Annotated in this window: 101 protein-coding genes, 4 tRNA genes, 3 pseudogenes and 1 riboswitch (2 of these 109 cut by a window edge); of the genes and pseudogenes, 56 read left to right on the forward strand and 52 right to left on the reverse strand. The window is 66.4% G+C overall.

Annotated elements, in window-relative coordinates; genetic code table 11:
• From VV867_RS03115 to VV867_RS03125, 3 genes are all read right to left on the reverse strand, one after another.
• Positions 1-283: the 5' portion of a MerR family transcriptional regulator gene (locus VV867_RS03115; RefSeq protein WP_328565593.1), read on the reverse strand. The gene continues 668 nt to the left of window position 1, outside the view; only the first 283 of its 951 coding nucleotides appear in the window; it begins with the start codon at positions 281-283; its stop codon lies off the left edge, out of view.
• On the reverse strand, positions 273-1,232 hold the full coding sequence (locus tag VV867_RS03120) for a YbgA family protein (RefSeq protein ID WP_328565594.1): 960 nt from the start codon (positions 1,230-1,232) through the stop codon (positions 273-275). Before VV867_RS03120 ends, VV867_RS03115 begins: the two co-directional genes overlap by 11 nt.
• Positions 1,233-1,349: 117 nt before the next feature.
• Complete coding sequence (locus VV867_RS03125; protein ID WP_328565595.1) at positions 1,350-2,333, reverse strand: NAD(P)/FAD-dependent oxidoreductase; 984 nt, start codon at positions 2,331-2,333, stop codon at positions 1,350-1,352.
• Between the two features lie 267 nt (positions 2,334-2,600).
• On the opposite strand from VV867_RS03125, the gene VV867_RS03130 reads away from it, so the two are divergent.
• Complete coding sequence (locus VV867_RS03130) at positions 2,601-3,527, forward strand: TIGR01777 family oxidoreductase (protein ID WP_328565596.1); 927 nt, start codon at positions 2,601-2,603, stop codon at positions 3,525-3,527.
• 9 nt (positions 3,528-3,536) lie between these two features.
• Positions 3,537-4,562: a ferrochelatase gene (gene hemH, locus VV867_RS03135; protein ID WP_109936243.1), complete on the forward strand. Its 1,026-nt coding sequence runs from the start codon at positions 3,537-3,539 to the stop codon at positions 4,560-4,562.
• A 372-nt stretch (positions 4,563-4,934) separates the two neighbouring features.
• On the opposite strand, the gene VV867_RS03140 is transcribed toward hemH, so the two are convergent.
• Complete coding sequence (locus VV867_RS03140) at positions 4,935-7,076, reverse strand: methyl-accepting chemotaxis protein (protein ID WP_328565597.1); 2,142 nt, start codon at positions 7,074-7,076, stop codon at positions 4,935-4,937.
• Between the two features lie 193 nt (positions 7,077-7,269).
• Here VV867_RS03140 and VV867_RS03145 point away from each other — a divergent pair, with 193 nt between their 5' ends.
• Both VV867_RS03145 and VV867_RS03150 read left to right on the forward strand, forming a co-directional pair.
• Entirely contained in the window at positions 7,270-8,091 is an 822-nt protein-coding gene (locus VV867_RS03145; RefSeq protein ID WP_109937309.1) for a M48 family metallopeptidase, read from the forward strand.
• A gap of 79 nt (positions 8,092-8,170) precedes the next feature.
• Positions 8,171-9,154, forward strand: a complete 984-nt coding sequence (locus tag VV867_RS03150) for an NAD-dependent epimerase/dehydratase family protein (protein WP_109936245.1) — start codon at positions 8,171-8,173, stop codon at positions 9,152-9,154.
• A gap of 359 nt (positions 9,155-9,513) precedes the next feature.
• Here VV867_RS03150 and VV867_RS03155 read toward each other — a convergent pair whose 3' ends face one another.
• From VV867_RS03155 to VV867_RS03175, 5 genes are all read right to left on the reverse strand, one after another.
• Positions 9,514-9,957, reverse strand: a complete 444-nt coding sequence (locus VV867_RS03155; protein ID WP_328565598.1) for a ketosteroid isomerase-related protein — start codon at positions 9,955-9,957, stop codon at positions 9,514-9,516.
• 85 nt (positions 9,958-10,042) lie between these two features.
• Positions 10,043-10,624: a TMEM165/GDT1 family protein gene (locus VV867_RS03160; RefSeq protein WP_109936247.1), complete on the reverse strand. Its 582-nt coding sequence runs from the start codon at positions 10,622-10,624 to the stop codon at positions 10,043-10,045.
• Positions 10,625-10,722: 98 nt separating this feature from the next.
• A riboswitch (yybP-ykoY riboswitch) is annotated at positions 10,723-10,842 on the reverse strand.
• A gap of 39 nt (positions 10,843-10,881) precedes the next feature.
• Positions 10,882-12,348 (reverse strand): amino acid permease, encoded by a 1,467-nt coding sequence (locus VV867_RS03165; RefSeq protein ID WP_328565672.1) that lies wholly within the window; start codon positions 12,346-12,348, stop codon positions 10,882-10,884.
• 124 nt (positions 12,349-12,472) lie between these two features.
• Entirely contained in the window at positions 12,473-13,477 is a 1,005-nt protein-coding gene (locus tag VV867_RS03170) for a class I SAM-dependent methyltransferase (RefSeq protein WP_328565599.1), read from the reverse strand.
• A 41-nt stretch (positions 13,478-13,518) separates the two neighbouring features.
• Positions 13,519-14,481, reverse strand: coding sequence for a 2-hydroxyacid dehydrogenase (locus VV867_RS03175; protein WP_442964997.1), 963 nt, complete (start codon positions 14,479-14,481; stop codon positions 13,519-13,521).
• 83 nt (positions 14,482-14,564) lie between these two features.
• Between VV867_RS03175 and VV867_RS03180 the strand changes: the two genes are divergently transcribed.
• The gene (locus VV867_RS03180; protein ID WP_328565600.1) at positions 14,565-15,194 is read left to right on the forward strand and encodes a LysE family transporter; all 630 of its coding nucleotides are present in this window, start codon (positions 14,565-14,567) and stop codon (positions 15,192-15,194) included.
• Between the two features lie 349 nt (positions 15,195-15,543).
• Here the strand turns inward: VV867_RS03180 and VV867_RS03185 are convergent, their stop codons facing one another.
• Positions 15,544-16,719, reverse strand: a complete 1,176-nt coding sequence (locus tag VV867_RS03185; protein WP_328565601.1) for an acetyl-CoA C-acyltransferase — start codon at positions 16,717-16,719, stop codon at positions 15,544-15,546.
• Between the two features lie 189 nt (positions 16,720-16,908).
• Between VV867_RS03185 and VV867_RS03190 the strand changes: the two genes are divergently transcribed.
• From VV867_RS03190 to VV867_RS03205, 4 genes are all read left to right on the forward strand, one after another.
• On the forward strand, positions 16,909-18,591 hold the full coding sequence (locus tag VV867_RS03190; protein ID WP_109936252.1) for a fatty acid--CoA ligase: 1,683 nt from the start codon (positions 16,909-16,911) through the stop codon (positions 18,589-18,591).
• Positions 18,592-18,790: 199 nt separating this feature from the next.
• Complete coding sequence (locus tag VV867_RS03195) at positions 18,791-20,662, forward strand: DUF1302 domain-containing protein (RefSeq protein WP_328565602.1); 1,872 nt, start codon at positions 18,791-18,793, stop codon at positions 20,660-20,662.
• Between the two features lie 112 nt (positions 20,663-20,774).
• Positions 20,775-22,148: a DUF1329 domain-containing protein gene (locus tag VV867_RS03200; RefSeq protein ID WP_109936254.1), complete on the forward strand. Its 1,374-nt coding sequence runs from the start codon at positions 20,775-20,777 to the stop codon at positions 22,146-22,148.
• Positions 22,149-22,270: 122 nt separating this feature from the next.
• Positions 22,271-22,711: a response regulator gene (locus VV867_RS03205; RefSeq protein ID WP_328565603.1), complete on the forward strand. Its 441-nt coding sequence runs from the start codon at positions 22,271-22,273 to the stop codon at positions 22,709-22,711.
• A gap of 132 nt (positions 22,712-22,843) precedes the next feature.
• On the opposite strand, the gene ypfJ is transcribed toward VV867_RS03205, so the two are convergent.
• Together ypfJ and VV867_RS03215 are read right to left on the reverse strand one after the other, a co-directional pair.
• Positions 22,844-23,740 (reverse strand): KPN_02809 family neutral zinc metallopeptidase, encoded by an 897-nt coding sequence (gene ypfJ / locus VV867_RS03210; protein ID WP_275627680.1) that lies wholly within the window; start codon positions 23,738-23,740, stop codon positions 22,844-22,846.
• Positions 23,741-23,807: 67 nt separating this feature from the next.
• Positions 23,808-24,680, reverse strand: coding sequence for a PhzF family phenazine biosynthesis protein (locus tag VV867_RS03215; protein ID WP_328565604.1), 873 nt, complete (start codon positions 24,678-24,680; stop codon positions 23,808-23,810).
• Between the two features lie 143 nt (positions 24,681-24,823).
• Here VV867_RS03215 and alaC point away from each other — a divergent pair, with 143 nt between their 5' ends.
• Positions 24,824-26,050, forward strand: coding sequence for an alanine transaminase (alaC, locus tag VV867_RS03220; protein WP_328565605.1), 1,227 nt, complete (start codon positions 24,824-24,826; stop codon positions 26,048-26,050).
• A gap of 278 nt (positions 26,051-26,328) precedes the next feature.
• On the opposite strand, the gene VV867_RS03225 is transcribed toward alaC, so the two are convergent.
• Complete coding sequence (locus tag VV867_RS03225) at positions 26,329-26,763, reverse strand: DUF411 domain-containing protein (protein WP_328565606.1); 435 nt, start codon at positions 26,761-26,763, stop codon at positions 26,329-26,331.
• A 172-nt stretch (positions 26,764-26,935) separates the two neighbouring features.
• Between VV867_RS03225 and VV867_RS03230 the strand changes: the two genes are divergently transcribed.
• The 3 genes from VV867_RS03230 to VV867_RS03240 all read left to right on the forward strand — a co-directional run bounded on the left by VV867_RS03230 (position 26,936) and on the right by VV867_RS03240 (position 28,298).
• Positions 26,936-27,403, forward strand: a complete 468-nt coding sequence (locus VV867_RS03230) for a DUF4345 family protein (RefSeq protein WP_009617493.1) — start codon at positions 26,936-26,938, stop codon at positions 27,401-27,403.
• A gap of 155 nt (positions 27,404-27,558) precedes the next feature.
• Positions 27,559-27,909 carry a hypothetical protein gene (locus VV867_RS03235; protein WP_275627676.1) on the forward strand — a complete coding sequence of 117 codons (351 nt, stop codon included), beginning with the start codon at positions 27,559-27,561 and terminating at the stop codon, positions 27,907-27,909.
• Between the two features lie 86 nt (positions 27,910-27,995).
• Positions 27,996-28,298, forward strand: coding sequence for a DUF1883 domain-containing protein (locus VV867_RS03240; RefSeq protein WP_043273615.1), 303 nt, complete (start codon positions 27,996-27,998; stop codon positions 28,296-28,298).
• Positions 28,299-28,304: 6 nt separating this feature from the next.
• Here the strand turns inward: VV867_RS03240 and VV867_RS03245 are convergent, their stop codons facing one another.
• The 3 genes from VV867_RS03245 to VV867_RS03255 all read right to left on the reverse strand — a co-directional run bounded on the left by VV867_RS03245 (position 28,305) and on the right by VV867_RS03255 (position 31,388).
• Complete coding sequence (locus tag VV867_RS03245; RefSeq protein WP_328565607.1) at positions 28,305-28,808, reverse strand: DUF4136 domain-containing protein; 504 nt, start codon at positions 28,806-28,808, stop codon at positions 28,305-28,307.
• Positions 28,809-28,881: 73 nt separating this feature from the next.
• Positions 28,882-29,973: a tRNA (uridine(54)-C5)-methyltransferase TrmA gene (gene trmA, locus VV867_RS03250; RefSeq protein ID WP_328565608.1), complete on the reverse strand. Its 1,092-nt coding sequence runs from the start codon at positions 29,971-29,973 to the stop codon at positions 28,882-28,884.
• 119 nt (positions 29,974-30,092) lie between these two features.
• Positions 30,093-31,388: an NCS2 family permease gene (locus VV867_RS03255; protein WP_275627673.1), complete on the reverse strand. Its 1,296-nt coding sequence runs from the start codon at positions 31,386-31,388 to the stop codon at positions 30,093-30,095.
• 329 nt (positions 31,389-31,717) lie between these two features.
• Here VV867_RS03255 and VV867_RS03260 point away from each other — a divergent pair, with 329 nt between their 5' ends.
• The gene (locus tag VV867_RS03260) at positions 31,718-32,185 is read left to right on the forward strand and encodes a SecDF P1 head subdomain-containing protein (protein WP_328565609.1); all 468 of its coding nucleotides are present in this window, start codon (positions 31,718-31,720) and stop codon (positions 32,183-32,185) included.
• Positions 32,186-32,575: 390 nt separating this feature from the next.
• Here the strand turns inward: VV867_RS03260 and glyA are convergent, their stop codons facing one another.
• Both glyA and VV867_RS03270 read right to left on the reverse strand, forming a co-directional pair.
• Positions 32,576-33,829, reverse strand: a complete 1,254-nt coding sequence (glyA, locus tag VV867_RS03265; protein ID WP_109934275.1) for a serine hydroxymethyltransferase — start codon at positions 33,827-33,829, stop codon at positions 32,576-32,578.
• 220 nt (positions 33,830-34,049) lie between these two features.
• On the reverse strand, positions 34,050-38,327 hold the full coding sequence (locus VV867_RS03270) for an EAL domain-containing protein (RefSeq protein WP_442964998.1): 4,278 nt from the start codon (positions 38,325-38,327) through the stop codon (positions 34,050-34,052).
• Between the two features lie 247 nt (positions 38,328-38,574).
• On the opposite strand from VV867_RS03270, the gene ettA reads away from it, so the two are divergent.
• Positions 38,575-40,239, forward strand: a complete 1,665-nt coding sequence (ettA, locus tag VV867_RS03275; protein WP_109934273.1) for an energy-dependent translational throttle protein EttA — start codon at positions 38,575-38,577, stop codon at positions 40,237-40,239.
• A 230-nt stretch (positions 40,240-40,469) separates the two neighbouring features.
• Positions 40,470-41,804 carry an NADP-specific glutamate dehydrogenase gene (gdhA, locus tag VV867_RS03280; RefSeq protein WP_328565610.1) on the forward strand — a complete coding sequence of 445 codons (1,335 nt, stop codon included), beginning with the start codon at positions 40,470-40,472 and terminating at the stop codon, positions 41,802-41,804.
• Positions 41,805-42,184: 380 nt separating this feature from the next.
• Here the strand turns inward: gdhA and VV867_RS03285 are convergent, their stop codons facing one another.
• From VV867_RS03285 to VV867_RS03300, 4 genes are all read right to left on the reverse strand, one after another.
• A complete protein-coding gene (locus tag VV867_RS03285; protein WP_109934271.1) occupies positions 42,185-43,207 on the reverse strand; it encodes a cytochrome-c peroxidase in 1,023 nt (340 codons plus the stop codon).
• A gap of 172 nt (positions 43,208-43,379) precedes the next feature.
• On the reverse strand, positions 43,380-44,600 hold the full coding sequence (locus VV867_RS03290; RefSeq protein WP_328565611.1) for an RtcB family protein: 1,221 nt from the start codon (positions 44,598-44,600) through the stop codon (positions 43,380-43,382).
• 46 nt (positions 44,601-44,646) lie between these two features.
• Positions 44,647-46,512 carry an Lnb N-terminal periplasmic domain-containing protein gene (locus VV867_RS03295; protein WP_328565612.1) on the reverse strand — a complete coding sequence of 622 codons (1,866 nt, stop codon included), beginning with the start codon at positions 46,510-46,512 and terminating at the stop codon, positions 44,647-44,649.
• A 57-nt stretch (positions 46,513-46,569) separates the two neighbouring features.
• Complete coding sequence (locus VV867_RS03300; RefSeq protein WP_009617533.1) at positions 46,570-47,058, reverse strand: DUF3015 domain-containing protein; 489 nt, start codon at positions 47,056-47,058, stop codon at positions 46,570-46,572.
• 231 nt (positions 47,059-47,289) lie between these two features.
• On the opposite strand from VV867_RS03300, the gene VV867_RS03305 reads away from it, so the two are divergent.
• The 6 genes from VV867_RS03305 to VV867_RS03330 all read left to right on the forward strand — a co-directional run bounded on the left by VV867_RS03305 (position 47,290) and on the right by VV867_RS03330 (position 52,498).
• Positions 47,290-47,619: a TraR/DksA family transcriptional regulator gene (locus tag VV867_RS03305; RefSeq protein ID WP_109934267.1), complete on the forward strand. Its 330-nt coding sequence runs from the start codon at positions 47,290-47,292 to the stop codon at positions 47,617-47,619.
• A gap of 99 nt (positions 47,620-47,718) precedes the next feature.
• The gene (locus tag VV867_RS03310) at positions 47,719-50,202 is read left to right on the forward strand and encodes a Lon protease family protein (protein WP_275627667.1); all 2,484 of its coding nucleotides are present in this window, start codon (positions 47,719-47,721) and stop codon (positions 50,200-50,202) included.
• Between the two features lie 179 nt (positions 50,203-50,381).
• Positions 50,382-50,723, forward strand: a complete 342-nt coding sequence (locus VV867_RS03315; RefSeq protein WP_089391115.1) for a PA4575 family protein — start codon at positions 50,382-50,384, stop codon at positions 50,721-50,723.
• 168 nt (positions 50,724-50,891) lie between these two features.
• On the forward strand, positions 50,892-51,386 hold the full coding sequence (locus VV867_RS03320; protein ID WP_064581933.1) for a TIGR00645 family protein: 495 nt from the start codon (positions 50,892-50,894) through the stop codon (positions 51,384-51,386).
• 124 nt (positions 51,387-51,510) lie between these two features.
• A complete protein-coding gene (locus tag VV867_RS03325) occupies positions 51,511-51,810 on the forward strand; it encodes a DUF6482 family protein (protein ID WP_089391114.1) in 300 nt (99 codons plus the stop codon).
• Between the two features lie 70 nt (positions 51,811-51,880).
• The gene (locus VV867_RS03330) at positions 51,881-52,498 is read left to right on the forward strand and encodes an FKBP-type peptidyl-prolyl cis-trans isomerase (RefSeq protein ID WP_109934265.1); all 618 of its coding nucleotides are present in this window, start codon (positions 51,881-51,883) and stop codon (positions 52,496-52,498) included.
• Between the two features lie 496 nt (positions 52,499-52,994).
• Here VV867_RS03330 and VV867_RS03335 read toward each other — a convergent pair whose 3' ends face one another.
• Together VV867_RS03335 and VV867_RS03340 are read right to left on the reverse strand one after the other, a co-directional pair.
• Complete coding sequence (locus VV867_RS03335) at positions 52,995-53,219, reverse strand: PA4570 family protein (protein WP_009617547.1); 225 nt, start codon at positions 53,217-53,219, stop codon at positions 52,995-52,997.
• Between the two features lie 175 nt (positions 53,220-53,394).
• Positions 53,395-54,363, reverse strand: coding sequence for a polyprenyl synthetase family protein (locus VV867_RS03340; protein WP_089391112.1), 969 nt, complete (start codon positions 54,361-54,363; stop codon positions 53,395-53,397).
• Between the two features lie 240 nt (positions 54,364-54,603).
• On the opposite strand from VV867_RS03340, the gene rplU reads away from it, so the two are divergent.
• From rplU to VV867_RS03365, 5 genes are all read left to right on the forward strand, one after another.
• Positions 54,604-54,915, forward strand: a complete 312-nt coding sequence (rplU, locus tag VV867_RS03345) for a 50S ribosomal protein L21 (protein WP_015475683.1) — start codon at positions 54,604-54,606, stop codon at positions 54,913-54,915.
• 24 nt (positions 54,916-54,939) lie between these two features.
• Positions 54,940-55,197 (forward strand): 50S ribosomal protein L27, encoded by a 258-nt coding sequence (rpmA, locus tag VV867_RS03350; RefSeq protein WP_009617551.1) that lies wholly within the window; start codon positions 54,940-54,942, stop codon positions 55,195-55,197.
• 151 nt (positions 55,198-55,348) lie between these two features.
• A complete protein-coding gene (gene cgtA / locus VV867_RS03355; RefSeq protein ID WP_089391110.1) occupies positions 55,349-56,569 on the forward strand; it encodes an Obg family GTPase CgtA in 1,221 nt (406 codons plus the stop codon).
• Between the two features lie 62 nt (positions 56,570-56,631).
• The gene (proB, locus tag VV867_RS03360) at positions 56,632-57,750 is read left to right on the forward strand and encodes a glutamate 5-kinase (RefSeq protein WP_009617553.1); all 1,119 of its coding nucleotides are present in this window, start codon (positions 56,632-56,634) and stop codon (positions 57,748-57,750) included.
• A 10-nt stretch (positions 57,751-57,760) separates the two neighbouring features.
• Positions 57,761-58,222 (forward strand): CreA family protein, encoded by a 462-nt coding sequence (locus VV867_RS03365; protein ID WP_328565613.1) that lies wholly within the window; start codon positions 57,761-57,763, stop codon positions 58,220-58,222.
• Between the two features lie 405 nt (positions 58,223-58,627).
• Here VV867_RS03365 and rpsT read toward each other — a convergent pair whose 3' ends face one another.
• A complete protein-coding gene (gene rpsT, locus VV867_RS03370; RefSeq protein ID WP_009617555.1) occupies positions 58,628-58,897 on the reverse strand; it encodes a 30S ribosomal protein S20 in 270 nt (89 codons plus the stop codon).
• A 244-nt stretch (positions 58,898-59,141) separates the two neighbouring features.
• Between rpsT and murJ the strand changes: the two genes are divergently transcribed.
• From murJ to ispH, 6 genes are all read left to right on the forward strand, one after another.
• On the forward strand, positions 59,142-60,680 hold the full coding sequence (murJ, locus tag VV867_RS03375; RefSeq protein WP_328565614.1) for a murein biosynthesis integral membrane protein MurJ: 1,539 nt from the start codon (positions 59,142-59,144) through the stop codon (positions 60,678-60,680).
• 106 nt (positions 60,681-60,786) lie between these two features.
• The gene (gene ribF / locus VV867_RS03380) at positions 60,787-61,725 is read left to right on the forward strand and encodes a bifunctional riboflavin kinase/FAD synthetase (protein ID WP_109934257.1); all 939 of its coding nucleotides are present in this window, start codon (positions 60,787-60,789) and stop codon (positions 61,723-61,725) included.
• A gap of 23 nt (positions 61,726-61,748) precedes the next feature.
• Positions 61,749-64,583: an isoleucine--tRNA ligase gene (gene ileS / locus VV867_RS03385; RefSeq protein ID WP_328565615.1), complete on the forward strand. Its 2,835-nt coding sequence runs from the start codon at positions 61,749-61,751 to the stop codon at positions 64,581-64,583.
• A gap of 253 nt (positions 64,584-64,836) precedes the next feature.
• A complete protein-coding gene (gene lspA, locus VV867_RS03390; RefSeq protein ID WP_109934255.1) occupies positions 64,837-65,343 on the forward strand; it encodes a signal peptidase II in 507 nt (168 codons plus the stop codon).
• A complete protein-coding gene (fkpB, locus tag VV867_RS03395; protein ID WP_109934254.1) occupies positions 65,336-65,788 on the forward strand; it encodes an FKBP-type peptidyl-prolyl cis-trans isomerase in 453 nt (150 codons plus the stop codon). Before lspA ends, fkpB begins: the two co-directional genes overlap by 8 nt.
• 81 nt (positions 65,789-65,869) lie before the next feature.
• A complete protein-coding gene (gene ispH / locus VV867_RS03400; RefSeq protein WP_109934253.1) occupies positions 65,870-66,814 on the forward strand; it encodes a 4-hydroxy-3-methylbut-2-enyl diphosphate reductase in 945 nt (314 codons plus the stop codon).
• 232 nt (positions 66,815-67,046) lie between these two features.
• On the opposite strand, the gene VV867_RS03405 is transcribed toward ispH, so the two are convergent.
• From VV867_RS03405 to VV867_RS03435, 7 genes are all read right to left on the reverse strand, one after another.
• Positions 67,047-67,478, reverse strand: a complete 432-nt coding sequence (locus tag VV867_RS03405) for a type IV pilin protein (protein ID WP_275627662.1) — start codon at positions 67,476-67,478, stop codon at positions 67,047-67,049.
• Positions 67,479-67,489: 11 nt separating this feature from the next.
• Positions 67,490-72,463 (reverse strand): PilC/PilY family type IV pilus protein, encoded by a 4,974-nt coding sequence (locus VV867_RS03410; RefSeq protein ID WP_328565616.1) that lies wholly within the window; start codon positions 72,461-72,463, stop codon positions 67,490-67,492.
• Between the two features lie 15 nt (positions 72,464-72,478).
• The gene (locus VV867_RS03415; RefSeq protein ID WP_328565617.1) at positions 72,479-73,012 is read right to left on the reverse strand and encodes a pilus assembly PilX family protein; all 534 of its coding nucleotides are present in this window, start codon (positions 73,010-73,012) and stop codon (positions 72,479-72,481) included.
• Complete coding sequence (locus tag VV867_RS03420; RefSeq protein WP_328565618.1) at positions 73,009-73,791, reverse strand: PilW family protein; 783 nt, start codon at positions 73,789-73,791, stop codon at positions 73,009-73,011. The genes VV867_RS03415 and VV867_RS03420 overlap by 4 nt, the downstream gene beginning before the upstream one ends.
• 11 nt (positions 73,792-73,802) lie before the next feature.
• Positions 73,803-74,363 (reverse strand): type IV pilus modification protein PilV, encoded by a 561-nt coding sequence (gene pilV, locus VV867_RS03425; RefSeq protein WP_328565619.1) that lies wholly within the window; start codon positions 74,361-74,363, stop codon positions 73,803-73,805.
• Positions 74,360-74,839 carry a GspH/FimT family pseudopilin gene (locus VV867_RS03430; RefSeq protein WP_167364780.1) on the reverse strand — a complete coding sequence of 160 codons (480 nt, stop codon included), beginning with the start codon at positions 74,837-74,839 and terminating at the stop codon, positions 74,360-74,362. The genes pilV and VV867_RS03430 overlap by 4 nt, the downstream gene beginning before the upstream one ends.
• A gap of 149 nt (positions 74,840-74,988) precedes the next feature.
• A complete protein-coding gene (locus VV867_RS03435) occupies positions 74,989-75,501 on the reverse strand; it encodes a GspH/FimT family pseudopilin (protein ID WP_328565620.1) in 513 nt (170 codons plus the stop codon).
• A gap of 176 nt (positions 75,502-75,677) precedes the next feature.
• On the opposite strand from VV867_RS03435, the gene thiO reads away from it, so the two are divergent.
• Positions 75,678-76,787, forward strand: coding sequence for a glycine oxidase ThiO (gene thiO, locus VV867_RS03440; RefSeq protein ID WP_328565621.1), 1,110 nt, complete (start codon positions 75,678-75,680; stop codon positions 76,785-76,787).
• A 223-nt stretch (positions 76,788-77,010) separates the two neighbouring features.
• Here the strand turns inward: thiO and VV867_RS03445 are convergent, their stop codons facing one another.
• From VV867_RS03445 to VV867_RS03460, 4 genes are all read right to left on the reverse strand, one after another.
• Entirely contained in the window at positions 77,011-78,348 is a 1,338-nt protein-coding gene (locus VV867_RS03445) for a sigma-54-dependent transcriptional regulator (RefSeq protein ID WP_089390495.1), read from the reverse strand.
• An 11-nt stretch (positions 78,349-78,359) separates the two neighbouring features.
• Positions 78,360-79,949: a sensor histidine kinase gene (locus tag VV867_RS03450; RefSeq protein ID WP_328565622.1), complete on the reverse strand. Its 1,590-nt coding sequence runs from the start codon at positions 79,947-79,949 to the stop codon at positions 78,360-78,362.
• The gene (locus tag VV867_RS03455) at positions 79,942-80,172 is read right to left on the reverse strand and encodes a PP0621 family protein (protein WP_089390497.1); all 231 of its coding nucleotides are present in this window, start codon (positions 80,170-80,172) and stop codon (positions 79,942-79,944) included. The genes VV867_RS03450 and VV867_RS03455 overlap by 8 nt, the downstream gene beginning before the upstream one ends.
• A gap of 138 nt (positions 80,173-80,310) precedes the next feature.
• The gene (locus tag VV867_RS03460; RefSeq protein WP_089390498.1) at positions 80,311-81,324 is read right to left on the reverse strand and encodes an outer membrane protein assembly factor BamD; all 1,014 of its coding nucleotides are present in this window, start codon (positions 81,322-81,324) and stop codon (positions 80,311-80,313) included.
• Between the two features lie 146 nt (positions 81,325-81,470).
• On the opposite strand from VV867_RS03460, the gene rluD reads away from it, so the two are divergent.
• From rluD to clpB, 3 genes are all read left to right on the forward strand, one after another.
• Complete coding sequence (gene rluD / locus VV867_RS03465) at positions 81,471-82,430, forward strand: 23S rRNA pseudouridine(1911/1915/1917) synthase RluD (RefSeq protein WP_109934241.1); 960 nt, start codon at positions 81,471-81,473, stop codon at positions 82,428-82,430.
• Entirely contained in the window at positions 82,427-83,155 is a 729-nt protein-coding gene (gene pgeF / locus VV867_RS03470; protein WP_328565623.1) for a peptidoglycan editing factor PgeF, read from the forward strand. Before rluD ends, pgeF begins: the two co-directional genes overlap by 4 nt.
• 285 nt (positions 83,156-83,440) lie before the next feature.
• A complete protein-coding gene (gene clpB, locus VV867_RS03475; RefSeq protein WP_328565624.1) occupies positions 83,441-86,005 on the forward strand; it encodes an ATP-dependent chaperone ClpB in 2,565 nt (854 codons plus the stop codon).
• A gap of 420 nt (positions 86,006-86,425) precedes the next feature.
• On the opposite strand, the gene VV867_RS03480 is transcribed toward clpB, so the two are convergent.
• Together VV867_RS03480 and VV867_RS03485 are read right to left on the reverse strand one after the other, a co-directional pair.
• Positions 86,426-86,758: a PilZ domain-containing protein gene (locus tag VV867_RS03480; RefSeq protein ID WP_328565625.1), complete on the reverse strand. Its 333-nt coding sequence runs from the start codon at positions 86,756-86,758 to the stop codon at positions 86,426-86,428.
• A 3-nt stretch (positions 86,759-86,761) separates the two neighbouring features.
• A complete protein-coding gene (locus VV867_RS03485) occupies positions 86,762-89,101 on the reverse strand; it encodes a DUF1631 domain-containing protein (RefSeq protein ID WP_328565626.1) in 2,340 nt (779 codons plus the stop codon).
• Positions 89,102-89,312: 211 nt separating this feature from the next.
• Between VV867_RS03485 and VV867_RS03490 the strand changes: the two genes are divergently transcribed.
• The 8 genes from VV867_RS03490 to cyoE all read left to right on the forward strand — a co-directional run bounded on the left by VV867_RS03490 (position 89,313) and on the right by cyoE (position 95,668).
• Positions 89,313-89,388: transfer RNA gene (locus VV867_RS03490), tRNA-Asn, on the forward strand.
• Positions 89,389-89,397: 9 nt separating this feature from the next.
• Positions 89,398-89,474: transfer RNA gene (locus VV867_RS03495), tRNA-Pro, on the forward strand.
• Positions 89,475-89,480: 6 nt separating this feature from the next.
• A tRNA-Lys gene (locus VV867_RS03500) sits at positions 89,481-89,556 on the forward strand.
• 1,331 nt (positions 89,557-90,887) lie between these two features.
• Entirely contained in the window at positions 90,888-91,814 is a 927-nt protein-coding gene (gene cyoA, locus VV867_RS03505; RefSeq protein WP_328565627.1) for a ubiquinol oxidase subunit II, read from the forward strand.
• 8 nt (positions 91,815-91,822) lie between these two features.
• On the forward strand, positions 91,823-93,799 hold the full coding sequence (gene cyoB / locus VV867_RS03510; RefSeq protein ID WP_328565628.1) for a cytochrome o ubiquinol oxidase subunit I: 1,977 nt from the start codon (positions 91,823-91,825) through the stop codon (positions 93,797-93,799).
• Between the two features lie 3 nt (positions 93,800-93,802).
• Entirely contained in the window at positions 93,803-94,432 is a 630-nt protein-coding gene (gene cyoC / locus VV867_RS03515; RefSeq protein WP_109934234.1) for a cytochrome o ubiquinol oxidase subunit III, read from the forward strand.
• The gene (cyoD, locus tag VV867_RS03520; RefSeq protein ID WP_328565629.1) at positions 94,432-94,770 is read left to right on the forward strand and encodes a cytochrome o ubiquinol oxidase subunit IV; all 339 of its coding nucleotides are present in this window, start codon (positions 94,432-94,434) and stop codon (positions 94,768-94,770) included. The genes cyoC and cyoD overlap by 1 nt, the downstream gene beginning before the upstream one ends.
• 10 nt (positions 94,771-94,780) lie before the next feature.
• Positions 94,781-95,668, forward strand: coding sequence for a heme o synthase (gene cyoE / locus VV867_RS03525; protein WP_328565630.1), 888 nt, complete (start codon positions 94,781-94,783; stop codon positions 95,666-95,668).
• Positions 95,669-95,957: 289 nt separating this feature from the next.
• On the opposite strand, the gene VV867_RS03530 is transcribed toward cyoE, so the two are convergent.
• From VV867_RS03530 to VV867_RS03540, 3 genes are all read right to left on the reverse strand, one after another.
• Positions 95,958-97,256: an NAD(P)/FAD-dependent oxidoreductase gene (locus tag VV867_RS03530; protein ID WP_328565631.1), complete on the reverse strand. Its 1,299-nt coding sequence runs from the start codon at positions 97,254-97,256 to the stop codon at positions 95,958-95,960.
• A gap of 44 nt (positions 97,257-97,300) precedes the next feature.
• Positions 97,301-97,474: a DUF3094 family protein gene (locus VV867_RS03535; protein WP_009617611.1), complete on the reverse strand. Its 174-nt coding sequence runs from the start codon at positions 97,472-97,474 to the stop codon at positions 97,301-97,303.
• 69 nt (positions 97,475-97,543) lie between these two features.
• Positions 97,544-98,173: a DUF1780 domain-containing protein gene (locus VV867_RS03540; RefSeq protein WP_089390510.1), complete on the reverse strand. Its 630-nt coding sequence runs from the start codon at positions 98,171-98,173 to the stop codon at positions 97,544-97,546.
• Between the two features lie 132 nt (positions 98,174-98,305).
• On the opposite strand from VV867_RS03540, the gene VV867_RS03545 reads away from it, so the two are divergent.
• From VV867_RS03545 to VV867_RS03560, 4 genes are all read left to right on the forward strand, one after another.
• Complete coding sequence (locus tag VV867_RS03545; protein WP_328565632.1) at positions 98,306-98,722, forward strand: GNAT family N-acetyltransferase; 417 nt, start codon at positions 98,306-98,308, stop codon at positions 98,720-98,722.
• Between the two features lie 2 nt (positions 98,723-98,724).
• Positions 98,725-99,195, forward strand: coding sequence for an FAD/FMN-containing dehydrogenase (locus tag VV867_RS03550; protein ID WP_328565633.1), 471 nt, complete (start codon positions 98,725-98,727; stop codon positions 99,193-99,195).
• A complete protein-coding gene (locus VV867_RS03555; RefSeq protein WP_328565634.1) occupies positions 99,192-99,908 on the forward strand; it encodes an energy-coupling factor ABC transporter permease in 717 nt (238 codons plus the stop codon). The genes VV867_RS03550 and VV867_RS03555 overlap by 4 nt, the downstream gene beginning before the upstream one ends.
• Positions 99,909-100,015: 107 nt before the next feature.
• A complete protein-coding gene (locus VV867_RS03560) occupies positions 100,016-100,231 on the forward strand; it encodes a hypothetical protein (RefSeq protein WP_109934229.1) in 216 nt (71 codons plus the stop codon).
• A gap of 287 nt (positions 100,232-100,518) precedes the next feature.
• Here the strand turns inward: VV867_RS03560 and VV867_RS03565 are convergent.
• The 7 genes and pseudogenes from VV867_RS03565 to pilB form a co-directional block, all read right to left on the reverse strand.
• Positions 100,519-100,632, reverse strand: a pseudogene (locus tag VV867_RS03565) (putative toxin-antitoxin system toxin component, PIN family); the annotation flags it as partial.
• Complete coding sequence (locus VV867_RS03570; RefSeq protein WP_275627642.1) at positions 100,632-100,871, reverse strand: ribbon-helix-helix domain-containing protein; 240 nt, start codon at positions 100,869-100,871, stop codon at positions 100,632-100,634. The pseudogene VV867_RS03565 and the gene VV867_RS03570, both read right to left, overlap by 1 nt.
• A gap of 452 nt (positions 100,872-101,323) precedes the next feature.
• On the reverse strand, positions 101,324-101,533 hold the full coding sequence (gene yacG / locus VV867_RS03575; protein ID WP_089390516.1) for a DNA gyrase inhibitor YacG: 210 nt from the start codon (positions 101,531-101,533) through the stop codon (positions 101,324-101,326).
• A complete protein-coding gene (gene coaE / locus VV867_RS03580; protein ID WP_089390517.1) occupies positions 101,530-102,138 on the reverse strand; it encodes a dephospho-CoA kinase in 609 nt (202 codons plus the stop codon). The genes yacG and coaE overlap by 4 nt, the downstream gene beginning before the upstream one ends.
• 69 nt (positions 102,139-102,207) lie before the next feature.
• On the reverse strand, positions 102,208-103,080 hold the full coding sequence (locus VV867_RS03585) for a prepilin peptidase (RefSeq protein ID WP_328565635.1): 873 nt from the start codon (positions 103,078-103,080) through the stop codon (positions 102,208-102,210).
• Positions 103,081-104,298 carry a type II secretion system F family protein gene (locus VV867_RS03590; protein WP_328565636.1) on the reverse strand — a complete coding sequence of 406 codons (1,218 nt, stop codon included), beginning with the start codon at positions 104,296-104,298 and terminating at the stop codon, positions 103,081-103,083.
• Between the two features lie 3 nt (positions 104,299-104,301).
• On the reverse strand, positions 104,302-106,005 hold the full coding sequence (gene pilB, locus VV867_RS03595) for a type IV-A pilus assembly ATPase PilB (RefSeq protein ID WP_328565637.1): 1,704 nt from the start codon (positions 106,003-106,005) through the stop codon (positions 104,302-104,304).
• 227 nt (positions 106,006-106,232) lie between these two features.
• On the opposite strand from pilB, the gene VV867_RS03600 reads away from it, so the two are divergent.
• The 7 genes from VV867_RS03600 (at position 106,233) to VV867_RS03630 (ending at position 110,504) form a co-directional block, all read left to right on the forward strand.
• Positions 106,233-106,652 carry a pilin gene (locus tag VV867_RS03600; protein ID WP_328565638.1) on the forward strand — a complete coding sequence of 140 codons (420 nt, stop codon included), beginning with the start codon at positions 106,233-106,235 and terminating at the stop codon, positions 106,650-106,652.
• 61 nt (positions 106,653-106,713) lie between these two features.
• Positions 106,714-108,147, forward strand: coding sequence for an O-antigen ligase family protein (locus tag VV867_RS03605; protein ID WP_328565639.1), 1,434 nt, complete (start codon positions 106,714-106,716; stop codon positions 108,145-108,147).
• A 58-nt stretch (positions 108,148-108,205) separates the two neighbouring features.
• Positions 108,206-108,281 (forward strand) — tRNA-Thr (locus VV867_RS03610).
• A 151-nt stretch (positions 108,282-108,432) separates the two neighbouring features.
• On the forward strand, positions 108,433-109,506 hold the full coding sequence (locus VV867_RS03615; protein WP_328565640.1) for a diguanylate cyclase: 1,074 nt from the start codon (positions 108,433-108,435) through the stop codon (positions 109,504-109,506).
• Positions 109,507-109,517: 11 nt separating this feature from the next.
• On the forward strand, positions 109,518-109,793 hold the full coding sequence (locus VV867_RS03620) for a type II toxin-antitoxin system HicB family antitoxin (protein ID WP_442964999.1): 276 nt from the start codon (positions 109,518-109,520) through the stop codon (positions 109,791-109,793).
• 154 nt (positions 109,794-109,947) lie between these two features.
• Positions 109,948-110,175, forward strand: a complete 228-nt coding sequence (locus VV867_RS03625; protein WP_074977519.1) for a DUF433 domain-containing protein — start codon at positions 109,948-109,950, stop codon at positions 110,173-110,175.
• Positions 110,172-110,504, forward strand: a complete 333-nt coding sequence (locus VV867_RS03630) for a DUF5615 family PIN-like protein (protein WP_328565641.1) — start codon at positions 110,172-110,174, stop codon at positions 110,502-110,504. Before VV867_RS03625 ends, VV867_RS03630 begins: the two co-directional genes overlap by 4 nt.
• A 12-nt stretch (positions 110,505-110,516) precedes the next feature.
• Here VV867_RS03630 and VV867_RS03635 read toward each other — a convergent pair.
• The 4 genes and pseudogenes from VV867_RS03635 to nadC all read right to left on the reverse strand — a co-directional run.
• A pseudogene (locus VV867_RS03635) lies at positions 110,517-110,753 on the reverse strand (carboxylating nicotinate-nucleotide diphosphorylase); the annotation flags it as partial.
• A pseudogene (locus VV867_RS03640) lies at positions 110,729-111,402 on the reverse strand (HipA domain-containing protein); the annotation flags it as partial. The pseudogenes VV867_RS03640 and VV867_RS03635, both read right to left, overlap by 25 nt.
• Entirely contained in the window at positions 111,402-111,653 is a 252-nt protein-coding gene (locus VV867_RS03645; protein ID WP_089390530.1) for a helix-turn-helix transcriptional regulator, read from the reverse strand. The pseudogene VV867_RS03640 and the gene VV867_RS03645, both read right to left, overlap by 1 nt.
• Before the next feature lie 419 nt (positions 111,654-112,072).
• Positions 112,073-112,398, reverse strand: partial view of a carboxylating nicotinate-nucleotide diphosphorylase gene (gene nadC, locus VV867_RS03650; RefSeq protein ID WP_328565642.1) — the 3' end only. Its footprint extends 523 nt past the window's final position; the window shows 326 of its 849 coding nt (coding positions 524-849); the start codon falls outside the window, past its right edge; the stop codon is at positions 112,073-112,075.

The following is a 112,398-nucleotide window of genomic DNA, read 5'->3' on the forward strand; positions in this document are numbered from 1 at the left end:
CCGCCCGTGGCGGTTCGTCGAGCAGGTCGCGCACCTTGCCCACCGCCACGCCGCGTTCCAGCCAGGTGAGGACGTGGCGGATGCGCTCCAGCTGCTCGGTGGAGTACAGGCGGTGGCCCTTGGCGGTGCGCTGGGGGACGACCAGCCCGTAGCGGCGCTCCCAGGCGCGCAGCGTCACCGGGTTCACCCCGGTGCGCCGCGCCACTTCGCTGATGGGCAGCCAGCCGGCGGCCAGCGCCTGGCGATAATCGTCGGGAAGGGTGTCGCTTCGTTCAGATGGCATTGCGTAGACCCAGGGCCTCGGGGTGGGGTTGCAGGTACGCCTGGCGGGCGATGTACGGGTGCGGGTGGCGGCGGAAGTGGTGCTTGAGCAGCGCCAGGGGCACCACCAGCGGCACGTCGCCGTGGCGGTACTGCTCGATCAGATGCTGCAGTTCGGCGCGGTCGTCAGCCCCCAGGGCGCGCTTGAGGTAGCCGGCCAGGTGCTGCAGCACGTTGCTGTGGCTGCCGCGGCTGGCGCAGTGGCCCAGCGCCTGGCTGAAGGTGCGGTAGTACAGCGGGCCGAAATGCTCTGCCGGGTGCCGGCCGATATCCGCCAGCTGGTGGCCCAGCTCGGCGTACAGGCGCGGGTGGTGGGCGAGCAGCTGGTACTTGTAGCGCGAGTGGAAATCGAGGATCGCCTTGTGCGTCAGCCCGGCGCGGCACAGGGCGAGCCAGTCGAGATGGGCGTAGACGCGGGTGACGAAGTTCTCGCGCAGGCGGGGATCGTGCAGGCGGCCTTCCTCTTCCGCCGGCAACTCGGGGCGGGCGGCGCAGAAGGCTTCGGCGAACAGGCCGCGGGCAATCGCCAGGGGCGGCTGGCCGTCGTCGGGGTAGAGCTTGACGCGGTGCAGGCCGCAGGAGGGGGACTTCTGCATGAAGATGAAGCCGCCCAGTTCGTCCAGCTGGCCGGCCTGCTCCGCGCCATGGCGACGCAATGCCGCACTGTGGTCCAGGGGCGCATCGCGGCTGTCCACGGCGCGCGGCCGGGCGGCCTCGCCGACCAGGCGCAGGGTCGGGCGCGGCACGCCCAGGCCGATGGCGACTTCCGGGCACAGGGGGACGAAATCGAAATGCCGGGCGAGGTCCTCCAGGCACAGGCGCGAAGCCTTGTGCCCGCCGTTGTAGCGGACGTTCGCGCCGAGCAGGCAGGCGCTGATGCCGAGCCTGGGCCGGGGAGGGGAAGTGGACATGGTCTGGCCCTGTACAAGTAGGCTTCACGTGTACAACTATTTTTCAGCATAGGCCGAGAGTTGTACAGCGGCAAATTGCTTGTACAGGGTGCGGCGCCCTGGCGGGCGCCGTCGGGCTCAGAGGTGCTGCAGCAGCCGGCGGGCCGCTTCCAGGCCGCTCAGCCAGGCGCCCTCGACGCGGCCGGAAAGGCACCAGTCGCCGCAGGCGTAGATGCCCAGGTCGGCGTCGGCCAGCGCGCCCAACTGGTGCGCTTCCAGCGGCCGGGCATAGAGCCAGCGATGGGCCAGGGCGAACACCGGCGCCGGCACCGCGCAGCCGATCATTTCGGCGAAGGTGCCCAGCAGGTGCTCGATGACCGTTTCCTTGGGCTTGTCGATGTTCTGCCGGCTCCAGCTGCTGCTGGCGTGCAGTACCCAGGTGTCCATGTGCTCGTCGCGGCCGGGCTTGCAGCGGTTGCTGGCCATCCAGGTCAGCGGGCCTTCCTGGACGAAGCAGCCCTGCACCGGCGTCTGTAGGGGTTCGGCGAAGCCCAGGGCCACGGCCCAGGTCGGCTCCATGGCGATGCTCGCCGCCGCCGCCGCCAGCTTGGGCGCGCCGGCCAGCAGCGCCGCGGCCTGGGGCGCCGGGGTGGCGACCAGGACGTGGCTGAAGGGGCCGTGGTTGCAGCCTTCGGAGTCCTGCAGGTGCCAGTGGTGCTCGCCGCGGAAGACTTCCGTGATGCGGCAGGAGAAGGTGACCTGCAGGCCCTGCAGCAGCGCACGGGTGATGGCGCTCATGCGCGGCGTGCCGACCCAGCGCGGCTGCTCGTCTGGCGACGGGCTGAGCATGCCGTCGCGGTACTGGTACAGGGCCGGGTCCCACTCGGCGACCCAGCCGGCGTCGCGCCAGTGCTGGATGGCGTCGAGGAAGCGGCGGTCGCGGGCGGTGAAGTACTGGGCGCCGAGGTCGAGCGCGCCAGCGTCGCTGCGCTTGCTCGCCATGCGGCCGCCGCTGCCGTGGCCCTTGTCGAAGAGCTGGACTTCCTGTCCCGCGTCGAGCAGGGCGTGGGCGGCTGAGAGTCCGGCGATTCCGGTGCCAATGATGGCAATGGGGGCGCTCATGACATGCCTCGTAGGTTGTTGTGTTCAGGTTAGCGAGTCGAACAACCTTGTACAATCGGTTTTATTTGTATAGTTGTTCGGTCGCCGTTCGAACGGTCGAGCGGAATTCCGTCCACGCTTCGTGGCCATTCCTTCGGGGGCGTCGCGTATCGGTTCCGGCATTTACAGCGTAGACGTTCGCCACACTCGGACGGGTGCGGTAATGCAAGCGCCGTTCCCTCGTCCAGACTGATGGTAGGTGTGGGAGTTCAGCGCAAGGAGGTTCAGATGCACATCTTCATTACCGGCGGTACCGGCCTGATCGGCCGCCGCCTGTGCCGCCACTGGAGCGCCGCCGGCCATCGGCTGACGGTGCTGAGCCGCCGCCCGGAGCGCGTCGCCGACCTTTGCGGCAGCGAGGTGCGGGGCGTTTCCAGCTTCGAGGCGGTGGGCGACGAGCCTGTCGACGCGGTGATCAACCTGGCTGGTGAGCCCATCGCCGAGCGGCCCTGGACGTCGCGGCGCAAGGCGCTGCTGTGGGACAGCCGGGTACGCCTCAGCGAGCGCCTGGTGGAGTGGCTGGAGGGGCGCAAGCAGCGGCCATCGGTGCTGATCAGCGGCTCGGCGGTGGGCTGGTACGGCGATGCCGGCGAGCGGCCACTGGACGAAGGCAGCGCGGCGGCAGGCGAGGATTTCGCCAGCGAGCTGTGCCTGGCCTGGGAGCAGATCGCCCTGCAGGCCGAGGGCCTCGGCATCCGCGTGGTGCGCCTGCGCACCGGGCTGGTGCTGGCGCCGGAGGGCGGCTTCCTCGCCCGCCTGCTGCCGGCCTTCCGCTTCGGCCTGGGCGGCCAGCTGGGCAACGGCCGGCAATGGATGTCCTGGGTGCACATCGAGGACATGATCGGCCTGATCGATTTTCTCTTGCAGCGAAGCGACGCCAGCGGTCCGTATAATGCCTGCGCGCCGCAGCCGGTGCGCAACCGCGATTTCACCCGGGCGCTGGGGCAGGCCCTGCACCGTCCGACCCTGCTGGGCGTGCCGGCCTTCGCCCTGCGCACCCTGCTCGGCGAGCTGTCGCTGCTGTTGCTCGGCGGCCAGCGCGTGGAGCCCCGCCGCCTGCTGGAAGCCGGCTTCGTGTTCCGCTACAACGATCTGCCGGCCGCCCTCGGCGATGTCCTCGCGCATCGCCCGGCAGCCGCCGCCCACCGTCACTAAGGATGCTGCATGACCCTCAACGCCCTGCTGCTGGTCAACCTGGGCTCGCCGGCCTCGACGGAGGTGGCCGATGTGCGCCGTTACCTGGACCAGTTCCTCATGGACCCGTACGTCGTCGACCTGCCCTGGCCGGCGCGGCGCCTGCTGGTGTCGCTGATCCTGCGCAAGCGCCCGGAGGAGTCGGCGCATGCCTATGCCTCCATCTGGTGGGACCAGGGCTCGCCGCTGGTGGTGATCAGCCGCCGCCTGCAGCAGGTCATGCGCAAGTACTGGCCGCATGGCCCGGTGGCGCTGGCCATGCGCTACGGCCAGCCGTCCATCGAGAACGCCCTGCTGGACCTCTACGAGCAGGGCGTGCGCCGGGTGACCCTGGCGCCGTTGTACCCGCAGTTCGCCGACAGCACCACCACCACCGTCATCGAGGAGGCCCGGCGGCTGATCCGCCAGCTCGGCCTGCATGGCATGCGCCTGATGGTGCTGCCGCCGTTCTACGCCGAGCCGGAATACCAGCAGGCACTGGTGACCAGCGTGCAGCCCTACCTGGAGCAGCCCTACGACCACCTGCTGCTGAGCTTCCACGGCCTGCCCGAGCGGCATATCCGCAAGCTGGTGGGCGACCGCAACCACGACCTCGACGCCGCCGACAGCCGCCACGTGCGCCCGGAAGTCCTGGCGCTGTGCTACCGCAGCCAGTGCCTGCGCACCGCGGAGCTGTTCGCCGAGCGCGCGGGCCTGGAGAAGGGCCGCTGGTCGGTGTCGTTCCAGTCGCGGCTGGGCCGCGCCAAATGGATCGGCCCCTACACCGATGCGCAGCTGGAGGTCCTGGCGAAGCAGGGCGTGAAGCGCCTGCTGGTGATGTGCCCGGCCTTCGTCGCCGACTGCATCGAGACCCTGGAGGAAATCGGCCAGCGCGGCCGCGAACAGTTCATCGCCGCCGGCGGCGAGGAGCTGGTGCTGATCCCCTGTCTGAACGACCAGCAGGCCTGGGCGCTGGCGCTGGCGCGGTTGTGCGAGCGGCTGCCGGAGCCGTTGTGAGGCAAAAAAACGGCGGATAACGCCGTAGGCGTTATGCGCCCTACGCGCATGCCGTTAGCGCGTGCGTGGTGTGAGGACGATGCCTGGCTTCCAGGCCACTCGGGACAGCCCCCTCTCCCGCTTGCGGGAGAGGGTTGGGGAGAGGGGCTCTTGGGCCCGGCACCTGGTTCGTAGGGCGAATAAGCGTTCGCGGTTATCCGCCGTTGGCCCGGAATGCCGGTGCCCGGCGAAAACGGCGGATAACGCCGTAGGCGTTATGCGCCCTACGCGTATGCCGTTAGCGCGTGCGTGGTGTGGGGATGATGCCTGGCTTCCAGGCCACTCGGGACAGCTCCCTCTCCCGCTTGCGGGAGAGGGTTGGGGAGAGGGGCTCTAGACCTTGAACTGATTCACCAGCCGCCGCTGCTGCTCGGCCAGCCTGGTCAGCTCGGCGCTGGCCTGGGAGGCTTCGTCGGCGCCGCCGGCCACCTGGTTGGCGACCAGGCCGATGTTGGCGACGTTGCGGTTGATGTCCTCGGCCACCGCGCTCTGTTCCTCGGCGGCGCTGGCGATTTGGGTGTTCATGTCGTTGATCACCGATACCGCCTGGGTGATCGACTCCAGCGCCTGGGCGGCCTCGTGGGCGTGGCGCACGCTGTCGTCGGTCTTCTCCTGGCTCTGCTGCATCACCTGCACCACTTCGCGGGTGCCGTTCTGCAGTTGCTGGATCATCGTCTGGATTTCCTGGGTGGCCTGCTGGGTCTTCTGCGCCAGGTTGCGCACCTCATCGGCTACCACGGCGAAGCCGCGGCCCTGCTCGCCAGCCCGCGCCGCCTCGATGGCGGCGTTGAGCGCCAGCAGGTTGGTCTGCTCGGCGATGCCGCGGATGGCTACCAGGATGGCGTTGATGTTCTCGCTGTCGCGGGCCAGCGACTGCACTACGCCGACCGCGCGGCCGATCTCGGTGGCCAGGGCCTGGATCGCCGCGGAGCTGCTTTCGACTATCTGCCTGCCCTGGTGCGCGGCCTGGTCGGCGTGGCTGGCCGCTTCCGCCGCGTGGGTGGCGTTGCGCGCCACGTCCTGGGCGGTGGCGGTCATCTCGTGGACGGCGGTGGCCACCAGCTCGATCTCAGCCAACTGCTTCTGCACGCCCTGGTTGGTGCGGATGGCGATGTCCGCGGTGTGCTCGGAGGAGTCGCTGACGTGCTGCACCGAGGTCACCACCTGGCCGATCATGCCCTGCAGCTTGCCGAGGAAGGTGTTGAAGCCGCGGGCGATGGAGCCCAGCTCGTCGGCGCGCTCGCTGGCGAGGCGGCGGGTGAGGTCGCCTTCGCCCTGGGCGATGTCGTCGAGCATGCCCACCAGCTGGCGCAGCGGGCGGGCGATGCCGTGGCCCACCAGCCAGATCACCAGCAGGCCGCCGGCGGCGATGAGCAGGCCGACCAGGGTCATGCCCAGGGTGTCGGAGTCGCTCTGCGCCTTGAGCGCGCCCTGCAGTTGCTTGAGTTCACCGAACACGGCCTGCCGCGGGATTTCCAGCATCAGCGTCCAGCGCGTGCCGGTGTCGCCGATGGCGAAGGGCAGGAACACGGCGATGGTGTCGCGGGCTTCGTCCTGCTGGTACAGCGGCTGCTCGCCCTGCAGCTTGCCGAGGCTGGCGGCCTGGCTCGCGTCGAGTACCTTGTCGGCCGGTTCGCCGAGCTTGCCGGCGTCCTTGGTGTAGGCCACCAGGCGGCCGTTGGCGGAGATCAGCGCGAGTTCGCCGGCGCCGTCGTACAGGGTGCTGTCGGCGGCCTTGAGCAGGTCCTGGATGAAGTCCAGGGACAGGTCGGCGCCCACCGCGCCGCGGAACTGGCCGTCGACCAGGATGGGCGCGTTGAAGGACGACATCAGCACCATCCTGCCGCCCATCTCATAGGGCGCCGGGTCGATCACACAGGGCTTGTGGCGTTCCTTCGGGCACAGGTAGTACTCGCCCTCGCGCACGCCGGTGGGCAGCACCTTCTGGCTTTCCAGGGTGTCGCCCATGGCTTCCACGGTGAGGCTGCCGTCGGCCTTGCGGTACCACCAGGGCATGAAGCGCCCGCTGGCGTCGTAGCCGGCGCCGGTCTGCCCGGCGTAGAGGCTGTCGGGGCCGGCGAAGGCGCCGGGCTCCCAGCCGGCGAAGGCGTCCAGCAGCTTGGGGTTCTGCTGCACCGTCTGGCGCAGCAGGTTGGACATCTCGCCGCGGCTGATGCCCAGCAGCGGCTTGCCTTCGGCGTCCTTGCCGTCCATCAGCATGTTGGCCTGGGCCAGGCCCTTGACCACCGTCAGCGGGTATTCCAGTTCGCGCTGGATCTGGCTGGCCTGGGCGCGGGCCAGGGCCACCAGGCGTTCGTTGATGACCTTTTCCAGCAGCGCCTGGGTGCGCTCCTGCACCAGCGTCTGGGTGCGCCCGCCGGCGAACAGGGCATACAGCACCAGCGCCGCCACCACAGCCAGCACGCTGGCCCCCGCCAGCGCCACCACGGAAAACTGGATCGACTTGAACTTCATGACGAAATACCCGCGTACCAGGGACAGCCTGTTCCGCTGTATCGGCAGGACTTCAGCGTTTCCTTAGGAAATGCCTTGTAATGGGTTGTAACGCCCTTGTGTCGTCTCCCTCGCACAGCGGTTGCCGGCCATCGGGGGGCGGCCTACCATTGCGCGCTGTCCAAGGGAGAATGCAATGCTTCAGGAGAGCATCATGTCCAGCGTATTCCGTTTCGCCGGCCTGGCCGCGGCCCTGCTGCTGGCCGGCTGCCAACAGGTGAACACCACCAGCGGCGGCGCCGTCGGCGTCGAGCGCAAGCAGTACATGTTCAGCATGCTGTCGAGCCAGCAGGTCGACCAGATGTACTCGCAGTCGTACCAGAAGACCCTCACCGACGCGACTTCCGCGGGCAAGCTGGACAACGGCAGCAGCGACGCCAAGCGCGTCAAGGCCGTGGCCGCGCGGCTCATCCCGCAGACCGGCTCGTTCCGCCAGGACGCCCCGGGCTGGGACTGGCAGGTCAACGTGATCAAGAGCGACGAGCTCAACGCCAACTGCGGCCCCGGCGGCAAGATCATCTTCTACAGCGGCCTGATCGACCAGCTGAAGCTCACCGACGACGAGATCGCCGCGGTGATGGGTCACGAGATCGCCCACGCCCTGCGCGAGCACGGCCGCGAGCAGATGTCCCGGGCCTACGCCGTGCAGATGGGCGAGAACCTCGGCGGCGCGCTGCTGGGCATGGGCCAGACCAGCATGCAGCTGGCCGACCAGGTGGTGCAGTACAGCCTGACCCTGCCCAACAGCCGGCAGAACGAGACCGAGGCCGACCTCATCGGCCTGGAGCTGGCCGCCCGCGCCGGCTACAACCCCCAGGCCGCGCTGACCCTGTGGGAGAAGATGGGCAAGGCGGGCGGCGATGCGCCGCCGGAGATCCTCAGCACCCACCCGGCGGACAGCACGCGCATGGCCAACCTGCAGGCCGCCATTCCCAAGGTGATGCCGCTGTACGAGCAGGCCAAGGGCCGCAATTGACGAGCGGGGGGATCGACGCCGTCGATCCGTTGCAGCCGGCCGCCCGCGCGGCCGGTTCGACCATCACCAGGGAGCGCCAGTGAAAATCGCAGTACTCGGAGCCACCGGGCTCCTCGGCCATCATGCCGCGCGCGCCATCAAGGCCGCCGGCCACCAACTGGTGCTGATCCACCGTCCGTCCTCGCAGATCCAGCGCCTGGCCTACCTGGAGCCGGAATGCCGGGTCGCCGAACTGTTCGACTACAAGGGGCTGGAACGCGCCCTGAGCGGGCTGGACGCGGTGATCTTCAGCGCCGGTTACTACCCGCAGCGGCCGCGCCGCTGGCAGGAGGAGGTGGCCAGCGCCCTGGACCAGACCAACCACTTCTACGCGGCCTGCCAGCACAACAAGGTGTCGCGCATCCTCTACGTCGGCTCGGCCTTCGCCATGCCCATGCACCCCCAGGGGCTGCCCGGCCACGAGGGGCTGTTTTACGAGAGCCTGCCCACCGGCAAGAGCGCCTACGTGATGTGCAAGTGGGCGCTGGACGAACAGGCCCGCGAACAGGCCCGCGGCGGCCTGCCGGTGGTGATCGGGATTCCCGGCATGGTGCTGGGCGAGCTGGACATGGGGCCGACCACCGGGCGCCTGATCACCGCCATCGGCCGCGGCGAGATGTCCCACTACGTGCCGGGCCGGCGCAACGTGATCGACGCCGGCGAAGCGGGGCGCGGCCTGCTGATGACCCTGGAGCGCGGGCGCATCGGCGAACGCTACCTGCTCACCGGGCACAACGTGGAGATGGCCGAGCTCACCGCCACCATCGCCCGCCTGCTGGGCCGCCCGGCGCCGCAGCCGATGCCGCTGCACCGCGCCCGCGCGCTGGCCACCCTGGGCCGCTGGCGCTACCGCCTGACCGGCAAGCTGCCGCTGCTGGACGACACCGCCATCGAGGTGATGGCCGGCGGGCAGTTCCTCGACGGCCGCAAGGCCCGCGAGGAAATCGGCTTCGAAAGCCACGTGCCGCTGGAAGATACCCTGCACCGCGCCATCGACTGGTTCCACGCCAACGGGTACCTGTAGGACGCGGACTTCGTTCGCGAATCGCGCGCAGGCTGGGGCGTAGGGCGAATAACCGTTCGCGGTTATCCGCCGATACACCGGCGCTACAGCCAATGCCAGGGGCAACCCCGGAGCCGCCGGGGATCGCGGCCAGACGGCGGATAACGCCGTAGGCGTTATGCGCCCTACGCCGGGCTCACCCGCGACGTAGGGCGAATAACCGTTCGCGGTTATCCGCCGATACACCGGCGCTACAGCCAATGCCAAGGTCAATCCTGGAGCCGCCGGGGATCGCGGCCAAACGGCGGATAACGCCGTAGGCGTTATGCGCCCTACGCCTGAGCGGATTTATCCGCGATTCGCGTGCAGGGTATTTCCCCTCAGGGCAGCGCCTGCTCCGCCAGCGGGCGGTTCTGCAGGCCCATCTGGCTGCGGAAGCTTTCCATGTCGATCAGGGTGCACAGCTCCTGCTGCTTGCCGTGGCTGTTGAACACCCACAGGGCCATGCCGGGGATGCTGACCACCTTGTCGCTGGCCGGGTAGCCGAAGGCGGGGCGGCCGATGGTGCCGACCAGGGTGCTCCAGGTGAACACCTTGTGGCCCTCGCCGATGCATTCCTCGACCACCACCTCCAGGTCGTCCATGGACGCGCGGATGCCCTCGATCAGCTGCCGGTAGCCGGCGCTGTCCAGGGGCTGGGCGGAGAAGCTGCTCTTGTAGAGGAAGTCCGGGCTGTGCAGCTGGGTGGCCAGGGCCAGGCGGCCCTTGTTCCAGCTCAGGTCGATGTGCTGGCGGGCGAGGCGTTTCAGGTCCTTGTCAGTCATGGCTGTTTCCTTCAGCTAGGGACGACAGTTGTCACTGTAGGCCTGTGGCATGGCGGCGGCATTGGCCGCCACGCCGAAGCGGCCGTCAGAACAGCCCTGACAGCTGGGCGGCGTGCCAGGCCGCGACCAGGCCCAGCACGGCGAAGGCGCAGGCGGCCAGGCGGCGGATCAGCGCCAGCGGCAGGCGCTCGGCGGCGAAGTTGCCGGCCAGCACCACCGGCACGTTGGCCAGCAGCATGCCGATGGTGGTGCCCAGCACCACCAGCCAGAAGTGCGGGTACTGCGCGGCCAGCATCACGGTGGCGACCTGGGTCTTGTCGCCCATCTCGGCGAGGAAGAAGGCGATCAGCGTGGTGAGGAAGGGGCCGAACCTCTTCAGGCCGCCCTCTTCGTCGTCATCCAGCTTGTCCGGCACCAGGGTCCAGGCCGCCACGGCCAGGAAGGAGGCGGCCAGCAGCCAGCTCAGGGCGGCTTCGGAGAAGAAGGTGGAGACCCATTTGCCCACGGCGCCGGCAGCGAAGTGGTTGACCAGGGTAGCGACGACGATGCCGGCGATGATCGGCCAGGGCTTGCGGAAGCGCGCGGCGAGGACGAGGGCGAGCAGTTGCGTCTTGTCGCCGATTTCGGCGAGGGCAACCACCAGGATGGGGACGAACAGGGATTCCATCAGGCTTTCCTAAGGGGGCGGGTCGACTAATCACCGATGACACGCGCCATCCGCCCACCCCGGGTCGGATCGCTCGTGTCATAGGTCTTGTCAAACCCGGGCCCGACTGCTACGGGCCTTGGGGCCGCACGCGCCATGGTCTGCGGACCAAGTGTGTTGACGCGTGCCGGGCGAGGGTGGGAACCGCTCGCGGGAGACTACTCCCCTAGGACGGGGCGCATTCTGCCCAAGTCGTCCGGCTTGGGCAAGCCTGGCTTTCAGTCGACGTCGCGGCCGGAGGTGACGTCCATCTCCTCGTAGCGGACGAAGCGGCTGCCGTTCTTCAGGCGGTAGCCCCACCAGATGGCGAGGAACAGCGGCAGGCTGACGTAGGTGGCGACCAGCCCGGTCCAGTCGATGCGCTCGCCGACGAACGCCTGGTAGTTCTGCCCGAGGGTGATCGCCAGGCACAGGGCGAAGGCGAACAGCGGGCCGAAGGGGAACCACTTGGCGCGGTAGGGCAGGTCGTCGAGCTTGCCGCCCTGCAGCAGGTAGCCCTTGCGGAAGCGATAGTGGGAAATGGCGATGCCCAGCCAGACGATGAAGCCGCACATGCCCGAGGTGTTGAGCAGCCAGGTGTAGACGGTCTTGTCGCCGATGAAGCTGGTGAGGAAGCACAGGCCGCCGATCAGCGTGGTGGCGTAGAGCGCATAGCGCGGCACGCCGCTCTGCGAGATCTGCCGGAACAGGCGCGGCGCCTGGCCATGCAGGGCCATGGTGTAGAGCATGCGGGTGGAGGCGTACATCCCCGAGTTGCCGGCGGAGAGGATCGCCGAGAGGATCACCGCGTTCATCACCCCGGCGGCCGCGGCCAGGCCTGCGCGCTCGAAGAGCAGGGTGAAGGGCGAGGTGCTGATGTCGCTGCTGTCGGTCTTGAGCAGGTTCGGATCGGTGTAGGGGATCAGCATGCCGATGACGAAGATCGACAGGATGTAGAACATCAGGATCCGCCAGAACACCTGGCGGATGGCGATGGGGATCGACTTGTGCGGGTGCTCCGACTCGCCGGCGGCGACGCCGATCAGTTCGGTGCCCTGGAACGAGAAGCCGGCGATCATCGCCACCCCGACCATGGCCTGCAGGCCGCCGACGAAGGGCGCATCGCCGGTGGTGAAGTTGCTGAAGCCGGGGGAGTCGATGCCGTGCATGATGCCGAAGATGCTCGCCAGGCCGATGCCGATGAAGATCACCACGGCCACCACCTTGATCAGCGCGAACCAGAACTCGCTCTCGCCGAAGCCCTTCACCGAGAAGAAGTTGAGGCCGAACATGATGGCCAGGAAGATCGCGCTCCAGTACAGGCCGGGCACGTCGGGGAACCAGAAGTTCATCACCAGCTGCGCGGCCACCAGTTCCGCGGCGATGGTCACCGCCCAGTTGTACCAGTAGTTCCAGCCCATGGCGAAGCCGAAGCCGTCGTCGATGAAGCGGCTGCCGTAGGTGGAGAAGGAGCCGGAATCGGGGATGTAGGCGGCCATCTCGCCCAGGCTGGTCATCAGGAAGAACACCATCAGGCCGATCAGCGCGTAGGCCAGCAGCGCGCCGCCGGGGCCGGCGGTGGCGACGGTGCTGCCGGAGGCGACGAACAGCCCGGTGCCGATCGAGCCGCCGATGGCGATCATGTTCAGGTGCCTGGGCTTGAGCGAGCGCTTCAGGTGCGCGGGGGTCTTTTCCGGCGACTTCACGAAGGTCAGCTCGGCTTCTTTCACGGTGCTTTTCACGGCGATCCTCGGCTCGTGAGGCGCGCCGGCTGGGCGCGCCCTTTTCGGTCTGGTGGAGTGTAGTGGGCCTGCGACGAGGCGCCCGGCCTCAGGGGCGGCGGGCGCTGTAGATGCGGAAACCGTCGCCCTCGGCGAGGCTGCGGCAGGGGCCCAGGTGCTGTTCGATCAGCGGCGGGTACTTGAGGAAGCTGTTGGCCACCAGGCGCAGTTCGCCGCCCGGCCGCAGGTGCTGCGCGGCTTCGCGCAGCAGGCGTTCGCTGGCCTGGTAGTCGGTGTGCACGCCCTGGTGGAAGGGCGGGTTGCTGACGATGGCGGCCAGGCCCGGGGGCGCCGCGTCGATGCCGTCGCCGCCGATCACCTCGCCTTCCAGGCCGTTGGCGGCGAGGGTCAGGCGGCTGCTTTCCAGGGCGAAGGCGTCGACGTCGAGCAGGCTCAGGCGGCTGGCCGGGTAGCGGCGCTTGAGCACTGCGCCGAGCACGCCGGCGCCGCAGCCGAAGTCCAGCACCTGGCCTTCGGGCAGGCCGTCCAGGTGTTCCAGCAGCAGGGCGCTGCCGCGGTCCAGGCGGCCGTGGCTGAACACGCCGGGCAGGGTGACCACCTGCAGTTCGCCGTCGGCCAGTTCCAGGCTGTAGCGCTGGGCCAGGGCGTGCAGGTCGGGGCAGGGCAGGGCGCCATCGATGCTGGCGTGCCAGAGTTGGCAGTGCCGCGCGCTGTCGAGCTTGGCGGCCTTGGCCAGGGCGCCGAGCTGTTTGGCGGCGCGTTCGACGCCGGCGCGTTTCTCGCCCACCAGGTACAGCTGGCCGCCGGGCACGCGGCTGGCCAGGGCGGCCAGCAGGTAGTCGGTCAGCTCGCGGGACTTGGGCAGGAACAGCACGGCGGCGTCGAACTCGCCGCTTGGCGGCGTCACGCCGAAATGGCAGCGCCCCGGGTGGCGGCCGTCCAGCAGCCGCTGCTCGCCGGCGTGCCAGCTCCAGCCCAGGGCCTGGGGCAGCTCGCCGAGCAGGCCGTCGGCGGGCAGGCCGGCCAGCAGCACGCGGCCGGCGAAACGTTCGATCTGGCGCAGCAGCACCTCGCTGGTAGGGGCGTAGGACATGCGGCCTCCTGAAAAAGGGCGCGAGTTTAGCACTTCGCGCTTCAGTCGACCCGCCGCAGCCTGTCGCCGCGGAAGAAGGCCGCGGCGTTGTCCGTCACCTGGCCGACGATGCGCTGCCGCGCCTCGCGGCTGCCCCAGGCGTTGTGCGGGGTGACGATCAGCCGCGGGATGTCGCCGGCCAGCAGCGGGTTGCCGTCCTTGGGCGGCTCGACGCTGAGCACGTCGGTGGCGGCGCCGCCCAGGTGGCCGCGGCGCAGGGTGTCGGCCAGGGCCTGCTCGTCGATCAGGCCGCCGCGGGCGGTGTTGACGATGAAGGCGCCGGGCTTCATCAGGTCCAGCTCGCGCTGGCCGATCATCCCGCGGGTCTGGTCGGTCAGCGGGCAGTGCAGGCTGATGGCGTCGACCTGCGGCAGCAGCTCGTCCAGCGCCAGGCGGTCGGCGCGCGGCGGCCGGCCGGGCAACTGGCCGAGCAGCACGCGCATGCCGAAGGCCTCGGCCAGGCGGCCCACCGCGCCGCCCAGTTCGCCGTGGCCGAGCAGGCCGAGGGCCTTGCCCTCCAGCTCGACGATGGGGTAGTCCAGCAGGCAGAACTGGGTGGCCTGCTGCCAGCGCCCGGCGCGCACCGCCGCCTGGTAGTCGGGCAGCCGGGTGGCCAGGGCGAGCAGCAGGCCGATGGCGTGCTGGGCCACCGAGGCGGTGCCGTAGCCCTGGCAGTTGCACACGGCGATGCCGCGTTCGCGGGCGGCGGCCAGGTCGATGTTGTTGGTGCCGGTGGCGGTGACCAGGATCAGCTTGAGGTCCGGGCACTGGGCCAGGGTTTCGGCGCTGATGGGCGCCTTGTTGCTGATGGCCACGTTGGCCTCGCGCAGGCGCCCGGCGATCTCGCCCGGGGCGCTGGCGGCGTGCAGGACCAGTTCGCCGAAGGCCTGGTGCAGCGGCTGCAGGTCGAGGTCGCCGAGGTCGAGGGAGGCGGTGTCGAGGAACACGGCGCGGGAGCTGTTCATCACTGGCTGTACCTTTTGCGGGAAGCGGGGCTGGCGTAAGGTTGCCAGCCTGACGGCGTTAATCACACCCCTGCGGAGGTTGCATGTACTGGACGGAATTCCTCACCGTGGCATTGATCCACCTGCTCGCGGTGGCCAGCCCCGGCCCGGACTTCGCCGTGGTGGTGCGCGAGAGCGTGACCCACGGCCGCCGCGCCGGCACCTGGACGGCGCTGGGGGTGGGCTGCGCCATCTCCATCCACGTGACCTACTCGCTGCTGGGCATCGGCCTGATCGTTTCGCAGTCGATCATGCTGTTCAACACCCTCAAGTGGCTGGCCGCGGCCTACCTGTTCTACATCGGCATCAAGGCGCTGCGGGCGAAGCCTGCCGGCGGCGACGGCAGTGTGGAGGTCGCTGCGCCGAGCGAACGCACCCCGCGCGGGGCCTTCGTCAGCGGCTTCGTTACCAACGGCCTGAACCCCAAGGCGACGCTGTTCTTCCTGTCGCTGTTCACCGTGGTCATCAACCCGCACACCCCGGTGCTGGTGCAGGCCGGCTACGGCGTCTACCTGGTTTGCGCCACCGCGGCCTGGTTCAGCTTCGTGGCGCTGCTGTTCAGCCAGCAGCGCGTGCGCGCCGGCTTCGCCCGCATGGGGCACTGGTTCGACCGGATGATGGGCGTGGTGCTGGTGGGGTTGGGTGTCAAGCTGGCTTTCACCGAATTGCGCTGAGGGTTGGGTGCTTGCGCTTTTCGTAGGAGCGAGCTTGCTCGCGAATGGTGCTTGGCTGGGGCTTTGGGTGTTGGGTTTTAGAGCGCCCTCTCCCTAACCCTCTCCCTGAAGGGAGAGGGGACCGTTCGGTGTGTTCGGTTGCTTCGGCGTTAGCCGGCTTGTACCGATTACCCGGCTAACACCAAATCCTTTCTCGGCACGGGGAGAGGGGCTCTCAGACCTGCCACCGATGTTCCGGCCAGTAGCCGAAAATCGCGCGCAGGGAATGGCATACACAGTGGCTTGCACGGAGCCGAAACGAAAAGGGCGCGACCATGGTCGCGCCCTTTTTCTGTTACCGGTAACAGCGTTACAGCAGCTCTATGGCCACCGCGGTGGCCTCGCCGCCGCCGATGCATAGCGAGGCCACGCCGCGCTTGCCGCCCTTCTTCTGCAGGGCGTTGATCAGGGTGACGATGATCCGCGAGCCGGTGGAGCCCACCGGGTGGCCCTGGGCGCAGGCGCCGCCGTAGACGTTGACCTTGGCGTGGTCCAGGCCGTGTTCGCGCATGGCCAGCATGGTGACCATGGCGAAGGCTTCGTTGATCTCGAACAGGTCGACGTCGTCCTTCTTCCAGCCGGTCTTGCGGAACAGGTTGGTCATGGCGCCGATCGGGGCCAGGGTGAACTCGCTCGGATCCTGGCTCTGGGTGGCATGGCCGACGATCTTCGCCAGCGGCTTGAGGCCACGGCGCGCGGCTTCCTCGGCGGTCATCAGCACCAGCGCGCTGGCGCCGTCGGAGATCGAGCTGGCGTTGGCGGCGGTGATGGTGCCGTCCTTCTTGAACGCCGGCTTCAGGCTGGGAATCTTGTCCAGGTTGGCGGTCAGCGGCTGCTCGTCGTCCTTCACCAGCACTTCGCCCTTGCGGGTGGTCACGGTCACCGGGGCGATCTCGCTGGCCAGCGAGCCGTCCCTGATCGCCGCCTGGGCGCGCTTGAGCGAGTCGATGGCGTAGGCGTCCATCGCCTCGCGGGTGATGCCGTTGCTGTCCGCCGTGTCCTGGGCGAAGGAGCCCATCAGGCGGCCGCTGCGGGCGTCTTCCAGGCCGTCGAGGAACATGTGGTCCTTGATCTCGGCGTGGCCCATGCGCAGGCCGGTGCGGGCCTTCTCCAGCACGTAGGGGGCGTTGGACATGCTCTCCATGCCGCCGGCGACCATGATCGTGTTGGTTCCGGCCTTGAGCAGGTCGTGGGCCAGCATCACCGCCTTCATGCCCGAGCCGCACAGCTTGTTGATGGTGGTGCAGCCGGTGGCGGCGGGCAGGCCGGCGTTGAGTGCCGCCTGTCGGGCCGGGCCCTGCTTCAGGCCGGCCGGCAGCACGCAGCCCATGATCACTTCCTCGACATCGGCGGCGTCGATACCGGCGCGGGCGACTGCCTCGCGGATGGCGATGGCACCCAGTTCCACCGCGGGGACCGCGGCCAGGCTGCCCTGGAAGCCGCCCATGGGGGTGCGGGCGCCGCTGACGATGACGATTTCGGACATGGAAAACTACCTCGTGGCTCTTGTTCTTGGGGGCGGCCGTGAACGACCGGGTGGCGGCGATTCTAGCGCGTGACCGGATCAGGCCAAAGAGTCACCCGCAAATCACTCTTTGGATGGATGATTGGTCATGATCGCGCCTCTACAGTCACCGGCATCGACTCCCATGAAGGTCCCACAGGTAAGCCGAACATGCTCAAGACCCGTCTCCTCCCCGCTGCGAGCAATGCCTACCAGTACCCGTTGCTGGTCAAGAGCCTGCTGTTGTCCGGCGCGCGCTACGAAAAAAGCCGCGAGATCGTCTACCGCGACCTGGTGCGCTACAACTACGCCACCTTCAACGAGCGCGTCGCGCGCCTGGCCAACGTCCTCACCGAGGCCGGCGTGCAGGCCGGCGACACCGTGGCGGTGATGGACTGGGACAGCCACCGCTACCTGGAGGCGATGTTCGCCATCCCGATGATCGGCGCGGTGCTGCACACCATCAACATCCGCCTCTCGCCGGAGCAGATCCTCTACACCATGAACCACGCCGAGGACCGCTTCGTGCTGGTCAACAGCGAGTTCGTGCCGCTCTACCAGGGCATCGCCGGGCAGCTGACCACGGTGCAGAAGACCCTGTTGCTGACCGACGGCGCCGACAAGACCTGCGCGCTGCCCGACTGCATCGGCGAATACGAGACGCTGATGGCCGCGGCCAGCCCGCGCTACGCCTTCCCCGACTTCGACGAGAACTCGGTGGCCACCACCTTCTACACCACCGGTACCACCGGCAACCCCAAGGGCGTGTACTTCACCCACCGCCAGCTGGTGCTGCACACCCTGGCCATGGCCTCGACCATCGCCAGCCTGGACAGCATCCGCCTGATGGGCAACAGCGACGTGTACATGCCGATCACCCCGATGTTCCACGTGCATGCCTGGGGCACCCCCTACGTGGCCACCATGCTCGGCATCAAGCAGGTGTACCCGGGGCGTTACGACCCGGAACTGCTGGTGGAGCTGTGGAAGCGCGAGAAGGTCACCTTCTCCCACTGCGTGCCGACCATCCTGCAGATGGTGATGAACGCCAAGGCCGCCCAGGGCCTGGACTTCAACGGCTGGAAGATCATCATCGGCGGCAGCGCGCTGACCCGCTCGCTGTACGAGGCGGCCCAGGCCCGCGGCATCCAGCTGACCGCCGCCTACGGCATGTCCGAGACCTGCCCGCTGATCTCCTGCGCCTACCTCAACGAGGAGCTCAAGGCCGGCAGCGAGGACGAGCGCACCACCTACCGCATCAAGGCCGGCGTGCCGGTGCCGCTGGTGGACGCGGCGATCATGGACGAGCACGGCCAGCTGCTGCCGGCCGACGGCGAGTCCCAGGGCGAGCTGGTGCTGCGTTCGCCCTGGCTGACCCAGGGCTACTTCCGCGAGCCACAGAAGGGCGAGGAGCTCTGGGCCGGCGGCTGGATGCACACCGGCGACGTCGCCACCCTCGACGGCATGGGCTTCATCGACATCCGCGACCGCATCAAGGACGTGATCAAGACCGGCGGCGAGTGGCTGTCCTCGCTGGAGCTGGAAGACCTCATCAGCCGTCACCCGGCGGTGCGCGAGGTGGCCGTGGTGGGGGTGCCGGACCCGCAATGGGGCGAGCGCCCGTTCGCCCTGCTGGTGCTCTTCGAGGGCCAGCAACTGGACGCCAAGGGGCTGAAGGAGCACCTCAAGCCTTTCGTCGAGCAGGGCCACATCAACAAGTGGGCGATTCCCTCGCAGATCGCCGTTGTTACTGAAGTTCCCAAGACCAGCGTGGGCAAGCTGGACAAGAAGCGCATCCGTGTGGATATCGCTCGTTGGCAGGAGTCCGGCAGCGAATTCCTCTCCGCCCTGTAATCCCTTCCCTCCGGCTGCGTCCCCCAAGCAAGCGCTTGGCACGGGGCGCAGCCTCTGCTAATCCTTTCTGCGAGCCGTCTAGCTTGCGGCTCGTTGCCGCAGCGACGCGCTAAATCACACTTTCGAGGGATCAAGCCCGTCGGGGGGCTGGCTATAGTCGCTGCCACTCATAACAAAAATCACACATGGAGTAGCGTCGATGACACAAATGAAGAAGATCTGGCGCCTGGCGCGTTTGCCGCTGGCCGTCAGCCTGGCTTCCACGCTTGCCACTCCCGCTTCGGCGGTCACCTTCAACATCGGCGAGATCGAGGGCTCCTTCGATTCCAGCCTGTCGGTCGGCGCCAGCTGGTCGACGCAGAATCCGGACAAGAACCTGATCGGCGTGAACAACGGCGGCAAGGGGCTGTCGCAGACCTCCGACGACGGCCACCTGAACTACAAGGCCGGCAAGACCTTCTCGAAGATCTTCAAGGGCATCCACGACCTGGAGCTGAAGTACGGCGACACCGGCATCTTCGTCCGCGGCAAGTACTGGTACGACTTCGAGCAGAAGGACGAGAGCACCGAGTTCAAGCCGCTCAGCGACAGCGGCCGCAAGGAAGCCGCCCAGGCCTCCGGCGCCGAACTGCTCGACGCCTTCATCTACCACAAGTACAGCATCGCCGACCTGCCGGGCAACGTGCGCCTGGGCAAGCAGGTGGTGAACTGGGGCGAGAGCACCTTCATCCAGGGCGGCATCAACTCGATCAACCCGTTCGACGTCACCGCGTTGCGCCGCCCGGGCTCCGAGATCAAGGAAGCCCTGGTGCCGGTGAACATGTTCTACCTGTCGCAGAACATCACCGACAACCTGTCCGCCGAAGGCTTCTACCAGCTGGAGTGGGACCAGACGGTAGTGGACAACTGCGGCACCTTCTTCTCCCAGCCCGACGTGATCGCCGACGGCTGCACCGACAACCTGCGCGTGCTGACCAACGCCCAGGCGCTGGGGGCGGGGAACGTGGCGCTGGCCAAGCAGTTCGGCGTGGACATCAACAACGAAGGCGCCCTGGTACGCCGCGGGCCGGATCGTGATGCCCGCGACAGCGGCCAGTACGGCCTGTCGCTGAAGTACTACGCCGATACCCTGAACACCGAGTTCGGTGGCTACTACATGAACTACCACAGCCGCCTGCCGATCTTCAGCGGCCGTGGCGCTTCCCAGGGCACCTACAACCTGGCGAGGTCCCTCAGCGGCACTCCGCTGCAGGCCTTCGCCCCGCTGCTGGTGGCCGGCAACTCCTCGTACTTCGTCGAGTACCCGGAAGACATCCACCTGTACGGCCTGAGCTTCTCCACCACGCTGCCCACCGGCACGGCCTGGCAGGGCGAGATCAGCTACCGGCCCAACGCCCCGGTGCAACTGAACACCACCGACATCCTGTTCGCCGGCGTGGTACCGCTGGGCGGCCCGGTGTTCGGCAACGCCTCGGTGCTCGAGGGCGCCCCGGATACCGACCTGCACGGCTACACCCGCAAGGAAATCACCCAGCTGCAGACCACCTTCACCCACTTCTTCGACCAGGTCATGGGCGCCGAGCGCCTGACCCTGGTGGGCGAGGTGGGCTGGACCCACGTCGGCGGCCTGGAGAGCACCTCCAAGGCCCGCTACGGCCGTGACCCGGTGTTCGGCCCCGGCCCGCTGCCGGGGGGTACCTGCCAGGTGCTCAACGCCTCGACGCTTGGGGCCAACGGGCCGCAGAACAACCTGTCGCGCAACTGCGAGAACGACGGCTTCACCACCGCCGACTCCTGGGGCTACCGCATGCGGGCGATCTGGGACTACAACGACGTGTTCGCCGGTGTGAACCTCAAGCCCAACGTGGCCTGGTCCCACGACGTCGACGGCTACTCCCCCGGCCCGGGCGGCAACTTCGAGGAAGGCCGCAAGGCGATCAGCCTGGGCGTGGACGCCGACTACCTGAACACCTACACCGCGAGCCTTTCCTACACCAACTACTTCGACGGCAAGTACTCCACCCTGGTCGACCGCGACTTCGTCGCGCTCAGCTTCGGCGTGAACTTCTAAGCGGTACCCGCGCCCCGCCCGCTGCCGGGCGGGGCGCCAGCAGACAGAGATCGCGAGCGCGGCGGCGCGGCCGCTGCGCGAGCAGTAACGACTCATCGAGGACGACGCGATAATGAGAACAACAAAGAGACTGCTGCAAACCGGCGCGCTGGCCCTGGGCCTGAGCCTGCTGGCCACCCAGGTGATGGCTGCGGTATCCGCCGCCGACGCTGCCAAGCTGGGCTCCACCCTGACTCCGGTCGGCGCCGAGAAGGCCGGCAACGCCGACGGCAGCATCCCCGCCTGGACCGGCGGCCTGCCGAAGAATGCCGGTGCCGTCGACGCCAAGGGCTTCCTCGCCGACCCCTTCGCCAGCGAGAAGCCGCTGTTCACCATCACCGCGCAGAATGTCGAGCAGTACAAGGACAAGCTGACCCCCGGCCAGCTGGCCATGTTCAAGCGCTACCCCGACACCTACAAGATGCCGGTGTACCCGTCGCACCGCACCGCCACCCTGCCTGACTCGGTGCTGGAAGCGACCAGGAAGAACGCCACCGCCACCAACCTGGTGCAGGGCGGCAACGGCCTGCAGAACTTCCAGACCGCCAACCCCTTCCCGATCCCGCAGAACGGCCTGGAAGTCATCTGGAACCACATCACCCGCTACCGCGGCGGCCACGTGCGCCGCCTGGTGACCCAGGCCACCCCGCAGGTCAACGGCAGCTACTCGCTGGTGTACTTCCAGGACGAGTTCGTGTTCCGCACCGACCTGAAGGACTACGACCCGAGCAAGCCGAGCAACGTGCTGTTCTACTTCAAGCAGCAGGTCACCGCCCCGGCCCGCCTGGCCGGTAACGTACTGCTGGTGCACGAGACCCTCGACCAGGTCAAGGAACCGCGCCTGGCCTGGCTCTACAACGCCGGCCAGCGCCGTGTGCGCCGCGCCCCGCAAGTGTCCTACGACGGTCCCGGCACCGCCGCCGACGGCCTGCGCACCTCGGACAACCTGGACATGTACAACGGCGCGCCGGACCGCTACGACTGGAAACTGGTGGGCAAGCAGGAGCTGTACATCCCGTACAACAACTACAAGCTCGACGATCCCAAGCTGAAGTACGCGGACATCATCAAGCCCGGCCACCTCAACCAGGACCTGACCCGCTACGAGCTGCACCGCGTCTGGCACGTGGTCGCCACCCTGAAGCCGGGCGAGCGCCACATCTATGCCAAGCGCGACTTCTACATCGACGAGGACACCTGGCAGGCCGCCGAGATCGACCACTACGACGGCCGCGGCACCCTGTGGCGCGTGGCCGAGGCCTTCTCGCAGTACTACTACAACAACCAGGTGCCCTGGTACACCGCGGAAACCCTGTACGACCTGCTCTCCAGCCGTTACCTGGTGCTGGGCCTGAAGAACGAGGAGAAATCCGCCTACGACTTCAACTACAGCGCTTCGGAAAGCGACTTCACCCCCGCGGCGCTGCGCCAGGAAGGCGTGCGCTAAGGTCGGTTGCCCTTGCTGACAGAGCCGGCCTTCGGGCCGGCTTTTTCTTGGGCCGGGGGTCGCTACGGTGGTGTGGCTAAATGCCGCTATAATCATCGCAAAATGCCGCCATGGGTGAGCCCTTGCCTCACGCGTACCGCAACCTGCTCGACGACGAAGAGATCGAAGCGCTGCTGGAGATCACCGTCCGCCCCGAGCGCCCCCCGACGGTGCTGCTGGTGGACGACGATCCGCAGGTGCTCGCCGAGATGCGCGAGCTGATCGAAAGCGCCGACCTGCAGTGCCTGACCGCCCGCAACAGCGCCCAGGCCCTGCGCCGCATCGGCCGCGACGAATCGGCCATCGACCTGCTGGTCACCGACCTGTGCATGGAGGGCGAGGGCGCGGGCCTGGAGCTGATCCGCCAGCTCAGCGCCCAGGGCACCTTCCTGCCGATCATCGTGCTCTCCGGCACCACCAGCGCCCGCGACGTGGTCGAGGCGATGCGCCTGAACGTGCTGGACTTCCTGCTCAAGCCGGTGGAGCCGGCGGAGTTCCTGCAGACGCTCAGGCGTTACCTGTAAAGCGCCTGGCGAGCGGGCCCTGCCCGCGATATCGCGCGCAGGGCGCGCTCCTACATTGCAGGTGAGCACGGCTTTTCGTAGGAGCGAGCTTGCTCGCGAACATATCCCCGCGGCGGAATCCCTTCGTACTGCTTACAACGCCTGTGCCTTGAAGGTATCGCACTTGCCCGGCGAGCCCGAGTCGAAGCCGAGCTTGAACCAGCGCATGCGCTGCGCCGAGGTGCCGTGGGTGAAGGAGTCCGGCACCACGGTGCCGCGGGACTGCTTCTGCAGGCGGTCGTCGCCGATGGCGTTGGCGGCGTTCAGCGCGCTCTCGATGTCGCCCGGCTCCAGCCACTGCAGGCGCTGCTGGGCGTTGTTGGCCCAGACCCCGGCGAAGCAGTCGGCCTGCAGTTCCAGGCGCACCGAGAGGCCGTTGGCGCCCTCCATGGGCGCGCCGCGGCGGCGGGCGGCCTCGACCTTAGCCGAGATGCCCAGCAGGTTCTGCACGTGGTGGCCGACCTCGTGGGCGATCACGTAGGCGCGGGCGAAGTCGCCGGCGGCGGAGAAGCGCTGCTCCATCTCGCGGAAGAAGCCCAGGTCCAGGTACACCCGGTGGTCGCCGGGGCAGTAGAAGGGCCCCACCGCCGAGGAGGCGAAGCCGCAGGCCGAGTTCACCCCGCCGTTGAACAGGATCAGCTTGGGTTGTTCGTACTGGGCATTGCTGTGGGCGAAGATCTGCCCCCAGGTGTCCTCGGTGTCGCCGAGCACGGCGCGGACGAAATCCACCTGCGGGTCGGCGCCGGTCGCCGGGCGGCCCTGCACCTGCGGGCGCGCCGGGGCCTGGCCGGTGTCCATCTGGCCGAGCAGGCTGCCGAGGATCTGCATCGGGTCCTGGCCCATCAGCAGGCCGACCACCACCACGATGGCCACCCCACCCAGGCTCAGGCCGCGGCCGCCGATGCGCATGCCGCCACCGCCCATGCCGCCGCCGCTGTCGTCGCGGGCATCCACCACGTTGTCGCTGCGTCGTCCTTTGCGCCAGAGCATGGCGTCTTCTCCTGAATGTGCGTGGGTTGAGTGTCGTCGGCGCCCGCGTGGTGCGCCAGTCCGGCCGTCAGTCGAGGCGGCAGAGCAGCTCGGCGCGGGCCAGCAGCTGCACCTTGCCGCCCACCTGCACCTGGTCGTCGTCGCCGACGCGTACTTCCAGCAGGCTCGGGCGGCCGAGGAAGCGGCCCTGGTGCAGCTCGAAGGTCTCGCCGCGGCGGGCCTTGCCCAGTTCCACCAGGTAGGCGGCGACCGGGCCGGCGGCGCTGCCGGTGGCGATGTCTTCCACCAGCCCGGCGCTGTCCCAGGTGCGGCCTTCGCGGCCATCCACGTCCAGCAGGAAGACGAAGGCCGCGCCCAGGGCGGCCAGGCGCTCGCCCATCGGCGTGGATAGCTCGGCGCGCTGGCGGATGCGCCCCAGCGCCTCGCCGCGCACCGGCAGCAGCAGGTAGGGCAGGCCGGTGCTGACCACGCTGGCGGGGTAGCCGGCGAGGTCGCTGGCCTGCAGCGAGAAGGCCTCGGCGAACCAGCGCCGGGCTTCGTCGTCGAGCACGGCGCCGAGCTGCGCCTGGCCCTGGTTCATCTGCGCGATGAAGCCCTGGCCGTGGCGGCGGGTGGTCAGGTTCACGTCCTTGGCGGCCAATTGCAGCGTCCAGTGTTCCTGCTCGCCACGCTGGTGGATGTGGTGCAGCAGCGCAGCGGCGCCCAGCAGCGGGTGGCCGGCGAAGGGCAGTTCTTCCTCCAGGGTGAAGATGCGCGCGCCGTAGGTGTCCAGCTGCGCGGTGGGGTAGAGGAAGAGCGTCTCGAACTGGCGCAGCTCCTGGGTCAGGGCCTGCAGGGTGGCGTCGGCCAGGCCGCGGGCGTCGGCGAACACCGCCAGGCCGTTGCCGCCGAGGGGGTGTTCGGCGAAGACGTCGAGCTGCCAGTAATGCTGAGGGGACATGGGGCTCCCTGGCTGAAAGTAGGACTCGACAGCGAGCCTAACGGCGGATATGTTCGCCGACAAGAAAAGCCCAGCTTTTCAGGCCACCGCAGTGGCCGGCGTCGCTCGGACGGTTCCGGGCGCTTACGTTCACCGAGGAAATCATGACTGAACCCCGTTCAGCACGCCGCTTCGCGCGTATCGATCGTCTCCCGCCCTACGTCTTCAACATCACCGCCGAACTGAAGATGGCCGCCCGCCGCCGCGGCGAGGACATCATCGACCTGTCCATGGGCAACCCCGACGGCCCCACCCCGCCGCACATCGTCGAGAAGCTGGTGCAGGTCGCCCAGCGCGAGGACACCCATGGCTACTCCACCTCCCGCGGCATCCCGCGCCTGCGCCGGGCGATCTCGCGCTGGTACCAGGAGCGCTACGCGGTGGACATCGACCCGGAAACCGAGGCCATCGTCACCATCGGTTCCAAGGAGGGCCTGGCGCACCTGATGCTGGCCACCCTGGACCACGGCGACAACATCCTGGTGCCCAACCCCAGCTACCCCATCCACATCTACGGCGCGGTGATCGCCGGCGCCCAGGTGCGCTCGGTGCCGCTGGTGCCGGGCATCGACTTCTTCAACGAGCTGGAACGGGCGATCCGCGAGTCGATCCCCAAGCCGAAGATGATGATCCTCGGCTTCCCCTCCAACCCCACCGCGCAGTGTGTGGAGCTGGACTTCTTCGAGCGCGTGGTGGCCCTGGCCAAGCAGTACGACGTGCTGGTGGTGCACGACCTGGCCTACGCCGACATCGTCTTCGACGGCTGGAAGGCGCCGTCGATCATGCAGGTGCCGGGCGCCAAGGACATCGCGGTGGAGTTCTTCACCCTGTCCAAGAGCTACAACATGGCCGGCTGGCGCATCGGCTTCATGGTCGGCAACCCGGAGCTGGTCTCGGCGCTGGCGCGGATCAAGAGCTACCACGACTACGGCACCTTCACCCCGCTGCAGGTGGCCGCCATCGCCGCCCTGGAAGGCGACCAGCAGTGCGTGCGCGACATCGCCAGCCAGTACCAGGCGCGCCGCGACGTATTGGTGAAGGGCCTGCACGAGGCCGGCTGGATGGTCGAGAACCCCAAGGCCTCGATGTACGTCTGGGCGAAGATCCCCGAACCCTACGCGCACCTGGGCTCGCTGGAGTTCGCCAAGAAGCTGCTGAAGGACGCCAAGGTCTCCGTCTCGCCGGGCATCGGCTTTGGTGACTACGGCGACGACCACGTGCGCTTCGCCCTGATCGAGAACCGCGACCGCCTGCGCCAGGCGGTGCGGGGGATCAAGGCGATGTTCCGGGCCGATGGGTTGTTGCCGAAGGGGGCGAAGGTGGGGGAGTAAGCGAAAGGCGTATGGGAAAGGGAGCTCTCCGGATGCATTGGTGCTTCGCGGGGGCTTCTTTCCCTCTCCCCAGCCCTCTCCCTGAAGGGAGAGGGGGCTTGTCCGTGCCGAGATAAGGCTTGATTTTAGCCGGCAATTTCTATGCTAGCCGGCTGACTCCAGAACATCAGTGCCTGCCCAACGGTCCCCTCTCCCTTCAGGGAGAGGGTTAGGGAGAGGGGCGGAGCCGATCCCACGTCCCAGAACAGCAGAATGGCTCCAAGCCCTCAAGAAAAACCTCAACGCCGCGGATAATCCGCCAGCACCACCGCCTTGCCATCCTTGCCCAAGCCCAGTACCTGGTAGGCATCCTGGCGGTCACCCATCTCCATCCCAGGCGAGCCCATGGGCATGCCCGGCACCGCGGCGCCCACCAGGTCGGCGCGTTCGCGCAGTGCGAGCACATCACGGGCCGGCACGTGGCCCTCGACGAACTTGCCGTCGATCACCCCGGTATGGCACGAGCCCATGGCGTAGGGCACGCCCAGGCGCGTCTTGACCGCCGACATGTCCGCCTCGACGTGGTCGTTGACCGTGAAGCCGTTGGCCTGCAGGTGCTTGATCCAGTCCTTGCAGCAGCCGCAGTTGGCGTCGCGGTGCACGTCGATGGTCAACGGCTGGGCGGCCTGGGCGGTGCCGGCGAGGAGGGCGGCGAGAAGGAGGATGCGGCGCATGGGAAGCTCCTGTCAGAACGAAATCCGTGGAGCATACTCTCAGGGACGGCGGCGCCCGTCCCTGCTCTGTATCAGCTTATGACGCCGCCGGCGAACTCGGCGTGCCGAGCAAGGTCTGTGTCCTTTATCCATCTTCATTTGCCGAGGGCTGACGGGCCCCAGGAGGAACAGGATGCTCTTCGCCCGCTTCGTCTTGCTGCTACAGGCCCTGGTATGGGCCGGCCTGGGCCTGCTGTACTGGGTGCGCCCCTACGAGATGGCCAACCTCAGCGGCATGTTGCTGATGGAACCGGAATCGGTCAGCGACGCCCAGGTGTTCTACGGCGGCCACCAGTTCGCCCTGGCGCTGTTCCTGCTGTTCGCCCTGCGCCGCCGCGAGCTGCTGCGCGCCGGGCTGATCCTGGTGGTGCTGGTGCAGCTCACCCTGACCCTGTCGCGCCTGCTCATCGCCTGGTCCTCGGGCCTGGGCATCGACACCGACGCCACCCTCTACGGCCTGGTCTACCGCGGCAGCGTGTCGCTGCTGGCGATCTTCGCCCTGTACTGGCTGGAGCGCGGCCGGCGCGAGCCGGAGCCGGCCGAACCGCTGCCGGAGGCGCCAGTGGAGAAGGTGCGCGACGCCGACTTCGAAGGGCTCTGAGTCAGGTCCGAAAGACTCCGCGGCGAGTCAGGATGACTCCGTCGCTGCTGGTCATTTTGACTTCGACCTCGCGCCAGCCCTTGATCCATGGGGCCCCAGGGGCTGGCACGCTTGCTGTAATGGCTTGGCTACCTTCAAACGCCAATGGAGCGATCATGAAAGTAGCGAGCCTGTGTGCAATGAGTCTGGTGCTGTTGTCCTGCGCGGTGGCGCAGGCGGACCAGGTGGTGGCTGAACGGCCGGACAACACGGTCGGTGGCGGTTTCGGCGCGGGCAGCGGGCTGCTGGTCGGCGGCGCCTTGGGCGGGCCCTTCGGCGCGCTGGCGGGGGCCGGCATCGGCTGGCTGGCCGGCAGCGGCGTGCAGCAGGCCAGCGGCGCCAGCCAGAAGGCCTACGTGGTGCAGGCGGCGGACGGCAGCCAGCGCACCGTGCGTTCGCCCAACGCCGAGTTCCAGGTAGGCCAGCGCGTGGAGGCCGACGGTATCCGCCTGCGCGCCGCGAACTGACTCGCGTCCAGCCGGCGCCGCTGGGGCGGCGCCGGCTTCCATGCTATCGTTGCGCCCCGTTCGACCGTCACATGCAGGCCCGCAACATGAAATTCATCCACAAGCGCGAACACCTCAACGAGGGCGACCTCGTGGTCATCGAATGCTCGCGCACCTGCAACATCCGCCTGATGACCGACGCCAACTTCCGCAGCTTCAAGAACGGCGCGCGCCACGCCTACCACGGCGGCGCCTTCGAGCGCTTCCCGGCGCGCATCCGGGTGCCCAGCACCGGGTTCTGGAACGTCACCCTGGACACCGTCACCCGCCGCGCCATCAGCGTTACCCGCAAGCCGGACTTCAGCTACAGCATCAAGTTCGTGCGCAAGACGCCCTCCAGCTACAGCTGAGCCGCCTCAGGGGCGATGCGCGGGGAAATCCTCCAGCAGCTTCGCCAGCGCCTTGTCGAAGGCTTCCTGGCTCAGGTTCGGGTCCTGCAGCTGGCTGCTCATCTGCGCTTCGTAGAGCACCTCGCGACTCCTCTCGTCGACGATGCGCATGACCAGCCGCGCCAGGTCGGAATCGGCGATCTGCGTCTGGTTCACCACGCCTTCCTGGGTCGCTACCGGGCGCTGGATCACCCCGGTCTGGCGCTCCAGCCCCAGCGCATAGAGCACCCGCAAATCGCCATTGCGCGCCTGGAAGCGGTAGCCCTTGGCTTCCAGGGCGCGGCGCAGGGCGGCGTCGAAGCGGTCCTCGAGGTCCAGGCGGTGGCCGGGGGTGCGTACCGCCTGGATGGAGAAGCTGCCCTGGTGGCCGTCGGCGGCCGGGGAGACCGTCACCTTGGCCGGGTCGCTGCCGGCGCAGGCGGCCAGCAGCAGGGCGAGCAGGGCGAGCAGGGGAAGCAGGAAGCGGTGCATGGCGAGGCTCTCTTGTGGTTATCCACAGCAGCCTAGCCGGCGGCGAGGTGCGCGCCGCCCAACCCAGGTTGGGTTAGCCGCGGCGGCGCTCGAGCAGCACGCCGGCTTCCATGTGATGGGTGTAGGGGAACTGGTCGAACAGCGCGCAGCGCGTCACCGCGTGGGTGTCGTGCAGCTGGGCGATGTTCTGCGCCAGCGTCTCCGGGTTGCAGGAGATGTAGAGGATGCGCTCGAAGCGGCGGGTCAGCTCGCAGGTGTCCGGATCCATGCCGGCGCGCGGCGGGTCGACGAAGACGCTGCCGAAGTCGTAGCCCTTCAGGTCCACGTCGGCCAGGCGGCGGAACGGGCGCACCTCGTTCAGCGCCTGGGTCAGCTCCTCGGCGGAGAGGCGCACCAGGGTGACGTTATCCACAGCGTTGTCGGCCAGGTTCGCCAGGGCGGCGTTCACCGAGGTCTTGCTGATCTCGGTGGCCAGCACCTTGCGCACCCGAGTGGCCAGCGGCAGGGTGAAGTTGCCGTTGCCGCAGTACAGCTCCAGCAGGTCGTCGTCGCGCTGGCCGAGGGCCTCGAAGGCCCAGTTCAGCATCTTCTGGCAGACCACACCGTTGGGCTGGGTGAAGGCGCCTTCCGGCTGGCGGTAGCGGAAGGTCCGCCCGGCCACCAGCAGGGCTTCCTCGACGTAGTCGCGGCCGACCACCAGGCGCTTGCCGCGCGAACGCCCGACGATGCTCACGCCCAACTCGGCGGCCAGCGTCGTCGCCGCGGCCTGCCAGGCTTCGTCCACCGGGCGGTGGTAGCAGAGAGTGATCAGCGCATCGCCCGCCAGGGTGGTGAGGAACTCCACCTGGAACAGCTTGTGGCCCAGGGCGCGCTCGGCCCAGGCGGCCTTCAGGCGCGGCATCAGTTCGTTGACGCGCTGGCTGGCGATGGGGAAGTCGTCGATCAGGATCGGCGTGTGCTTGTCGCCCTGCTCGAACATCGCGTAGTGGCGCTGCTCGCCCTCGCGCCACAGGCGGAACTCGGCGCGCAGGCGGTAATGCTCGCGGGGCGAGTCGAACACCTGCGGCTCGGGCGCGGTGAAGGGCGCCAGCAGCTCGCGCAGGCGCGCGGCCTTGTCGGCCAGTTGGGTGTCGTAGGCGGCGGGGTTGAAGCGGGGGCTGCTCATGGGGAACTCTTGGTGCGCGGTGGCGGCGATGGGTTTCGTTGCACTCGACCCATCCTGCAGGTGACTCGCGGGATGGGTCGAGCGAAGCGATACCCATGCTGCACGGGTATCGCTATCGGTCAGGCGTTGTACCAGCCCAGCTTGATGACGAACAGCACCGACAGGATCACCAGCGCCCAGTTCAGCTCGCGGAAGCGGCCGGCCAGCAGCTTGCAGGCGGTCCAGGTGATGAAGCCGAAGGCGATGCCGTTGGCGATGGAGAAGGTCAGCGGCATGGCCAGGGCGGTGACCACCACGGGCGCGGCCACGGTCAGGTCGTCCCAGTCGATCTCGGCCAGGCCCGAGGCCATCAGCACGGCGACGAAGAACAGCGCGGGCGCCGTGGCGAAGGCCGGCACGTTGCCCGCCAGCGGGGCGAAGAACAGCGCCAGCAGGAACAGCACGGCGACCACGATGGCGGTCAGGCCGGTGCGGCCACCGGCGGAGACGCCCGCGGCGGACTCGATGTAGCTGGTGGTGGTGGAGGTGCCCAGCAGCGAGCCGAACATGGCCGCGGTGCTGTCGGCGATCAGCGCCCGGCCCATCTTCGGCATGTGCCCGTCCTTGCCCATCAGGCCGGCGCGCTTGGCCACGCCGATCAGGGTGCCGGAGTTGTCGAACAGGTCGACGAAGAGGAAGGCGAAGATCACGCTGGTCAGGCCGATGTCCAGGGCGCCCTTGATGTCCAGCTGGAGGAAGGTCGGCGCCAGCGACGGCGGCATCGACACCACGCCGCCGAACTGCGACACGCCCAGGGCGATGGCGATGAAGGTCACGGCGAGGATGCCGATCATCACCGCGCCGGTCACCCGGCGCGCTTCCAGGGCGACGATGAGGATGAAGCCGAGGATCGCCAGCAGCGGCTCGGGCCTGGCCAGGTCGCCCATGCCCACCAGGGTGGCCGGGTTGGCGACGACGATGCCGGACTCCTTGAGCGCGATCAGCGCCAGGAACAGGCCGATGCCGGCGGCGATGGCCGAGCGCAGGGCCAGCGGGATGCTGTTGATGATCCATTCACGGATGCGGAAGATCGAGATGATGAAGAACATGCAGGCCGAGAGGAATACCGCACCCAGCGCCACCTGCCAGGTGTGGCCCATGTGCAGCACCACGGTGTAGGTGAAGAAGGCGTTCAGGCCCATGCCCGGGGCGAGGGCGATGGGGTAGTTGGCGATCAGCCCCATGATCGCCGAGCCGATGGCCGCGGCCAGGCAGGTGGCGACGAACACCGCGCCCTTGTCCATGCCGGTCTCGCCGAGGATGCTCGGGTTGACGAAGAGGATGTAGGCCATGGTCAGGAAGGTGGTGACCCCCGCCAGTATCTCGGTGCGTACGTTGGTGTTGTGCGCCTTGAGTTGGAACAGCTTTTCCAGCATGTCGTGCTCCCCGTGTTTGGGCGTCCTGCGGCTCGACCGGTCGGTCAACAATGGCCGTCTCGCGCGGCCTGGGCAAAAAAGGCGGGCATCATAGCAGCTCGCCGGAAACGCGGGTATCGAGCCCGTCGCCCGCTTCCCCGACGAGCCTAGCCGGCCTCGGCCGCGACTGCCAACGCAAGGCCCGTGCCAGCCCCTTCGTTGACCTCTGCCACGCCTGCCGGGCCGCCATCGGCGTTATCATGTGCCGGCCGGTACGCAATGACCGGCGCGCGCCGTTGTCCAACCGGCATCCGGCCCGATTCCACTGTTGCCTGACCCGTCGTCGACCCATGAAACGCCTGATCCCGCTTTGCCTCCTCGCCCTGCTGGGCGCCTGCGCCGGCACGCCGCCGGTCCTGCCGCAGCACAGCTTCGACATCCACGCCACCGCCGACAAGGCCACGGCCAGCACGCGCACCCTGGCCGACCCGCAAGGCCAGGCGGTGCTGGTCATCGCCCGCGCCGAACTCACCCAGCGCGACGTGCAGCGCGCCGAAGTGGTGCTGGGCAACGGCGGCCGCCCCGGCGTGCTGGTGACCTTCGCCCCCGACGCCAGCCAGCGCCTGGCGCGCCTGACCGAAAAGCAGCGGGGCAAGGCCCTGGCGGTGGTGATCGACGGCCAGCTGCGCATGCTGCCGCAGGTGTCCGAGCCGGTGCGCGACGGCCGGGTGATGCTGGAGGGATTCGACAGCCAGGTGGAAGCGGAGGCGCTGGCGCGGCAGCTCAATGCGCTGCGCGATGCGCCGGTGCGGCCTTGAGGTTTTCGTAGGATCGAGGGGGACGCCCAGTTCTTGCTCGCGAAGGGTGTTTGTCGGCGGGGTCTGGTGTTCATCCTGAAGAGCACCCTCTCCCTAACCCTCTCCCTGAAGGGAGAGGGGATTGTTGGGCAGATGCTGATGTTCTGGAGTCAGCCGGCTAGCACAGAGATTGCCGGCTGAAACCATGCCTTTTCTCGGCACGGACGGCCCCCTCTCCCTTCAGGGAGAGGGCTGGGGAGAGGGCGCAGAGTCGATCTATCGCACCTCAACAACCGGGAGGCACCGTTCGCGAGCAAGAACTGGGCGTCCCCCTCGCTCCTACAAAAAAGCAAAAAAGCGAAAACAAAAAACCCGGCAAATGCCGGGCTTTTTGTCGTTCGCGGGTAAGGCTTACTTGCCGTACACCGGGAACTTGCCGCACAGGGCCTTGACCTGCTCGCGCACGCGGCCTTCCACGGCCTCGTCGCCCAGGTTGGCGAGGATCTCGCAGATCCAGCCGGCCAGCTGGCGGCATTCGTCTTCCTTGAAGCCGCGGGTGGTCACGGCCGGGGTGCCGATGCGCAGGCCCGAGGTGACGAAGGGCGAGCGCGGGTCGTTCGGCACGCTGTTCTTGTTCACGGTGATGAAGGCGCGGCCCAGGGCGGCGTCCGCGTCCTTGCCGGTGATGTCCTGCTTGATCAGGCTGAGCAGGAACAGGTGGTTCTGGGTGCCGCCGGAAACCACGTCGTAGCCGTTCTCGATGAACACCTGGGCCATGGTCTGGGCGTTCTTCACCACTTGTTCCTGATAGGCCTTGAACTCGGGCTGCAGGGCTTCCTTGAAGCACACGGCCTTGGCGGCGATGACGTGCTCCAGCGGGCCGCCCTGGCCGCCCGGGAAGACGGCGGAGTTCAGTTTCTTCTCCAGTTCTTCGTTCTTGCGCGCCAGGATCAGGCCGCCGCGCGGGCCGCGCAGGGTCTTGTGGGTGGTGGTGGTGACGACGTCGGCGAAGGGCACCGGGTTCGGGTAGATGCCGGCGGCGACCAGGCCGGCCACGTGGGCCATGTCGACGAACAGGTAGGCGCCCACCTTGTCGGCGATGGCGCGGAAGCGCGGGAAGTCGAGGATCTGCGAGTAGGCGGAGAAGCCGGCGATGATCATCTTCGGCTTGTGTTCCACGGCCAGGCGCTCGACTTCGTCGTAGTCGATCAGGCCGTTGCCGTCGATACCGTACTGCACGGCGTTGTAGATCTTGCCGGAGAAGCTGACGCTGGCGCCGTGGGTCAGGTGGCCGCCGTGGGCCAGGCTCATGCCCAGCACGGTGTCGCCGGCGTTCAGCAGGGCCATGTATACGGCAGCGTTGGCCTGGGAACCGGAGTGCGGCTGGACGTTGGCGTAGTCGGCGCCGAACAGCTGCTTGGCACGGTCGATCGCAAGCTGCTCGACCACGTCGACGTACTCGCAACCGCCGTAGTAGCGCTTGCCCGGGTAGCCTTCGGCGTACTTGTTGGTCAGCACGCTACCCTGGGCTTCCATCACCGCCGGGCTGGTGTAGTTCTCGGAGGCGATGAGCTCGATGTGCTCTTCCTGGCGCAGGGCTTCCTGCTCCATCGCGGCGAAGAGTTCGGCATCGTAGCGGGCGAGGGTCAAATCACGGCTGAACATGGCGGTCCTCATAAGGATCGGTGCTGGGAAAGGGGCGCATTCTAACCCAGGCGGCGCTGGCTGGCATATGAAAGGCGGTCATGTTGGAGATGAGCGGCTTCAGGCTTCAGGCTTCAGGCTTCAGGCTTCAGGCTTCAGGCGGCAGGCTGCAGGCGAAAAGCAGCGCGGCGACGCCCCTGGCTCTTGCCTGCCGCCTATAGCCTGCCGCCTGCAGCCGCTCTCAGCCGAGCAAGAACAGTGCGTTGCTGGAAAAGAGCGCCGCAAACTGCTCCGCCGTCATCGGCCGGCCGAACAGGAAGCCCTGCACCTCGTCGCAGCCGTGCTCGCGCAGGAAGTCCAGTTGCGCCTGGGTTTCCACGCCCTCGGCGATCACCATCAGGTTCAGGCTGTGGGCCATGGCGATGATGGCGCGGGCGATCTGCGCGTCCTGCTCGCCGTGGGGCAGGCCGTCGACGAAGCTGCGGTCGATCTTCAGCACGTCGATGGGGAACTGCTTGAGGTAGTTCAGCGACGAGTAGCCGGTGCCGAAGTCGTCCACCGCGATGGCCAGGCCCAGGCGCTTGAGGCCGGAGAGGATGTGCATGGCCTCGGAGACGTCGCTCATCAGGATGCTTTCGGTCAGCTCCAGCTCCAGGCAGGCCGGCGGGATGCCGGTCTCCATGAGGATGCCGGCGATGCGCGTGCCCAGTTGGCCATCGGCGAACTGCCGTGCCGAGAGGTTCACCGCCACCTTGGGCACCCGCACCTTGTCGCGGTGCCAGATGCGGATCTGCCGGCAGGCCTCGGCCAGCAGCCAGTCGCCGACCTGGGCGATCAGCCCCAGCTCCTCCAGCACCGGGATGAACTCGGTGGGCGGCACCAGGCCGCGGCGCGGGTGCTGCCAGCGCAGCAGCGCCTCGGCGCCGGTGAGGCGGCGGCCGTCGCCGGTGAACTGCGGCTGGTAGTGCAGGACGAACTCGCCCTGCTCGATGGCCCGGCGCAGGTCGCTTTCCAGCTCCAGGCGCTCCAGGGCGCGGGCGTTCATCTCGGCCTGGTAGAACTGGAAGTTGTTCTTGCCCACTTCCTTGGCGTGGTACATGGCGGTGTCGGCGTTCTTCATCAGCTGGCTCAGCTCGGCGCCGTCCTGGGGCGACAGGGCCACGCCGATGCTGGCGGTGACGAAGAACTCGCGGCCTTCCAGGGTGAAGGGCCGGGCCAGGCTGGCGAGGATGCGCTCGGCCACCTGGATGGCGCGCTTGAGCGCGCGCTCGCGGTCTTCCAGCGCGGGCAGCAGCAGGGTGAACTCGTCGCCGCCCATGCGCGCCACAGTATCGTTGTCGCCGACGCAGCGGTTCAGGCGCTCGGCCACTTCCTTGAGCATGCGGTCGCCCGCGGCGTGGCCGAGGGAGTCGTTGATCGGCTTGAAGCGGTCGAGGTCGAGGAACATCAGCACCACCCACTGGCGGTGCCGCTCGGCCTGCATCAGCGCGGTGTGCAGGCGGTCCTGGAACAGGGTGCGGTTGGGCAGGTGGGTGAGGGCGTCGTAGTAGGCCAGGCGGTGGATGCGCCGCTCGCTGGCCTTGCGCTCGCTGATGTCGCTGAAGAAGCAGACGAAGCTGACCAGGTCGCCTTCCTCGTCCTGCACCGCGGTGATACCCACCCAGGACGGGTACAGCTCGCCGCTCTTGCGCTTCTGCAGTATCTCGCCTTCCCAACTGCCGCTGCGTTGCAGGCTGTCGAGCACGTGCTTGAGCTGGTTGGCTTCCTGCTGGTCGGCGGTGAGCAGGCGCGGCTGCTGGTCGAGCACCTCGGCGGCGGCGTAGCCGGTCAGGCGCGAGAAGGAGTCGTTGACCTGGACGATGTAGCCGGCCGGGTCGGTGACCATGATGGCCGCCGTGGAATGCTCGAACACGGTCGCGGCCATGCGCATCTCGCGCTCGGCGCGGCGCTGCTGGCTGATGTCGCGGGCCACGCCGAGCAGGCCGACGAAGCGCCCGGAGTCGTCCCACATCAGGGCGATGCGCAGCTCCACCGGGACCTTGCGGCCGTCGGCGCGCAGGCAGTCGAAGGTGAACAGGTGCACCGCGCTGGACTCGCGCAGGGCGGCCAGCCGGCGCGGCGCGCCTATGGCGTCGCGCACGCGCTCCAGCAGGGCGTGCAGGCGCCCCAGCTGCGCCGGGTTGGCGGCGATCTGCTGCAGGTCGTTGTGCAGCAGCCAGTCCGGGCTGTAGCCGAAGGTCTGCTCGATGGACGGGCTGATGTAGTCGATGTTCAGCTGGGCGTCGGTGGTGAGGATCACGTCGCTGATGCTTTCCGCCAGCATCTGGTAGCGGCGGCTGCTCTCGCGCAGCGAGTTGTTCGCCTCCACCGTGTCGGTGATGTCCTTGGCTACGCCGATCAGGCGCGCCACGCGGCCGTCGGGGGCGCGGCTGAAGGCCTGCTCGCGGATGTCGAACCAGTGCCAGCTGCCGTCGCGGTGGCGCCAGCGCAACTGGCTGTCCAGCAGCAGGTTGTCGCCGATCACCTGTTGCAGGTTGCGTATGCGCCAGTAGTACTCGACGTCGTCCGGGTGCAGCAGGCATTCCCAGAAGCGCTCGCCCATCTGCTCCAGCTCTTCCTTGCCGTAGCCCAGCTGGCTGCCCAGGTGATGGTTGCTGAAGATCACCCGGCGCGCGGTGATGTCGTGGATGTACAGGGTATCGGGCACCGCGCGCACGGCGTCGGACCAGAACTTCTCGCGTTCGATCAGCGACAGCTCGACCTGCTTGCGGCTGCTGATGTCGGACAGGCTCAGGGTGACCGCGCGATAGTCCGGCAGGTGCTCGGGGATGCGCAGCTGCAGCCAGAAGTGGCGCAGCTCGCCCTGGCCGGTGCGGATGGCGACTTCCTGCTCGATGAGGCCGGTGCCGCAGAGGATCGCCTCGATGATGCGCGCGCGGGCGCTGCCGGGGCGCCGCGGGCTGTCGCCGATCAGTTGCCGCCAGGCCTGCTCGCCGCTCTCCACGCCGAGCAGGCGCCGCGCCACCTCGTTGACCTCGCTGATGCGGATCAGCCGCAGCAGCTGCGGCCAGTGTTCCTCGCGGCGCTCCAGCCAGGCCTGCAGGCGGCCGGCCTCGCGCAGGCCGTTGTCGGCGAAGAAGCGCTGCAGGTCCGAGAGGTCGAGCACGCAGAGGGCCACGCCGACGCCGTCGAAGATGTCCTGGTAGCGCCGCCGCGTCTCTTCCAGCACCTGCAGCGAGCGCTGCTCCTCGGTGACGTCGCGCAGCACCCAGACGTGCCCGCCCGGCGCCTGCTGGCCGCGCAGCACCCAGTCGGACGCCTCGCCGGGCGCGGATTCCTCCAGCGGGTGGCGGCTGACGGCGTAGCGCCGGCGGCGGCCGTTGCGTTCCAGGGTGACGTACTGCCTGCCCGGCAGCGTGCCTTCGCTGGGCGGCTGCGCCAGTTCCGGCAGCAGGCGGGCGAGATGGTGCAGGGTCGCGTCTTCGGCACGCACGCCGAGCAGTTGCTCCGCCGGTGGGTTGAGGTAGACCAGGCGGCCGTCGGCGCTCGTCACCAGCACCCGCTCGTCCACCGCCGCCAGGGCCTGGGCGGCCTGGCGCAGGCGCGACTGCGAGTCGGCGGTCTGCGCACGCAGGCTCCGCTGTTCGCGTTGCAGGCGCAGCAGGGCGGCGCAGCTGATGCCGGCCAGCAACAGCAGCAGGCCCAGTTCGCCGAGCAGGCGTGTCGGTACCCGGGGTGCCATGGTGAGCGCGTCGACCCGCGGACGGACCTGCCAGTCGGTGTTGGCGACCTGCAGCGCCGGCGACTCGCTGGCTGCTTCCCGGGCGGCCGCCGCCGGCGCGCCCGCCGGGCTGTCGGGGGTGGCCAGGACCTGATGGCCGGCCTGGTCTTCCAGCACCCAGCCGCGGCTGGCGGGCGAGAGTCGTGCGGCCCATTGCCGGCGTGCTTCGCCGGCGTCCAGGCGGAGCACGGCGAAGGGGCCTGCAGCGTCGTCCCAGGGGCGCAGCAGCAGGTAGATACGGCCACCAGCGGCATCGCTGTAGGCATAGTGGAAGGGGCGGCCGGCCGTGCGTTGCCGCAGCTCGGCGACGAAGGCGTCGTCGCCGCTGTCGGGCGCGGTGTCCAGCTGTTTGCCAGCGCTGGCGGCGTACCAGGCCAGGCTGCTCAGGGCGGGGTAGACCTGGCGCAGGTCGTCGAGCAGCAGCGCCGGCTCCTCGCCACGGCCCAGGCGTTGCCGGGCCAGGGTGCGCGCGGCCACGGCCTTGAGCTCCAGGGCCAGGGACAGTTGGTGGGCCAGCTCCTGGCTCTGGTGCACGATGCGCTCGCGCTCGAGCCGCGCCTGGCCGAAGTACTCCTGGCCCAGCTGCCAGAGCAGCAGGCCGAGCATCAGCGGCACCAGCAGCAGGGCGCTCCTGATGGCCAGCCGTTCAGGCCGGGCCAGGCTGGCCGGAGGGCGGGGAGGTCTGGACAAGGAGCGGCTACCTGGAACGGGGCGACGGGGTTCGGCGCGCAGTAGCATGCCCGGAAGCAGGGCCAAGTGCCAGTATCGCCGACGAGCGTCGTTTGCCCTTCACGGTCCATTCCGGTAGCTTTGCCGCACGCGCGCGTTGATCGCTGCGTCCTGTTTCCGCGAGTCCGGCCCTGCCGTCGCCCGCCTCGCCCGTCGCCCGCGGCCAATGGTCGCGCCCCGAGTACCGGGGTGCACCGGCCCGCCGGACGCGACAGCCATGACGGCCATTCACTTTCATCCCAGAAGCTAGGTATCCATGGCTCAATACGTCTATACCATGCACCGGGTCGGCAAGGTCGTGCCGCCCAAGCGTGAAATCCTCAAGGACATCTCCCTGTCGTTCTTCCCCGGCGCCAAGATCGGCGTGCTGGGCCTGAACGGCGCGGGTAAATCCACCCTGCTGCGCATCATGGCCGGTGTCGACACCGAGATCGAGGGCGAAGCCCGCCCGATGCCGGGCATCAAGGTCGGCTACCTGCCGCAGGAGCCGCAGCTCGACCCGCAGAAGACCGTGCGCGAGGTGGTCGAGGAAGCGGTGGACGAGGTCAAGCAGGCCCAGGCCCGCCTGGACGAGGTCTACGCCGCCTACGCCGAGCCGGATGCCGACTTCGACGCCCTGGCCGCCGAGCAGGCCAAGCTGGAGGCCATCATCCACTCCTCCGACGGCCACAACCTGGAGCGCCAGCTGGAAGTCGCCGCAGACGCCCTGCGCCTGCCGCCGTGGGAGGCGAAGATCGAGCACCTCTCCGGTGGCGAGAAGCGCCGCGTGGCGCTGTGCCGCCTGCTGCTGTCGGCCCCGGACATGCTGCTGCTGGACGAACCGACCAACCACCTGGATGCCGACTCCGTCGCCTGGCTGGAGCACTTCCTCCACGACTTCCCCGGCACCGTGGTGGCGATCACCCACGACCGCTACTTCCTCGACAACGTCGCCGGCTGGATCCTCGAACTGGACCGTGGCCACGGCATCCCGTTCGAAGGCAACTACTCCGGCTGGCTGGAATCCAAGGCCAGCCGCCTGGCCCAGGAAGCCAAGCAGGAAGCCTCCCACGCCAAGGCCATGAAGGCCGAGCTGGAGTGGGTGCGCCAGGGCGCCAAGGGCCGCCAGGCCAAGTCCAAGGCGCGCCTGCAGCGCTTCGAGGAAATGCAGTCGCAGGAATTCCAGAAGCGCAGCGAGACCAACGAGATCTACATCCCGGCCGGTCCGCGCCTGGGCGACAAGGTCATCGAGCTGCACAACGTCAGCAAGGGCTATGGCGACCGCGTGCTGATCGACGACCTGTCGCTGAGCATTCCCAAGGGCGCCATCGTCGGCGTGATCGGCGGCAACGGCGCGGGCAAGTCGACCCTGTTCCGCATGCTGACCGGCAAGGAGCAACCGGACTCGGGCAGCATCGAGATCGGCGACACCGTGCAGATCGCCAGCGTCGACCAGAGCCGCGACAGCCTGGAAGGCACCAAGACCGTGTGGGAGCAGGTTTCCGACGGCTTCGAGCAGATCAGGATCGGCAACTACGAGGTCCCCTCGCGCAGCTACGTCGGCCGCTTCAACTTCAAGGGCGCCGACCAGCAGAAGTTCGTCAAGGACCTCTCCGGTGGTGAGCGCGGCCGCCTGCACCTGGCCCTGACCCTGAAGCAGGGCGGCAACGTGCTGCTGCTCGACGAACCGTCCAACGACCTCGACGTGGAAACCCTGCGCGCCCTGGAAGAGGCGCTGCTGGACTTCCCCGGCGCCGCCATCGTGATTTCCCACGATCGCTGGTTCCTGGACCGTATCGCCACCCACATCCTGTCCTACGAGGACGACGGCAAGGTGGTGTTCTTCGAAGGCAACTACACCGAGTTCGAAGCCGACCGCAAGAAGCGCCTGGGCGAGGCTGCCGCGCAGCCGCACCGCGTGCGCTACAAGAAGCTGGCGTAAGCCGCTTGCCAGTGGAAGCGGGGCCTTCGGGCCCCGTTTTTCATGGCGTGCAGGGTGTTTTGAAATATCTTGCAATATTTGCTGCAGCCCAGTCTCTGAAAGGGCTTTCTTACAGATTTGCACCAAAAAGATTCATAAAGGCGTCATGTCGCACTGTCTCGGTGCGGTATCGGTTGTTAGAGTCTCGCCGCAAAAGGGCCCCGCCCATAATCAGAAAGACCGGTGTAGACATGACGCAATCCGTTGACTCGTTCCTCGAGCGCCTCAAGCGGCGCGACCCCGATCAGCCCGAATTCCACCAGGCGGTGGAGGAGGTGCTGCGTTCCCTCTGGCCGTTCCTCGAAGCCCACCCGCATTACCTGCAGGCCGGCATCGTCGAGCGCATCGTCGAGCCCGAACGCGCCATCCTGTTCCGCGTGCCCTGGGTCGACGACCAGGGCCGGGTACGGGTCAACCGCGGCTTCCGCGTACAGATGAGCAGCGCCATCGGCCCCTACAAGGGCGGCCTGCGCTTCCACCCCTCGGTGAACCTGGGCGTGCTCAAGTTCCTGGCCTTCGAGCAGGTGTTCAAGAACTCCCTGACCTCGCTGCCCATGGGCGGCGGCAAGGGCGGCTCGGACTTCGACCCCAAGGGCAAGAGCGACGCCGAGGTGATGCGCTTCTGCCAGTCGTTCATGAGCGAGCTGTACCGCCACGTCGGCGCCGACCTGGACGTGCCGGCCGGTGACATCGGCGTCGGCGCCCGCGAGATCGGCTACCTGTTCGGCCAGTACAAGCGCCTGGCCAACGAATTCAGCTCGGTGCTCACCGGCAAGGGCCTGGCCTACGGCGGCAGCCTGATCCGCCCGGAAGCCACCGGCTACGGCTGCGTGTACTTCGCCCAGGAGATGCTCAAGGCCCGCGAAAGCGGCTTCGACGGCCAGCGCGTGGCCATCTCCGGCTCCGGCAACGTGGCCCAGTACGCGGCGCAGAAGGTGATGGAACTGGGCGGCAAGGTGATCTCGCTGTCCGACTCCGAAGGCACCCTGTTCGCCGAAGGCGGCCTGAGCCTGGAACAGTGGGAAGAAGTGATGGAGCTGAAGAACGTCCGCCGCGGCCGTCTCAGCGAAATGACCGGCCCCGGCCTGCGCTTCCTGGCCGGCCAGCGCCCCTGGTCGCTGCCCTGCGACATCGCGCTGCCCTGTGCGACGCAGAACGAACTGGACGCCGAGGACGCCCGCATCCTGCTGGCCAACGGCTGCATCTGCGTGGCCGAAGGTGCCAACATGCCGTCGACCCTGGAGGCCGTGGATATCTTCCTCGAAGCCGGCATCCTCTACGCGCCGGGCAAGGCCTCCAACGCCGGCGGCGTCGCCACCAGCGGCCTGGAGATGAGCCAGAACGCCATGCGCCTGCACTGGAGCGCCGGCGAGGTGGACCAGCGCCTGCACGGCATCATGCAGAACATCCACCACGCCTGCGTCGCCCACGGCGAGGAGAACGGCCGGATCAACTACGTGAAGGGCGCCAACATCGCCGGCTTCGTCAAGGTCGCCGACGCCATGCTGGCGCAAGGGGTGGTCTGACCGGCCGAAACGCCGAAGCCCGGTGGGGCGGATAACGTTCGACGTTATCCGCCGTTCGGCCTTGGCTCCAGGCGAGGTGTAGGGCGAGCATGGCGATGGGTATCGCTTCGCTCCACCCATCCTACGCGAGCGCGCCGAAGTGCTTTTCGTAGGAGCGAGCTTGCTCGCGAACGAACTCCGCTGCGGGGCATCAGGTTCGCGAGCAAGCTCGCTCCTACAGTTCCCGGGATGTACGGTATTCCTACCCGTAGGACTCTGCCCGCGATCGCCGGAGGTCCCGGTGCAGTTCGCGGATGAGGTCCTGCGCCGTTCCCCTGTAGGAGCGCGCCCTGCGCGCGAAATCGCAGGCAGGGCCTGCTCCTACAGGTGGGGTCCCGTGGTCAATCCACCGGGCGCGGCGTGGTGGCCGTGCTCGGCGGCAGCAGCGGGTACTGCACCTGCGGCTGCTTGCCGGTGACGGTCTTGAGGAAGGCGACTATGTCGCCCACTTCGCCGGCATCCAGCTGCTTGCCCAGCTGCGCGGTGCCCATGATCGTCACCGCTTCCTCCAGGTCCCACACCTGCCCGCTGTGGAAGTAGGGCGCGGTGAGGGCCACGTTGCGCAACGGCGCGGCACGGAACACGTATTCGTCGTTCTGCGTCTTGGTCACCGCGAAGCGGCCCTTGTCGCCGCTGGGCAGGATGCTGGCATCGGGTTTCTTCACCAGGCCGAACGGGAAGTAGGCCTGGCCGCCGAGGTTCACGCCGTTGTGGCAGCTGATGCAGCCGGCGCTCATGAAGGCCTGCAGCCCTTTCTTCTCCTTGGCGTCCAGGGCCTTGTCGTCACCCTTGAGGTACTGGTCGAAGCGCGAGTCGGGGGTGATCAGCGTCGATTCGAAGGCCTGCAGCGCGCGGGCCATGTTGTCGAAGCTCACCGCCTGCTTGTCGCCGGGGAAGGCTTTCCCGAAGGCCGCCACGTACTCGGGCATGCTCTTGAGCGCGGCCTCGACGTTCTTCGGCGTGTTGTGCATCTCCACCGGGTTCTGCACCGGCCCCTTGGCCTGTTCCTCCAGGTCCTTGGCGCGGCCGTCCCAGAACTGCGCCACGTTGAACACCGCGTTGAACACCGTCGGCGAGTTGCGCGCCCCTTTCTGCCAGGCGTGGCCGCTGGAGGCGGGCACGTTGTCGGCACCGCCGGTGCCGATGTTGTGGCAGGTGTTGCAGCTGATCACGTGGCTGGCCGACAAGCGCGGCTCGAAGAACAGCTGGCGGCCCAGCTCCACCTGGGCCGCATCCAGCCCGGCCGCCTGTTCGGGGATGGGCTTGAAGATGGCGTTGGCCTGGTCGCGCAGGGCGTCGGCGTGTGCGGCGGTACTGCTGGCGGCCAACAACAGGCCGCCCAGGGCCAGTTTCAGGGGCTGCATGGAGTGATCTCCTCGTTTCAGGCTATTGGTTTTTCTGATTCAAGGAGAGGCTAGGCCGGGAGGGCGCGAATTGATCGGGATCAAGCCGGCTCTCTCAGGGGCTGCGGGGATTTGCCGCAGGTGCTCGGGGGAAGGCGAGGGGCGCAGGGGCCGGTTCAGGCGAAGGCGTCGTTCAGCCCTTCACGCAGACCACCTGGCGCAGGGTGTGCACCACTTCCACCAGGTCGCGCTGGGCGGCCATCACCGCGTCTATGTCCTTGTAGGCCATGGGGATCTCGTCGATCACGTCCTTGTCCTTGCGGCACTCGACGTGGGCGGTGGCGCGCACCTGGTCCTCGACGCCGAAGCGCTTCTTCGCCTGGGTGCGGCTCATGCTGCGGCCGGCGCCGTGGCTGCAGGAACAGAACGCCTCCTGGTTGCCCAGCCCACGGACGATGAAGCTCTTCGCGCCCATGGAGCCGGGGATGATGCCGAGCTGGCCCCGCTGCGCCGAGACCGCGCCCTTGCGGGTGACCAGCACCTCGCGGCCGAAATGCTGCTCGCGCTGCACGTAGTTGTGGTGGCAGTTCACCGCCTCCAGGCTGGCCTCGAAGGGCTTGCTGATCACCTTGCGCGCCGCGGCCACCACCGCCTGCATCATCAGTTCGCGGTTCTGCCGGGCGAAGTCCTGGGCCCAGCCCACCGCCTCGACGTAGTCGTCGAAGTGCCGGCTGCCTTCCTCGAAGTAGGCCAGGTCCCTGTCCGGCAGGTTGGCCAGGTGCTGGCGCATGTCGGCCTGGGCCAGTTCGATGAACAGGCAGCCGATGGCGTTGCCCACCCCGCGCGAGCCGCTGTGCAGCATGAACCAGACGCGGTCGGCCTCGTCCAGGCAGACCTCGATGAAGTGGTTGCCGGTGCCCAGGGTGCCCAGGTGGCTGCGGTTGTTGGCCTTCTCCAGGCGCGGGTACTTGTCGGTGATGGCGCGGAAGCGCCGGGCCAGGCCCTTCCAGGCCTGGTCGGCGGGTGCCGGCACGTCGTCCCAGGCGCCCTGGTCGCGGCGGCCGAAGGTCTTGCCGTGGGGCACCGCCTTCTCGATGGCGCTGCGCAGGCCGTGCAGGTTGTCCGGCAGGTCGGCGGCGACCAGCGAGGTGCGCGCGGCGATCATGCCGCAGCCGATGTCCACGCCGACCGCGGCCGGGATGATGGCGCCGACGGTGGGGATCACGCTGCCGATGGTCGAGCCCTTGCCCAGGTGCACGTCGGGCATCACCGCCAGGTGCCTGAAGATGAACGGCAGGCGTGCGGTGTTCATCAGTTGCTGGCGCGCCTCGTCCTCGACCGGGACGCCCTGGGTCCAGAGCTTGATCGGCTTGCCGCCGGCGACTTCGAGCAGGGTGGGGGCTGTGGTTTTCATGGCGCGCTACCCGCCCGCCATCGCGGCGGGCGCTGAATCCTGTGGTTCAGTAATGGTACCAGCGCAGCTCCAGCATGACCTCGCCGACCGGCCCGGCCTGGTGGCTGAACTGGCGTTCGGCGGACAGGCGCAGGCCGAGGTTGCGGCCCAGTTCCACCTGCTGGCCGAGGCTCAGGCTGCGGCGCACTTCGCCGTTGTGGAAGTAGTCGCCCTTGGCCTCCAGGGCCAGGTTGCCCAGCGGGTTGCGCCAGAGCACGCCGGTGTCGAAGCCCAGCGCCGGCGCCACAGTGGCGGCGAAGTCGGGGTTGTTTTCGATGCGTGCGGTGCCCAGGGCGTAGGCCTGCAGGTCGTCGGCGAGCTTCCAGCTGCCGCCGGCGCCGCCGTTGACGTGGCCGGCCAGGGTGTCGTGGCCGTCGTCGCTATGCTTGCCCGGCACCCGCTCCCAGCCGCCGGTGACCTGCCAGGACAGCGGTTGCAGCAGGGCGTTGCGCGGGGTCATGGAGCGGATGCTGACCAGGTCCAGGCGCTGCAGCTGCCAGCGGTTGCCCTCGTACTGGCGCAGGCGCAGGTCGCCCAGCTCCAGCTGCGCGCCCTGGGGGAAGCCGTAGCTGTTGTCCAGCAGGTCGTGGTAGGCCATGCGCAGGCCGTAGTCGGCGAAGGCCTGGCCGTCGCGGCTGCCGGCGCCGAGCTGCCAGGTCAGCGACTGGTGGCCTTCCTCCGGCTGTCCGGGGCGCTCCACCCGGGCCGGCGGCGGCGGGTTCTGGTTGATCGCCCGCAGCAGCTGGTAGCTGCGCGCGGCATCGGCCTCGTCGCGCTCCTTGCCGGTGGCGCGGTAGCGCAGCAGGCGGAAGGCGGTGTCCTGCACCAGCGCCTGGCGCGGCGCGGGCAGGGCCTTGAATTCGGGGGCGTCGAGCAGGCGGTCGTCGTCGGCCAGGCGCCGGGCCAGCTGTTTCTCGCCGGCGTCCAGCGGCTCGGCGCGGGCCAGCAGTTCCTTCTCCCGCGAGGGGCGGTAGTCGATCTTGTCGATCATCCCGGCCTGCTTCACCGCGCGCACCGTGTCGGTGGGGATGGCGTAGAGCGGGAATTCGTCGGTCAGTTTCACCCCGGGGCGGGCGATCTCCAGCAGTTCGAGCAGGCGGAAGGAGCAGTTCTCGTCGAAGAAGAAGTACTTGAAGCGGACCTGCTTGAGTTCCCAGACGTGCTCGACCATGCGCCCGGTCTCCTCGGGCGTGAGGTTCAGGCGGTACTCCCAGAGGTCGCGGTTCTCCAGGCGGCTGTATTCGGAGAGCTTCTCGCGGTAGGGCACCAGGGCGAACAGTCCGGGGTAGCCGCCCATCAGGCCCTTCCAGGCGTAGAGGATGCTGTTGTCCATGCCCTCGATGAAGGCGCCGAAGTTCAGCGCGTAGCTGAGCAGGGCGGTGTTGTTGCTGTCGACGTCGGCCTGGTCGATGCGCAGCAGGGTGTGGCCGAACATCGACGAGGGGCTGTTCAGGTAGGCGGCGGGGAACACCAGCACCGCGCTGTGCGGGTTGATGTCGCCGTACCAGGTGTCGTACTCCTGGCACGCGGGGCGCGGCAGGTCGGTCAGCTGCAGTTGCTGCTTCAGCCAGCGGGTGCGCGCCGGGTAGACGCACTGGGCATGCTTGTCGCCCAGGTCGGGGGCGGCGTAGAGGGCGTCCAGGGTGGCCTTGAGCTCGTGCTCGGGCGAGCGCTCGCCGTCGTCGGCGAGGAAGAACCGGTCGTCGTCGACGAAGCTGCGCCAGCCGCCCAGCTTGCTCGGCGTGTAGTGCCCCAGGGCCAGCCAGTAGGGCTGCGCGGCCAGGGCCTGGAGGCGGGATTCGGGGAATTGGGGGCTCGCGTGCAGGGATGCGCAGGCGCACAGCGCCAGCCATGGCAACAGGCGTTTGGGCATGGGGACCTTAGCGGGTCGGGGTAGGGGAGCCCGCCCCGGTGGGGCGGGCCGTCAGGCTCAGGCCTGTTCCGCGTACTTGGCCAGGCGGGTGTCCTGTTTCAGCACGGCCTGGGTGTTGGCATAGACGTCCTCGGCGGTGACGTCGGACTTGTTGAAGATCTGCGCGAAGTGCTCGTGGGTCACTTCGGCGAAGTGCGCGCGGTCTTCGGGCTTCACGCCCAGGACCACGGCGTAGGTGGTCAGGGCTTCGCCGTCACCCTTGGCCATGTCTTCGGACAGCTCGTCCATCATGCTGCTCAGCACGATCATCGGCTTGCCGCCGTAGGTCAGCGCGCCATTGGTGTGGCAGCCGTTGGTGCCGGTGGTCATGCCGAAGGTGTTGTTGCCCGAGGAGCCGTTGGTGGTGGCCGCCAGCACGTGGGTGGCGGTGCCGCGCTGGCCCTTGAAGAGCATCTGGCCCCAGCCGCAGCCGTCGCTGCCGGGGGCGTCGGCGAAGGCGCCGATGGAAACGGTGGCGAGGAGGGTACCGAGTAGAATCCTTTTCATCTGCGTATCTCTCTTTGTTCGTATGCATGGCTGTACGTAGCCGCTGACAGCAAACAGCGCCAGGCAGAGCTTTGTAGGAATATCCTGGGGGTGTCAAGGCGCGATGTCTCCCAACCCACGGCGGGGCGAACTGCGTCATGCTCCGCACAACAGGCTATTGATCGGTATCAGCGGCGATTCCCTTGGAACCGGCCACACTTGAAACAGTTCCTTGCCCGTCGGAGAGGCGTCATGGCCGTAGATGATTTCGACCCCCGTTCTGCCCTGGATGCGCTGGCCAGCGAATATTCCCAGCGTGCCGCCGCGATCCGCCGCGACCTGGCGCGCTCCCACTCGCCGGACTTCGCCGAGCAGGCCCAGCAGCGGGAGAACGATGACGTGCTGCGGGCCCTGCTGGCCGAAGCCGATGCGGGCATGCGCCTGGTGGGCCTGGCCCGCCTGCGCCTGGCAGACGGAACCTACGGACAATGCGTACGCTGCGGCGAAGCCATCGAGCCCCGCCGCCTGCGCGCCCTGCCGGCCACGGAATACTGCCTGCGCTGCGCCGACCTGCAGCACTGATCGACCCGCCCTTGCGCGCGCCTTGCCAGTGGCGCGCGGCCGGCGCGAGAATGCGGACAACTCTCCGCGGCCTTGCGCCGCCCGATGCAAGGACTTCCGATGCCCCAATCCGTTGCCGCCGGCCTGCGCCTGGCGCCCGATGAACTGACCCGCCCCTTCTCGCCCGAGCAGTTTGCCTTCGCCACCACCGACGACCTGGACCCCTTCCTCGGCGTCCTCGGCCAGGAGCGTGCGGTGGAGGCCCTGCAGTTCGGCGTGGCCATGCCGCGGCCGGGTTACAACGTGTTCGTCATGGGCGAGCCGGGGACCGGGCGCTTCTCCTTCGTGCAGCGCTACCTGAAGGCCGAGGCCAAGCGCCTGCCGACGCCGGCCGACTGGGTCTACGTCAACCACTTCGAGGAGGGCCGCGAGCCGCGCGCCATCGAGCTGCCGCCGGGCAGCGCCGCCGACTTCGGCGCGGACATCGACCAACTGATCGACAACCTGCTGTCGACCTTCCCCTCGGTGTTCGAGAACCCGGCCTACCAGCAGAAGAAGAGCGCCATCGACCGCGCCTTCAACCAGCGCTACGACAAGGCCCTGGACACCGTCGAGCGCCTCGCCCTGGAGAAGGACGTGGCGCTGTACCGCGACAGCGCGAACATCGCCTTCACCCCGATGAAGGACGGCAAGGCCCTCGACGAGGCCGAGTTCGCCCAGTTGCCGGAGGCCGAGCGCGAGCGTTTCCACGCCGACATCGCCGAGCTCGAGGAACAGCTCAACGAGGAGCTGGCCAGCCTGCCGCAGTGGAAGCGCGAGTCCAGCAACCAGCTGCGCCAGCTCAACGAGGAGACCATCACCCTCGCGCTGCAGCCGCTGCTGGCGCCGCTGGTGGAGAAGTACAACAACAACAGCGGGGTCTGCACCTACCTGCAGGCCATGCAGCTCAACCTGCTGAAGACCGTGGTCGACCAGCTGGTGGACACCGAGCGCAGCGACGCCCAGCGCAAGCTGATGCTGCAGGAGCTGTACGCGCCCAACCAGGTGATCGGCCACCACGCCACCAGCGGCGCGCCGGTGGTGCTCGAGTCGCACCCGACCTACGACAACCTGTTCGGCCGCATCGAGTACGCCTCCGACCAGGGCGCCCTCTACACCAGCTACCGGCAGCTGCGCCCGGGCGCGCTGCACCGCGCCAATGGCGGCTTCCTGGTGCTGGAGGCGGAGAAGCTGCTGGGCGAGCCCTTCGTCTGGGACGCGCTCAAGCGCGCCCTGCAAACGCGCCAGCTGAAAATGGAGTCGCCGCTGGCCGAGCTCGGCCGCCTGGCCGCCATGAGCCTGACGCCGCAGGTGATCCCGCTGCAGCTGAAGGTCATCATCATCGGCTCGCGGCAGATCTACTACACCCTGCAGGACCTGGACCCGGACTTCCAGGAGATGTTCCGCGTGCTGGTCGACTTCGACGAGGACATCCCGCTGGCCGAGGACAGCCTCGAACAGTTCGCCCAGCTGCTCAAGACGCGCACCTCGGAAGAGGGCATGGCGCCGCTGACCGCCACCGCGGTGGCGCGCCTGGCCACCTACAGCGCGCGCCTGGCCGAGCACCAGGGGCGCCTGTCGGCGCGCATCGGCGACCTGTTCCAGCTGGTCAGCGAGGCGGACTTCATCCGCCAGTTGGCCAGCGAGCCGGTCACCGACCTGGGCCACATCGAGCGTGCCCTCAAGGCCAAGGAAACCCGCACCGGCCGCGTTTCGGCGCGGATCCTCGACGACATGCTGGCCGGCATCGTGCTGATCGACACCGAAGGCGCCGCCGTGGGCAAGTGCAACGGCCTCACCGTGCTGGAGGTGGGCGATTCGGTGTTCGGCGTACCGGCGCGCATCTCCGCCACCGTCTACCCGGGCGGCAGCGGCATCGTCGACATCGAGCGCGAGGTCAGCCTGGGCCAGCCGATCCACTCCAAGGGCGTGATGATCCTCACCGGCTACCTGGGCAGCCGCTATGCCCAGGAGTACCCGCTGGAAATCTCCGCGAGCATCGCGCTCGAGCAGTCCTACGGCTACGTCGACGGCGACAGCGCCTCGCTCGGCGAGGTCTGCACGCTGATCTCGGCGCTGTCGCGCACGCCGCTGCGGCAGTGCTTCGCCATCACCGGCTCGATCAACCAGTTCGGCGAAGTGCAGGCGGTCGGCGGCGTCAACGAGAAGATCGAGGGCTTCTTCCGCCTCTGCGAGGCCCGCGGCCTGACCGGCGAGCAGGGGGTGATCATCCCGCGCTCCAACGTCAGCACCCTGATGCTCGACGAGCGCGTGCTGCAGGCGGTGCGCAACGGCCTGTTCAACGTCTACGCGGTGCGCCACGTCGACGAGGCGCTGGGCCTGCTGGTTGGCGAGCCGGCCGGCGCGCCGGACGCCAAGGGCCAGTTCCCGGCCGGCAGCGTCAACGCGCGGGTGGTCGAGCGCCTCAAGGAGATCGATGCCATGGGCATGGACGAGGAGGACAAGGAGAAGCTCGCCAAGGAGGCCGCGCCGGCCGCGGCCAAGGCCGCCAAGGCGCCGCAGGTGGAGAAGGAGCGGGCGCGCAAGAAGAAGGACAGCGACTGAGCCCGCTGCCGCTGGCCAGTCCTTGACCAGCGGCGGGGGCCCCAGCAATGGCGCTCGTCGGGCGCCGTTGCCCCCGTGGTGTCCACAACGATATCCACAACTATCGTGGATAAAACGGGCTTTCCCGAGGTCAACCCCGGGTGTAGGCTCGAAAACAGGACAACCGCGAGGGTGCCGCCATGCCGCGTAACCTCTGCCTTATCCGCCCCTGTCTGGGGTTGACCACGCGCATCGAGTGCGTGATCAGGCCGCTGGCCGGAGAGAATGGACTCTGGACACTGCTCTGCGCTGCGGGCATGGCGGGGGCGCAGCCCACCGCCATCAAGGCCCAGGGCCCGTTCTACGGGCCTTTCGTGGCCGAGGGCGTGCTCGAAGCCATCGCCGACTGCCTGGCCCAGCAGGGCTACGTGCCCGCCGACGACCTGCCCATCTGGCAGCTGCACCTGCAGGCCGAGCTGCGACGAATCAATGGCGAGCGCGTGCGCAACTTCGGGGACTACCAGTCCCACCCCGAGTCCTGAAGGCGCATTGCGCAGTCTCTGAGCGACCGCCGCCAACCCCCGGCGGGCGGGGGTTGGCGCGTTTCTTCCCGGCGTCCTGCACATATTTATCCACAGAATAACTGGATAACTCGCCGCGGGCCTTCAGCTATAATCCTCCGCCATTTCTGAACTCCCTTTGCGAAGGCCATGGAACGTTTCATCGAAAACAGCATGTACGCCGCCCGCTGGCTGCTGGCGCCGGTCTATATCGGTCTGTCGCTGGCGCTGCTGGCACTGACCATCAAGTTCTTCCAGGAGATCTTCCACATCCTCCCGGACATCTTCTCGATCGCCGAGGCCGACCTGATCCTGGTGCTGCTGTCGCTGATCGACATGGCCCTGGTCGGCGGCCTGCTGGTGATGGTGATGTTCTCCGGCTACGAGAACTTCGTCTCGCAGCTGGACATTTCCGAAGGCAAGGAGAAGCTCAGCTGGCTGGGCAAGATGGACGCCAGCTCGCTGAAGAACAAGGTGGCGGCCTCCATCGTGGCGATCTCCTCGATCCACCTGCTGCGCATCTTCATGGATGCGAAGAACGTCGATGACAACAAGCTGATGTGGTACGTGATCATCCACCTCACCTTCGTCCTCTCCGCGTTCGCCATGGGCTATCTGGACAAGGCCACGCGCCACGACCACTGATCGTTTTTGCCGCCTCCGGCGTACCGCCCGTCAGCCGCAAGCGACGGGCGGTGTCGTTTGCGCTGGGCGCAGCCGGCTCGCTGTACCAGACTGGCTGCGTTGGACCCTACCCTGGAGGTGCGCAATGAACCTGCAAGAGCTGACCAACCGTTCACTCGCCGGGGATATCGACGAGCTCAACCTGGTATCCCTGGAGGGCGGCATCTACGTGCTGGAGGCGCGCATGGGCCAGCGCTTCATCCCGATCCAGGACGCCAAGGGGCATGTACTGGGCGTGCGTTCGCTGGAGCATGCCCGCCAACTGCTGACGGCGTTGCCGCCGATTCCCTTCCAGCTGGTCCACGCCGCGGTGCAGGACGAGATGTGCGGCTCCCCGGGCGGCAGCGCGCAGAACGACGAAGGCGTGGCCATGCCGCTGCATTGAGGCCGAGGTGGGGCGGGGCGGTCGACTGTGCTAGGCTGGCCGCCCTTTTTTCACCCAGCGGAGCCCCGCCATGAGCGAACTCAACCTTTCCACCGACGAAGCCCGTGTCAGCTACGGCGTCGGCCGCCAGCTGGGCGACCAGCTGCGTGAGAACCCGGTTCCGGGCATGAGCCTGGACGCGGTGCTGGCCGGCCTCTCCGACGCCTTCGCCGGTGCCGACAGCCGGGTGCCCGCCGAGCAGCTGTCCGCCAGCTTCCAGGTGATCCGCCAGCGCATGCAGGCCGAAGCCCAGGCCAAGGCCGAGGCGGCCGCCGCCGAAGGCAAGGCCTACCTGGTGGAGAACGCCAAGCGCGAGGGCGTCACCGTGCTGCCGTCCGGCCTGCAATACGAAGTGCTGGTCGCCGGCGAGGGCGCCAAGCCGTCCCGCGACGATACCGTGCGCACCCACTACCACGGCACCCTGGTCGACGGCAGCGTGTTCGACAGCTCCTACCAGCGCGGCCAGCCGGCCGAGTTCCCGGTGGGCGGCGTGATCGCCGGCTGGGTCGAGGCCCTGCAACTGATGAACACCGGCAGCAAGTGGCGCCTGCACGTACCGGCCGAGCTGGCCTACGGCGGCCAGGCGGTGGGCAGCATCCCGCCGCACAGCACCCTGGTGTTCGACGTCGAGCTGCTCGACATCCTCTGACGGATGCAACCCGCGGCGGCCGTCCCTGGCCACCGCGGCATGCGGGGGGCTCCACGCGGCCCCCGGTGTGCAGCCGCCTCCCGGGCGGCGACCGCACGGATGGCGCGTCCTGCGCCATCGCAAAACCCTGTACGTCCGGCTCCTGCTCTTCGTAGGCGCGGGCTTGCTCGCGAACGGCTCGCACCTGACCCATCCTACGGGTCGTTATGTTTGCCGGATGAGATGTCGGAGCGGATTTATCCGCGATTCCGCCGGCAGGGCCGGCTCTCATCCCGCCATCGCGGACAAGGTCCGCTCCTACGCCCGTGCTTCCCCGGCACTGTAGGAGCGGGCCCTGCCCGCGATTCGCGCGCAGGGCGCGCTCCTACAGGGGAATGGCGTGGGTGGGGTAGCGTAGGAGCGGATCTCATCCGCGATCCGCGCCGATACGTCCGGCTATCGCGGACAAGGTCCGCCCCTACGAAAGCCCCATCGTTCCCGCGAGCAGCGGTGGCATTCAACGCAGCGCACGGGCATAGCAGAACAGGAACAGGTTGCGCACCAGCTCCTTGAGCACCTGCGGTTCGCTGGTGCCCAGTTCGTGCAGGTCCAGGCCGCCCTGCTCGCGCAGCTCGTCCAGGGCGTCTTCCTGCAACAGGGCGCAGACTTCCCCGGTATCGCGATTGAGGATGCGCAGATAGGGATGGGGGCGGTCCAGCCAGGCATCGATCATGTAGGTCATCTCTGCATCTCCTTGGTTGCCGAGTTAATGAGAATAATTCTTATTATCTCGATAGCAAGCCCCTATGCAGAATTTTTTTCGCCAAACGCCCCATGCCATGGCCTGGATCAACGGCGCATAACGCAGAACGCCCGCACGGCTGGGCCGGGCGGGCGTTCGTCGGATCGCGTGGGGATCAGTGGGTGCGGGCGACGGCGAATTCGCTCAGCTCGACCAGCGCATCGCGGTACTCGTTGTCCGGCAGCGCCTTGAGGCAGTCGATGGCGCGGGCGGCGTATTCGCGCGCCAGCTTCGCGGTGTAGTCCAGGGCGCCGGCGGCTTCCACGGCGGCGCGGATGCCTTCCAGGTCCTGGCTGCCGCCCTGCTGGATGGCCTTGCGCACCAGCAGCGCCTGCTCCGGGGTGCCGTCGCGCATGGTGGCGATCAGCGGCAGGGTGGGCTTGCCCTCGGCGAGGTCGTCGCCGACGTTCTTGCCCAGGGTGCCGGCGTCGCCGCGGTAGTCCAGCAGGTCGTCCACCAGCTGGAAGGCGATGCCCAGGGCGTCGCCGAACTGGCGCAGGGCCTCGGCCTGTTCCGGGCTGGCGCCGGCGATGGCGGCGGCGCTGTGGGTGGAGGCCTCGAAGAGCATCGCGGTCTTGCCGCGGATGACTTCCATGTAGGTCTCTTCGGTGGTGCTGGCGTCGCGCACCTTGGTCAGCTGCAGCACCTCGCCCTCGGCGATCACCCGGGTGGCCTGGGAAATGATCTGCATCACCGGCATGGAGCCGAGTTCGACCATCATTTCGAAGGAGCGGGCATAGAGGAAGTCGCCGACCAGCACGCTGGGCGCGTTGCCCCACTGCGCGTTGGCGGTGGCGCGGCCGCGGCGCAGGCCGGAGGCGTCGACCACGTCGTCGTGCAGCAGGGTGGAGGTGTGGAGGAATTCGATGGTGGCGGCCAGCAGGCGCAGGTCGTCCCCGGAATGGCCCAGGGCCTTGCCGCTGAGCAGCACCAGCAGCGGGCGAAGACGCTTGCCGCCGGCGGAGATGATATAGTCGCCGATCTTCTCGACCAGGGGAACGCGGGAGCTGAGCTGGCGGCGAATGATGCCGTCGACGGCGGTGAAATCGTCCGCCACCACCCGATAGAAAGCCTGGGGTTGCATATTACGAAGGCGCTCCTCGAAGAATGCGCGGCATGCTAGGTGCCGGGGTGGGGGCTGTCAAGGAAAGCGCCGCAAGGCTTGTATCGGCCGGGGGCTTTGCGTACAATCGCGGCCCCGAACTTCCCTGGCATACCCTGCCTTACGCAATTGCACGGGCGTCCTTCCGGCCCCATGCAGCCATGCCGACCGATACCTCTTCCTATAAAGCGTCGGGTGAGCAGGTCTAACGGAGACATCCAGATGTACGCAGTTATTGTTACCGGTGGCAAGCAATACAAAGTCACCGAAGGCGAATTCCTCAAGGTCGAGAAACTCGACGTCGCCACCGGCGAAGCGATCAACCTGGATCGCATCCTGCTGGTCGCCAACGGCGATGACGTCAAGATCGGCCTGCCGGTGGTAGAAGGCGCGAAAGTGACCGCAGAAGTGGTTTCCCACGGTCGTCACGACAAAGTGCGCATCATCAAGTTCCGCCGCCGCAAGCACCACATGAAGCGTCAGGGCCACCGCCAGTGGTTCACTGAAATCAAGATCACCGGCATCCAGGCCTAATTCCTTTTTTGGAGGATATGACTCATGGCACACAAGAAAGCTGGCGGTAGTACCCGCAACGGTCGCGATTCCGAAAGTAAACGCCTTGGCGTGAAGCTGTTCGGCAGCCAGGCCGTCAAGGCAGGCAACATCATCGTGCGTCAGCGCGGCACCCAGTTCCACGCCGGCTACGGCGTTGGCATGGGCAAGGATCACACCCTGTTCGCGAAAATCGACGGCGTGATCAAGTTCGAAGTGAAAGGCGCCTTTGGCCGTCGCTATGTAAGCGTCGTCGCTGCCTAAGCGAGCCTTCACTGAAAAAGCCCTGTCTCGCGACGGGGCTTTTTTGTTTCTGGCGTTTCCTGCATGGGGCGGCCTGCGCGTTTGCGCGGACTTGGCTGTATCCTATGCTCCTTTTCTTATTCAACCCGCCGCGCTGGCGGGAGGCGTTCCCATGAAATTCGTCGACGAAGTATCCATCCACGTGAAAGCCGGTGACGGCGGTAATGGCCTCATGAGCTTTCGCCGCGAGAAGTTCATCGAGAAGGGCGGTCCCAACGGCGGTGACGGTGGCGACGGCGGCTCGGTGTTCCTCGAGGCCGACGAGAGCCTGAACACCCTGGTGGACTACCGCTACACCCGCCGCTTCGATGCCCAGCGCGGGCAGAACGGCGGCAGCAAGGACTGCACCGGCGCCAAGGGCGACGACCTGGTCCTGCCGGTACCGGTGGGCACCACCGTGATCGATGCCGCTACCCACGAGGTCATCGGCGACCTGACCGAGCCCGGCCAGCGCCTGATGGTCGCCCAGGGCGGCTGGCATGGCCTGGGCAACACCCGCTTCAAGTCCAGCACCAACCGCGCGCCGCGGCAGACCACCCCGGGCAAGCCCGGCGAGGCCCGCGACCTCAAGCTGGAGCTGAAGGTCCTGGCCGACGTCGGCCTGCTGGGCCTGCCGAACGCCGGCAAGAGCACCTTCATCCGCGCCGTGTCCGCGGCCAAGCCGAAGGTCGCCGACTACCCCTTCACCACCCTGGTGCCGAACCTGGGCGTGGTCAGCGTCGGCCGCTTCAAGAGCTTCGTGGTCGCCGACATCCCCGGCCTGATCGAGGGCGCCGCCGAAGGCGCCGGCCTGGGCATCCGCTTCCTCAAGCACCTGGCGCGCACCCGCCTGCTGCTGCACATCGTCGACATGGCGCCGCTGGACGAGAGCGACCCGGCCGATGCCGCCGAGACCATCGTCAACGAGCTGGCCAAGTTCAGCCCGGCGCTCACCGAGCGTGACCGCTGGCTGGTGCTGAACAAGATGGACCAGATCCTCGAGCCGGAGGAGCAGGAGCGGCGCAAGCAGGACGTGGTCGCGCGGCTGGGCTGGGAAGGCCCGGTCTACGTGATCTCCGCCCTGGAGCGCGAAGGCACCGAGGCGCTCAGCCAGGACATCATGAAGTACCTCGACGAGCGCAGCCTGCGCATCGAGGAAGACCCGGCCTACGGCGAAGCCCTGGCCGAGCTCGACCAGCGCATCGAGGACGAGGCGCGCTCCCGTCTGCAGGCCATGGATGACGCGCGCGCGCTGCGCCGCGCCGGCCTGAAGAATGCCGACGACCTCGACGACGACGATGATTTCGACGACGAGGACGACGGCGACGGGCCGGAAATCTTCTACGTGCCCTGACCGGCGCCGCGTGCGCCGGTCCCCAAGCAACCTGGTGAAACCTGACTTCGTAAGGTTGATGTATGCGTGAGAAAGTGACCGGCGCGCGGCGCTGGGTGGTGAAGATCGGCAGCGCCCTGCTCACGGCCGATGGCCGCGGGCTGGACCGCGACGCCATGGCGGTGTGGGTCGAGCAGATGGTCGCGCTGCACTGCGCGGGCGTCGAGCTGGTGCTGGTGTCCTCCGGCGCCGTGGCGGCGGGCATGAGCCGCCTGGGCTGGGTCTCCCGCCCGAGCGACATGCACGAACTGCAGGCCGCGGCGGCCGTCGGCCAGATGGGCCTGGTGCAGGCTTGGGAGTCCAGCTTCGGCCAGCACGGCCTGCAGACCGCCCAGGTGCTGCTGACCCATGACGACCTGTCCGACCGCAAGCGCTACCTGAACGCCCGCAACACCCTGCGCACCCTGGTCGACCTTGGCGTGATCCCGGTGATCAACGAGAACGATACCGTGGTCACCGACGAGATCCGCTTCGGCGACAACGACACCCTGGCGGCCCTGGTGGCCAACCTGGTGGAGGCCGACCTGCTGGTGATCCTCACTGACCGCGATGGCATGTTCGACGCCGACCCGCGCAACAACCCCGAAGCCCAGCTGATCTACGAAGCCCGCGCCGACGATGCCCAGCTCGACCTGGTGGCCGGCGGCAGCGCCGGCGCCCTCGGCCGCGGCGGCATGCAGACCAAGCTGCGCGCGGCGCGCCTGGCTGCGCGTTCCGGTGCGCACACGGTGATCGTCGGCGGGCGCATCGAGCGCGTGCTCGACCGCCTGCGTTCCGGCGAGCGCCTGGGCACCCTGCTGACCCCCGAGCAGAGCCGCAAGGCCGCCCGCAAGCAATGGCTGGCGGGCCACCTGCAGATGCGCGGCACCCTGGTGCTGGACGCGGGGGCGGTGAAGGCCATCGCGGAAGACCACAAGAGCCTGTTGCCTGTGGGCGTGAAGCAGGTGCAAGGCAGCTTCCGCCGCGGCGAGATGGTGGTCTGCGTGGACCCGCAGGGCCGCGAGATCGCCCGCGGCCTGGCCAACTACAGCGCCCTGGAGGCGCAGAAGATCATCGGCCAGCCGACCGATGCCATCGAGGGCCTGCTGGGCTACGTCGACGGGCCGGAGCTGGTGCACCGCGACAACCTCGTGCTGGTCTGAAGGAGTACCCATGAAGCTATGGAAGGGCGTATGCGCCGGCCTGCTGATGTTGCCGGCGCTGGCGGGGGCGGAGGAGATCGGCGAGGTCTCCACGGTGTTCAAGTGGGTGGGGCCCAACGACAAGATCGTGGTCGAGGCCTTCGACGACCCTAGGGTGGAGGGGGTGACCTGCTACCTGTCGCGGGCCAAGACCGGCGGCGTCAAGGGCGGCCTGGGCCTGGCCGAGGACCGCGCCGAGGCGTCCATCGCCTGCCGCCAGGTCGGGCCGATCCGCTTCGCCGGCGAGCTCAAGGATGGCGAGGAGGTGTTCAAGCAGCGCACCTCGCTGGTGTTCAAGTCCATGCAGGTGGTGCGTTTCTTCGACAGGAAGCGCAACGCGCTGGTCTACCTCGTCTACAGCGACCGCATCATCGAAGGCAGTCCGCAGAACGCGGTGACCGCCATCCCGATCATGCCCTGGCCGACGAAATAAAAACCTTCCGCTTTTCGTAGGAGCGGGCCCTGCCCGCGATTCGCGCGCAGGGCGCGCTCCTACAGGGAGTGCGCGGGTGGGGCGGCGTAGGAGCGGATCTCATCCGCGATCCCGCCGGCAAGGCCGGTGTTCACGCGAGGCATCTTTCGCTTTTTCTTTTCGTAGGGGCGGGCCCTGCCCGCGATTCGCGCGCAGGGCGCGCTCCTGCAAGGGAGTGCGCGGGTGGGGCAGCGTAGGAGCGGATCTCATCCGCGATCCCGCCGGCAAGGCCGGCGTTCGCGCGAGGCATCGCCGCAGCGGGGCGTTCGCGAGCAAGCTCGCTCCTACAGGTCCGGGGCCGGGTTTGGGTTTTTCGCGGGCAATAAAAAACCGGCCACTGGGGCCGGTTTTTCAAGAACGGAACGCTTACGCGGTGGCCAGGGCCTTCACGTGGGCGTTCAGGCGGCTCTTGTGACGAGCGGCCTTGTTCTTGTGGATGATGCCTTTGTCGGCCATGCGGTCGATGACCGGTACTGCGGCAACCAGGGCGGCCTGGGCCTTGGGCAGGTCCTTGGCGTCGACTGCCTTGACTACGTTCTTGATGTAGGTACGAACCATGGAACGCAGGCTGGCGTTGTGGCTGCGACGCTTCTCAGCCTGTTTGGCGCGTTTTTTGGCGGAAGGTGTGTTGGCCACCGTCGAGCTCCTCGAGAAAAACTTGGGATGTAGCGAATAAATTAAGGCCGCGAATGATGCCGTCGAGTCCGAGCCTTGTCAAGGGTATGAGCGGCGGCCGACGAGCGGCGTGGCCGGGGATTCGCGGACTGGGTGGGTGATTTATTCGACCGGCGGCCATACACTCGACGCCCTTTACTGGCCGCCGGGCGATCCGGCCGCCCCGCGGGCAGGGCCCGCCCTGCGCTGACAAGTCCCGGATGCAATGAATCTACTCAAATCGCTGGCCGCGGTCAGCTCCATGACCATGATCTCGCGGGTGCTCGGCTTCGTCCGGGACACCATAGTGGCGCGCATGTTCGGCGCCGGCATGGCCACCGACGCCTTCTTCGTCGCCTTCAAGCTGCCCAACCTGCTGCGCCGCATCTTCGCCGAGGGCGCCTTCTCCCAGGCCTTCGTGCCGATCCTGGCGGAATACAAGACGCAGCAGGGCGAGGAAGCCACCCGCACCTTCATCGCCTACGTCTCCGGCCTGCTGACCCTGGTGCTGGCCGTGGTCACGCTGCTCGGCATCCTCGCCGCGCCCTGGGTGATCTGGATCACCGCGCCGGGCTTCGCCGACACCCCGGAGAAGTTCGAGCTGACCACCGCGCTGCTGCGGGTGACCTTCCCCTACATCCTGCTGATCTCCCTGGCCTCCCTGGCCGGGGCCATCCTCAATACCTGGAACCGCTTCTCGGTGCCGGCCTTCGTGCCGACCCTGCTGAACGTCAGCATGATCGTCTTCTCGCTGTTCCTCACGCCGTACTTCGACCCGCCGGTGATGGCCCTGGGCTGGGCGGTGCTGGCCGGCGGCCTGGCGCAGCTGCTGTACCAGCTGCCGCACCTGAGGAAGATCGGCATGCTGGTACTGCCGCGCCTGAACCTGCGCGACACCGGCGTGTGGCGCGTGCTCAAGCAGATGGGCCCGGCGATCCTCGGCGTCTCGGTGAGCCAGATCTCGCTGATCATCAACACCATTTTCGCCTCCTTCCTGGCCGCGGGCTCGGTGTCCTGGATGTACTACGCCGACCGCCTGATGGAGCTGCCCTCCGGCGTGCTGGGCGTGGCCCTGGGCACCATCCTGCTGCCGTCCCTGGCCAAGACCTACGCCAGCGACGACCGCCACGAATACTCGCGCCTGCTCGACTGGGGCCTGCGCCTGTGCTTCCTGCTGGTGCTGCCCTGCGCCCTGGCCCTGGCGCTGATCGCCGAGCCGCTGACCGTGTCGCTGTTCCAGTACGGCAAGTTCAGCGCCAACGACGCGCTGATGACCCAGCGCGCGCTCATCGCCTACGCCGTGGGCCTGCTCGGCATCATCCTGGTCAAGGTGCTGGCGCCGGGCTTCTATGCCCGGCAGAACATCCGCACGCCGGTGAAGATCGCGCTCTTCACCCTGGTTTCCACCCAGGCGATGAACCTGGTCTTCATCGGCCCGCTCAAGCACGCGGGCCTGGCCCTGGCCATCAGCCTGGCGGCCTGCCTCAATGCCGGCCTGCTGTACTGGCAACTGCGCAAGCACGACCTGTTCGAGCCGCAGCCGGGCTGGGCGAAGTTCCTCGGCAAGCTGGTGCTGGCGGTGCTGGTGATGTCCGCCGTGCTGCTGGGCGCGATGCACTTCATGCCGGCCTGGGACCTGGGCGGCATGCCGCTGCGCCTGGCGCGCCTGGGCGCGCTGGTGGCGGCCGGCGTGGTGGCCTATTTCGGTATGCTGGCGGTGCTGGGCTTCCGCCTGCGGGACTTCTCGCGGCGGGCGGTGAGCTAGCCCGGCGCGGGCACTTGGGTGCATCCGTGACGCACGGCGGCTTTGTGCCTGTCGCGCGGCGGCGGGTGCAGGTATAATCGACCACTTTCTGAGCAATACGCGCGCTATGCAGCTGCTTCGAGGCCTCCACAACCTGCGGCCCCTGTCCGGGGGCTGCGTTGCCACCATCGGCAATTTCGACGGCGTCCACCTTGGCCACCAGGCGATCCTGGCGCGTCTGCGCGAGCGCTCGCAGGAGCTGGGCGTGCCCAGCTGCGTGGTCATCTTCGAGCCGCAGCCGCGCGAGTACTTCGCCCCGGATGCCGCGCCGGTGCGCCTGACGCGCCTGCGCGAGAAGCTCGAGCTGCTGCGCGAGCAGGGCGTCGACTTCGTCCTCTGCCTGACCTTCAACCGCCGCCTGCGCGAGCTGTCGGCCGCCGAGTTCGTCCGCCAGGTGCTGGTGGACGGCCTGGCGGTGCGCCACCTGGAAGTGGGCGACGACTTCCGCTTCGGCTGCGACCGCTCCGGCGACTTCGCCTTCCTGGTCCGGGCCAGCGCCGAGCAGGGCTTCACCGTCGAGGCCGCCACCACGGTGGAGGTCGACGGCATGCGGGTGAGCAGCTCGCGCATCCGCAAGGTGCTCGCCGACGGCGACCTGCACCAGGCCGAGCGCCTGCTGGGCCGGCCGTTCCGCCTGAGCGGGCGGGTGCTGCACGGGCAGAAGCTCGGCCGCACCCTGGGTTCGCCCACCGCCAACATCCAGCTCAAGCGCCGCAAGGCGCCGCTGAACGGCGTCTATCTGGTCAGCACCGTCGTGGCTGGCCAGCGTGTCAACGGGGTGGCCAACATCGGCACGCGGCCGTCGGTCAACGGCGACGGCCGGCCCCACCTGGAAGTGCATCTGCTGGACTTCGCGGGCGACCTCTACGGCCTGCACCTGGATGTGACCTTCCACCAGAAGCTGCGTGATGAGCAGCGTTTTGCCTCCCTGGAGGCACTGAAGGCGGCGATCCTCGCCGACATAGCCGCCGCCCGGGCCTACTGGCTGGGCCAACCGCTTGATTGAAGAAATTCCGAACAGGCCCTGAGATGACCGACTACAAAGCCACGCTGAACCTTCCCGATACCCAGTTCCCGATGAAAGCCGGCCTGCCCCAGCGCGAGCCGGAGACGCTGAAGTTCTGGAACGACATCGGCCTGTACCAGAAGCTGCGGAAGATCGGCGAAGGTCGCCCGAAATTCATCCTGCACGATGGCCCGCCCTACGCCAACGGCAGCATCCACATCGGTCACGCGGTCAACAAGATCCTCAAGGACCTGATCGTCCGCTCGCGCACCCTGGCCGGCTACGACGCCCCCTACGTGCCGGGCTGGGACTGCCATGGCCTGCCCATCGAGCACAAGGTCGAGACCACCCACGGCAAGAACCTGCCGGCGGACAAGACCCGCGAACTGTGCCGCGCCTACGCCGCCGAACAGATCGAAGGGCAGAAGGCCGACTTCATCCGCCTGGGCGTGCTGGGCGAGTGGGACAACCCCTACAAGACCATGAACTTCGCCAACGAGGCCGGCGAGATCCGCGCCCTGGCCGAGATGGTCAGGCAGGGCTTCGTGTTCAAGGGCCTGAAGCCGGTGAACTGGTGCTTCGACTGCGGTTCGGCCCTGGCCGAGGCGGAAGTCGAGTACGCCGACAAGAAGTCCGACGCCATCGACGTCGCCTTCCCGGTGGAAGACGCCGACAAGCTGGCCGCCGCCTTCGGCCTGCCGAGCCTGGCCAAGCCCGCCGCCATCGTCATCTGGACCACCACCCCCTGGACCATCCCGGCCAACCAGGCGTTGAACGTCCACCCCGAATTCACCTACGCCCTGGTCGACACCGGCGAGCGCCTGCTGGTGCTGGCCGAGGAACTGGTCGAGTCCTGCCTGCAGCGCTACGGCCTGGAAGGCCGGGTCATCGGCACCGCCAAGGGCGAGGCGCTGGACCTGATCCGCTTCCGCCACCCGTTCTACGAGCGCTTCTCGCCGGTCTACCTGGCCGAGTACGTGGCCCTGGACGCCGGCACCGGCATCGTCCACTCGGCGCCGGCCTACGGCGAGGACGACTTCCGTACCTGCAAGCAGTACGGCATGAGCAACGACGACATCCTCAGCCCCGTGCAGAGCAACGGCGTGTATGTGTCCGACCTGCCGTTCTTCGGCGGCCAGTTCATCTGGAAGGCCAACCCGAACATCGTCGCCAAGCTCGACGAAGTGGGCGCGCTGCTCAAGCACGCCAGCATCAACCACAGCTACATGCACTGCTGGCGCCACAAGACGCCGCTGATCTACCGCGCCACCGCGCAGTGGTTCGTCGGCATGGACAAGCAGCCGGAAAGCGGCGCCACCCTGCGCGAGCGCGCCCTGGAAGCCATCACCCAGACCGAATTCGTGCCCAGCTGGGGCCAGGCGCGCCTGCACGGCATGATCGCCGGCCGTCCGGACTGGTGCATCTCGCGCCAGCGCAACTGGGGCGTGCCCATCCCGTTCTTCCTGCACAAGGCCACCGGCGAGCTGCACCCGCGCACCGTCGAGCTGATGGAAGCAGTCGCCCAGCGCGTGGAGAAGGAAGGCATCGAGGCCTGGTTCAAGCTCGACGCCGCCGAACTGCTGGGCGATGAAGCCGCGCAGTACGACAAGATCAACGACACCCTGGACGTCTGGTTCGACTCCGGCACCACCCACTGGCACGTGCTGCGCGGCTCCCACGCCGAGCTCGGCCACGCCAGCGGCCCGGCCGCCGACCTCTACCTGGAAGGCTCCGACCAGCACCGCGGCTGGTTCCACTCATCCTTGCTGACCGGCTGCGCCATCGACGGCCATGCGCCGTACCGCCAGTTGCTGACCCACGGCTTCACCGTGGACGAGTCCGGCCGCAAGATGTCCAAGTCCCTGGGCAACACCGTGGTGCCGCAGACCGTGATCGACACCCTGGGCGCCGACATCCTGCGCCTGTGGGTGGCCTCCACCGACTACTCCGGCGAGATCGCGGTCTCCCAGACCATCCTGCAGCGCAGCGCCGACGCCTACCGGCGTATCCGCAACACCACGCGCTTCCTGCTCTCCAACCTGACCGGCTTCGACCCGGCCAGGGACCTGCTGCCCAACGACCAGCTGCTGGCCCTGGACCGCTGGGCCGTGGACCGCGCCCTGCTGCTGCAGCGCGAACTGGAAGAGGCCTACCGCGACTACCGCTTCTGGAACGTCTACTCCAAGGTGCACAACTTCTGCGTGCAGGAGCTGGGCGGCTTCTACCTGGACATCATCAAGGACCGCCAGTACACCACCCAGGCCGACAGCGTCGCCCGCCGCTCCTGCCAGACCGCGCTGTTCCACATCGCCGAGGCGCTGGTGCGCTGGGTCGCGCCCATCCTGGCCTTCACCGCCGAGGAAGTGTGGAAGTTCCTGCCCGGCGAGCGCGCCGAGTCGGTGATGCTGACCACCTGGTACGAGGGCCTGTCCGAGCTGCCGGCCGACGCCGAGCTGGGCCGCGCCTACTGGGACCAGGTCATGGCCGTGAAGGCAGCGGTGAACAAGGAGCTGGAGAACCAGCGCGCGGCCAAGGCCGTGGGCGGCAACCTGCAGGCCGAGGTCACCCTGTTCGCCGAGGAGGCCCTGGCCGCCGACCTGGCCAAGCTGGGCAACGAACTGCGCTTCGTGCTCATCACTTCCACCGCCACCCTCGCGCCACTGGCCGATGCCCCGGCCGATGCCGTGCAGAGCGAGCTGCCCGGCCTCAAGCTGAAGGTGGTCAAGTCGGCCCACGCCAAGTGCGCCCGCTGCTGGCACCACCGCGAAGATGTCGGCAGCCACGCCGCGCACCCGGAAATTTGCGGCCGTTGCGTGGAGAACATCGAAGGCGCTGGCGAGGTTCGCCACTATGCCTAAGGACGCGCCATTGGCTATTTCTCTCTTTGCGCCGGAGCCTGTATTTGCGCAGGGCAAGGCGCGAGGAGAGAGGTTTGGTCGTCCAAATGAACGACGAGTAACGCAGGCCTGCGCAAATACAGGCCCGGCCCTTCGGGTTGCGCCGGAAATCGCGCCATGCTGCGTTGCCGGCCTTGATAAGGGAACGCCATTATCGGCAGCCAGCGCCTTGCCTGGCGCGATTTCCGGCGGCAACGCAAAGGAGAAATAGTCAATGGCGCGTCCTAACTTCGGCCGCCTCGGCTGGCTGTGGATAACCGTGCTGGTCCTGGTCCTCGACCAGGCCAGCAAGGCCTATTTCGAAGGCACGCTGAGCCTGTACCAGCAGATCGTGGTCATCCCCGACCTGTTCAGCTGGACCCTGGCCTACAACACCGGCGCGGCCTTCAGCTTCCTGGCCGACAGCTCCGGCTGGCAGCGCTGGCTGTTCGCCCTGATCGCCGTGGTGGTCAGCGCCGTGCTGCTGGTCTGGCTCAAGCGCCTGAAGCCCAGCGACACCTGGCTGGCCATCGCCCTGGCCCTGGTGCTGGGCGGCGCGCTGGGCAACCTGTACGACCGCATCGTGCTCGGCCACGTGATCGATTTCATCCTGGTGCACTGGCAGAACCGCTGGTACTTCCCGGCGTTCAACCTGGCCGACAGCGCCATCACCGTAGGTGCCATCATGCTGGCGCTGGACATGTTCAAGACGAAGAAATCCGGAGAGACCGCCCATGGCTGACAGTTCCAGTGATATCCAGCGCATCGGAGCGGATACCCAGGTCACCCTGCACTTCGCCCTCAAGCTGGAAGACGGCAACGTCGTCGACAGCACCTTCGACAAGCAGCCGGCCACCTTCAAGGTCGGCGACGGCAACCTGCTGCCCGGCTTCGAGCAGGCGCTGTTCGGCCTCAAGGCCGGCGACAAGCGCACCCTGGCCATCGAGCCGGAGCAGGGCTTCGGCCAGCCGAACCCGGCCAACGTGCAGGTCATGCCGCGCGAGCAGTTCCAGGACATGGAGCTGGCCGAGGGCCTGCTGGTGATCTTCAACGACGCCGCCAAGACCGAGCTGCCCGGCGTGGTCAAAAGCTTCGACGAGCAGCAGGTGACCATCGATTTCAACCACCCGCTGGCCGGCAAGAGCCTGACCTTCGAGGTGGAAATCATCGACGTAAGGGCGCTCTGAGGGCCCTTCGCAGGCGTAGGATGGGTATCGCGAAGCGATAGCCATCGCGCCATCCCCTCTGCGCGCCGAGACAGACCGACCATGCAAATCAAACTCGCCAACCCCCGCGGCTTCTGTGCCGGCGTCGACCGGGCGATCGAAATCGTCAACCGCGCCCTGGACGTGTTCGGCCCGCCGATCTACGTGCGCCACGAAGTGGTGCACAACAAGTTCGTGGTGGAGAACCTGCGCAACCGCGGCGCGGTGTTCGTCGAGGAACTCGACCAGGTGCCGGACGACACCATCGTCATCTTCAGCGCCCACGGCGTTTCCCAGGCCGTGCGCAAGGAGGCCGAGAACCGTGGCCTGAAGGTCTTCGACGCGACCTGCCCGCTGGTCACCAAGGTGCACATGGAAGTGGTGCGCTACAGCCGCGACGGCCAGGAGTGCATCCTCATCGGCCACGAAGGCCACCCCGAGGTGGAAGGCACCATGGGCCAGTACAACCGCGACAACGGCGGCGACATCTACCTGGTGGAAGACGAGGAAGACGTGGCCGCGCTGCAAGTGCGCAACCCCGAGGCCCTGCACTTCGTCACCCAGACCACCCTGTCGATGGACGACACCTCCAAGGTGATCGACGCCCTGCGCGCCAAGTTCCCGCACATCAAGGGCCCGCGCAAGAACGACATCTGCTACGCCACCCAGAACCGTCAGGACGCGGTCAAGGAACTCGCCGACCAGTGCGACCTGGTGCTGGTGGTGGGCAGCCCGAACAGCTCCAACTCCAACCGCCTGCGCGAGCTCGCCGAACGCATGGGCACCCCCGGCTACCTGATCGACGGCGCCGAGGACCTCAAGCGCGAATGGTTCGAAGGCAAGCAACGCATCGGCATCACCGCCGGCGCCTCCGCCCCGGAAGTGCTGGTGCGCGGGGTGATCGAGCAACTGCGCAAATGGGGCGCGGAACCCGAGGTGGAGCTGGATGGGCGGGAGGAGAACATTACCTTCTCGATGCCCAGGGAACTGCGGGTCAAGGCGGTCTGAACCCGTTCCTGCCAGGAGGCATCTTCCGCCACACCCTAGGAACCATGGCGCAGGATGGGTGGAGCGAAAGTAATACCCATCGCCATATTCGACCGAACGCCGGCCTTTGCCGGCGGAATCGCGGATAAATCCGCTCCTACGCTGTGTTCCATCCCTTCCTGTAGGAGCGGACTCTGTCCGCGATTCGGCGGATAACGCCGTCGGCGTTATCCGCCCTACGTGCCGCAGCGCTTCACTTCCAGCAGTCGTTCACACTGGTGCTGCCGCTGACGCCGCGGGTGCCCATGGCATTGAGCGTCAGGTTGCCGCATTTGGTGTCCTTGGCCTGTGCGCCTTGCGGAGTTGCCGTGAGCAGGTAGCCACCGCTGTTGTTGGGGCTGCTGATGGTGAGGGCGTACTTGCCGGAATCCGAGGTCACGGTCGTGCCGCTGGTATTGCGCATGCCCAGCCTGGCGATATTGGCCTGGGCGGTGACATAGGCATTGTTCTGGGCGAAGTAGCGCTCCTGGCGCGCGGCCGCGTCATTCAGCAACGCCTGGCCCTCGCTGCGGTTGCCGCGCAGGACGTATTCCTGGTAGCTGGGGTAGGCGATGGCCGCCAGGATGCCGATGATGGCCACCACGATCATCATCTCGATCAGGGTGAAACCCGCTGTCTTCTTCACGTACTGATTCCTCATTGCGGTGCCACGCGCCAGGTCTGGCGACCAGTGGACTCGGGGCCGAAGCTGATGTTCATCGGGGCGCCATCGGCGGTGAAGCGCGTATTGCCGGAAAGGGCCGCGCCACCGGCAGGGGTCTTGTAGCCGGAGACCACGTTGCTGGTGTCGCCGGAAACATAGGCGTCGCCCTGGTCCACCACGAAGTTCTGGCTGAAGTCGAAGATATTGAAGTCGGCGCGACCGCCGGTATAGGGGTCGAGACCGTATGACCAGCCTTCCACGCCGGCCTGGCAGACGTCCAGGCTGGGCGTGCGGGTGTTGATCAGCAGCGCCTGCCCGCGGGCGGCCATCTCGTCGACGATCCGCTCGCCCACCAGGCTGCCGCCGGTGACCTGGAGGTTCAGGTACCAGCCACTTTTCGTCGTCCAGTCCACGGTGTTCTGGCTGAGCAGGCGGATGTCGAAGGTGCTGGTCGTGTTACCGGCGAAGGTCGCACTGTTCACCTGGGACGAAATGGTCTGCCCTTGCAGGCTGGCCCGCGACAGGCTAGGCGTGCTGGTAGCTACTTCGCCCTTGGTCTGCTTGTCCCAGATGCCGTAGAGCGTCTGCAACTGGAACGGGCTGGTCTTGTCCACGGTGCCCAGGTAGCGGCCGGTACCGAAGATCACCAGGTAGCCGTTGGTGGAGGGATGGCGGACCAGCGACGGCGGTGCGGTGATCGGCTGGCGCACGCCGCCGGTACCGTCGGCATCCTTGGCCACGTACAGCGGGGTGCCGTTGAAGGACGTCTTGAATTTCGAGGCGGCAATGGTGGTGCTGGAGAACGGTGCGGTATTGGTAGCGCTGTTGTCTATCAGGTCGAAGCGCCACAGGTTGCCCTGCAGGTCGCCGGCATAGGCGTAGTCGATGATGCCATCGCTGTTGTTGTCGGCGCCGCGGATGCTGGACAGGCCGTTGGTGCCGCTGGCCCCCTGTGCCTCCAGTGTCTTGAGGACGGTGCCGGTCTTGATGTCCAGCACGTACATCACCGCCTTGCCGCTGCTGTTGTTGGCGCTGTTGTAGCCGTTGGGCAGCAGCACGCCCCATTGCCCGCTGTGCAGGCGGGCGACCACCGGGGTGGGGATGGTGAAGCCGAGGTTGCTCAGCGTCGTGTTGGTGCCGTCCTTGCTGCTGGTGTTGTCGTCGTCGAACTCCCAGAGCAGGGCGATGTTGTCAGGGTCGGTCACGTCCAGGGCGAAGGCGGACTTGCCGCCGGCGCCGAGGGTGCCCACCAGCACGGTATGCCAGGCGTCGTCGTAGTAGACGTCGCGCACGGTCAGGCTGCCGTCGACGAACCAGCGGTGCTGGGCGGCGGTGTAGTCCTTGCTGCTCAGGTACTGCAGGTTCGGGATGACGGCGCGGGGCACGAAGGCGAACTTCTCCGCGCCGGTGGCGCCGTCGAAGGCGTGCAGCATGCCGTCGTTGGCGCCGACGTAGACCTGGCTGCGGCGTTCCTTCTTGGCTTCGATGAAGTCGGCATACTTCTGGTAGCCGCCATCGATGGCGCCTGCCAGGTAGGCCAGGTACTGGGCGCCGGACACCACCACCGGGTTGGAGTTGATGATGTCGCCCAGCAGGGTGTTGCGCCGGCGGAAACTGCTGCCCTCGCCGCTGCGGTCGCCCAGCACGTAGCCGAGCTGCGCGGAGGTCAGGGTGGTCTGCAGGTCGACGCCGTTGTAGGTCACGCCCGACAGGTTGCTGTAGGTGAGGGTGGTCAGGGCGCCGTTGCTGCCCTTGAACTTGATGTTGCGGGTGCTCGGGAACTGGTCCTTGGCGTGCCAGACCACGGTACGGGCGAAGGTGGCCGGGTTGATGGTCTCCTTGATCAGGTCGCCCGACCAGTCGTCCACCAGGAAGTTGGAGCGATAGACCGAGCGTGCGTCGCTGATCGAGGCACCGGGTTGCAGGCGCTCCACCGATGGGGTGGATACGGAGCTGTTGCGCTGGTAGATGTCGTTGAACGCCTTGTTCAACTGGTCCTTCAGCGTCAGGGCGTTGGTGACCAGGAAGTAGTTGTCCGGTACGCCGTTGCCGTCGGTGTCATTGTTGGTCGCGTTGGTGCCGTACTTGGCGGCGTACCACAATGGGTTCTCCAGGAACGTGGCCGCCGGGGTGCCCGACAGGGTGAAGGTGCGCGAGGAGCTGAGCCGGCTCAGGGTGCAGTCGTTGGGTTTGGTGGTCGCGTTGCAGTAGTTGGGATCGCGACCATCGGGGGTATCCAGCTTGTAGGCGACGTTGTTGCCGCCCTGGTCCTTGACCTCCAGGTAGATACCGTCCTTGGTGGTGCCGGAGATCACGTAGCCCATGTGCTGGTCGATGCCGCCGGCGGCGTATTCGGAGGTCATGTTGATGACCAGCTTGCCCTGGTCGTTGACCAGCAACTCGTACAGGGCGATGGCGTCCATGTCATGGTCGGCGCCTTGCTCCACGTCTTCGTAGTTGATGCGGAACTTGGCGTAGGGGCGGCCACCGTTGAGGGTGGCGTCGCAGTCGCTGACCAGGCTGGGCGTGCCGCCATTGCAGGCTGGCGAAGTGTTGGCGAACTTCTCCACGTAGTAGTCGACGATCTGGTCGGTGGGCTGGAAGCTGCCGTCCGCATTGATGCTGCTGCCGCCGACGGACTTGGCGAAGGGCACTACGGTCACCACGCTGGTGACGCCATTGCTGGTGACGGGGAACTTGATGGTCGGCAGGGGCGAGGCCAGCGCCACCGAGTAGGTCAGCAGGGCCTTGTCGCCGCCGATCTTGTTGTTGGCGCCATAGCGCGCCACGGCAGCGGAGTAGTAGGTACCCTGCTTGCTTGGCTCTTCCGGCGCCAGGCCGCGGACCGTGGACAGGTTGCTGACGGTCTTGGCCGTGGGGGCGCTGTCGGCGACGCCGTTGGACTCGCCGATGAAGATGGACTTGCTGCCGCCCCCCTCGGCGGCCCAGATCTTGTCCGCTTCGGTGGAGACGTTCAGGCCCGCAAGGGACCCTGTGGAGGGCGCCGAAACGGCGGTGGACCAGTTGCTGCCCGGCAGCTTGAAGTCATAGGACGGGTTGATGTCGCTGATGACCGTCATGGCCGGGACCGAGCACACGGGGTAGCCGTTGGGGTTGGCAGTCGACTTGTAGGGCGGGGTCCAGGTGCCGATCCGCGGAAGACCCAGCACGTCCTTGTCCTTGCTGTTGCCGGAACCATAGTCATAGGTGCCGGTGGGAGCCGTTTCGCCGGAGAAGTAGCGCATCGTCTCGTACATCATCTCGCCGATCGGGTTGCCCCACATGTAGCAGGTGTCGTCCTGGGTGATCGGGCGCGTGGTGATCCAGCCACAGCCATAGGTATGGTCGCCGTAGTTGAAGTCGATGATGCGCAGCTTGTTGATGGTCGCCACGATGCCGTTGCTCACGCCGTCGGAGCCGCACACGTTGGTGCCGGCGAAGCAGTATTGCCCGGTGGTCGCGCTGTATTCCTTGGCGAAGCTCTGCAACTGGCTGCGCAGCACGCCGCCGCTGATGTTCTTCTGGAACGAGCCGGTCAGCAGGCCGAAGTACATCTTGTTGGTGGCGCCGTAGTCGTGAAGGATGCCGGTCGGCTTGAAGCCGTTGCCGTAGGCGATGCAGTTGCTTTCGCGCAGGCCGGCGTTGTCGGCGCCGCTGGGGCAGACCGAGACCTTGACGTTCCTGTCGGTCATCTCGCTGGTGCCGGTGGCCGGGGTCTTCCAGTACAGGTAGAAGTTGGCGTCGCCGCCGTTTTCTTCGTGGCGGAACTTGAAGGTGTAGGCGGTACCCGCGGTGAGCGTCACCGAGGCGGTGGTGCCGTTGCCGCCGCTGCCGGCCTTGCCGTGGTCCCCATAGTAGGACGCGGTAACGCCATTGACCTGGAATTCGACTGCGTCGTCACCGTCCACCGAGAACTGATAGACCCCCGTCAGCGCCGGGGTCAGGGTGCCGGTGATCAGCGTGTGATAGCTATCCTGGCCACAGCCGTTGGCGGAGTAGGGGTTGGTAAAGTTCTGCGGGCTGTTGATGTTGGTGAAAGGTGCCGTTCCGCTACCGCATTTTGCAGAGTCGCTGCTGTAGTTGTTGAACAGATCGTCCATCTGCGACTTGTTGGTGGAGGTTGCGCGCGAATCCTTCCAGGTTGTGAGCGTGAGGCCCGACATCTGGTCGGCGGGCACGATGGCCCAGTTGCCGCCACTGGGGCCACCACTGGTGCAGTTGACCTCCGAGCCCGAACTGTTCACGCAGGTGCTGCCGGCTACCGGCCGCTCCTTCGACACCCAGTTCCAGATACGGAAGCTGGTGTTGGTCAGGGTGCGCAACTGCGGCACGCCGGTGTCCTGGGTCAGCGACACCACGGCGAACAGGTGCCGGTAGCCGCCGGCTGCCGGCTGGCTCAGTGGGGTGTAGTCGGAAATACGGTAACCGTCGTAGGCCTCGCTCAGGTATTCCTTGCCCCAGGCGTGGTCGTCCTGGGGAACGTAGGAACCTTGCAGCACGGTGGAGGTGGTGGTGTCCTCCACCCGGTAGCCGCCGTAGAGCACCTTGCGCAGGGCGTCCATGCGCGAGGTGGCGAGGTAGTTGAGGAAGTCGCCGCTCCAGTGGCCGGGGCACTTCTTGTCGGTGGTGGCGCTGACGGGGCTGAAGCGGCCATCGCTGTAGTCGTAGCAGGCGAACGAGTTGAAGTAGCCGTAGTAGTCGATGCCGCCGTGGTCCTTGTCCAGGTGCCCCTTGTAGCCCACGTCGAGGATGCCGTCGCCATTGAGGTCGGAGGCATCGTTGTAGGCCTCGTAGTACAGCTTGTGGTCGCGGCCCATGACCAGCATGTTCAGCGGTGGCACCGAGTCGTTGACGAAGACCGGGGTGCGCGAGATGTCGATGTCTGCCCAGGCGCTGGCGTACGGGAGCAGGAGTGCGCAGAGCAGGCTGGCGCTGGCGTTGATCGCGGTTTGGCGGAAAGTCTTCATGTCAGTGCCTGGGGGTCAGTTGTTGTATACCCGGGCCACCACGGAACGCAGTGGGGCCTCGCGGTTGTTGCTGGCGGCGCGGCTGTTCACTTCATAGAAGAAGGTGCCGTTGCCCAGCATCATCGAGCCGTACTCGGGGTTGATCGACTGGCCGCCGACGCTGCCGCTGGGGGCTGCGATCATGTAGCGACTGACACTGGTGGTCTGCGTGGAGGGGGTAACGCCGTTGCCGGTGTAGCCCAGGGCGTCGGAGAAGTCCTGGGAATAGTCGTTGGGTGTCTTGTTCCAGATACAGGGCAGGTTATCGGCGGTGGTATCCGCCGGGCAGCGGTCGGGCGGCAGCAGCGACTCGCTGAGGCTTTCCTCGGTGTTGCGTAGCGCCGACTCGGCGCTGTTGAACAGGCGCTTCTCCTCGGCCACGCTGCCGGTGATGCGGGCCTCCAGGGCCGATTGGCGGACGCTGGAAATGGCCAGCACGGAGATGACCAGCAGGATGATCAGCGAGACGAACAGGATCGCGCCCTGCTGCGACTGGCGGGATGCATTCATGGCATGAGGTTCCTGAGGGTGATCGAGCCTTGGGCGATCTGGTAGAGCTGCCCGTTGTCGGTGCCGATGCTGGAGTCGGGATAGCGGGCCTTCCATTGCGTCAGGGTGGCGCTGTCCATGCCCTGGCGGGCATTGACCGAACTCATCATCAGGGCTGCATAGCGCACCGCCCGGATCGGCTGGGTACCCGGGGAGGTCGTGTAGGTATCGATCTGGCGCTCATCGGTCTGGGGGCCGACGCCGTATTCGAACTGTATGTCGGCGACGCCTCGCAGAATGACCTCCTCATCGCCACCAACTGCACACTTGAGCTCGTTGTCGTCAACGTAGAACCTTTCCATCACGGTCAGTGTGCTGGTGGTATAGGGCTCGTCGGGAACGGTTCCGTCGGCGGGCTTCGCCCCTAGGCAATTGCGCTCGTCAGGGTCGCGGGGCTCATAGCGGATACAGATACCGCCGCCGTTCGCCAGAGAGACGGTCCGACCTTCCAGGAAACTGCAACCGGCTGGCGGAGCAGGAGTGCTTTGCGAGGTGACTGCAGGGAAGCTGGTATCGAAGCCCCTGTCCGGCTGCCGCCGATAACCGGTCTTGCTCAGTTCCTGGTCGAGTAGCAGGAAGGTGTAGCGGCTGTTTTCCTGGTTCTCCGTCTGGGCCTGCTGGAAGACGAAGGTGTTCTTGTTGTCGATGAAGATCTGCACTATCCCGATGATCAGGAAGCTGCTGACGGTCAGGGCGACCATCAGCTCGATCAGGGACAGGCCTTGCTGGCGCTTCTGCATGCTGGTCCGCCTCAGATTTCCGCTCTTACCCGATAGCGGCAGATGGTCTTGTCGCTGTTGCTGTCAGTGTCCGTCGCATCCAGGCATTCTCCGTTCTTCACCCGCCAGGCCACCTGGATTTCGATGGCGCGGCCTGCGTTTCCACAAGTGCCGGCGGTGTTCCCCGCCCGGCAGACGTGCACCTCGGCCGCAAGGCCGGCGGCGCCGGGCAGGGTCTCCTGCACGCGGGTCAGCCAGCAGTTGAGCTGCTTGGCGGGATCGGCGTTGGCGGGCAGCGGCTGGCAGGTTCCCTCCTCGGGCGCCTCCGGGTAGCCGTCGCTGCCGGTGAAATATGCCGAGTTCGGGTTGAGGTTGCCGCTGGCGGTATAGACCTGGTCGCGGTTGCTGCGCATGATCTCCAGCATCTCGTTGGCGAGCATGGCGGCGCTGCTGCGCTGCACCGAGTCCTGGGTGTACTGCACCGTGCGCCCCTGCATGGCGACCATGCCCAGCACGCCGATGCAGATCAGCAGCAGAGCAACCAGCACTTCGATCAGGCTGAAGCCAGAGGATTGCCTGCGAACGTCATTCATGATCCGCAACTCCCAAGTGCTTCACCTTCGTCCGACGTGCCCCGGGGCCAGACTCTGACCTGCCCAGCCACGCTGACGGTCAGTTGATAGCCGGTGGCGGCGTCACCGTCCTGGCAGATGTAGATACTGGTGTTGGCGGAGGCGGTGCCGTTCGGATAGAAGGTCACCGAGGCAGTGGCCGGCAGGATGCTGAGGGCGCTTTGCTGGCTATCCAGTTGGCGAAGGGCGGTATTGCCCTGGCTGACTGTCCAGGCTCCGCTGCTGGCTGCCGCAGTGATGTCGACATTGCGCGTCACCGCCTCGGCGCGGGCGTATTGCAGCAGGGAGGCGAGTTCGCTGGCGGCGCTCTGAGTCCGGTTGGTCTTGATCAGGTAGCTGAAACTGGGCAACGCGATGCTGACGAATATCACCAGCAGCGCTACCACGATCATCAACTCGATCAAAGTGAACCCCGCCATTTTCTGGGGGCGCGACATGGCGCATTCCTCCTGTTTACCTTGAGGGAAATGCTGCCTATTTGTGTGGGAAATGTCCCTTTTTGTTGGATGGCCGATACAAATCGCGCGATGTCCGGTCATGCCCGGCGGTCATCTGTGACCTCAGTCGCAGAGCGGTTGTGTACTGGTCAGCGTGGGCAGAGGCTGGCGCTGGGGGCGCTTTCGGTGCGGATGCGGCCGCTGCGGTTGATCACGATCTGGTGGCTGGTGGCGTGCCGGGAGCAGACCTTCAGGTGGCCGGCATGGAAGGCGCCGTTGGGGCGGATGGCGTGGCCCTGGGGGCGGTAGTGGATGTAGTGGCGGGAGGTGCTGTCCGGGCGTATTTCCACGTCTTCCAGGGCCGGGTGCAGGCGCAGCGGGGGCTCGCCGGGTTGCGGCCGGCCGTCGTTGTCGTCGTCGTGGAACAGCGCCCAGCCGTTGGCCCAGTCGCCTTCGTGGGCCGCGACGCTGACCGGGCGGCCGGTGAAGACCGCGGTTTGCCGGGCATGGCTCAGGGCACCGCGCAGGCTGTGCAGGGCGACCAGGCTGCGCTGGGACTGGAGCAGGTTGTCGAAGGCCGGTACGGCCAGGCTGGCGACCAGCCAGAGCAGGAGGATCGAGAGCAGTGCTTCCAGCAGGCTGAATCCGCGATTCTTTTGCATGGTGCCATCCCTGGCGCTATCCCACCGTCGCAGTATCGGGCCTTGGGCGCTCTGCCTGGGCCCAGGGTGTTGCGCGTCGCTTCCGGCGAAGGTGTAGGGCGCTTCGCTTTGGCGGGGTTGGTATAGTGGCGCGCCGGATGACCGTCCGGTTTCCTGTCGGTTCGAGGTGCAGCGGTATGTCGGATGTTCTGCTTGTCGGTGGTGGCGTTGTCGGGCTGTTGAGCGCCTGGACCCTGGGGCGCGAAGGGTTGCGGGTGACCCTCGTCGAGCGTGGCGAGACCGGGCGCGAGGCCTCCTGGGCCGGCGGCGGCATCGTTTCCCCGCTCTACCCCTGGCGCTACAGCCGGGCGGTGGCGAACCTGGCGCACTGGTCGCAGGACTTCTACCCGGCGCTGGGCCAGCAACTCCTGGAGGACACCGGCGTCGACCCCGAGGTGCACGTCACCGGCCTCTACTGGCTGGACCTGGACGACCAGGCCGAGGCCCTGGCCTGGGCCCGCGCCAACGCTCGCCCGCTGCGGGAGGTGGATATCTCGGCGGTCCACGATGCCGTTCCCGCGCTGGGGGCCGGTTTCCGGAAAGCGGTCCACATGCCGGGCGTGGCCAACGTGCGCAACCCGCGGCTGGCGCGTTCGCTGCGCGAGGCGTTGCGGCGCATGCCGAACGTCGAGGTGCGGGAAGCTTGCGAGGTCAGCGGCTTCATTCATGAGCAGGGTGCCATTCGCGGTGTGCGTTGCGCCGCCGGCGAACTGCGGGCCGAGACGACCGTGCTGGCGGCCGGCGCCTGGAGCGGCGAGCTGCTGGCCAGCCTGGGCCTGGAGCTGCCGGTCGCGCCGGTGAAGGGGCAGATGATCCTCTACAAGTGCGCGGCGGATTTTCTTTCCAGCATGGTGCTGGCCAAGGGGCGCTATGCCATTCCCCGGCGCGACGGCCATATCCTGGTGGGTAGCACCCTGGAGCACGCCGGGTTCGACAAGACGCCCACGGACGAGGCCCTGGCCAGCCTGCGCGCTTCCGCCGAGGAGCTGCTGCCGGCCCTTGCCGGGCAAGCACCGGTGGGGCACTGGGCGGGGTTGCGGCCGGGCTCGCCCGAGGGCATTCCCTTCATCGGCCAGGTGCCGGGGCGCGAGGGGCTGTGGCTGAACACCGGGCACTACCGCAACGGCCTGGTGCTGGCGCCGGCTTCCTGCCGCCTGCTGGCAGACCTGATGCTGAAGCGCGAGCCGATCATCGAGGCGCAGCCCTATGCACCAGCAGGGCGCCTGGTGGCGACGCCGCTGGCCTGATACGTACGTCATGGGTGGGATTTGCGTAGGGCGAATAACCGTTCGCGGTTATCCGCCGTTTATCCCATGTGATAGCCAGCGCCAAGGTCAAGCTTGGAGCCGCCTGGGGTCAGCGCCCACGCCAAGGTCGAATCCCGAGCCGGCCGGGGAGCGAGGTTAAACGGCGGATAACGTGGAACGTTATCCGCCCTACGTCATGGGTGGGTTCTGCCCGGGCACTTGATCAATCGATACCGAGCTTCTTCAGCCGGTAGCGCATGGAGCGGAAGGTCAGGCCCAGGCGCTGGGCGGCGGCGGTGCGGTTCCAGCGGGTTTCTTCCAGGGCCTGCATGATCAGCTTGCGCTCGATCTCTTCGAGGTAGTCCTCGAGGTTGTCGATCTGCGCCAGGCTGGCCTCGCCGGCTTCGCTGTTGCCGGTGGCCTCGGCGAAGCGCAGGTCCTGGGGCTGGATGACGTCGTCCTCGCACAGGGTGTAGGCGCGCTCGAGCATGTTCTCCAGTTCGCGCACGTTGCCCGGGAAGCGGTAGCTCTTCAGCTTCTCCAGGGCGTCGGCGCTGACCTGGGCCGCCGCCAGGCCGCTGTCGCTGGCCAGGCGCTTGAGCACGCGTTCGGTGAGCAGCGGGATGTCCTCGCGGCGCTCGCGCAGCGGCGGCACGCGCAGCTCGATGACGTTCAGGCGGTAGTAGAGGTCCTGGCGGAAGCGGCCGGCGGCGACTTCCGCGGCCAGGTCCTTGTGGGTGGCGCAGAGGATGCGCACGTCCACCGCCACTTCCTGCTGGCCGCCCACCGCGCGCACGGCCTTCTCCTGGATGGCGCGCAGCAGTTTCACCTGCATCGGCAATGGCAGGTCGGCCACCTCGTCGAGGAACAGGGTGCCGCCGTTGGCGGCCTGGAACAGGCCCTGCTTGTCCTCGACCGCGCCGGTGAAGCTGCCTTTCTTGTGCCCGAAGAATTCGCTTTCCATCAGCTCGGAGGGGATGGCGCCGCAGTTCACCGGGACGAAGGCCACTTCGCTGCGCGGGCCCTGCTCGTGGATCAGCCGGGCCACCAGCTCCTTGCCGCTGCCGGATTCGCCGCTGATGTAGACCGGCGCCTGGCTGCGCGCCAGCTTGGCGATCTGGTTGCGCATCTGCCGCATCGGCGGCGAATCGCCGAGCAGGCGGTTGTCCACCGGCGCATCCTCCGCGCCCGGCGAGCGCAGGCGCAGGGCCGTGGCCACCAGTTCGCGCAGGCGGCCGAGGTCCACCGGCTTGGTGAGGAAGTCGAAGGCGCCGGCCTTGAGCGCGTTGACCGCGGTGTCCAGGCTGCCGAAGGCGGTGATCATGGCCACCGGCACCTGGGGATGGCGCTGCTGGATGTGCTGCACCAGGTCCATGCCGGTGCCGTCGGGCAGGCGCATGTCGGTCAGGCACAGGTCGAAGGGTTCGCGGGCCAGGTATTCCTTGGCTTCCTTGACGTTGCGGGCGCTGCGGGTGTCCAGCTTCATGCGGCCGAGGGTGATTTCCAGCAGCTCGCGGATATCCGGTTCGTCGTCGACGATCAGGGCTTTTTGCCGGCTCATGCTCTTTTCTGTCAGCTCTGCTTGCGCGGGTGGGCGAAGGTGATGCGGAAGCCGCCACCGCCTTCGTCGCGGTTCTTGAAGTCGATGCGGGCCTGGTTGCTTTCGCACAGCTCGCGGGAAATGTACAGGCCCAGCCCGGTGCCCTTGCTCTCGGTGGTGAAGAAGGGCTCGAACAGCTTGCCCAGCTGCTCCGGGGCGATGCCGGGGCCGTCGTCGAGCACCTCCAGCACCGGCAGGTCGCTGTCCTTGTCGCGGAACAGGTTCAGCCACACCTGGCCGCTGCCGTTCTGCCTCGCACTGTACCGTAACCCATTCTGCACCAGGTTACCCAGCACCTGGGTGAGCTGGCTGGGGTCCATGCGCGTCTGGATCTCGCCGCCGCCCAGTTGCAGGTGGATCTGCTGGTCGCCGCGCAGGCCTTCGCGCTGCTCGTCGGTGAAGCGTTGCAGCCACTGCTTGAGGTCCAGCTGCTGCGGTTCGGCCTGGCGCCGCCGCGACAGCTGCAGGACGTTCTCGATCACCAGGTTCATGCGCCGCGACTGGTCCTGGATGATCTGCGTCAGGCGCCGGTCGGGGGCGTCAAGCGCGTCTGACTCCTGCAGCAGTTGCGCGGCGTGGCTGATGGCCCCCAGCGGGTTGCGGATCTCGTGGGCGATGCCGGCGGTCAGCCGGCCCAGGGCCGCCAGCTTGAGTTGCTGGGCCTGCTGGGCGATCTGCGAGATGTCCTCGAGGAACACCAGGGTGTGCTGCTCTTCGCCGCGGCGCAGGGGGATGAAGCTCGGCTGCAGCATGGGGCCGCCTTCGGGCGCCTGCAGGCTCGGCGGGCGCAGCGAGGGGTTCTGTACCCACTGCTGCAGGCTTTCGAGCAGTTCCGGGCATTGCGCGGTGGCGAGCTTGCCTTCCAGGTCCGGCTGGGCCAGCAGGCCCAGGGCGCTCTGGTTGGCCAGCAGCACCCGGTGCCGGCTGTCCAGCACCAGGATGCCGGTGCGCATGCGCTGCAGGATGAGGGCGTTGAGTTCCTCGAGGTTGGCCACGGTGGTGGCGCGTTCCTCGGCCAGGTGCTCGGTGAGTTGCTGGCGCCGTGCCAGCCCCTGCAGCAGCAGGGCGGCGGCGAAGCTCAGGGCGCCCAGGCTGCCGGCCTGGACGTAGTGGTTGATCGCCGTGGGCTGGCTGAGGCTGAGGTAGAAGGTCAGGTAGATCATGCCGATGGCGGCGACGGCGGCGATCAGCAGGCCGATGCGCCCGCGCAGCAGGATGTTGGCGATGCCCACCGCCACCACCAGCAGGTTGCCGATGCCGCTGGGCACGCCGCCGGCGGCGTAGAACAGGCCGCACAGCGCGAGGATGTCGAACAGCGCCAGCAGGAAGATCGGCAGCAGCTGGCGCGGCGTCGGCATCAGCACGGCGATCAGGATGTTGACGATCAGGTAGCTCCAGCAACTGGCATGGAACAGCGCGGACTGGCCGACGTTGAGCACCCGGTCGTCGAGGTCGCTGGAGATCAGCAGCACCAGCAGCAGGCCGATGCTCAGGCGGTACAGGTGGTACAGGCGGAGGATGCGCTGCCCCTGCTGGCCGCTGATGGGGATGGCCCTAGCCATGCCGCTGGCTGTCCTGCTGTAGGTGGGCCTGGCTGCAATACCAGCGCTGCTCGTGCTGCAACGCCTTGGCGCGCGGCACGTGCACGCCGCACTGGGCGCAGCGCACCATGGGCTCGGCCTGGTCGTCCGGCGGCGCCTGGGGCGGGCGTTGCGGGCGGGTGGCCTTGCGCCACAGCCACCAGATCAGGGCGATGAGGAGGATCCAGAACAGCAGGCGGACCATGGCGTTCCCTTTTGTCTCGAAGAGCCGCAGTTTATCCGAGCCACCACGGCGTACAAGTCGCGCTGCCCGCTACTGTGCGGAGGATCCGTGCGGGCATGAAAAAGGGAGGCCGGAGCCTCCCTCTGCATGGCGGGTCGATCAGTCGACCAGGCCGAAGGTCAGGTAGTGCCACCAGGAGTGGCTCTTCTTGCCGCTGGTGTCGGGCTTCTCGACTTCCTCGTCCTGGTGCTCCGGCTGCAGTTCCCGCGGGATCTGCTGGCGGGCATCCTCGTACTGGCGCATCACGTCCTTGCTCGCCTGGGTTTCCATCTGCGGCGGCGCGGTGTTGGAGTCGATCAGGCCGAGGGTGGCCTTGGCCAGCCAGGAGCGGCTGCTGTCGTCGTCCTCGCGGGGTACGAACTGGCCGTCCTTCAGGCTGGGGTTGTCCGGGTAGTTGAGCTTGAGGGTCTGCAGGCTGCTGTCGGCCAGGTCGTTCAGGCCCAGGCGCTGGTAGGCCTCGGTCATGATCGCCAGGCCATCGCCGACGGCCGGGGTCTCCTGGAAGTTCTCCACCACGTAGCGGCCACGGTTGGCGGCGGCCACGTAGGCCTTGCGCTTGAGGTAGTAGTGGCCGACGTGCACTTCGTAGGCCGCCAGCAGGTTGCGCAGGTAGACCATGCGCGCCTTGGCGTCCGGGGCGTAGCGGCTGTTGGGGAAGCGGCTGGTGAGCTGGGCGAACTCGTTGAAGGAGTCGCGCGCCGCACCCGGGTCGCGCTTGGTCAGGTCCAGCGGCAGGAAGCGCGCCATCAGGCCGCGGTCCTGGTCGAAGGAGGCCAGGCCCTTCATGTAGTAGGCGTAGTCGACGTTCGGGTGCTGCGGGTGCAGGCGGATGAAGCGTTCCGCCGCCGAACGCGCGGCTTCCGGCTCGGCGTTCTTGTAGTTGGCGTAGATCAGCTCCAGCTGCGCCTGCTCGGCGTAGCGGCCGAACGGGTAGCGGGACTCCAGCGCCTTCAGCTTGTTGATGGCGTTGGTGTAGCTGTTGTTGCCGAGGTCTTCCTGCGCCTGCTGGTACAGCTGGCTCTCGCTCAGGTTCTCGTCGACCTTGTCGCCCTTGGACGAGCAGGCGGAGACCAAGACGAGGGTGGCGATCAGCAGCAGGTGTTTCACTTGCATGGCGGCTTGCGTCCCTGGACGGTCGGCTGTCGCGGCCGCATCCGTCTGTTATGATTGGCGCCCCAGGCGAACCCCTGGGACAAAGGCCCCGTATTTAACCACAGCGTGCCGCCCACCAAAAGGTGGCGCGCCTACTGTGTCCCATCATGTCCGATCTCATCCAACTGGCGGCAGAAGTGCCGTTCGACCTGGGCGGCCAACGCCTCGACCAGGTCGCCGCACAACTCTTCCCCGAACACTCCCGCTCGCGCCTGGCCGGCTGGATCAAGGACGGCCACCTGACCGTCGACGGCGCCGTGCTGCGCCCGAAGGACATCATCCACGCTGGCTCGCGCCTGGCGCTGGAGGTGCAACTGGAGGCCCAGGGCGAGTGGAAGGCCCAGGACATCGAGCTGGACATCGTCTTCGAGGACGAGCACATCCTGGTGCTCGACAAGCCCGCGGGGCTGGTGGTCCACCCGGCCGCCGGGCACCAGGACGGCACCCTGCTCAATGCCCTGCTGCACCACGTGCCGCACCTGGCCAACGTGCCGCGCGCCGGCATCGTGCACCGCCTGGACAAGGACACCACCGGCCTGATGGTGGTGGCCAAGACCCTGGAAGCCCACACCAACCTGGTCGCCCAGTTGCAGGCGCGCAGCGTCAGCCGCGTGTACGAGGCCATAGTGGTGGGGGTGATAGTCGCCGGCGGCACGATCGACGCGCCCATCAGCCGCCATGGCGTGATGCGCCAGAAGATGGCGGTGGTGCCCACCGGCAAGCAGGCGATCAGCCATTACCGGGTGCTGGAGCGCTTCCGCTCGCACACCCACACCCGGGTGAAGCTGGAGACCGGCCGCACCCACCAGATCCGCGTGCATATGTCGCACATCGGCTTCCCGCTGGTGGGCGACCCGGTCTACGGCGGGCGTTTCCGCATTCCGCCGGGGGCCAGCCCGACCCTGGTCGAGTCGCTGCGCGACTTCCCGCGCCAGGCTCTGCATGCGCGCTTCCTGGAACTGGACCACCCGGCCAGCGGCGAGCGCATGAAGTGGGAGTCGCCGCTGCCCGACGACTTCACCTGGCTGCTCAGCCTGTTGCGCCAGGACAACGAGTCCTTCGTATGACCACGCCCTGGCTCGTCCCCGACTGGCCGGCCCCGGCCAACGTGCGCGCCTGCGTCAGCACCCGCGCCGGCGGGGTGAGCCAGGCGCCGTTCGACAGCTTCAACCTCGGCGACCACGTCGGCGACGAGCCGGCCGCGGTGGCCGAGAACCGCCACCGCCTGGAGCAGGCGCAGGGTTGCCGGCCGGCCTGGCTGAGCCAGGTGCACGGCATCGAGGTGGTGGAAGCCGACCCGTCCCGCGTCGCGACCGCCGACGGCAACTGGAGCGCCACGCCGGGCATCGCCTGCGCGGTGCTCACCGCCGATTGCCTGCCGGCGCTGTTCTGCGACCGCGCCGGTACCCGCGTGGCGGCGGCCCATGCCGGCTGGCGCGGGCTGGCCGGCGGCGTGCTGGAGGCCACCCTGGACAAGCTGGCGGTGCCGCCGGAGGACGTGCTGGTCTGGCTCGGCCCGGCCATCGGCCCGCAGGCCTTCGAGGTCGGCCCCGAGGTGCGCGAAGCCTTCCTCGCCGACCACGCCGAGGCCGCGGCGGCCTTCGTGCCCAGCGCCAATGCCGGCCGCTACATGGCCGACATCTACCAGCTGGCGCGCATCCGCCTGGCCGCGCGGGGCGTCAGCGCCGTCTACGGCGGTGGCCTGTGCACCTTCAGTGACACCGAGCGCTTCTATTCCTACCGCCGCAATCCGCGCACCGGCCGCCAGGCCAGCCTGGTGTGGTTGGCCTGACTCTGTAGGTCCCGATCTTCGTAGGAGCGAGCTTGCTCGCGAACAGGCTCCGCAGCGGGGCCCATTCGCGAGCAAGCTCGCTCCTACACAATCCCCGCCTACGCCGTTCCCCCTGCGAATGCCGCTGCCGTGGTGGCCCTACGCCGGCACGAACTGACCGGCGTCATGGCCAAATGGCTTGAAGCAGCCAAAATCGACCTTATCTAACTGGCATCCCGGCGGGTTGTTTCTTCACCAGGGGCAGGTATCGCTCCGACCCGCTATCTAGAAGGAAGGACGAACTCCATGCGAATCGACCGTTTGACCAGCAAGCTGCAACTGGCGCTGTCCGATGCCCAGTCCCTGGCCGTTGGCCACGATCACCCGGCCATCGAGCCGGTGCACCTGCTCTCTGCCCTGCTCGAACAGCAGGGCGGTTCCATCAAGCCCCTGCTGATGCAGGTCGGCTTCGATATCCCGGCCCTGCGCGCGGCCCTGAACAAGGAGCTGGACGCGCTGCCGAAGATCCAGAACCCCACGGGCGACGTGAACCTCTCGCAGGACCTGGCGCGCCTGCTCAACCAGGCCGACCGCCTCGCCCAGCAGAAGGGCGACCAGTTCATCTCCAGCGAGCTGGTGCTGCTCGCCGCCCTGGACGACAACGCCAAGCTCGGCAAGCTGCTGCTCGGCCAGGGCGTGTCGAAGAAGGCCCTGGAGAACGCGGTGAACAACCTGCGCGGCGGCGAGGCGGTCAACGACCCCAACGCCGAGGAATCGCGCCAGGCCCTGGACAAGTACACCGTGGACATGACCAAGCGCGCCGAGGACGGCAAGCTCGACCCGGTGATCGGCCGTGACGACGAGATCCGCCGGACCATCCAGGTCCTGCAGCGGCGCACCAAGAACAACCCGGTGCTGATCGGCGAGCCCGGCGTGGGCAAGACCGCCATCGTCGAGGGCCTGGCCCAGCGCATCGTCAACGGCGAAGTGCCCGACGGCCTCAAGGACAAGCGCCTGCTGGCCCTGGACATGGGCGCGCTGATCGCCGGCGCCAAGTTCCGCGGCGAGTTCGAGGAGCGCCTGAAGGCGGTGCTCAACGAGCTGTCCAAGCAGGAGGGCCGGATCATCCTGTTCATCGACGAGTTGCACACCATGGTCGGCGCCGGCAAGGCCGAGGGCGCCATGGACGCCGGCAACATGCTCAAGCCGGCCCTGGCCCGCGGCGAGCTGCACTGCGTCGGCGCCACCACCCTGGACGAGTACCGCCAGTACATCGAGAAGGACGCGGCGCTGGAGCGGCGCTTCCAGAAGGTGCTGGTGGACGAGCCCAGCGAGGAAGACACCATTGCCATCCTGCGCGGCCTGAAGGAGCGCTACGAGGTGCACCACGGGGTGACCATCACCGACGGCGCCATCATTGCCGCGGCCAAGCTGTCGCACCGCTACATCACCGACCGCCAGTTGCCGGACAAGGCCATCGACCTGATCGACGAGGCGGCCAGCCGCATCCGCATGGAGATCGACTCCAAGCCGGAGGAGCTGGACCGCCTGGACCGCCGCCTGATCCAGCTGAAGATCGAGCGCGAGGCGCTGAAGAAGGAAGACGACGAGGCCACCAAGAAACGCCTGGCCAAGCTGGAAGAAGACATCGCCAAGCTCGAGCGCGAATACGCCGACCTGGAAGAGATCTGGAAGTCGGAGAAGGCCGAGGTGCAAGGCTCGGCGCAGATCCAGCAGAAGATCGAGCAGGCCAGGACCGAGCTGGAGCTGGCCCGCCGCAAGGGCGACCTCAACCGCATGGCCGAGCTGCAGTACGGGGTGATCCCCGACCTTGAGCGCAGCCTGCAGATGGTCGACCAGCACGGCAAGCCGGAGAACCAGCTGCTGCGCAACAAGGTGACCGACGAGGAAATCGCCGAGGTCGTGTCCAAGTGGACCGGCATCCCGGTGTCGAAGATGCTCGAAGGCGAGCGCGAGAAGCTGCTGCGCATGGAAGACGAGCTGCACAAGCGCGTCATCGGCCAGCACGAGGCGGTGGTCGCGGTATCCAACGCCGTGCGCCGTTCCCGCGCCGGCCTGGCCGACCCCAACCGGCCCAGCGGTTCCTTCCTGTTCCTCGGCCCGACCGGGGTGGGCAAGACCGAGCTGTGCAAGGCCCTTGCCGAGTTCCTCTTCGACACCGAGGAAGCGCTGGTGCGCATCGACATGTCGGAGTTCATGGAGAAACACTCGGTGGCCCGCCTGATCGGCGCCCCGCCGGGCTACGTCGGCTACGAGGAAGGCGGCTACCTGACCGAGGCCGTGCGCCGCAAGCCGTACTCGGTGGTGCTGCTGGACGAGGTGGAGAAAGCCCACCCGGACGTCTTCAACATCCTCCTGCAGGTGCTCGAAGACGGCCGCCTGACCGACAGCCATGGCCGTACCGTGGACTTCCGCAACACTGTGGTGGTGATGACCTCCAACCTCGGTTCGGCGCAGATCCAGGAACTGGTCGGCGACCGCGAGGCGCAGCACGCGGCAGTGATGGACGCGGTGAACGCGCACTTCCGTCCGGAGTTCATCAACCGGATCGACGAGGTGGTGGTGTTCGAGCCGCTGGCCCGCGAGCAGATCGCCGGCATCGCCGAGATCCAGATGGGCCGCCTGCGCAAGCGCCTGGCCGAGCGCGAGCTGAGCCTGGAGCTGAGCACGGAGGCGATGGACAAGCTGATCGCCGTCGGCTTCGACCCGGTGTACGGCGCCCGCCCGCTCAAGCGCGCGATCCAGCGCTGGATCGAGAACCCGCTGGCGCAGCTGATCCTGGCCGGCAAGTTCCTCCCCGGCGCGAAGATCCACGCCAAGGTGGAGGACGACGAGATCGTCTTCGCCTGACCTCGGTAGCTGTGAAAAAGCCCCGCGTTGCGGGGCTTTTTCTTTTTTGCTTTTTGCTTTTGTAGGAGCGAGCTTGCTCGCGAACAGCGTTCTGCTGGTCAGGTTCGGTGCATGTCCTGAAGAACGCCCTCTCCCTAACCCTCGGCTGCGCGCCCTGCCCTGAAGGGAGAGGGGACCGTTGGGCAGGCGCTGGTGTTCTGGAGTCAGCCGGCAATGCCAAAAGCTGCCGGCTGGAACCAGGCCTTCTCTCGGCACGGACAAGCCCCCTCTCCCTTCAGGGAGAGGGCTGGGGAGAGGGGGCGGAGTAAACCTGAAGCACCTGCGCTACCGGCGGCTGCCATTCGTGAGCAAGCTCGCTCCTACGAGGAGCTCACCAAGTGATGGGATATCGGAGGATGGTTCGCATAGCGCGAAGCGCCCTCAGAGATGCGCGATCAGCTCTTCCAGCGCCTTCGCCTGGTCGTCCGCCAGGTCGATGATGTGGAAGCCCGCCCAGTCCAGCTGGCCGTCGGCGCCCTTGCGGCTCCACAGGCAGTCGGCGCCCAGCGTTATCTCGCCTACCTCGTGCAGCGGTGGCAGGGGCACCAGGCGGCATTCCAGCACCGAGTCCGCCGCCGGCACGTCGACGCCACAGAGCATGAAGCCTTCGATGGACAGGTCGGCCAGGCGGCCGAGGCTGCGTCCGGTGTGGCGGTCGAAGACCTCGACCTTCAGGTCCGTGCGGTGCCGGTTGTGCTGGCGGCGTTCGTCCATCGCTTACTCCTCGGATGGGCTGTTGGGGCGCCCGGCAAAGCGCTGCAACATGCGGTAGATGGCACCCAGTGCGCGGTCGACCAGGGGCTGCTGTCCGGCCCCGGCCAGGCGTACCTTGCCCTGTTCCATCTCCAGTGCCAACTGGCCGATGGGTTTGACCGCGACGCGCTGCCCCAGGTGGTCGACGAACATATAGTTGCGCGTGGTGGGGCTGAACCAGGACAGCTTGAGGCGCCGTGGCGGCGTGCTGTCGGTGAACTCGAACCAGGTGCCGAACTCGATGCGGCGCAGCTCCTCCATGATCGCCCGGGCGCGGATGGACAGGCTTTCCTCGGTCTGCCGCTCGGCCACGGTTTCGCCGTCGAGCATCGCCCCCAGCGGGCTTTCCGGCAGTTCGGGGTGCAGCTTGGCGGCGATTTCAGGCTGCTGGGCCTGGATCGCGTGCTGGCAGGCGACCAGGTCCTGCAGCAGGCGGCGAATGCCGTCCTCATGGTAGCCGCCGAGCACTTCCAGGCCCTTGCGCAGGTCCTCCAGCAGCGCCGGGCGCAGGGCCTGCAGGCGCTCACGGCCGGCGCTGTCCTGCGGCGTGACGCTCCAGGCCAGTTGTTCGGCGATCTCGCAGGCGCGGCGCCATTCGTCGCTGTCGTCGCCGTTGCGCAGGAGGATGAAGGTCAGGGCGTCCGCCCAGCTGAGGTCGAGGAAGTTGCGCACCAGTTGCGGCAGCTCGCGCTCGGCGGTGGCCCGGCGGATGACCTCGATCGCCTGCTCGCGCGCGCCCAGCAGGCGGTCGCGGCCGCGGGCCGCCTCGGTGGCGCGGCGTTCGCGCAGTTCGGCCTTCTGGCGGATGTTGGCGATGTATTCGTTGAAGTCGCCGAGCAGCTCGTCGAACAGGCGCAGCTCGCCGGCGAAGTCCTGGATCACCCGCTCCACCACCCAGTGCATCTTCGCCAGCAGCCCGCGCTCCTCGCCGTCGCCGCCATACAGCGAGCCGGCCTGGGCCATGGCGTTGAGCAGGCGGCGGGCCGGGTGGTGGTGCTGGGTGAACAGCGCCTTGTCCAGCAGGGCCACCTTGAGGAAGGGGGTGTGCAGGTGCGAGAGGGTGGTCTTGCAGCTGTCCGGCAGGCTCTCGTCATCGAGGATGAAGTCGAAGACCATGCCCACCAGGTCGATGACGTCGGCTTCCTGGTCGGTCAGCTTGTTCTGCCCGGGGTGGTCGCTGCTGGCCTCCAGTTGTTGGTGCAGCTCTTCCTTGAACTGCTGCACCGCCTGGGGCTGGCGGATGCGCCGGGCGAGGTCCTGGGCGGAGATGCGCTGCAGGCGGTTGAGCGCGTCGAGCAGTTCCCCGGCGCTGTAGGTGCGGGTGGCGCTGCGTGGCGTCAGGCGGACGATGCTGTCGCTGTTGCCGAAGTTGTCCAGGCCGCGCCGCCGGTGTTCGGCGAGCAGGGCATTGAGGCCGCCGTAGAGGGCCTGCTGGTCGCTGGGCGGGTAGGGCGGCAGCTCGCTGAAGTCCAGCGGCGGCGCCTCGGTTGTGCTGGAGGCGCCCGGAGCGCCCTGGGGCTGCGTGGCATTGCCGCCGGCGGCACCTGTCGGCGGCGTTGGCGTGGCCTGCCCGGGGGCCTGTGATGCCGGGCGTGGTGCCGGGTGCGAGCCCTGCTGGGGGCGGTAGCGCAGGTTGGGCAGGATGCCGGCCTCGGTCAGGCGCCGGTTCAGCTGTTCATAGAGAGGCGGCAGGTTGCGCATCACCTGCTGGTCGAACAATACATAGAGCACGGTCTTGATGCGCAGGGCGAAGCGGCTTTCCGCGAGCATCTCGCGGAAGCACTGGGCGATGGCCTGGGGCCCGAAGGGGTTGCTGTCCTCGGCCAGCTTGCTGCCGTTGTTGAGCAGGGCCAGGCGCTGGTCCAGGGCGAACAGGGACTGCGCGCACTGCGCCTTGACCTGGTTCACCATGTTGGTAACGAGCAGGGTTTCCTCGTATTCCTCGTTGCCGACCAGGGACAACTGCTCGACGTCCAGCTCCTCCAGGTGCGCCCGGGAGGGCAGGGTGCCCTGCATGAAGTCGCTCAGGCCCTTGGCGAAACGCTGGTGGTAGAGGCGCTCGAGGGTGGGGCGCTGGCGGCGGATCTCGCGCATGCTGTCGAAGAACAACGCCTGCACCTGGTTGTTCTCGGCTTTCTCGGCGCATTCGAAGAGGGTGTCGTCGACCTGTGCGAAGACCGCACCCAAGAGCTCTGCCAGGTGGTTCATCGCCAATTGCCGGCAGCCCTGTACCAGTTCGCCGAAGCGTGGCTGGATGGCCCGGCTGGCGACGTTGGGAGACGGCGGGGTGTCCTTCGAACTCATGGGCGATCCTGTCCGTGATCTCATCGCCTGCGGGCGAGGCAACTTGGGTTTTATGCAGATATAGCAATCTGCCTGCCGGCCTGCAAAGAAAAAGAAGAAAAACTTTTTGGATCAGAGGGTTGACAGTCCGTTCGAGACCCGTAAAATGGCGCGCCTCTGATACGGGAAACGGCGAAAGCCGAAACGTAGAAGGGATTGGAAGGCTCGTCGTTCCGCGATAGCTCAGTCGGTAGAGCAAGTGACTGTTAATCACTGGGTCCCTGGTTCGAGTCCAGGTCGCGGAGCCAACTTCCAAGCGGGGTATAGCGCAGTCCGGTAGCGCGCCTGCTTTGGGAGCAGGATGTCGGGAGTTCGAATCTCTCTACCCCGACCATATCGAGGGTCGTTAGCTCAGTCGGTAGAGCAGTTGGCTTTTAACCAATTGGTCGTAGGTTCGAATCCTACACGACCCACCATCTTCCAGCCGATCGCTTAGGCGAACGGCAACGAAAAGCCCGCGGTCTCGTCGAGATCGCGGGTTTTTTCGTTTCATGGCTGTGGCATTCGAGGCGGTAGGCGGGGCTTGCTCGATTTCGTAGGAGCGAGCTTGCTCGCGAACCGGCCGGTGACGTCTGCGCTCGGGGTCAACTCCGCTCCCGCTCCCTAACCCTCGGCTGCGCGCCCCGCCCTGAAGGGAGAGGGGACCGTTGGGCAGGGGTTGGTGCTGTGGCGTTAGCCGGTTATCAGGCAATTTCCGGCTGAAACCATTCCCTATCTCGGCACGGACAAGCTCCCTCTCCCTTCAGGGAGAGGGCTGGGGAGAGGGTAAGGAGCCAGACCGAAACAATGCAGCCACCGGTGAGCACGGTTCGCGAGCAAGCTCGCTCCTACGAAAAGCCGAGCCATTCGTAATGAGGCTGTCATTTCGCCGGGCTAATGTTTTTCGCCGTTTGTACTCATCGCGAAATCAGTCATATCCGGCCGATTTTTGCCCAGTCAAAAACGGCCATCCCGTCAGAATCTGAAACGCTTTTCCCCCTCGAACCGCTTGATGCGGCGATGTGTCGCACTCTGCGCAGGGCATCTGCGAGCACATTTTCAATCGGCTTGATCGGCGTCATTTCCAGACTGGCGAAGCTGTTCTAGGGCGTCTTCCAAGGGGCGCTCCCGATGCGGCTGGATGCCGCGCCAGGCGGGGCATCCAGGCATCTTGACGATGGCGTTCGGAAGGCGCCGGAAAGCGATTTTCCAACCTTGCATTTCCTGCGGGAATTGATCGTTTTTCGAGCAGCCACGGCAGCCATTCTTAACCCTGGCGAGAAAATGTCTTGTTAAAAATGAAGGGGCGGGGCCTTGCCAGTGGTTTCTGAAATGTCTTGTAATATCGCCCGCCCATTCCTGACCCCATAGCGCCTCGGTTCCAGCGTCGCAGAACCTTGGCAGGCACTCGCCGCAGGCGGTGCTGGAATAACAACGAGGGGCTGACTGTGGTGGGTTTCTGCTCAACGACGAGTAGGGCAATCCGCTCGTGAACAGGTATCGGCCAGGCAGGCTTCCCAAGGGAGCGGCAGGGCAGGTGCCAACACGCTGAATAACACGGAACGAATCAGCACACGGATCGGTTTCGCTACGCGAAAGCCGGGCTGGGTTCCTTTTGCCTTGTTTTCTTGCAGCGCCGATTCGCTACCCCATGGATCCACCAAGACGTCTCGCCTCGGAAGGCGCGGCGGGCAGTTCGTCGAGCATGAACCCTGCGTGGGTAAATCTCATGGGCGGTGTAGCTATGTTCATCCATTAAGGCCGCAAGATGAAAATAGACCAGTACTCTGGATACCTGAAGAGATTGTCCTTGCTGCTCCCGCTGCTCTCCCTGGGCGGTTGCAACATGGTCCTGTTCGACCCCAAGGGGCAGATCGGTGCTGACGAGAAGTCGCTGATCATCACCTGTACCCTGCTGATGCTGCTCGTGGTGGTGCCGGTGATCGTCATGACCCTGGCATTCGCCTGGAAGTACCGCGCTTCCAACACCAAGGCCACCTACATGCCCGACTGGGCGCACTCCACCCGCATCGAAGTGGTGGTGTGGCTGGTGCCCTGCATCATCATCGCCATCCTCGGCTGGCTGACCTGGGAATCCACCCACAAGCTGGACCCCTACCGCCCGCTGGATTCCGACGTCAAGCCGATCACCATCCAGGCCGTCTCGCTGGACTGGAAATGGCTGTTCATCTACCCGGAGCAGGGCATCGCGACCGTCAACGAGATCGCCTTCCCGAAAGACACCCCGGTGAACTTCCAGATCACCTCGGACACCGTGATGAACTCCTTCTTCATCCCGCAGCTGGGTAGCCAGATCTACTCGATGACCGGGATGCTGACCAAGCTGCACCTGATCGCCAACGAAGAAGGCGTGTTCGACGGCATCTCCGCGAACTACAGCGGCGCCGGCTTCTCCGGCATGAAGTTCAAGGCCATCGCCACTTCCGAGCAGGGCTTCCAGGACTGGGTCGCCAAGGTCAAGTCCGCCCAGGCCGGCCTCACCGAGGAAGGCTTCCCCGCGCTGGCCAAGCCGAGCGAGAACGTGCCGGCCACCTACTTCTCCTCGGTCACCCCGGACCTGTTCCAGCACATCCTGACCAAGCACGAGCGTGCCGGTCTGGCCATGGGCAAGGGCAAGGCTGAGCACGCCGAAGGCGAAGCAGAATCGCAATCCAATCCGAGTATCCAGGAGTAACCGCGCAGATGTTCGGGAAACTGACTCTGTCGGCCGTGCCTTATCACGAGCCGATCATCATGGTCACGCTGGCGGTCGTTGCCCTGTTGGGCATCGGCGTCGTCGGCGCGGTCACCTACTACCGCAAGTGGACCTACCTGTGGACCGAATGGCTGACCTCCATCGACCACAAGAAAATCGGCGTGATGTACATCATCGTCGCCCTGATCATGCTGCTGCGCGGCTTCGCCGACGCCATCATGATGCGCGGCCAGCTGGCCCTGGCCGAAGGCGCCAACCACGGCTTCCTGCCGCCTGAGCACTACGACCAGATCTTCACCGCCCACGGCATGATCATGATCATCTTCATGGCCATGCCCTTCATGACCGGCCTGATGAACCTGGCGGTGCCGCTGCAGATCGGCGCCCGCGACGTGGCCTTCCCGTTCCTGAACTCCCTCAGCTTCTGGCTGCTGGTGGTCAGTGCGATGCTGGTCAACGTGTCCCTGGGCCTGGGCGAGTTCGCCCGTACCGGCTGGGTGGCCTACCCGCCGCTGTCCGAGCTGGCCTACAGCCCGGGCGTGGGTGTGGACTACTACATCTGGGCCTTGCAGATATCCGGCATGGGCACGCTGCTGACCGGCATCAACTTCCTGGTCACCGTGTTCAAGATGCGCACCCCGGGCATGAAGCTGATGCAGATGCCGATCTTCACCTGGACCTGCACCTTCGCCAACATCCTGATCGTCGCGTCCTTCCCGATCCTGACCGCGGCCCTGGGCCTGCTGTCGCTGGACCGCTACCTGGACATGCACTTCTTCACCAACGAGCTCGGCGGCAACGCCATGATGTACATCAACCTCTTCTGGGCCTGGGGCCATCCCGAGGTGTACATCCTGATCCTGCCGGCCTTCGGTATCTTCTCCGAAGTCACCGCCACCTTCGCCGGCAAGCGCATGTTCGGCTACACCTCGATGGTGTGGGCGAGCGCCGCGATCACCTTCCTCGGCTTCACCGTGTGGCTGCACCACTTCTTCACCATGGGTTCGGGCGGCGACGTCAACGGCTTCTTCGGCGTTGCGACCATGCTGATCTCCATCCCCACCGGGGTGAAGCTGTTCAACTGGCTGTTCACCATCTACCGTGGCCGCCTGCGCTTCGACACCCCGATCCTGTGGACCCTGGGCTTCATGGTCACCTTCACCATCGGTGGCATGACCGGCGTTCTGCTGGCCATCCCGGGTGCCGACTTCCTGCTGCACAACAGCCTGTTCCTGATCGCCCACTTCCACAACACCATCATCGGTGGCGCGGTGTTCGGCTACCTGGCCGGCTTCGCCTTCTGGTTCCCGAAAGCCTTCGGCTTCAAGCTGGACGAGAAGTGGGGCAAGCGTTCGTTCTGGTGCTGGCTGGTCGGCTTCTACATGGCCTTCATGCCGCTGTACATCCTCGGCTTCATGGGCATGACCCGTCGCCTGAACCACTACGACAACCCGCTGTGGAAGCCGTACCTGGTGGTGGCCTTCTTCGGCGCCGTGCTGATCCTGTTCGGCATCCTCAGCCAGCTGATCCAGCTGTTCGTCTCGATCAAGAACCGCAAGCAACTGGCCGACGTGACCGGCGACCCGTGGGGCGGCCGCACCCTGGAGTGGTCCACTTCCTCGCCGCCGCCGTACTACAACTTCGCCGAGCTGCCGGTGGTGCGTGACGTCGACGCCTTCCACGAAATGAAGCAGAACGGCCGCGCCTACCAGGCTCCGGCGTCCTACAAGCCGATCCACATGCCGAAGAACACCGCCGCTGGCTTCTCCATCGCGCTGTTCGCCTTCATCTTCGGCTTCGCTGCGATCTGGCACATCTGGTGGCTCGCGGGCATCGGCTTCGTCGGCATGATCGCCTCCGTCATCGTGCGCAGCTACGTCACCGACCTGGACTACTACGTCCAGCCGGACGAGATCGAGCGCATCGAGAACCGCCACTTCCAGCAACTCGCCAAACAGGTCTGATCCATGTCTACGGCAGTATTGAGCAAACACTCGGTCGCCCACGAAGCGGGGCATGACCACGATCACGAACACCACGACGCGGGTGGCATGACGGTCTTCGGCTTCTGGCTGTACCTGATGACCGACTGCATCCTGTTCGCCAGTGTCTTCGCCACCTACGCTGTGCTCGTCGGCCATACGGCCGGCGGCCCCAGCGGCAAGGACATCTTCGAACTGCCCTACGTGGCCGTCGAAACCGCGATCCTGCTGATCTCCAGCTGCACCTACGGCCTGGCCATGCTGGCCGCGCACAAGGGTGCCAAGGCCAAGGCCATCGCCTGGCTGGGCGTGACCTTCCTCTGCGGTGCCGCGTTCATCGCGATGGAAGTCAACGAGTTCCATCACCTGATCGTCGAAGGCTTCGGCCCGAGCCGCAGCGCCTTCCTGTCGTCCTTCTTCACCCTGGTCGGCATGCACGGCCTGCACGTGAGTGCCGGCCTGCTGTGGATGCTGGTGCTGATGGCGCAGATCGGCACTCGTGGCCTCACCGCGCAGAACAACACCCGGATGATGTGCCTGAGCCTGTTCTGGCACTTCCTGGACATCGTCTGGATCTGCGTATTCACAGTCGTCTACCTGATGGGGGCCGTGTAATGAGCGCCGCTGCACACGACAACCACGGCGCCGGCCACGGCAGCCTGGGTTCCTACGCAATCGGTTTCGTGCTGTCGATCATCCTCACCGCGATTCCGTTCTACATGGTCATGGACGGCGGTTTCACCCGCCACGCGACCATCCTCGCCATGGTCATCCTCGGCCTGGTGCAGGTGGTGGTGCACCTGGTGTGCTTCCTGCACATGAACATGTCCTCGGAAGGCCGCTGGAACGTGATGGCGTTCATCTTCACGCTGATCGTCATCCTGCTGGTGGTGGGCCTGTCGCTGTGGATCATCTTCAGCGCCGACACCCTGATGATGCCGATGGTGAACTGAGGCTGACGACGTGAAGCTGAAGCGTTATCTCCTGGTGACCAAGCCAGGCATCATCTTCGGCAACCTGATCGCCGTGGCGGGGGGCTTCTTCCTCGCCGCGCGCGGCAGTGTCGACCCGATGCTGCTGCTGGCGACGGTGGTCGGGCTGTCGCTGGTGGTGGCCAGTGGTTGCGTGCTGAACAACTGCATCGACCGTGACATCGACCGCCACATGGAGCGTACCCGCGGCCGCGTGACCGTGACCGGGCAGATCTCGCTGAAGGCCGCCCTGGCCCACGGCGTGGTGCTCGGCCTGGCGGGCTTCGGCCTGCTGGGGTGGAAGACCAACGTGCAGGCGACCCTGATGGCGGCGTTCGGCTTCGTCGTCTACGTCGGCTTCTACAGCCTCTGGCTCAAGCGCACGTCGATCTACGGCACCCTGGTGGGCAGCCTCTCCGGGGCCATGCCACCGGTGGTGGGCTACTGCGCCGCGGCCGGTCATTTCGACATGGGCGCCGCGGTGCTGCTGCTGATCTTCTGCCTGTGGCAGATGCCGCACTCCTACGCCATCGCCATCTTCCGCCTGAACGACTACAAGGCGGCAGGTATCCCGGTGTGGCCGGTGGCGCGCGGCATCGAGGCGACCAAGCGGCAGATCCTCTACTACGTGCTGGCCTTCGGCGCCGCCACCCTGCTGCTGACCGTGACCGGCTTCGCCGGCTACGGTTACCTGGTGGTGGCCCTGGCGGTCAGCGCCTGGTGGCTGTTCATCGCCGTCTCGGGCTTCCGCGCCGAAGACGATCGCCTGTGGGCGCGCAAGCTGTTCGCGTTCTCCATCATCGCCATCAGCGTGCTGAGCCTGATGATGTCGATCGACTTCCAGGGCCTGCCGGCCCCGGCGCTGGTAGCCGCGCTGTAAGGCAAGCCAGTGGCACGAAAAAGCCGCCCCTCGGGGCGGCTTTTTCATGCCTGGAAAAACATCGCGAACGTTATGCTTCGGTCGCGCACGGCTTTTCGTAGGAGCGAGCGTGCTCGCGAACAATAGGCCCACCGCCGAACCCTCCTGTAGGAGCGCGCCCTGCGCGCGAATCGCGGGCAGGGCCCGCTCCTACAGGGAGCACGGAGCGGATGAATCCGCTTCTACAGGTGTACGGGCCCCTGGCGTAGGGCGCATAACCGTTCGCGGTTATCCGCCGTTTCCCGGCGCGTCAGTGCAGCTTCAGCCTCGGCTCGGTACTGCGCCCGATACGGTCGCCGATCATCATCAGCGCCGTGCGGGTAAAGCCATACAGCGCCATCTGGTGCATGCGGTACAGCGAGATGTAGAACATCCGCGCCAGCCAGCCTTCCAGCTTCACGCTGCCCATCAGGTTACCCATCAGGTTGCCCACCGCGCTGAAGCGCGACAGCGAGATCAGCGAGCCGTAGTCGGTGTAGCGGTATTCCCCCAGCGGCTTGCCTTCCAGGCGCGCCACCAGCGACTTGGCCAGCAGCGAGGCCTGCTGGTGCGCGGCCTGGGCGCGCGGTGGCACGGTGCGTTCGCTGCCGTCGCCGAGCGGGCAGGCGGCGCAGTCGCCGAAGGCGAAGATGTTCTCGTCGCGGGTGGTCTGCAGGGTCGGGCGCACCACCAGCTGGTTGATGCGGTTGCTCTCCAGGCCGTCCAGGTCCTTGAGCAGGCTGGAGGCGCGGATGCCGGCGGCCCAGACCTTGAGGCTGGCGGGGATGAACTCGCCGCTGGCGGTCTTCAGCCCCTCGCCGGTCACCTCGCTGACCGGCGAGCCGACCAGCACGCGCACGCCGAGCTTCTCCAGGGTGCGGTGCACCGGCTGGCTGATGCGCTCGGGCAGCGCCGGCAGCACCCGCGGGCCGGCCTCGATCAGGGTGATGCGCATGTTCTCCGGCTGGATGCCATTCAGCCCGTAGGCCGCCAGCTCCTGCGCGGCATGGTGCAGCTCGGCCGACAGCTCGACGCCGGTGGCGCCGGCGCCGACGATGGCCACGCTGATCTGGTCGTCCTCGCCCTGGCGGGCATGGGCGCGCAGGTAGTGGGTGAGCAACTGCTTGTGGAAGCGCTCGGCCTGCTCGCGGGTGTCCAGGAAGATGCAGTGCTGCGCGGCCCCGGCGGTGCCGAAGTCGTTGGTGGTGCTGCCGATGGCCAGGACCAGGGTGTCGTAGCCCAGGGTGCGCGCCGGCAGCAGCTCGCTGCCATCCTCGTCGAGGGTGGCGGCCAGCTGGATGCGCTTGGTCGCGCGGTCCAGCCCGCTCATCCGGCCGAGCTGGAACTGGAAGTGGTTCCATTTCGCCTGGGCGACGTAGTTCAGCTCATCCTCCGCGGAGTTGAGCGAGCCGGCGGCCACTTCGTGCAGCAGGGGTTTCCAGATGTGGGTGAGGTTGGCGTCGACCAGGGTGACCTGGGCGCGACCCTTTTTACCCAGGGTGCGGCCGAGACGGGTCGCGAGCTCCAGCCCGCCGGCGCCGCCGCCGACGATCACGATACGATGGGACATGGGACGTACTCATAGCTAGGGAATCCTGTGCGGGCCGGCGGCGCTCAGTGCGCGAGGTAGGCCAGGAGGCGGCTGAGCAGTCCCAGGACGATGACCACGAGGGTGAGCCCGGCCATCATCAGCCAGGGCTTGAAAGGTGCACGCTCGACTTGGTGAACGGGCGAGCTGAGGTACTGCTCGACCTTCTGCTGGTCTTCGGGGCTCAAGCGACTGGGCATGGGCGGCCTCCGTTTCTAATGCCGAGCATTCTAGTCGGGTGTTGGCTCGCGCTCAATCCGACCCGTCGGTCAGAGCCCGACACCATTGTCGAGCAGCACTACGCGGCCGAGCTGGCTGCGCAGGAAATCCGGGGCGTCCTCGTGGGCGAAGATCACCCGGGCGAAGTTCGGCCCCACCAGCGACAGCGAACGCCAGCCCTGACGCAGGAACTCCGTGGGCGGCGGAAAAGGGGTGTTGAAGTCCGGGGTCTCGCGCTTGAGGCTGACGAAGGCGAGCAGGTCCAGCTCGCCCGGGTCGATGCCGCGCTCGCTGTAGTTGTGCGCCTTCTTGCGCAGGGTCGGCGCCAGGCGCCGCTGCAGCTCGCTGCAGTTGATCCGCCGCGGCTTCTGCTCGCGGCGGATCAGCTGGCGCAGGCTCTGGGCCAGGCGCCGGCGCTGCAGCTCCTCGCGCCATTCCTCGTTGAGCCGGCGGCCCTCGTCGAGGACGAAGAACACCTCGAAGCAGGCGTCGCGGAACAGCACGTCCGGCGGCTGCTGTTCCGGCGCGATGAACTCCTCCTGGCGAAAGGGCACCTTGAGCGTCTGCAGCAGGCGCTCGCAGGCCCAGCACTCCCGGTCCCACTTGCGCGCGTTGGAGAGGAACTCATTGGCCAGTTCCGCCTGGCGCCGGAGCAGGTGCAGGTAATCGGTTTCATTCATATCAACAGCTTAGCCGCTGCTGGCGCTTCGGTCCCGCTGCGACATGGCGCCTCACCCCATGGCCGGGCAAAAGTGCCGGAGTTGGCGGCGCCCTGTGTACACTGTGGCGATCCTTCCCCGGAGCCCTTCAGCATGTTCCTGCGCAGCGCATCGACCGCCGATCACCCGCGGCTCATCGCCCTCTGGGCGCGCACGCCGGGCATCCAGCTGCGCCGCGACGACGACTTCGAACCCTTCGCCGCCTACCTGGCGCGCAACCCCGGCCTCAGCCTGGTGCTGGAGGCCGAGGGGCAATTGGTCGGCAGCCTGCTGGTCGGCCACGACGGCCGCCGCGGCTACCTGCAGCACCTGGTGGTGGATGCGCCCTACCGGGGCCGCGGGCTGGCCCGGCGCCTGCTCGACGAGGCGCTGGCACGCCTGGCGCGGCTGGGCATCGGCAAGTCCCATGTCTTCGTATTGCGCGACGCGCCCGAAGCCCTGGCCTTCTGGGAGGGCCAGGCCGGCTGGGGGCGGCGCGACGACATCCTGGTCTATTCCGCTGGAGCCTGAGCATGAGAAGCCTGTGTGCCGCACTGTTGTTGTTCCTGGTCCCGCTGCTGGGCCTGGCCGCCGGCGAGGAGAGGCCCCCGGTGGGGTGGACGCTGCTCGACCAGTACGAAAAGCCCTACACCCAGAACGACGACCTGAAGGTTCTGCTGGTCGCCCGCGACATGGCCGGCGGCAAACTGCTCAAGGCGGCGCTCGAAGGCCGCCCGCAGGGCTACCTGGAGCAGCGGCACGCGGTCTTCGTCGCCGACATCAGCCGCATGCCCTCGCTGGTCTCGAAGATGTTCGCCGTGCCGGCCATGCGCGACTACAACTACCGCGTGCTGCTCGACCGCGAGCCGCGGGTGGCCAGCCACTTCCAGGTGCCGGCGGACAGCGTGCTGTGGATAAGCCTGCAGCAGGGCAGGGTGACCGCCACCCAGGCCTACGATTCCGCGCCCGCGCTGCGTGAGGCCCTGGAGCAGGTCCGCCCGTGATAGCCGCGCAACTGCTCTCGGAAGAGAGCCTGGCCCTGGGCTGGGCGCTCTACCTGCCCGCGCTGGCGCTTGCCGCGTGGCGCACGCCCTGGGTGGAACTGGTCAGCGACTTCCGCCGCCAGCACCTGGTGTTCGGCACCATGCTGGCGTTGTTCCTGCTGTGGCTGGTGCGCAGGGACTTCGCCTCGGGGCTGTCCTTCCATTTCATCGGCATGACCGCGGTGACCCTGCTGCTGGACTGGCCGTTGGCGCTGCTCGTCGGCCTGGTGGCGCAGCTCGGCCTGTGCCTGCTGGGGCGCCAGGACTGGGCGGCGATCGGCGTCAACGGCGTGCTGCTGGTGCTGGTGCCGGTGTTCATCACCGAAATGGCGGCGCTGTTCGTCGAGCGCCGCCAGCCGCGCAACCTGTTCGTCTACATCTTCTGCTCGGGCTTCTTCCCCGCGGCGCTGGCGGCCCTGTGCAGCATGCTGCTGGGCCTGGGCCTGCTGTGGGTCGACGGCATCTTCCCGATGCCGCCCTGGCTGGACGACTTCATCGGCTACCTGTGGCTGATCATGTTCCCCGAGGCCTTCATCAACGGCACCGTGGTCACCGGCCTGGTGGTCTTCTACCCTGACTGGCTGGAAACCTTCAACCGCACCCGCTACCTGCAGGCGCCCTGGAAGGAAGAGAAGAAGGACGAGGGCAGGGACGACGAGGATGACCGGCGTTGATGACAGCTGATTCGCAGCTGTCATCCCTTTCCTCGGATTGATCCAGGTCAGTTCGCCGCAAGCGTCACGCCGGGACACTCTGCTGCCCCACAGCGATGGAGAACGGCATGAGCATTCACAGTTGGGCCGAACAGCGCCTTCACGAACTGCTGGTGGAAGCCGAGGCGGCCGGCATGGACACGCAACTGGTGCTGCGCGCCCTGCTCAGCTCGGTGGTACGGGCCAACGCCCAGGTGCGCACGGAAGAAGACCTGGCGCACGAACTGCAATTCCTGGCCGAGAACCTCGACGAGGAGCGCGATTACGCGTTCATGCGGCCGTGACGTTGCACCGAGTCCGTTCGTAGGATGGGTGGAGCGAAGCGATACCCATCGCCGGTACCGGATGACGGGGAATGCCGTCCTTGCTGTTGATGGTGGGAGCGTGCGGGCACTGTCGAAACAACCTGCACCGAGATGCTCTTCGTAGGAGCGAGCTTGCTCGCGAACAGATTCCGCAGTGAGGCTCATTCGCGAGCAAGCTAAGCCTGTCCCCGCCGGGCGGATTCATCCGCAATGCCCCTGCAGCGGCGACGCATTCGACTCCTCGACGGCCCGGGCTCCGAGGTCGATGAGCTTGCCACGGCCCGCAATGTTGCCCACCACGCGCGATAGATGGCGTCGGGCGCGCCATGGGGCGAGATGAGGGCACTGAACAGGATGTTGCTATCCAGCACGACCCGCATCAGCGCTTGCGTGCCCAGGCCAGCGCTTCGTCGACCGCACCAGCCAGTTCGGCTTCGCTCCGCTGGGCGTTGGCGGCCTTGGCCTGTTCGGCGCTCAGTTCCAGGATATGGGCCCGCACCGCCTCCTCGATGAAACGCGACAGGTCGCCCTTTCGCCCTCCGCCCTGGCTGGCCAGGAACATGCGTAGCGCCTGGTCGGTATCGGCCGAGACGGCGACGTTCCAGCGAACGGTTTCCATGATGATTTCCTGCAATAGGTGTTTATGTGCCTGTGTGTTCATATGCCGAAATCCGTAGCGAGCACAACAGCGCAATCAAGCCCCGAGGCAGAAGCCATTCGCGAGCAAGCTCGCTCCTACCAGAAATATGTTGTGCGGCGACCGCATAGGCGTAACTGTGAGCCACCTGAGCCGAGCGCTCTTCGTAGGATGGGTTGAGCCTTGGAGAAACCCTGTGGCCATGGCGATGGAGTTTCTTCTACACCCGTAGGAGCAACTGTCTTCTGGGCTCCCTCGTTCGCGGGGGTGACTGGATCAAAATTCGCGTCTCCCATGTCGCCCCATTGTAGGAGCGGGCCCTGCCCGCGATTCGCGCGCAGGGCGCGCTCCTACAGGGGAATGGCATGGCTCGGCCCGCGTAGGATTCATCCGCGATGCCGGCCAACAGGCCGGCCCATTCAACTCGCGAACCCTCAATGCCCCCGCAGCGGCGGTGCATCCAGCTCCGCGGAGAACACGTCGTCCTCCAGGTCGTTGCCGGGAATCGCATGCTCCTCGGCGGCCCAGGCGCCCAGGTCGATGAGCTTGCAGCGCTCGGAGCAGAAGGGGCGGTAGAGGCTCTTGGCGCTCCATTCCACCGGGGCGCCGCAGGTCGGGCATTCAACGGTCAGGGGCTGGCTCATGGGCGTCCTCCGCGCAGGCTGAGATAGAAGTCGTGCAGGCGCTCCACTTCGCGCTGCAGGTGGCCGAGATCGCGGTCGTTCAGCAGTATGTCATCGGCATGCTTGAGGCGGTCGTCGCGTTGCGCCTGCGCCTGCAGGATGGCGCGCACCTGTTCCTCGGGGACGTTGTCCCGACGCACGGTGCGCTCCAGTTGCAGGTGCTCGGGCGTATCCACCACCAGCACCCGCTGGGCCATGCGGTGCTGCCCGGACTCCACCAGCAGCGGCGAGACCAGGATGGCATAGGGCGACTCGGCCTGCGCCAGGTTGCTGGCGATCTCCTGGCCGATCAGCGGGTGCAGCAGCTGCTCCAGCCAGCGGCGCTCCTCCGCGGACTGGAAGATGCGCTCGCGCAGGGCCGCGCGGTTGAGGCTGCCGTCGGGCAGCAGCATGGCTTCGCCGAAGCGCTCCACGATGCTCGCCAGCGCCGGCCGGCCAGGCTCGACGACCCAGCGCGCGGCATGGTCGGCGTCCACCATGTGCACGCCGAGGTTGGCGAAGTGGGCGGCGGCGGCGCTCTTGCCGCTGCCGATGCCGCCGGTGAGGCCAAGGATCCAGGGTTTCATCGTACTCCTCGCGCCTGGCTCCCCGTCGTCCCGCGAACGCCGGGCCGGAGAGGCAGCGCTCGAGCAGGATTACCGGAAGCCGGCGAACTGCAGATAGGTAGTGGTTATTTGATCACCCCAGAGCAGCGCAATCCAGCCGGCGATGGCCAGATAGGGCCCGAAGGGGATCGGCGTGCCGGTCTCGGCATTGCGCAGGCGCAGCAGAATGACCCCCAGCACGGCCCCGACCAGGGACGAGAACAGGATGGTCAGCGGCAACACCTGCCAACCGCCCCAGGCGCCGAGCATGGCCAGCAGCTTGAAGTCGCCATAGCCCATGCCTTCCTTGCCGGTCAGCAGCTTGAACAGCCAGTACACCGACCACAGGCTCAGGTAACCGAACACCGCCCCCCAGAGCGCATCGCCCAGGCTGGCGAAAAGCCCGAAGTAATTGACGATCAACCCCAGCCAGAGCAGCGGCAGGACCAGCGCATCCGGCAGCAACTGGTGGTCGACGTCGATCAGGCTCATGGCCAGCAGCCCCCAGGTCAGCAACAGCATGGCCCCGGCCTGCCAGGTAAAGCCGAAGTGCCAGGCAACGAAACCGGAGAGCAGGGCGGTGGCCAGCTCGACCAGCGGATAACGCGCACTGATCGGCGCCTTGCAGGCCGAGCACCTGCCGCGCAGGGCCAGGTAGCTGACCACGGGGATGTTCTCCCAGGCATGGATCTCATGGCCGCAATGCGGGCACTGGGAATTGGGCAGCACCAGGTTGTAGGTGGCCTTCTGCTCGGGCTGGGGCAGGGAAAGCGCATCCCGCGCCTGTTGTTGCCATTCGAGCTCCATCATCTTCGGCAGGCGGTGGATGACCACGTTGAGGAAGCTGCCAATCAGCAGGCCGAGGAGGGCGGCGCATAAAACAAAGGCCAGCGCGTGGCTGGCCAGGAAGTCGAGTACAGGCATTTAGACGACGTTGCCGAGTTGGAAGATAGGGAGATACATGGCGATGACCAAGCCGCCGACCAGTACACCAAGAACGGCCATGATCATCGGCTCCATCAGGGTGGTGAGATTGTCGACGGCGTTATCGACTTCTTCTTCGTAGTAGTTGGCTACTTTGTCCAACATGGCATCCAATGAGCCTGACTCTTCACCGATAGCAGCCATCTGTACAGCCATCGTAGGAAAGACCCCCGTGGTGCGCATGGAGAAGTTGAGCTGGGTGCCTGAAGAGACGTCTTGCTTGATCTTGTTCACCGCGTTGCGGAAGACGACGTTGCCAGTGGCGCCCGATACCGAATCCAAGGCTTCCACCAGAGGAACACCGGCAGCAAAGGTAGTAGACAGCGTGCGGGCGTAACGTGCGACAGCGGATTTGTAAACGATGCCGCCAACGATCGGTAGTTTTAAGATGCCACGGTCAACGGAGTCGCGAAAACTTTCTGATCGCTTATGGGCTTCTTTGAGGGCGAAGGCAATCACGAACAGCCCAATCAGAACGATGAACCACCACTCCTGCAAAACTTCGGATAGGCCAATAACCATCCGGGTGAAAGCGGGTAACTCTGCACCAAAGCTGGAAAAAACTGTTTGAAATTGGGGAACAACTTTAATCAGCAAGATCGCAGAGACAACGACTGCTACGATTATTACGGCAATGGGATAGGTCATCGCCTTTTTGATCTTGGCCTTGAGCGACTCAGTCTTTTCCTTGTAGGTTGCTACTCGGTCCAGCAGTGTCTCCAACGCGCCGGACTGCTCGCCTGCATCCACCAGATTGCAGTAAAGATCGTCGAAGTACTGGGGTTTCTTGCGTAGCGAGTTGGCTAGGCTGTTACCAGAGGCCACTTCCTGCTTAATATCCTCGACCAGCTTTCTCATATTGGGGTTGTCAAAGCCTTCGGCGATTATATCGAAGGACTGCAGCAGCGGGACTCCCGAGCCCATCATTGTGGCCATCTGCCGGGTGAACAGGGCGATGTCCATGGGTTTGATTCGCTTGCCCTTGCCCAACAGCGCAATGCCTTTCTTGCGTACCTTGGTCGGGTTGATACCTTGCTTGCGCAGTTGTGCCTTGACCAGCGCGGTGTTGGTACCGGAAAGCTCCCCTTTGACTTTCCCACCCTTGCGGTCCGTACCCTCCCAGGTAAAGACGCTCATTTTCACTGCTTTTTCCGCCATGGATTAATCCTTGGTCACGCGGTTGACTTCCTCGAGGCTGGTAATGCCTTGCATGGCCTTGAGCAGGCCCGAGGTGCGCAGGTCATTGAAGCCTTCTTTGCGGGCTTGCTCCGCGATCTGAATGGAGTTGCCTTCTTCCATAATAATCCGCTGCAGCGCCGGCGTGATTTTAACCACTTCATAAATACCCACGCGGCCTTTGTAGCCATTCTTGCAATTTTCACACCCCACTGGGGAGTACAGCTTGAAGCTGCCGATCTGGTCCTCGGGGAAACCCTCGTGAAGCAGGGTTTCGCGTGGGATATCGTGCTCCTTCTTGCAGTGGGTGCATAGCTTACGCGCCAAGCGCTGGGCGATGATCAGGTTGGTCGAGGTAGCCAGGTTGAAGGAGGCCACGCCCATGTTCAGCAGACGCGTGAGGGTTTCCGCGGCACTGTTGGTGTGCAGGGTGGACATCACCATATGGCCGGTCTGCGCGGCCTTGATGGCTATCTCGGCTGTTTCCAGGTCGCGGATCTCGCCAACCATGATCACGTCCGGGTCCTGGCGCAGGAAGGCGCGCAGCGCCTGGGCGAAGTCCATGCCCTGGCGGGGATTTACGTTGACCTGGTTGATGCCTTCCAAGTTAATCTCCACTGGGTCTTCGGCGGTGGAGATGTTGATATCCGGGGTGTTGAGAATATTCAGGCCGGTATAGAGGGAGACCGTCTTGCCTGAGCCGGTGGGGCCGGTCACAAGGATCATACCTTGCGGTTGCTTGAGGGCTTCCAGGTAGAGTTCCTTCTGGTTTTCCTCATAGCCCAAGGCGTCGATACCCATCTGCGCGCTGGCTGAATCGAGGATCCGCATCACGATCTTCTCACCCCACAGAGTGGGCAGTGTGTTGACGCGGAAATCGATGGACTTGTTCTTGGAGACGCGCATCTTGATGCGGCCGTCCTGGGGCTTGCGCCGTTCTGAAATATCCAGGCCAGCCATCACCTTGAGGCGCGCCGAGATACGGCTAGCCAGTTGGATAGGGGGCTTGGCCACCTCGTGCAGCATGCCATCGGTTCGGAAGCGCACGCGGTAGACCTTCTCGTAGGGCTCGAAATGCAGATCCGATGAGCCGCCCTTGATAGCGTCCAGCAGCATCTTGTTGACGAAGCGGACTACGGGAGCATCGTCGGCATCGCCTCCAATGCTTTCTTCCTTACGGTCGGCGTCACCGCTTTCTATATCCAGTCCGTCGAGATCGACGTCGGCCAGATCATCCAGGCCGCCAGAAGCACTCTCGAAGAGCTTTTCGATAGTGTCTCCGAGTTTGTCGTCCTCGACCAGGATCGCCTCGGTGGTCAGGCCGGTACTGAACTGGACATCGGTGATTGCTTGATGGTTCGTGGGATCCGATATGCCTACGAATAACTTGTTGCCACGCCGCCAGAGGGGAATAACGCGGTGCTGACGCACCAGTTTCTCGCTGACCAGTTCCTTTGGAATACCCTCCTTGTCGATGGCTCCCAGATCGCAAAAAGCGATACCAAACTGATCGGCAGCCAACTCAGTCAGGGGCCGGCTCTTCACCAACCTGTTCTGCACCAGGTAAGTCACCAGCGAGAGTTTGTTGCGTTGAGCCTGCTGCTGAGCCTGCTGGGCGCTTCTCTCGTCCAGTAGTTCGGCGATGACTAACTGGCGGGCTAGGCCGGATAGCACGACTTGATCGTTCATGGGGAGGCATTGTTCGAATTGAGATGGAAGGTCTTATAACGCACCGACTCGATGGTGCCAAATGGGCACCACTGATGTGCCATTTTTTGTCAGATCCTGCCCGTGGGTGTTTTCTTTTTCTGTAGGCATCGTCCTGATGTACGGGATTTGGGCTGTAGGAATTTGGCACGGCATGTGCTTGGTTTCTGACAGGTCGATAGACCTCTACCCATCTCAAGGAGAGTTTCATGAAGGCTCAAAAAGGTTTCACCCTTATCGAGTTGATGATCGTAGTAGCGATCATCGGTATCCTGGCTGCGATCGCGCTGCCTGCGTATCAGGACTATACTGTTCGCTCCCAGGCCGCTGCTGCCCTTGCTGAAATTACCCCCGGTAAAACTGCCTTTGAAGCTGCAGTGAACGAAGGGAAAACCCCTTCTGTGACCACGACTGCTGATGGCTACATTGGTGTTCCGGCGTCTACCACTTATTGCACCGTGGCTCTTACTGGCACTACTAAGATCCAGTGCACCACCAAGGGTGGTAATGCTGACAAATTCAACGGTAAAACTATTTCCTGGGACCGCAGCACCGAAGGTGTTTGGACCTGCTCTACCAACCTCGATGCTAAATACCGCCCGGGTAGCTGCGGTGCCGCTGGTAGCTGATATCGGTTGACTCGGAAGGCAAAAGCCCTGCATCTGCGGGGCTTTTTTTTGGAGTGTGAGAATGCTTGGCTTGTCGCCAAAATTTTTAGGTGGAGCAGCTTGTATTGTGCTCTTTATATTGCCTTTGATTAATATTTATCCTGATTTGTCATGGCACGATCAACAGCGAATTGGTCAAGTCGTTATTTTTTTCTTATCGGTTATTTGTTTTTGGATGTCCAGTGTTAGGCATGAAGATCATTGCTCCAGTATTTTCTTGTTGCTTATTTTCTGTCTGGCGTTTGCTTCATGCTTGCAGTCTGGTCAGGTGCTCTGGTCTTTTGTTGAGTTATCTTTGTTTTGGGGGGGCTATATTGTTGCGTGCTGTATTTGTGAGTGGAGGCTCCGTTATGGGGAGGCTGTTGATAGTGTTATATGGTGGTTGTTGGTTTCTATTGTCGTTGGTTTGCTTCTAAAGTTTTTCGTTTCCTATTTTTCTGCTGTGATGACCCATGGAAAGCTAATTATTTGGTTTCTCTTTGATGGCTTCAGTTGGCCACGCTTCCTTGGACAGTTTCAGACTCTATCCCTGCCGCTTCTAGCTGTTCCGCTGTTGGCGAACTGGCGGCGGCGGTATTGGTATTTTCTTCTCTGCTCTCTATGGTGGTTTTCAACTATAAGTGTTGGAACCCGTGCTAGTTGGCTGGGTATGGTTTGTGCGATCCTGCTCTTGCCGCTTTTTATCAAGCGTGGCTGGGTATTTTCCCTGTGCCAAGGGGGGGCAGTCGTCACGGGCTTGGGATTCTACGTCATTTTCTTCAAGCTGATACCCAATGCTCTTGGTTTGCAAGTTTCAGGTCTCGCTGAAGATCGACTGAATATGTCGCTATCTGGCCGAGAGTATTTATGGCAGCAGGCATGGAAAATGACGGTAGAACATCCATGGCTAGGCGCTGGACCGATGCAATATGCTGCGTTGGCCAATCCCTATGGAGCCCATCCGCATCAAGCAATACTTCAATGGACGTCGGAGTGGGGGAGTGTTTCGGCAATTCTGGTGGCACTTCTTCTGTTCCGTTTGATCTGGTTGTTGTATTCAAGATCAATAGGTTGGTTTGAGGAGCGAGACTCATCAGGGGCACTAAAGATCTGTCTACTTGCAAGCTTTATTGCTTCACTTGCCCATGCGATGTTTGATGGGTCTCTGGTTATGCCCTACACGCAGATCTGGTTGGCAGTTCTTATTGGCTGGGCTTGGGGGCTGGCGGTTAAGAATGAAACCATATTGTCAATCTCCAAGGCTTCTCTGAATGCTAGAAGGCTTTTCTCAATAGCCTTCTGTTGTATCTTGACTTTCGTGATTTTCAGGGATGTCCCAGGGATTATCGAGCGCAATAAAAGTGGCATGGTGTCGCAGACTTGTTGGGTCGAGCGCCCCAGGTTCTGGTCCGCCGGCATTATTAAAAAGCTTCCTGACTCGGAGTGCGCGTCTAGCTCTGGGCGGCGTTCAGGCTAGGTAATGGGGCTGGGGGTTGAACTTCTTTTTGTCGAAATGCTAGATTCGCCTCCCGCCCGCCGGTGTAGCTCAGTCGGTAGAGCAGCTCATTCGTAATGAGAAGGTCGGGGGTTCGATTCCTCTTACCGGCACCATCTCTGGCAAAGGCCCCGCTTCGGCGGGGCCTTTTGCTTTTTCGGCTCCCAAACCGCCGTACTTGCCGCTCAGGCGCTATCGAACTGCCATCATTCGCCGGACTATACTCCCGCTGCCCAGGGAGGTTTTCGGTGAGGAAGGGAGCGGTCTGTGAAGCAGTCGAGTGAGTCCGCCAGGTTCAGCCGTTCCTATGCCCAGCGCGTGCTTTTGCCGCGCGCGGTGGGTTTGGCCGTGGGGTTCTTCTGTGTCGCCGGGGTGCTCTGGGGGAAGGGGTATTCGGCGTGGCTGTGGGGGCTGCTGCTGTGGTTCTGCTACCTGTGGCCCCTGATGGCCTACCAGGTCACCTCGCGCTCGTCGCGGCCGAAGGAACTGGAGCGGCGTTTCGTGCTGTTCGATTCGCTGATGGGCGGGTTCTGGATCGCCACCATCCAGTTCAACGTGCTGCCCTCGGTGATGATGCTTTCCATGCTGGCGATGAACAACACGGCGGCGGGCGGGGCGCGGTTCGTGGTCCAGGGCTTCGTGTTGCAGTCGCTGGGCATGGTGCTGTCCGGCCTGTTGCTGGGCTTCGGTTTCTCGCCCGACACGTCCCAGGTCGAGTTGTACGCCTGTATTCCCATGCTGGTCATCCACCCCATGACCATCGGCCTGGTGCTCTACCGCCTGGCCATCCAGCTGTCGCGGCACAAGAAGGCGCTGCGGGACCTGAGCCGTACCGACAGCCTGACCCAGCTGTTCAACCGCGGCTACTGGAAGGAGCGCCTGCAGCAGGAGTTCGAGCACTGCCGGCAGGCGCAGCAGCAGGCCTCGCTGGCATTGATCGACGTCGATCACTTCAAGGCCACCAACGATAGCCACGGGCACGTGATCGGCGACCTGGTGCTGCGTCGCCTCAGCGAGTTCATGCGCAGCCATCTGCGGGCCGAGGACCTGGCCGGGCGCTACGGCGGCGACGAGTTCTGCGTGCTGTTGCCGCGGCTGGAGCCGGAGGCGGCGCGGGAGGTCCTGGGGCGGCTGTCCCGCGAACTGGCCGCGGAGGCCTGGGAGCGGGTGCCGGAGTTGCGCGTCAGCCTCAGCATCGGCATCGCCGGTTTCGATCCGGCCATGCCCGACGCCACCGAGTGGCTGCGCCGGGCGGACCAGGCGCTCTATGCGGCCAAGGGGCAGGGGCGCGACCGCATCGTCCTGGCTTCCGAACTGGACGCCGCGGCGCGCCTGGCCTAGAGGACAACTGCCTGTTCGGCAAGCTGCTCTTCATCCGTGCGCTGGTCAATTACGAAGGCGAGACAGTGAGCGAATTGCAGGCCGCCTTCCACGAGGCGGTGGACGACTACCTGGCCACCTGCCAGGAACAGGGGCGGGAGCCAGAGGTGCCCTGCAAGGGATCGTTCAATGTGCGGGTCGGCCATGACCTGCATCTGGCCGCGAGCGTGGCGGCCAACCGGCAGCGCATGAGCCTGAACGACCTTGCCCGGCAGGCGCTGAGCGAATATCTGCAGCACCATGGTTGAGGCGCCGAATACCCTCGAAGAGGCGCTTGCTGGATGAGCTATCGGCCTCGTGGCGCTGACCTGGCCCGTCGCGCCGCTACAGGCCAAGCTCGCTATGCGAGCCGAGGCGGATGATATAGTTGGATGACGTTACCCTTTCAACTGAGACAGAGCCATGGCGGATGAGTCGAGGATTACCCTGGAGCCCGGCAAGCGTGGCGGGAAACCCTGTGTGCGCGGGCTGCGGATAACAGTGGAGGATGTCTTGAGCTGGCTGGCCGCCGGAATGAGCCCGGAAGAAATCATCGCTGACTACCCGGAACTCGAGCGTGAAGACATTCTCGCTTGCCTGGCCTTCGCGGCGGCTCGCATGAAGCATTCGGCGTGGATCAAGGCGGCATGAAGCTGCTGCTGGACGAGAATCTTTCCCGGCGCATGTTGCCCTCCCTGGAAATGGACTTTCCCGGTTCTTCCCAGGTTGCCTTGCTCGGGCTCGAGCAGGTAAGTGATAGGCGGATATGGGAATACGCGAAACAGCACGACTACGTGATCGTCACCAAGGATGAGGACTTTCATGATTTGCAGGCAGCTTGGGGATATCCACCCAAGGTGATCCTGCTGGCGATGGGTAACGGTTCGAACCAGTCAATCGTCCAGGCCCTTTGCAATTCGGCAGAGCAATTGAAAAGGAGCCTGGAAGACGAGCGCATCGGCCTGGTGGAACTGATCTGACCCGCCGCGCCGTTACAGGCTCAGCCGCATGGACAGGTCCAGCGCCTTGACGTCCTTGGTCAGGGTACCGATGGAGATATAGTCCACGCCGGTCTCGGCGATGCCGCGCAGGGTGCTCTCGTTGATCCCGCCGGAGGCCTCCAGCTTGGCGCGGCCGGCGGTCAGGGCCTGGTTCGGTTCGTCCAGGTCTTCCACCTTGATTTCCACCGGCTTGCCCGGGCATAGCCGAAGGTCCTGGCGAAGGGTTCGGCGCTGTGTCGGATGGCGGCCACCACCTGGGGCGCTTGCTCGCAGAACCCGGGGTGGCTCGCCAGCACCTTTTCCACCGCTTGCAGTTGCGCGCGTATGACTTCGGCCGGCCGGGCCACATCACATACCCTGGCAAGGTCCAGAAGCCCTTGCCTCGACGCGAACAGCGACTTGTTGCCGGCAAGGTCCAGGGCAAGCACGTCCTCTGGGATATAGGCAGTGGTATTGACGATGTCATAGGCCGGCGCCTGCCGCGCGTCGCCTTGTGTTGGATCTGAATAGAGCAGACCGAAATTCTTCAAGTGTGCGTCGCCATTGCCGACGATGCAGCTCAGGGACACGATGCCGAAAAACTGTTCCAGGGAGGCCGGCACATGCTCGGGAGGACAGAACAGTCGGATGGCCTTGGCAATGGCCGCTTGGCCAGGCGGTTGCGCAGTTGTTCCAGGACATAGCCTTCGGGCAGGTTCATCTGGAAAATCGGGTGCAGCTCGCGATGGCGATACTCTTCCTGGCGCACAGGCATGAGCAGGCTGACCGCGGCTCGCGCATTCGTCCCTTCCTGATAGCGAAACAGGTAGTCATCCGCGCTACTGAAGAGCCTTCCGCTCGGACCTTCTGGCGTTGAAACCTTCAGCGTCACCGGCATCAGTCGAACACTCCCTGGATTTCCTCCAGCGTAGGTCTCGCTGCCGGTACGAGCGCGAACTCGCAGTCCAGGGCGCCGAGGATGCGGGCATAGGCCATCATGGCGACCGACAGGCTGCCTTTCTCGGCGGCGATGATCTTTTGTCGGGTGAGCCCGGCCATGGAGGCAAGCTTGGCCTGGGTCAGCCCGCGATTCAGGCGCCTTTGTCGAATCTGCTCACCCAGGCGGGTTGAGATGAGGGAATAGTCCATGTTCTGAATACGTGACAAGGCATGTGTTATGTAACGTATACGGAACCTGCTGGAAAGGCAAAACCCTGGGTCGCCTACGCCGCCCCACTCGCACCATTCCCTTGTAGGAGGGCGCCCCTGCGCGCGAATCGCGGGCAGGGCCCGCTCCTACAGGTAGCCGGGAAGCACGGTATTCCTCCCCCGTAGGACCTTGTCCGCGATGACCGGGCATATGGGCGCGATTCGCGGATGAGATCCGCTCCTACGCTGCCCCACCCACGCCATTCCCTTGTAGGAGCGCGCCCTGCGCGCGAAATCGCGGGCAGGGCCCGCTTGTGGCTTCGCTGGGAGGGGCGCGGGTTCTCATGCCAAACCCGCAATGCCGTTCCCCTTCCTGGTGGCCCGTCGGCCTGGTGGAGCTGATCTGACCCGCGGCGCCGTTACAGGCTCAACCGCATCGACAGGTCCAGCGCCCTGACGTCCTTGGTCAGGGTGCCGATGGAGATGTAGTCCACGCCGGTCTCGGCGATGCCGCGCAGGGTGCTCTCGTTGATCCCGCCGGAGGCCTCCAGCTTGGCGCGGCCGGCGGTCACCTGCACGGCGGTGCGCATGTCCTCCAGGCTCAGCTCGTCGAGCATGATGATGTCGGCGCCGGCGGCCAGCGCCTGGTTCAGTTCGTCCAGGTCCTCCACCTCGATCTCCACCGGCTTGCCCGGGGCGATGCGCCGGGCCTCGGCGATGGCCTGGGCGATGCCGCCGCAGGCGG

The sequence above is a fragment of the Pseudomonas sp. JH-2 genome (assembly GCF_036231725.1).
Taxonomy (GTDB): Bacteria; Pseudomonadota; Gammaproteobacteria; order Pseudomonadales; family Pseudomonadaceae; genus Pseudomonas; species Pseudomonas delhiensis.

Coding starts and splice junctions, on each gene's coding strand:
- VV867_RS03120 (WP_328565594.1), bottom strand. CDS start 1,232: ATGTCCACTTCCCCTCCCCGGCCCAGGCTCGGCATCAGCGCCTGCCTG.
- VV867_RS03125 (WP_328565595.1), bottom strand. CDS start 2,333: ATGAGCGCCCCCATTGCCATCATTGGCACCGGAATCGCCGGACTCTCA.
- VV867_RS03130 (WP_328565596.1), top strand. CDS start 2,601: ATGCACATCTTCATTACCGGCGGTACCGGCCTGATCGGCCGCCGCCTG.
- hemH (WP_109936243.1), top strand. CDS start 3,537: ATGACCCTCAACGCCCTGCTGCTGGTCAACCTGGGCTCGCCGGCCTCG.
- VV867_RS03140 (WP_328565597.1), bottom strand. CDS start 7,076: ATGAAGTTCAAGTCGATCCAGTTTTCCGTGGTGGCGCTGGCGGGGGCC.
- VV867_RS03145 (WP_109937309.1), top strand. CDS start 7,270: ATGTCCAGCGTATTCCGTTTCGCCGGCCTGGCCGCGGCCCTGCTGCTG.
- VV867_RS03155 (WP_328565598.1), bottom strand. CDS start 9,957: ATGACTGACAAGGACCTGAAACGCCTCGCCCGCCAGCACATCGACCTG.
- VV867_RS03160 (WP_109936247.1), bottom strand. CDS start 10,624: ATGGAATCCCTGTTCGTCCCCATCCTGGTGGTTGCCCTCGCCGAAATC.
- VV867_RS03170 (WP_328565599.1), bottom strand. CDS start 13,477: ATGTCCTACGCCCCTACCAGCGAGGTGCTGCTGCGCCAGATCGAACGT.
- VV867_RS03175 (WP_442964997.1), bottom strand. CDS start 14,481: ATGAACAGCTCCCGCGCCGTGTTCCTCGACACCGCCTCCCTCGACCTC.
- VV867_RS03180 (WP_328565600.1), top strand. CDS start 14,565: ATGTACTGGACGGAATTCCTCACCGTGGCATTGATCCACCTGCTCGCG.
- VV867_RS03185 (WP_328565601.1), bottom strand. CDS start 16,719: ATGTCCGAAATCGTCATCGTCAGCGGCGCCCGCACCCCCATGGGCGGC.
- VV867_RS03190 (WP_109936252.1), top strand. CDS start 16,909: ATGCTCAAGACCCGTCTCCTCCCCGCTGCGAGCAATGCCTACCAGTAC.
- VV867_RS03195 (WP_328565602.1), top strand. CDS start 18,791: ATGACACAAATGAAGAAGATCTGGCGCCTGGCGCGTTTGCCGCTGGCC.
- VV867_RS03200 (WP_109936254.1), top strand. CDS start 20,775: ATGAGAACAACAAAGAGACTGCTGCAAACCGGCGCGCTGGCCCTGGGC.
- ypfJ (WP_275627680.1), bottom strand. CDS start 23,740: ATGCTCTGGCGCAAAGGACGACGCAGCGACAACGTGGTGGATGCCCGC.
- VV867_RS03215 (WP_328565604.1), bottom strand. CDS start 24,680: ATGTCCCCTCAGCATTACTGGCAGCTCGACGTCTTCGCCGAACACCCC.
- alaC (WP_328565605.1), top strand. CDS start 24,824: ATGACTGAACCCCGTTCAGCACGCCGCTTCGCGCGTATCGATCGTCTC.
- VV867_RS03225 (WP_328565606.1), bottom strand. CDS start 26,763: ATGCGCCGCATCCTCCTTCTCGCCGCCCTCCTCGCCGGCACCGCCCAG.
- VV867_RS03230 (WP_009617493.1), top strand. CDS start 26,936: ATGCTCTTCGCCCGCTTCGTCTTGCTGCTACAGGCCCTGGTATGGGCC.
- VV867_RS03235 (WP_275627676.1), top strand. CDS start 27,559: ATGAAAGTAGCGAGCCTGTGTGCAATGAGTCTGGTGCTGTTGTCCTGC.
- VV867_RS03240 (WP_043273615.1), top strand. CDS start 27,996: ATGAAATTCATCCACAAGCGCGAACACCTCAACGAGGGCGACCTCGTG.
- VV867_RS03245 (WP_328565607.1), bottom strand. CDS start 28,808: ATGCACCGCTTCCTGCTTCCCCTGCTCGCCCTGCTCGCCCTGCTGCTG.
- trmA (WP_328565608.1), bottom strand. CDS start 29,973: ATGAGCAGCCCCCGCTTCAACCCCGCCGCCTACGACACCCAACTGGCC.
- VV867_RS03255 (WP_275627673.1), bottom strand. CDS start 31,388: ATGCTGGAAAAGCTGTTCCAACTCAAGGCGCACAACACCAACGTACGC.
- VV867_RS03260 (WP_328565609.1), top strand. CDS start 31,718: ATGAAACGCCTGATCCCGCTTTGCCTCCTCGCCCTGCTGGGCGCCTGC.
- glyA (WP_109934275.1), bottom strand. CDS start 33,829: ATGTTCAGCCGTGATTTGACCCTCGCCCGCTACGATGCCGAACTCTTC.
- VV867_RS03270 (WP_442964998.1), bottom strand. CDS start 38,327: ATGCTACTGCGCGCCGAACCCCGTCGCCCCGTTCCAGGTAGCCGCTCC.
- ettA (WP_109934273.1), top strand. CDS start 38,575: ATGGCTCAATACGTCTATACCATGCACCGGGTCGGCAAGGTCGTGCCG.
- gdhA (WP_328565610.1), top strand. CDS start 40,470: ATGACGCAATCCGTTGACTCGTTCCTCGAGCGCCTCAAGCGGCGCGAC.
- VV867_RS03285 (WP_109934271.1), bottom strand. CDS start 43,207: ATGCAGCCCCTGAAACTGGCCCTGGGCGGCCTGTTGTTGGCCGCCAGC.
- VV867_RS03290 (WP_328565611.1), bottom strand. CDS start 44,600: ATGAAAACCACAGCCCCCACCCTGCTCGAAGTCGCCGGCGGCAAGCCG.
- VV867_RS03295 (WP_328565612.1), bottom strand. CDS start 46,512: ATGCCCAAACGCCTGTTGCCATGGCTGGCGCTGTGCGCCTGCGCATCC.
- VV867_RS03300 (WP_009617533.1), bottom strand. CDS start 47,058: ATGAAAAGGATTCTACTCGGTACCCTCCTCGCCACCGTTTCCATCGGC.
- VV867_RS03305 (WP_109934267.1), top strand. CDS start 47,290: ATGGCCGTAGATGATTTCGACCCCCGTTCTGCCCTGGATGCGCTGGCC.
- VV867_RS03310 (WP_275627667.1), top strand. CDS start 47,719: ATGCCCCAATCCGTTGCCGCCGGCCTGCGCCTGGCGCCCGATGAACTG.
- VV867_RS03315 (WP_089391115.1), top strand. CDS start 50,382: ATGCCGCGTAACCTCTGCCTTATCCGCCCCTGTCTGGGGTTGACCACG.
- VV867_RS03320 (WP_064581933.1), top strand. CDS start 50,892: ATGGAACGTTTCATCGAAAACAGCATGTACGCCGCCCGCTGGCTGCTG.
- VV867_RS03325 (WP_089391114.1), top strand. CDS start 51,511: ATGAACCTGCAAGAGCTGACCAACCGTTCACTCGCCGGGGATATCGAC.
- VV867_RS03330 (WP_109934265.1), top strand. CDS start 51,881: ATGAGCGAACTCAACCTTTCCACCGACGAAGCCCGTGTCAGCTACGGC.
- VV867_RS03335 (WP_009617547.1), bottom strand. CDS start 53,219: ATGACCTACATGATCGATGCCTGGCTGGACCGCCCCCATCCCTATCTG.
- VV867_RS03340 (WP_089391112.1), bottom strand. CDS start 54,363: ATGCAACCCCAGGCTTTCTATCGGGTGGTGGCGGACGATTTCACCGCC.
- rplU (WP_015475683.1), top strand. CDS start 54,604: ATGTACGCAGTTATTGTTACCGGTGGCAAGCAATACAAAGTCACCGAA.
- rpmA (WP_009617551.1), top strand. CDS start 54,940: ATGGCACACAAGAAAGCTGGCGGTAGTACCCGCAACGGTCGCGATTCC.
- cgtA (WP_089391110.1), top strand. CDS start 55,349: ATGAAATTCGTCGACGAAGTATCCATCCACGTGAAAGCCGGTGACGGC.
- proB (WP_009617553.1), top strand. CDS start 56,632: ATGCGTGAGAAAGTGACCGGCGCGCGGCGCTGGGTGGTGAAGATCGGC.
- VV867_RS03365 (WP_328565613.1), top strand. CDS start 57,761: ATGAAGCTATGGAAGGGCGTATGCGCCGGCCTGCTGATGTTGCCGGCG.
- murJ (WP_328565614.1), top strand. CDS start 59,142: ATGAATCTACTCAAATCGCTGGCCGCGGTCAGCTCCATGACCATGATC.
- ribF (WP_109934257.1), top strand. CDS start 60,787: ATGCAGCTGCTTCGAGGCCTCCACAACCTGCGGCCCCTGTCCGGGGGC.
- ileS (WP_328565615.1), top strand. CDS start 61,749: ATGACCGACTACAAAGCCACGCTGAACCTTCCCGATACCCAGTTCCCG.
- lspA (WP_109934255.1), top strand. CDS start 64,837: ATGGCGCGTCCTAACTTCGGCCGCCTCGGCTGGCTGTGGATAACCGTG.
- fkpB (WP_109934254.1), top strand. CDS start 65,336: ATGGCTGACAGTTCCAGTGATATCCAGCGCATCGGAGCGGATACCCAG.
- ispH (WP_109934253.1), top strand. CDS start 65,870: ATGCAAATCAAACTCGCCAACCCCCGCGGCTTCTGTGCCGGCGTCGAC.
- VV867_RS03410 (WP_328565616.1), bottom strand. CDS start 72,463: ATGAAGACTTTCCGCCAAACCGCGATCAACGCCAGCGCCAGCCTGCTC.
- VV867_RS03415 (WP_328565617.1), bottom strand. CDS start 73,012: ATGAATGCATCCCGCCAGTCGCAGCAGGGCGCGATCCTGTTCGTCTCG.
- VV867_RS03420 (WP_328565618.1), bottom strand. CDS start 73,791: ATGCAGAAGCGCCAGCAAGGCCTGTCCCTGATCGAGCTGATGGTCGCC.
- pilV (WP_328565619.1), bottom strand. CDS start 74,363: ATGAATGACGTTCGCAGGCAATCCTCTGGCTTCAGCCTGATCGAAGTG.
- VV867_RS03430 (WP_167364780.1), bottom strand. CDS start 74,839: ATGTCGCGCCCCCAGAAAATGGCGGGGTTCACTTTGATCGAGTTGATG.
- VV867_RS03435 (WP_328565620.1), bottom strand. CDS start 75,501: ATGCAAAAGAATCGCGGATTCAGCCTGCTGGAAGCACTGCTCTCGATC.
- thiO (WP_328565621.1), top strand. CDS start 75,678: ATGTCGGATGTTCTGCTTGTCGGTGGTGGCGTTGTCGGGCTGTTGAGC.
- VV867_RS03445 (WP_089390495.1), bottom strand. CDS start 78,348: ATGAGCCGGCAAAAAGCCCTGATCGTCGACGACGAACCGGATATCCGC.
- VV867_RS03450 (WP_328565622.1), bottom strand. CDS start 79,949: ATGGCTAGGGCCATCCCCATCAGCGGCCAGCAGGGGCAGCGCATCCTC.
- VV867_RS03455 (WP_089390497.1), bottom strand. CDS start 80,172: ATGGTCCGCCTGCTGTTCTGGATCCTCCTCATCGCCCTGATCTGGTGG.
- VV867_RS03460 (WP_089390498.1), bottom strand. CDS start 81,324: ATGCAAGTGAAACACCTGCTGCTGATCGCCACCCTCGTCTTGGTCTCC.
- rluD (WP_109934241.1), top strand. CDS start 81,471: ATGTCCGATCTCATCCAACTGGCGGCAGAAGTGCCGTTCGACCTGGGC.
- pgeF (WP_328565623.1), top strand. CDS start 82,427: ATGACCACGCCCTGGCTCGTCCCCGACTGGCCGGCCCCGGCCAACGTG.
- clpB (WP_328565624.1), top strand. CDS start 83,441: ATGCGAATCGACCGTTTGACCAGCAAGCTGCAACTGGCGCTGTCCGAT.
- VV867_RS03480 (WP_328565625.1), bottom strand. CDS start 86,758: ATGGACGAACGCCGCCAGCACAACCGGCACCGCACGGACCTGAAGGTC.
- VV867_RS03485 (WP_328565626.1), bottom strand. CDS start 89,101: ATGAGTTCGAAGGACACCCCGCCGTCTCCCAACGTCGCCAGCCGGGCC.
- cyoA (WP_328565627.1), top strand. CDS start 90,888: ATGAAAATAGACCAGTACTCTGGATACCTGAAGAGATTGTCCTTGCTG.
- cyoB (WP_328565628.1), top strand. CDS start 91,823: ATGTTCGGGAAACTGACTCTGTCGGCCGTGCCTTATCACGAGCCGATC.
- cyoC (WP_109934234.1), top strand. CDS start 93,803: ATGTCTACGGCAGTATTGAGCAAACACTCGGTCGCCCACGAAGCGGGG.
- cyoD (WP_328565629.1), top strand. CDS start 94,432: ATGAGCGCCGCTGCACACGACAACCACGGCGCCGGCCACGGCAGCCTG.
- VV867_RS03530 (WP_328565631.1), bottom strand. CDS start 97,256: ATGTCCCATCGTATCGTGATCGTCGGCGGCGGCGCCGGCGGGCTGGAG.
- VV867_RS03535 (WP_009617611.1), bottom strand. CDS start 97,474: ATGCCCAGTCGCTTGAGCCCCGAAGACCAGCAGAAGGTCGAGCAGTAC.
- VV867_RS03540 (WP_089390510.1), bottom strand. CDS start 98,173: ATGAATGAAACCGATTACCTGCACCTGCTCCGGCGCCAGGCGGAACTG.
- VV867_RS03545 (WP_328565632.1), top strand. CDS start 98,306: ATGTTCCTGCGCAGCGCATCGACCGCCGATCACCCGCGGCTCATCGCC.
- VV867_RS03550 (WP_328565633.1), top strand. CDS start 98,725: ATGAGAAGCCTGTGTGCCGCACTGTTGTTGTTCCTGGTCCCGCTGCTG.
- VV867_RS03560 (WP_109934229.1), top strand. CDS start 100,016: ATGAGCATTCACAGTTGGGCCGAACAGCGCCTTCACGAACTGCTGGTG.
- VV867_RS03570 (WP_275627642.1), bottom strand. CDS start 100,871: ATGGAAACCGTTCGCTGGAACGTCGCCGTCTCGGCCGATACCGACCAG.
- yacG (WP_089390516.1), bottom strand. CDS start 101,533: ATGAGCCAGCCCCTGACCGTTGAATGCCCGACCTGCGGCGCCCCGGTG.
- coaE (WP_089390517.1), bottom strand. CDS start 102,138: ATGAAACCCTGGATCCTTGGCCTCACCGGCGGCATCGGCAGCGGCAAG.
- VV867_RS03585 (WP_328565635.1), bottom strand. CDS start 103,080: ATGCCTGTACTCGACTTCCTGGCCAGCCACGCGCTGGCCTTTGTTTTA.
- VV867_RS03590 (WP_328565636.1), bottom strand. CDS start 104,298: ATGGCGGAAAAAGCAGTGAAAATGAGCGTCTTTACCTGGGAGGGTACG.
- pilB (WP_328565637.1), bottom strand. CDS start 106,005: ATGAACGATCAAGTCGTGCTATCCGGCCTAGCCCGCCAGTTAGTCATC.
- VV867_RS03600 (WP_328565638.1), top strand. CDS start 106,233: ATGAAGGCTCAAAAAGGTTTCACCCTTATCGAGTTGATGATCGTAGTA.
- VV867_RS03605 (WP_328565639.1), top strand. CDS start 106,714: ATGCTTGGCTTGTCGCCAAAATTTTTAGGTGGAGCAGCTTGTATTGTG.
- VV867_RS03625 (WP_074977519.1), top strand. CDS start 109,948: ATGGCGGATGAGTCGAGGATTACCCTGGAGCCCGGCAAGCGTGGCGGG.
- VV867_RS03630 (WP_328565641.1), top strand. CDS start 110,172: ATGAAGCTGCTGCTGGACGAGAATCTTTCCCGGCGCATGTTGCCCTCC.
- VV867_RS03645 (WP_089390530.1), bottom strand. CDS start 111,653: ATGGACTATTCCCTCATCTCAACCCGCCTGGGTGAGCAGATTCGACAA.